At 42.0% G+C, this 96,776-nt stretch carries 88 protein-coding genes, 3 tRNA genes and 1 pseudogene; 44 read left to right on the top strand and 48 right to left on the bottom strand.

The window, feature by feature from the left end; genetic code table 11:
• Positions 1-48: 48 nt before the first annotated feature.
• From B4Z47_RS05785 to B4Z47_RS05750, 8 genes are all read right to left on the bottom strand, one after another.
• Entirely contained in the window at positions 49-639 is a 591-nt protein-coding gene (locus B4Z47_RS05785) for a hypothetical protein (RefSeq protein ID WP_286727025.1), read from the bottom strand.
• Between the two features lie 5 nt (positions 640-644).
• Entirely contained in the window at positions 645-1,388 is a 744-nt protein-coding gene (locus B4Z47_RS05780; protein WP_286727024.1) for a hypothetical protein, read from the bottom strand.
• A gap of 350 nt (positions 1,389-1,738) precedes the next feature.
• The gene (rpmA, locus tag B4Z47_RS05775; RefSeq protein WP_046672918.1) at positions 1,739-2,002 is read right to left on the bottom strand and encodes a 50S ribosomal protein L27; all 264 of its coding nucleotides are present in this window, start codon (positions 2,000-2,002) and stop codon (positions 1,739-1,741) included.
• Between the two features lie 44 nt (positions 2,003-2,046).
• A complete protein-coding gene (rplU, locus tag B4Z47_RS05770) occupies positions 2,047-2,358 on the bottom strand; it encodes a 50S ribosomal protein L21 (RefSeq protein WP_028068281.1) in 312 nt (103 codons plus the stop codon).
• 160 nt (positions 2,359-2,518) lie between these two features.
• The gene (locus B4Z47_RS05765) at positions 2,519-4,561 is read right to left on the bottom strand and encodes a M13 family metallopeptidase (RefSeq protein WP_115049030.1); all 2,043 of its coding nucleotides are present in this window, start codon (positions 4,559-4,561) and stop codon (positions 2,519-2,521) included.
• 30 nt (positions 4,562-4,591) lie between these two features.
• The gene (locus B4Z47_RS05760) at positions 4,592-6,100 is read right to left on the bottom strand and encodes a bifunctional GNAT family N-acetyltransferase/carbon-nitrogen hydrolase family protein (protein ID WP_046672920.1); all 1,509 of its coding nucleotides are present in this window, start codon (positions 6,098-6,100) and stop codon (positions 4,592-4,594) included.
• Between the two features lie 417 nt (positions 6,101-6,517).
• Positions 6,518-6,859 (bottom strand): DUF3467 domain-containing protein, encoded by a 342-nt coding sequence (locus B4Z47_RS05755; RefSeq protein ID WP_046672455.1) that lies wholly within the window; start codon positions 6,857-6,859, stop codon positions 6,518-6,520.
• 36 nt (positions 6,860-6,895) lie between these two features.
• A complete protein-coding gene (locus B4Z47_RS05750) occupies positions 6,896-8,014 on the bottom strand; it encodes a M42 family metallopeptidase (RefSeq protein ID WP_070561144.1) in 1,119 nt (372 codons plus the stop codon).
• A gap of 272 nt (positions 8,015-8,286) precedes the next feature.
• Between B4Z47_RS05750 and lgt the strand changes: the two genes are divergently transcribed.
• The 4 genes from lgt (at position 8,287) to B4Z47_RS05730 (ending at position 11,851) form a co-directional block, all read left to right on the top strand.
• Entirely contained in the window at positions 8,287-9,102 is an 816-nt protein-coding gene (gene lgt, locus B4Z47_RS05745) for a prolipoprotein diacylglyceryl transferase (protein ID WP_159332956.1), read from the top strand.
• Between the two features lie 152 nt (positions 9,103-9,254).
• The gene (trpB, locus tag B4Z47_RS05740) at positions 9,255-10,445 is read left to right on the top strand and encodes a tryptophan synthase subunit beta (RefSeq protein WP_236560212.1); all 1,191 of its coding nucleotides are present in this window, start codon (positions 9,255-9,257) and stop codon (positions 10,443-10,445) included.
• A 94-nt stretch (positions 10,446-10,539) separates the two neighbouring features.
• The gene (locus B4Z47_RS05735; protein WP_286727021.1) at positions 10,540-11,082 is read left to right on the top strand and encodes a L,D-transpeptidase family protein; all 543 of its coding nucleotides are present in this window, start codon (positions 10,540-10,542) and stop codon (positions 11,080-11,082) included.
• A gap of 202 nt (positions 11,083-11,284) precedes the next feature.
• Positions 11,285-11,851 (top strand): AraC family transcriptional regulator, encoded by a 567-nt coding sequence (locus B4Z47_RS05730; RefSeq protein WP_070561147.1) that lies wholly within the window; start codon positions 11,285-11,287, stop codon positions 11,849-11,851.
• 231 nt (positions 11,852-12,082) lie between these two features.
• Here the strand turns inward: B4Z47_RS05730 and B4Z47_RS05725 are convergent, their stop codons facing one another.
• The 7 genes from B4Z47_RS05725 to B4Z47_RS05695 all read right to left on the bottom strand — a co-directional run bounded on the left by B4Z47_RS05725 (position 12,083) and on the right by B4Z47_RS05695 (position 23,478).
• The gene (locus tag B4Z47_RS05725) at positions 12,083-14,263 is read right to left on the bottom strand and encodes a DUF4954 family protein (protein WP_115049032.1); all 2,181 of its coding nucleotides are present in this window, start codon (positions 14,261-14,263) and stop codon (positions 12,083-12,085) included.
• A gap of 8 nt (positions 14,264-14,271) precedes the next feature.
• Entirely contained in the window at positions 14,272-16,113 is a 1,842-nt protein-coding gene (glmS, locus tag B4Z47_RS05720; RefSeq protein WP_286727020.1) for a glutamine--fructose-6-phosphate transaminase (isomerizing), read from the bottom strand.
• Positions 16,114-16,263: 150 nt separating this feature from the next.
• Positions 16,264-19,446, bottom strand: a complete 3,183-nt coding sequence (locus B4Z47_RS05715) for an efflux RND transporter permease subunit (protein WP_145326907.1) — start codon at positions 19,444-19,446, stop codon at positions 16,264-16,266.
• A gap of 64 nt (positions 19,447-19,510) precedes the next feature.
• Positions 19,511-20,566, bottom strand: coding sequence for an efflux RND transporter periplasmic adaptor subunit (locus B4Z47_RS05710; protein WP_070561150.1), 1,056 nt, complete (start codon positions 20,564-20,566; stop codon positions 19,511-19,513).
• A 14-nt stretch (positions 20,567-20,580) separates the two neighbouring features.
• Positions 20,581-21,924 (bottom strand): TolC family protein, encoded by a 1,344-nt coding sequence (locus B4Z47_RS05705; protein ID WP_112376346.1) that lies wholly within the window; start codon positions 21,922-21,924, stop codon positions 20,581-20,583.
• A 28-nt stretch (positions 21,925-21,952) separates the two neighbouring features.
• On the bottom strand, positions 21,953-22,552 hold the full coding sequence (locus tag B4Z47_RS05700; RefSeq protein ID WP_070561152.1) for a TetR/AcrR family transcriptional regulator: 600 nt from the start codon (positions 22,550-22,552) through the stop codon (positions 21,953-21,955).
• 254 nt (positions 22,553-22,806) lie between these two features.
• The gene (locus B4Z47_RS05695) at positions 22,807-23,478 is read right to left on the bottom strand and encodes an NUDIX hydrolase (RefSeq protein WP_075992906.1); all 672 of its coding nucleotides are present in this window, start codon (positions 23,476-23,478) and stop codon (positions 22,807-22,809) included.
• A 185-nt stretch (positions 23,479-23,663) separates the two neighbouring features.
• Between B4Z47_RS05695 and pfkA the strand changes: the two genes are divergently transcribed.
• The 12 genes from pfkA to B4Z47_RS05635 all read left to right on the top strand — a co-directional run bounded on the left by pfkA (position 23,664) and on the right by B4Z47_RS05635 (position 33,717).
• The gene (gene pfkA, locus B4Z47_RS05690; protein ID WP_075994837.1) at positions 23,664-24,641 is read left to right on the top strand and encodes a 6-phosphofructokinase; all 978 of its coding nucleotides are present in this window, start codon (positions 23,664-23,666) and stop codon (positions 24,639-24,641) included.
• Positions 24,642-24,658: 17 nt separating this feature from the next.
• Positions 24,659-25,510 (top strand): hypothetical protein, encoded by an 852-nt coding sequence (locus B4Z47_RS05685; RefSeq protein ID WP_070561153.1) that lies wholly within the window; start codon positions 24,659-24,661, stop codon positions 25,508-25,510.
• Positions 25,511-25,514: 4 nt separating this feature from the next.
• On the top strand, positions 25,515-26,513 hold the full coding sequence (gap, locus tag B4Z47_RS05680; protein WP_070561154.1) for a type I glyceraldehyde-3-phosphate dehydrogenase: 999 nt from the start codon (positions 25,515-25,517) through the stop codon (positions 26,511-26,513).
• 175 nt (positions 26,514-26,688) lie between these two features.
• A tRNA-Phe gene (locus tag B4Z47_RS05675) sits at positions 26,689-26,764 on the top strand.
• 50 nt (positions 26,765-26,814) lie between these two features.
• Positions 26,815-26,887 (top strand) — tRNA-Gly (locus B4Z47_RS05670).
• A 5-nt stretch (positions 26,888-26,892) separates the two neighbouring features.
• Positions 26,893-26,977: transfer RNA gene (locus B4Z47_RS05665), tRNA-Leu, on the top strand.
• 190 nt (positions 26,978-27,167) lie between these two features.
• The gene (locus tag B4Z47_RS05660; RefSeq protein WP_112376344.1) at positions 27,168-27,497 is read left to right on the top strand and encodes an ArsR/SmtB family transcription factor; all 330 of its coding nucleotides are present in this window, start codon (positions 27,168-27,170) and stop codon (positions 27,495-27,497) included.
• 39 nt (positions 27,498-27,536) lie between these two features.
• A complete protein-coding gene (locus B4Z47_RS05655) occupies positions 27,537-28,040 on the top strand; it encodes a DUF6428 family protein (protein WP_286727018.1) in 504 nt (167 codons plus the stop codon).
• An 80-nt stretch (positions 28,041-28,120) separates the two neighbouring features.
• Complete coding sequence (locus B4Z47_RS05650; RefSeq protein WP_201639151.1) at positions 28,121-28,540, top strand: arsenate reductase ArsC; 420 nt, start codon at positions 28,121-28,123, stop codon at positions 28,538-28,540.
• Between the two features lie 22 nt (positions 28,541-28,562).
• Entirely contained in the window at positions 28,563-29,636 is a 1,074-nt protein-coding gene (gene arsB / locus B4Z47_RS05645) for an ACR3 family arsenite efflux transporter (RefSeq protein WP_204991108.1), read from the top strand.
• A 45-nt stretch (positions 29,637-29,681) separates the two neighbouring features.
• A complete protein-coding gene (locus tag B4Z47_RS05640; protein ID WP_204991107.1) occupies positions 29,682-30,590 on the top strand; it encodes an SMP-30/gluconolactonase/LRE family protein in 909 nt (302 codons plus the stop codon).
• Between the two features lie 601 nt (positions 30,591-31,191).
• On the top strand, positions 31,192-33,717 hold the full coding sequence (locus B4Z47_RS05635) for a GAF domain-containing protein (protein WP_286727015.1): 2,526 nt from the start codon (positions 31,192-31,194) through the stop codon (positions 33,715-33,717).
• 40 nt (positions 33,718-33,757) lie between these two features.
• On the opposite strand, the gene B4Z47_RS05630 is transcribed toward B4Z47_RS05635, so the two are convergent.
• From B4Z47_RS05630 to B4Z47_RS05600, 7 genes are all read right to left on the bottom strand, one after another.
• The gene (locus B4Z47_RS05630) at positions 33,758-33,997 is read right to left on the bottom strand and encodes a hypothetical protein (RefSeq protein WP_239468852.1); all 240 of its coding nucleotides are present in this window, start codon (positions 33,995-33,997) and stop codon (positions 33,758-33,760) included.
• Between the two features lie 131 nt (positions 33,998-34,128).
• Positions 34,129-34,332: a cyclic nucleotide-binding domain-containing protein gene (locus tag B4Z47_RS05625; protein ID WP_236586045.1), complete on the bottom strand. Its 204-nt coding sequence runs from the start codon at positions 34,330-34,332 to the stop codon at positions 34,129-34,131.
• A gap of 363 nt (positions 34,333-34,695) precedes the next feature.
• Positions 34,696-35,202, bottom strand: a complete 507-nt coding sequence (locus B4Z47_RS05620) for a helix-turn-helix domain-containing protein (RefSeq protein WP_112376341.1) — start codon at positions 35,200-35,202, stop codon at positions 34,696-34,698.
• Positions 35,203-35,623: 421 nt separating this feature from the next.
• Complete coding sequence (gene mdlD, locus B4Z47_RS05615; protein WP_112376340.1) at positions 35,624-36,943, bottom strand: NAD(P)-dependent benzaldehyde dehydrogenase MdlD; 1,320 nt, start codon at positions 36,941-36,943, stop codon at positions 35,624-35,626.
• Between the two features lie 444 nt (positions 36,944-37,387).
• On the bottom strand, positions 37,388-38,314 hold the full coding sequence (locus B4Z47_RS05610; RefSeq protein ID WP_112376339.1) for a helix-turn-helix domain-containing protein: 927 nt from the start codon (positions 38,312-38,314) through the stop codon (positions 37,388-37,390).
• Between the two features lie 58 nt (positions 38,315-38,372).
• Positions 38,373-39,149, bottom strand: a complete 777-nt coding sequence (locus B4Z47_RS05605; RefSeq protein WP_286727013.1) for an SDR family NAD(P)-dependent oxidoreductase — start codon at positions 39,147-39,149, stop codon at positions 38,373-38,375.
• A 152-nt stretch (positions 39,150-39,301) separates the two neighbouring features.
• Entirely contained in the window at positions 39,302-39,952 is a 651-nt protein-coding gene (locus B4Z47_RS05600) for a transcriptional regulator (protein WP_201639145.1), read from the bottom strand.
• A 330-nt stretch (positions 39,953-40,282) separates the two neighbouring features.
• On the opposite strand from B4Z47_RS05600, the gene B4Z47_RS05595 reads away from it, so the two are divergent.
• Both B4Z47_RS05595 and B4Z47_RS05590 read left to right on the top strand, forming a co-directional pair.
• Complete coding sequence (locus B4Z47_RS05595; RefSeq protein WP_112376337.1) at positions 40,283-41,278, top strand: aldo/keto reductase; 996 nt, start codon at positions 40,283-40,285, stop codon at positions 41,276-41,278.
• A 78-nt stretch (positions 41,279-41,356) separates the two neighbouring features.
• A complete protein-coding gene (locus tag B4Z47_RS05590) occupies positions 41,357-42,280 on the top strand; it encodes a helix-turn-helix domain-containing protein (protein ID WP_112376602.1) in 924 nt (307 codons plus the stop codon).
• A gap of 63 nt (positions 42,281-42,343) precedes the next feature.
• Here B4Z47_RS05590 and B4Z47_RS05585 read toward each other — a convergent pair whose 3' ends face one another.
• The gene (locus B4Z47_RS05585) at positions 42,344-42,604 is read right to left on the bottom strand and encodes a hypothetical protein (RefSeq protein WP_112376336.1); all 261 of its coding nucleotides are present in this window, start codon (positions 42,602-42,604) and stop codon (positions 42,344-42,346) included.
• A 279-nt stretch (positions 42,605-42,883) separates the two neighbouring features.
• Here B4Z47_RS05585 and B4Z47_RS05580 point away from each other — a divergent pair, with 279 nt between their 5' ends.
• From B4Z47_RS05580 to B4Z47_RS05530, 11 genes are all read left to right on the top strand, one after another.
• Positions 42,884-43,687: an SDR family oxidoreductase gene (locus B4Z47_RS05580; protein WP_112376601.1), complete on the top strand. Its 804-nt coding sequence runs from the start codon at positions 42,884-42,886 to the stop codon at positions 43,685-43,687.
• Positions 43,688-43,752: 65 nt separating this feature from the next.
• Positions 43,753-44,664, top strand: coding sequence for a helix-turn-helix domain-containing protein (locus B4Z47_RS05575; RefSeq protein WP_112376335.1), 912 nt, complete (start codon positions 43,753-43,755; stop codon positions 44,662-44,664).
• A gap of 310 nt (positions 44,665-44,974) precedes the next feature.
• Positions 44,975-46,036, top strand: coding sequence for a fatty acid desaturase family protein (locus tag B4Z47_RS05570; protein WP_159332979.1), 1,062 nt, complete (start codon positions 44,975-44,977; stop codon positions 46,034-46,036).
• Positions 46,037-46,295: 259 nt separating this feature from the next.
• The gene (locus B4Z47_RS05565) at positions 46,296-46,742 is read left to right on the top strand and encodes an Hsp20/alpha crystallin family protein (protein ID WP_075992936.1); all 447 of its coding nucleotides are present in this window, start codon (positions 46,296-46,298) and stop codon (positions 46,740-46,742) included.
• Between the two features lie 76 nt (positions 46,743-46,818).
• Positions 46,819-47,109, top strand: a complete 291-nt coding sequence (locus B4Z47_RS05560; protein WP_112376334.1) for a hypothetical protein — start codon at positions 46,819-46,821, stop codon at positions 47,107-47,109.
• A gap of 209 nt (positions 47,110-47,318) precedes the next feature.
• Entirely contained in the window at positions 47,319-48,173 is an 855-nt protein-coding gene (locus B4Z47_RS05555; RefSeq protein WP_112376333.1) for an NEW3 domain-containing protein, read from the top strand.
• Positions 48,174-48,194: 21 nt separating this feature from the next.
• On the top strand, positions 48,195-49,196 hold the full coding sequence (locus B4Z47_RS05550) for an ABC transporter ATP-binding protein (protein ID WP_236560214.1): 1,002 nt from the start codon (positions 48,195-48,197) through the stop codon (positions 49,194-49,196).
• On the top strand, positions 49,159-50,151 hold the full coding sequence (locus B4Z47_RS05545) for an ABC transporter permease (RefSeq protein WP_286727007.1): 993 nt from the start codon (positions 49,159-49,161) through the stop codon (positions 50,149-50,151). Before B4Z47_RS05550 ends, B4Z47_RS05545 begins: the two co-directional genes overlap by 38 nt.
• A 285-nt stretch (positions 50,152-50,436) precedes the next feature.
• On the top strand, positions 50,437-51,855 hold the full coding sequence (locus B4Z47_RS05540) for an SDR family oxidoreductase (protein WP_286727006.1): 1,419 nt from the start codon (positions 50,437-50,439) through the stop codon (positions 51,853-51,855).
• 366 nt (positions 51,856-52,221) lie between these two features.
• Positions 52,222-54,198 carry a PAS domain-containing sensor histidine kinase gene (locus tag B4Z47_RS05535; protein WP_286727004.1) on the top strand — a complete coding sequence of 659 codons (1,977 nt, stop codon included), beginning with the start codon at positions 52,222-52,224 and terminating at the stop codon, positions 54,196-54,198.
• Between the two features lie 77 nt (positions 54,199-54,275).
• A complete protein-coding gene (locus B4Z47_RS05530) occupies positions 54,276-55,760 on the top strand; it encodes a DHA2 family efflux MFS transporter permease subunit (RefSeq protein WP_286727002.1) in 1,485 nt (494 codons plus the stop codon).
• A 285-nt stretch (positions 55,761-56,045) separates the two neighbouring features.
• On the opposite strand, the gene B4Z47_RS05525 is transcribed toward B4Z47_RS05530, so the two are convergent.
• From B4Z47_RS05525 to B4Z47_RS05470, 12 genes and pseudogenes are all read right to left on the bottom strand, one after another.
• A complete protein-coding gene (locus B4Z47_RS05525) occupies positions 56,046-57,260 on the bottom strand; it encodes a sensor histidine kinase (protein WP_286727000.1) in 1,215 nt (404 codons plus the stop codon).
• Positions 57,261-57,266: 6 nt separating this feature from the next.
• Entirely contained in the window at positions 57,267-58,274 is a 1,008-nt protein-coding gene (locus B4Z47_RS05520) for an ATP-binding protein (RefSeq protein ID WP_115049078.1), read from the bottom strand.
• Positions 58,267-58,683 (bottom strand): anti-sigma regulatory factor, encoded by a 417-nt coding sequence (locus B4Z47_RS05515; protein ID WP_286726997.1) that lies wholly within the window; start codon positions 58,681-58,683, stop codon positions 58,267-58,269. Before B4Z47_RS05515 ends, B4Z47_RS05520 begins: the two co-directional genes overlap by 8 nt.
• Positions 58,661-59,068 carry an STAS domain-containing protein gene (locus B4Z47_RS05510; protein WP_115049081.1) on the bottom strand — a complete coding sequence of 136 codons (408 nt, stop codon included), beginning with the start codon at positions 59,066-59,068 and terminating at the stop codon, positions 58,661-58,663. Before B4Z47_RS05510 ends, B4Z47_RS05515 begins: the two co-directional genes overlap by 23 nt.
• A 10-nt stretch (positions 59,069-59,078) precedes the next feature.
• A complete protein-coding gene (locus B4Z47_RS05505) occupies positions 59,079-59,918 on the bottom strand; it encodes an STAS domain-containing protein (RefSeq protein WP_115049618.1) in 840 nt (279 codons plus the stop codon).
• Positions 59,919-60,022: 104 nt separating this feature from the next.
• Positions 60,023-61,435, bottom strand: a complete 1,413-nt coding sequence (locus tag B4Z47_RS05500) for a GAF domain-containing protein (protein WP_286726995.1) — start codon at positions 61,433-61,435, stop codon at positions 60,023-60,025.
• Between the two features lie 266 nt (positions 61,436-61,701).
• Positions 61,702-62,811 (bottom strand): efflux RND transporter periplasmic adaptor subunit, encoded by a 1,110-nt coding sequence (locus B4Z47_RS05495; protein ID WP_286726993.1) that lies wholly within the window; start codon positions 62,809-62,811, stop codon positions 61,702-61,704.
• A 152-nt stretch (positions 62,812-62,963) separates the two neighbouring features.
• Positions 62,964-66,131, bottom strand: coding sequence for an efflux RND transporter permease subunit (locus B4Z47_RS05490; protein ID WP_115049085.1), 3,168 nt, complete (start codon positions 66,129-66,131; stop codon positions 62,964-62,966).
• 6 nt (positions 66,132-66,137) lie between these two features.
• The gene (locus B4Z47_RS05485) at positions 66,138-67,526 is read right to left on the bottom strand and encodes a TolC family protein (protein WP_286726990.1); all 1,389 of its coding nucleotides are present in this window, start codon (positions 67,524-67,526) and stop codon (positions 66,138-66,140) included.
• 77 nt (positions 67,527-67,603) lie between these two features.
• Positions 67,604-67,972 carry a hypothetical protein gene (locus B4Z47_RS05480; RefSeq protein WP_147282043.1) on the bottom strand — a complete coding sequence of 123 codons (369 nt, stop codon included), beginning with the start codon at positions 67,970-67,972 and terminating at the stop codon, positions 67,604-67,606.
• A 151-nt stretch (positions 67,973-68,123) separates the two neighbouring features.
• Positions 68,124-68,731: pseudogene (locus B4Z47_RS05475) on the bottom strand (sensor histidine kinase); the annotation flags it as partial.
• 12 nt (positions 68,732-68,743) lie between these two features.
• Entirely contained in the window at positions 68,744-69,259 is a 516-nt protein-coding gene (locus tag B4Z47_RS05470) for a PAS domain S-box protein (protein WP_286726988.1), read from the bottom strand.
• A gap of 109 nt (positions 69,260-69,368) precedes the next feature.
• On the opposite strand from B4Z47_RS05470, the gene B4Z47_RS05465 reads away from it, so the two are divergent.
• Positions 69,369-69,569 carry a PfkB family carbohydrate kinase gene (locus B4Z47_RS05465; protein WP_376782396.1) on the top strand — a complete coding sequence of 67 codons (201 nt, stop codon included), beginning with the start codon at positions 69,369-69,371 and terminating at the stop codon, positions 69,567-69,569.
• 177 nt (positions 69,570-69,746) lie between these two features.
• On the opposite strand, the gene B4Z47_RS05460 is transcribed toward B4Z47_RS05465, so the two are convergent.
• The 8 genes from B4Z47_RS05460 to B4Z47_RS05425 all read right to left on the bottom strand — a co-directional run bounded on the left by B4Z47_RS05460 (position 69,747) and on the right by B4Z47_RS05425 (position 75,318).
• Positions 69,747-70,820: a DUF6624 domain-containing protein gene (locus B4Z47_RS05460; protein WP_286726983.1), complete on the bottom strand. Its 1,074-nt coding sequence runs from the start codon at positions 70,818-70,820 to the stop codon at positions 69,747-69,749.
• Positions 70,821-71,145: 325 nt separating this feature from the next.
• Positions 71,146-71,310 carry a hypothetical protein gene (locus B4Z47_RS05455; protein WP_175441939.1) on the bottom strand — a complete coding sequence of 55 codons (165 nt, stop codon included), beginning with the start codon at positions 71,308-71,310 and terminating at the stop codon, positions 71,146-71,148.
• Positions 71,303-71,617 carry a hypothetical protein gene (locus tag B4Z47_RS05450; protein WP_070561181.1) on the bottom strand — a complete coding sequence of 105 codons (315 nt, stop codon included), beginning with the start codon at positions 71,615-71,617 and terminating at the stop codon, positions 71,303-71,305. The genes B4Z47_RS05455 and B4Z47_RS05450 overlap by 8 nt, the downstream gene beginning before the upstream one ends.
• A gap of 46 nt (positions 71,618-71,663) precedes the next feature.
• Complete coding sequence (locus B4Z47_RS05445; protein WP_286726979.1) at positions 71,664-72,107, bottom strand: DUF5675 family protein; 444 nt, start codon at positions 72,105-72,107, stop codon at positions 71,664-71,666.
• Between the two features lie 14 nt (positions 72,108-72,121).
• Positions 72,122-72,670, bottom strand: coding sequence for a DUF6266 family protein (locus B4Z47_RS05440; RefSeq protein ID WP_286726977.1), 549 nt, complete (start codon positions 72,668-72,670; stop codon positions 72,122-72,124).
• Positions 72,671-72,746: 76 nt separating this feature from the next.
• Positions 72,747-73,391 carry a DUF6266 family protein gene (locus tag B4Z47_RS05435; protein WP_070561184.1) on the bottom strand — a complete coding sequence of 215 codons (645 nt, stop codon included), beginning with the start codon at positions 73,389-73,391 and terminating at the stop codon, positions 72,747-72,749.
• 420 nt (positions 73,392-73,811) lie between these two features.
• Positions 73,812-74,195 carry a hypothetical protein gene (locus B4Z47_RS05430; RefSeq protein WP_286726974.1) on the bottom strand — a complete coding sequence of 128 codons (384 nt, stop codon included), beginning with the start codon at positions 74,193-74,195 and terminating at the stop codon, positions 73,812-73,814.
• Between the two features lie 100 nt (positions 74,196-74,295).
• A complete protein-coding gene (locus B4Z47_RS05425) occupies positions 74,296-75,318 on the bottom strand; it encodes a hypothetical protein (RefSeq protein WP_286726972.1) in 1,023 nt (340 codons plus the stop codon).
• 190 nt (positions 75,319-75,508) lie between these two features.
• Here B4Z47_RS05425 and B4Z47_RS05420 point away from each other — a divergent pair, with 190 nt between their 5' ends.
• From B4Z47_RS05420 to B4Z47_RS05400, 5 genes are all read left to right on the top strand, one after another.
• A complete protein-coding gene (locus B4Z47_RS05420) occupies positions 75,509-75,895 on the top strand; it encodes a hypothetical protein (protein ID WP_286726970.1) in 387 nt (128 codons plus the stop codon).
• An 85-nt stretch (positions 75,896-75,980) separates the two neighbouring features.
• Entirely contained in the window at positions 75,981-76,988 is a 1,008-nt protein-coding gene (locus B4Z47_RS05415; protein WP_286726968.1) for a helix-turn-helix domain-containing protein, read from the top strand.
• A gap of 34 nt (positions 76,989-77,022) precedes the next feature.
• Positions 77,023-77,697 carry a hypothetical protein gene (locus B4Z47_RS05410; RefSeq protein ID WP_145326968.1) on the top strand — a complete coding sequence of 225 codons (675 nt, stop codon included), beginning with the start codon at positions 77,023-77,025 and terminating at the stop codon, positions 77,695-77,697.
• A 193-nt stretch (positions 77,698-77,890) separates the two neighbouring features.
• Positions 77,891-78,067 carry a hypothetical protein gene (locus tag B4Z47_RS05405; RefSeq protein WP_159332997.1) on the top strand — a complete coding sequence of 59 codons (177 nt, stop codon included), beginning with the start codon at positions 77,891-77,893 and terminating at the stop codon, positions 78,065-78,067.
• A 271-nt stretch (positions 78,068-78,338) separates the two neighbouring features.
• Positions 78,339-78,728 carry a hypothetical protein gene (locus tag B4Z47_RS05400; protein ID WP_159332998.1) on the top strand — a complete coding sequence of 130 codons (390 nt, stop codon included), beginning with the start codon at positions 78,339-78,341 and terminating at the stop codon, positions 78,726-78,728.
• Between the two features lie 44 nt (positions 78,729-78,772).
• Here B4Z47_RS05400 and B4Z47_RS05395 read toward each other — a convergent pair whose 3' ends face one another.
• From B4Z47_RS05395 to B4Z47_RS05380, 4 genes are read right to left on the bottom strand one after another with little or no spacing between them, the layout of a single operon-like run.
• Positions 78,773-80,107, bottom strand: a complete 1,335-nt coding sequence (locus tag B4Z47_RS05395) for a RagB/SusD family nutrient uptake outer membrane protein (protein ID WP_159332999.1) — start codon at positions 80,105-80,107, stop codon at positions 78,773-78,775.
• Positions 80,108-80,111: 4 nt separating this feature from the next.
• On the bottom strand, positions 80,112-83,324 hold the full coding sequence (locus tag B4Z47_RS05390; RefSeq protein WP_159333000.1) for a SusC/RagA family TonB-linked outer membrane protein: 3,213 nt from the start codon (positions 83,322-83,324) through the stop codon (positions 80,112-80,114).
• On the bottom strand, positions 83,321-84,634 hold the full coding sequence (locus B4Z47_RS05385; RefSeq protein ID WP_159333001.1) for a TlpA family protein disulfide reductase: 1,314 nt from the start codon (positions 84,632-84,634) through the stop codon (positions 83,321-83,323). The genes B4Z47_RS05390 and B4Z47_RS05385 overlap by 4 nt, the downstream gene beginning before the upstream one ends.
• Positions 84,635-84,652: 18 nt before the next feature.
• Entirely contained in the window at positions 84,653-85,027 is a 375-nt protein-coding gene (locus B4Z47_RS05380) for a hypothetical protein (protein ID WP_159333002.1), read from the bottom strand.
• Between the two features lie 978 nt (positions 85,028-86,005).
• Here B4Z47_RS05380 and B4Z47_RS05375 point away from each other — a divergent pair.
• The 3 genes from B4Z47_RS05375 to B4Z47_RS05365 all read left to right on the top strand — a co-directional run bounded on the left by B4Z47_RS05375 (position 86,006) and on the right by B4Z47_RS05365 (position 90,780).
• Positions 86,006-86,236 (top strand): helix-turn-helix transcriptional regulator, encoded by a 231-nt coding sequence (locus B4Z47_RS05375; protein WP_159333003.1) that lies wholly within the window; start codon positions 86,006-86,008, stop codon positions 86,234-86,236.
• 327 nt (positions 86,237-86,563) lie between these two features.
• A complete protein-coding gene (locus tag B4Z47_RS05370) occupies positions 86,564-88,192 on the top strand; it encodes a hypothetical protein (protein WP_159333004.1) in 1,629 nt (542 codons plus the stop codon).
• Positions 88,192-90,780 (top strand): AAA-like domain-containing protein, encoded by a 2,589-nt coding sequence (locus B4Z47_RS05365; protein ID WP_159333005.1) that lies wholly within the window; start codon positions 88,192-88,194, stop codon positions 90,778-90,780. The genes B4Z47_RS05370 and B4Z47_RS05365 overlap by 1 nt, the downstream gene beginning before the upstream one ends.
• Before the next feature lie 135 nt (positions 90,781-90,915).
• On the opposite strand, the gene B4Z47_RS05360 is transcribed toward B4Z47_RS05365, so the two are convergent.
• On the bottom strand, positions 90,916-91,488 hold the full coding sequence (locus B4Z47_RS05360) for a hypothetical protein (RefSeq protein ID WP_286726958.1): 573 nt from the start codon (positions 91,486-91,488) through the stop codon (positions 90,916-90,918).
• 429 nt (positions 91,489-91,917) lie between these two features.
• Here B4Z47_RS05360 and B4Z47_RS05355 point away from each other — a divergent pair, with 429 nt between their 5' ends.
• The 6 genes from B4Z47_RS05355 to istB all read left to right on the top strand — a co-directional run bounded on the left by B4Z47_RS05355 (position 91,918) and on the right by istB (position 96,524).
• Positions 91,918-92,394, top strand: coding sequence for a helix-turn-helix domain-containing protein (locus B4Z47_RS05355; protein WP_286726956.1), 477 nt, complete (start codon positions 91,918-91,920; stop codon positions 92,392-92,394).
• A gap of 32 nt (positions 92,395-92,426) precedes the next feature.
• On the top strand, positions 92,427-92,711 hold the full coding sequence (gene tnpA, locus B4Z47_RS05350; RefSeq protein WP_236586044.1) for an IS66 family insertion sequence element accessory protein TnpA: 285 nt from the start codon (positions 92,427-92,429) through the stop codon (positions 92,709-92,711).
• Positions 92,711-93,049, top strand: a complete 339-nt coding sequence (tnpB, locus tag B4Z47_RS05345; protein WP_262896111.1) for an IS66 family insertion sequence element accessory protein TnpB — start codon at positions 92,711-92,713, stop codon at positions 93,047-93,049. Before tnpA ends, tnpB begins: the two co-directional genes overlap by 1 nt.
• A gap of 49 nt (positions 93,050-93,098) precedes the next feature.
• Positions 93,099-94,616, top strand: a complete 1,518-nt coding sequence (gene tnpC, locus B4Z47_RS05340; RefSeq protein WP_201639121.1) for an IS66 family transposase — start codon at positions 93,099-93,101, stop codon at positions 94,614-94,616.
• Between the two features lie 63 nt (positions 94,617-94,679).
• On the top strand, positions 94,680-95,768 hold the full coding sequence (locus tag B4Z47_RS05335; RefSeq protein ID WP_286726951.1) for a Mu transposase domain-containing protein: 1,089 nt from the start codon (positions 94,680-94,682) through the stop codon (positions 95,766-95,768).
• 57 nt (positions 95,769-95,825) lie between these two features.
• Complete coding sequence (istB, locus tag B4Z47_RS05330; protein WP_286726949.1) at positions 95,826-96,524, top strand: IS21-like element helper ATPase IstB; 699 nt, start codon at positions 95,826-95,828, stop codon at positions 96,522-96,524.
• Positions 96,525-96,776: the final 252 nt, after the last annotated feature.

The raw sequence follows: 96,776 nt of genomic DNA, 5'->3' as shown, positions 1-96,776 counted from the left end.
TGCCTTTTTGAGACAGCCTCTTAATATCTTATCACAGTATGCCCCTGTCTAAAGCAGAATCTTACGACTTACCGCTTTATCGATGGTAATATATCCCGGATAGAATACCGACTGCCCTGCGATATTGATAGAAGGTTTCACTTTTAACGTAAATATTCCCTTTTTATTCTCATCGCTCGACATTAAAAAATCCTGCAGGTCCGAATTCTTCAACAAATCATAGATATTGGTCGCTATACGCACATTGGCTACGGTAGATTCTCCGGGCTCTATTTGTAATGATTGATTGACAATCCCTTCCACAAGCTGCTGTCCACCATAAAGAATGATATACTGAAACTTATTAATGGCTGCCTTTTTGAGCGTCGGGTTGTCTATTTTAAGCCGGATAACTGCATTCAATGGAATATCTTTCCGCAAATAGGCCAACGCCAGGCTCGGCACTGCTCCCAGGTCGATTTGATTATTCTTGATCAGTCGTTGCAATGATGTTCCGGCCAACCGAATACTATCTACCGATTCCACATCGAACTTACATTTCGCCAAATTCTCGATCTGTGCCTTTTGTCGATTCACGCCGCAGCCGGCGATAAACAAACCCAGCAGAACCAAACATCCAAATAAAATTTTCTTGCTCATAATCCCTATTTTCCTCCAAATTTATATAAAACTCCCAGTGTAAACAATGGGTACCCTGCTTTTAAATAGGTATTACTTTTAAAACCAAATACCATACCGTTCGTATATTGCAGCTTCCATCCTTTCCCTAAGCCCATCATTGTATAAAATACAGGTTCAATAAGCATATTGTCTTCTTTCTCTGCCGGAAGACCATCAATAGCGAAATTCTTCATCCGCATATTGCTCAACCGAATGATGGTACCGTAATCGATATCGTGCCGGTTGCCAAACAACTTTAGGGCATCCTTTTTCTCCGATGAAAAGTTTACCTGCACAAACACCTTTTCAAAATCCATATCCTTCGTTTCCACAATAGCTTGTCCCATCGTCGACGAACGCTTATCAACCACACTGGTATTGCCTAGCCCATACCCCCCGTAAACCTCAAACACACGATTATTTTTCCGACCAAAACGTGTATAATAGCCAATCCCCGCTTCGCCCATCTTTTGCGCATAGTCTTTGATATTGGATTTATTATCCACATATGAACCATTGGCGATGACAGCTACATGATCGGTTACGGCTACCCCCAGGTTGGCCGATACATTAGCCTTTATATTGATATTACCGGAAACATATACCTCCCCAGCTTCTGTAAACATCGGTGCTGAAGGCACATTGGGCATGTAAATCGAACTACAGGAATAAAATGAACAGGCAAATAACCCGGCACACAAACCATATCCAAACTTGTTGTATTTCATATGTAAGTATTTATTCAATCGTGCTTGCATCCAATGGTATTCCGGAATGTTTCGCCTATTGTCTTAAAAACACCTATCCTTTATAAAAATTGTACCAAAGCTTTACATTTAACAGAAAATAACAATTTAAAAAAAAACAAAACCTTAACGCACTCATTACCAACTCCGATAAAATACCGAGGCAGCAGCGCTGCGGGCTAACGATATTGCGAACAGTCGCTCTGTGGAACGAAAGTGCAGCAAGTAGCATCCGCTTTCGTTCCTATTGTCCAAGGGCAGATCCGCCGGAGAACAGACAAACAAAAAAAGGCATCAATTTCTTGATGCCTTTCCAATATTGTTGCAAAACCTTACGCTTGTTCTGTAGGAACTACAGATACATAAGATTTATTGTTAGCTTTTTTACGGAAAACTACTTTACCGTCTACTAAAGCGAACAATGTGTGGTCTTTACCAATACCAACATTTGTGTCAGGATTGTGTTGTGTACCGCGTTGGCGTACGATGATGTTACCAGCGATTGCTTGTTGACCACCGAAGATTTTGATACCTAAACGCTTGCTATGTGACTCACGGCCGTTCTTAGAACTACCCGCACCTTTTTTGTGTGCCATTTCTTTATCTTAATTTAAGACTATTTGTCTGATTAAAAATTCAATTATAACGTAATACCAGTGATCTGGATTTTAGAAAATTGTTGACGGTGACCGTTTTTCTTTTTGTAGCCTTTACGACGTTTTTTCTTGAAAACGATAACTTTATCGCCTTTTAAATGAGACAAAATTTTAGCCGAAACTTTTGCACCAGCAACGCTAGGTGTACCAATGGTAAATTTACCACCGTCTTCTGCTAACAATACATTGTCAAATTCAATACTAGCGCCTTCATCTCCTTGTAAACGGTGTACAAAAAGGAACTGGTCTTTTGCAACCTTAAATTGCTGTCCTGCTATATTTACTATTGCGTACATTGTTAATTAATTAAATGTGTTATTAAATGAAGGGCAAAAGTAATCAGTTTTTATCATAATTCAAAGACAAATTTACTTTTTCGTTTCCATTTAAACGTTATCAGTTGAACAACATGACCTTAATCCGTATTAGGACAACGCTGTTCACGCCTGTTTCCGCTTACCAAACCAAAATTCTTTTCTCCGGTGCCACATACATTTTTGCTGTAGGCTGTACATTAAATGCTTTATAGAAAGCCTCCATATTGTATACGGGACCATTTACCCGAAATTGTTCGGGGCTATGTGGATCAACTTTTAAACGTAGCCGCATGCGCTCATCGCTGCTCTTTACGCGCCACACTTGCGCAAAACTCAGGAAGAAACGTTGATCTGGAGTAAAACCATCAATCTTGTCCTGCCCCTGCCCTTGTTTGGTTAATTTAAAGGCATCATAGGCAATATTTAAACCGCCGATATCCGCCAGGTTTTCACCTAAAGTAAGCTCACCGTTTACATGTTGATTGTCCAACAGTGTAAAACCACCATATAACTTCGCTACCTGATTAGCGCGTTCCGTAAACTGTTTCGCATCCACGGCAGTCCACCAATCGTTCAAGTTACCGTCTTTATCATATTGGCGCCCCTGATCATCAAAACCATGTGTCATCTCGTGTCCGATAACGGCACCGATAGCGCCATAATTGATTGCATCGTCCGCGTTGGCATCAAAGAAGGGGAACTGCAAGATGCCGGCCGGAAATACAATCTCATTATACGGTGGATTGTAATAGGCATTCACCGTAGGTGTTGTCATCAGCCATTCTGCCTTGTCAACCGGTTTACCAATTTTACCCACCATTTCTTTATAAGCATGCTTTGCAGCAGACTGCAAATTGGCATAGTAGGTATCTTTGGCGACTTCCACATCACTATAATCTTTCCACTTCTCCGGGTAGCCGATTTTTTTGGTGAAGGCTTCCAATTTTTCAATCGCTTTCTTTTTGGTTTCAGGCGTCATCCAGTCCAATTTCTCAATGCGGTTCTTGTAGACTTTCTGCAAATTGTCGACTAATTCGAGCATTCGTTTTTTTGCTTCGGGCTTGAAGTATTCATCCACATACAACTTGCCCACAATCTCGCCAAGATTCTCGTCCGCCGAATTCACCATCAGCTTCCACCGCTCTTTCTCCTGCTTCTGACCATTCAGGGTTTTCCCGAATAATTCAAACTTGGCCTCCCGGAAACCTTTGCTCAGTGCCGTCGCAGAAGCATTCGCTAAATCTGCTTTTAGTTTTGTCTTCCAGCTATCTAAGGACTGCGACTTCAACAAATTATTTAAAGCAAGGTAAAATTTGGGCTGCTGTACCAAAATCGTGTCGGTCATCACATCCAAGCGTTGCAGAATATCTTTCCAGTTGAGGTTTGGCGTTTGCTTCTGAAATTCCTGTACCGCAAATTTGTGGTAGTTTTTAATGGGATCCCGCAATTCTACAGGTGTGGCATGCGATTTGGCAATTTCTGTTTCTAGGCGTAGCACTTCCTCAGCCGACTTTTGGGCATTTGCCCCTTCACCGATCAGTCCGAATAACTTGACCAGATACGCGACATAGGCCTCCCGGATCTTCTTCGCTTTCTCATCCTGATCTAAATAATAACTTGCTTCAGGCAGGTTGAGTCCCCCCTGAAAAAATTGCAATGCATTCTTAGTGCTGATCCGGTCATCCGCGGCGACATAAAAGGTAAAAAGATCACCATCGCCCTCCTTAAATCCATCTGCAGCATACGCAATCAATTCATCAATACTTTTCAATCCATTGATTTTTTGAATGGCCCCTTCGATCGGTTTCGCACCCAATTTATCGATCGTCACCGTATCCATACCACTCGCATAGAAATCGCCAGCCTTTTGCTGATCTGAACCTTTTTTGTTGTCGGACTTTGCGGCCCCTTCCAAAATAGATTTCAGGTTTGCCAGATTTTCGTCGGCGAGCACATAAAAGGAGCCCCATCCTGTTTCCGATGCCGGGATCTGCGTATTTTTCATCCAGCTTCCATTCGCATATTGGAAGAAATTATCTCCTGGATTCACCGTCGTATCCATACCTGAGACATCAAAAAAATTTGTGCGGACCTCCTGAGCAGTATCGCTTTTCTTATTTGACTGACATGACATCATCATTAAGACCATGGATAGCGTCCCCCATTTGACTTTTTGTATCATATTTTAAGAGATTAAAAGCGTATTTAAATTTTACTTCAAAAGTTTCACTTCGTACAGATCCTTCCGCCTATCCTTCTTCACTTTAACAGTACCATACTCATGTAGGTCGCGCAGCGCATACAGATCAACGTCGGCAATAAGCACCATCTCCGCATTCGGTGTCGCCTCGGCTTTGATGGCATTATTGGGAAAAGCAAAGTCTGAAGGAGTAAAAACGGCGGACTGCGAATATTGTATATCCATATTATTCACACGCGGCAAATTACCCACAGAGCCAGCAATAGCCACATAACATTCATTTTCTATCGCCCTGGCCTGCGCGCAGGTACGCACCCGGATGTACCCGTTTTGGGTATCCGTCATAAAGGGCACAAATAGAATCTGCATGCCCTGATCGGCCAAAATACGGCTCAGTTCAGGAAACTCGACATCGTAACAGATCAACAGCCCTACTTTACCACAATCGGTGTCAAATACTTTCACTTCACTACCACCCACCATACCATAGTATTTAAATTCATTTGGCGTGATATGAATTTTTTTAAACTCATCCAGCTTACCGTTGCGATGACAGAGGTAGGAAACATTGTAGAGTTTTTTGTTTTCCATCAATGGCATGGAACCCGCAATGATATTAACGTTGTAGGATACAGCAAACTGTTGAATGCGGTCGATAATCTCGGAGGTATGCTGCGCAAGCCTTTCCATCGCCAGGCGCTCGGGAAGATCGTTATAAGGGCTCATGAGCGGCGTATTGAAAAATTCCGGAAACATGATAAAATCTGTTCCATAATCACTCACGGTATCCACAAAAAACTCGATCTGATCATAAAATGCCTCCAGATTATCAAACAAGCGCATCTGCCATTGCACCAGCCCCAAACGGATCGTCTGCTTGGTGGTCGAAATGGACCGTGTCTCTGACTCATAATAAATATTATTCCATTCCAACAGGGTAGCAAACTCCATCGATTCAGCATCTTCAGGCAGATAATGCTTGAGTATTTTTTTGACATGAAAATCATTTGAAAGCTGAAAGGTCAGCGTCGGATCATAGATCTCCTTGCGTTTGACTTTCTCGATGTAAACCCGCGGACTCATTTTATCCGCATAGTTATGGTAATTGGGAATACGGCCCCCGGCAACAATACATTTGAGGTTCATCTGTTCACACAGCTCCTTACGCGCATCATAGAGACGCCGGCCGAGACGTAACGCCCGATGTGCCGGATGAACAAACACTTCTATCCCGTAAAGGGTGTCTCCATCATCACTATGCTTGGTAAACTTACCGTCATCGATAATCTCATAATAGCTATCGTAAATATTATTCTTTTTTGAATTCAGGATAATGGACAAGGCACAGGCAACGACATGTCCATCAATCTCCACACATAATTGCCCTTCGGGAAATATATCAATCAAATCCTGAATATTTTCCTTTGACCAGGTCTCACCTGCACCATCATAAGCCTGTTCCATCGATCGTTTCAAATCAACATAATCCTTCTTTGTCAAGTTCCGCACTTGAATATCCATATAAATCTCCTTTTTGAATTAGTTATCTAAATTTAGTAAAAGTAAATGCCAAGTCCAAAACTAACAATAGCCCACAGGCGAATATCAGATGGCATCCAACTTTATATTTTAGACAGTGCTTACTCAGTGATTGTTCAGTGCTCGTTCAGTGCTTGCTCAGTGTAGACTGAATATGCACTGACTTATTACTGTCTAAACATTGATTAAGAAATATTAATAGGCACTACCTGATATGCAGATGTTTCAATTTTAATTAGATCTTGATGATCTTATCCCTTAACAGGTAGTTAGGGCAATCGTTTTTTTCGTACATGAACCCAATTGGAGCATCGGAAAGACTTTGCTGAAATCAAGGACATAAAAAAAGCGCCAATGTTCAATTGGCGCTTTTGATATCTCAATGATAGCTGCAATCAACTATGCTTGACCTTGTGGCGTTCCAAAAGGGAATGCAACTGTAGGATCACCACCTTGTTGAGGTTGTTCAGCAACACCTAAGTCCATTTTAATTGGGCCATTTAATGCTTCGAAACGGTTCACGTTATCAACCAATGCACCTAACAAGCGTTTTGCATGCTCTGGAGTCAAAACGATTCTTGATTTCACTTTTGCTTTTGGCACTCCTGGCATCACACGGATAAAGTCAACCACAAATTCAGTATTAGAGTGAGTGATAATCGCAAGATTTGAGTAGGTTCCTTCTGCTACTTCTTCTGTCAACTCGATGCTCAATTCGTTTTGATTTTGGTTATTTTCCATAATAATTCTAATGATAAGTTAATATATTCTTAAATTCTACTTTGTAAATGTTCTAAAATCTTGTCCGTTCTCAATATTCAATAATGTTTCGTAGATCAACCGGATCACGTTATCCACATCTTCCTTGTGCACCATCTCCACTGTTGTGTGCATATAACGGAGTGGTAAAGAAATCAACGCAGACGGTACACCACCATTGCTATAGGCAAATGCATCCGTATCAGTTCCTGTAAAACGAGAAGAAGCCTGACGCTGGAAAGGAATATTATTCTTCTCAGCAACTTTAACCAACAGTTTATTCAGATTAATCTGAACCGCTGGAGCGTAGGACAATACCGGACCTTTCCCTGAAAATAGATCGCCCTGCGTGATCTTATTGATCATCGGAGTTTGCGTATCATGTGTCACATCAGTTACGATGGCGACATTCGGTTTGATACGATCTGCAATCATTTCGGCACCGCGTAAACCAATCTCTTCTTGCACCGAATTTACGATATATAATCCAAATGGCAATTTCTTTTTATTCTCTTTTAGCAAACGAGCAACCTCAGCGATCATAAAACCACCGGCACGATTGTCCATAGCCCGCCCAACATAATAACGGTCGTTAAGGATAGAGAATGTATCTTCGTATGTAATGACACAACCGACATGTATTCCCAAGGCTTCAACCTCTTCTTTGGTACTACAGCCACAGTCCAAAAAGATATTTTTCAGCGAAGGATTTTCTTCTTTCTCTCCCGAACGCGTATGAATTGCCGGCCAGCCGAATACAGCTTTGACAATGCCCTTTTCCGTATGAATATTCACGCGCTTAGACGGCGCAATCTGGTGATCTGAACCACCGTTACGTATTACATAGATCAGTCCGTCTTTGGTAATGTAATTGACAAACCAAGAAATCTCATCCGCATGAGCCTCTATAACGACCTTATACTCCGCTTTTGGATTGATTACCCCTACAGCTGTACCGTAGTTGTCAACGAATGTATCATCAACATAAGGCTTCAAATAATCCAACCACAGGCGCTGTCCTTCCCACTCAAATCCTGTAGGAGAAGCATTATTGATATATTTCTCAAAAAATGAAAGCGAATCTTTCGTCACAACCGCGTCGTGCTTCGGCTCTTTTTTCTTGTTTTTTTCTGCCATCTTTTCCTTTTCTATTTACTTTCGTCAAAATATGAAAATTTCAATGAAATGCAAAAGTAAAAATGTTTTTTGAAATATTGTTTGCGCAATTTATTTTAGGTTATACGCTCCTCTTTAAGTAAAAAGGATCCGCAAAAGACAATATTTTGTTCACGATGAATGAATTAGATCCGCAGCCCAATGATATTCTGCTTAAAAACAAATTGTAGGAATAAAAAAATGAGATTAAAGCTTATCTTTACTTCAAAGTAATTTAAAAAGCTATAAAATTTATGAATTCAATATTAAGTGCAATACATTGGAATATTGACCCCGAAATGTTCAACTTTGGCGCTTTTGCCCTTCGCTATTATGCCTTATGCTGGTTGTTAGCGTTTTTTGTTTCATACGTAATGATGTTACGTATATTCAAAAAGGAAGGCCGCACACAAGAACAGTTGGATCAGCTTTCAATTTATATTTTTCTGGGCACTTTGATCGGAGCACGATTAGGACACTGCCTATTTTACGATTTTGACTATTACAAAGATCATATACTTGAAATCTTTCTGCCATTCAAATGGGATAAAACAGGATTTCATATCACTGGTTTTGCAGGTTTGGCTTCTCACGGTGGCGCCATTGGAATTATCCTCGCACTCTATTTATTCTGCAGAAAAACAAAAACTGATTTTCTGTGGTTAGCGGACCGATTGGTCGTTGTAGTCCCTATTGCCGGTGCACTTATCCGTATCGGAAATTTCTTCAATTCCGAAATTATTGGCACACCTACAGATCTACCCTGGGCTATCGTGTTCGAACGTGTAGACAATGTACCACGCCACCCAGGGCAGCTTTATGAAGCAATCGCCTATATTTTGATCTTCATTATCATTGGCTCCCTATTCAAATCAAATCCCAATCGCCAAAAAGGCCAATTATTTGGCATATTCATGGTCCTATTATTTGGTGCACGCATGGTCTTGGAACATTTTAAAATTGACCAAGAACCTTTCGAGCAAAGTATGGCTTTAAATATGGGCCAATTACTGAGTATACCTTTTATTCTGGTAGGCTTCTACTTTATCTTCCGGAAAACCAAAGCTTAAAACAGGAGACATTGTTTTTGTTTGCTAATACAAGATTTTACAGGCATCTTTTCTACAAAAGATGCCTTGTTTTTTTTCTATACCTGCAAAGATTACTATATTAGGCTTCAATAAACAATATATCTTTTTACAACAAGAAACTTAAGCCTAAAATGAGTCTAACACAAGCTGCATCTGTCGAAGCAAATGAGAAGATGCTTCAATACAATGGTCAATATGGAGAATTTGGCGGATCTTACATCCCACCAGTATTGGAAGAGCAATTGAATAAACTGGCTGCTTTTTTCGATAGTCATGTCCAAAAAGAAGAATTCCAGAAAGAGTTTATTGCGATCTTAAAACATTATGTCGGTCGCCCCTCACCTTTATATTACGCGAAGAATTTAAGCGAACACGTAGGTTCCAAAATCTATTTGAAGCGGGAAGATTTAAACCATACAGGTTCCCACAAGATAAACAACTGTATCGGTCAAATTCTTTTGGCTAAACAAATGGGAGCTACAGAGATCATTGCCGAAACTGGCGCCGGTCAACATGGTGTTGCAACAGCAACAGCAGCAGCATTGTTAAACATCCCCTGTAAAGTATTTATGGGCGAAATCGATGCTGCGCGGCAGGCCCTGAACGTCAAACGCATGGAATTGTTGGGTGCCGAGGTTGTAACGACCAACTTAGGTAGCCGTACATTGAAGGATGCCGTAGACGCGGCCTTGATGTATTACGTCGAAAATCCCACATCCTATTATCTGCTGGGATCGCATGTTGGCCCACATCCCTATCCAAAAATGGTCGGCTATTTTCAAAGCGTTATCGGTAAAGAAGCACGCCAGCAGATCCTTGATCAGGAAGGGCGCCTTCCCGACAGCATCTTTGCCTGTGTAGGTGGCGGGTCAAATGCGATTGGCTTATTTTCGGGTTTTCTCGATGATCATGCCGTCGAAATTCATGGTGGTGAAGGTGGTGGCACCGGGACTTATCCAAAAACAGCAGCGACACTTTCTTTTGGTAAACCAACTGTATTCCAGGGGACATTTTCATACTGTCTGGTCGATGATGAAGGTAATCCGATCCCCTCAACCTCGGTATCTGCAGGCCTTGATTACCCGGGGATATCGCCGCAACATGCCCAGCTAAAAGATAGCAATCGTGCAAACTATCATCCCGTGACTGACACCGAGGCGATTGATGCCTACAAGTTGCTTTCCCGACTGGAAGGTATTATTCCGGCCATTGAATCGTCTCATGCTGTTGCCCTTGCGGTGAAATTGCTCAAAGACAAAAACCAAGTCGCTATTGTGAACCTTTCGGGACGTGGCGACAAGGATGTTGACCGCGAATTCTAGACGGTAACATCAAAATACATGAGTAGACCGAGTGCCGAGCCCTAGGTTATGCACTCGGTCTAAACATTTTATCCATTAGCTAACGATCGCCAAGATGAAACGACCTAGAAAACGTCGAATAGTTTTAAAAACAGTCATCAGCCTCCTCGTCTTACTTTGCCTGGGCCTGATAGGTTATAATCTTTATCCCGAACCAACGTTGGATCGGCATGCGAAAGTGGACAAACTGACTGTCTATAAATCTAAAAGGACACTATTGGCCTATAGCAAGGGAAAGCTCCTAAAATCATATCGTATTTCACTAGGCGGTCAACCTGTGGGCGACAAAGAATTTGAAGGTGATTTAAAAACACCCGAGGGTCTTTATACGATCAACGATAAAAATCCATATAGCGACTATCACAAAAACCTAGGTGTCTCCTATCCGAATGAACAAGATATCGCCCATGCCAAAAGTTTAGGAAAAGATGCCGGTGGCGACATCAAGATCCACGGACTCCGAAACGGACTAGGCTTTATCGGTAAACTGCAACGCCACATGGACTGGACTTTCGGTTGTATGGCACTTACAAACTCGGAGATTGACGAGCTTTTTGACGCTGTTCCAATAGGCACAATTATTGAAATAAAGCCCTAGCGGAAATAAAGCCTTGACTGAAATAAAGCTTAGCATCCGTCCCTTTACACTCATCTGTAGGCGATCTAACCCTTCCGTCCTATTTTTCCCCACTGCCTATTTTCAAAATACTACAAGATAAACCCTAAATATTACAACCCCATGTCTAATAAATTAGCGATTTTTGAGTTTACATGAGTAACTTGTATTTAAAATAATTCTTATGAAACTTGCAATAAAGAATATGGTATGCAATAGATGCATAATGGTTGTTGAAAATGAACTGGCGAAGCTCAATCTCCATGTTAAGCATATTTCTTTGGGCCAGGTGGAAATTGAAGAAGAACTGACCAAAGCGGAGAGCAAGCAACTTGCTGAAAATTTTTCGGAACTTGGGTTTGAACTTATTGACGATAAAAGAACCGTCATCATCGAACAGGTAAAACATGTGGTGTTGGATCTCATCCGTAATCAACATAACGACACCAGCCTTAATCTTTCCGAAATCATCAGCAAGAAAGTGCACCATGATTACAACTACATCTCCAATCTATTTTCGGATGTTGAAGGGATCACCATCGAAAAATACTTCATCGGCCAGAAAATTGAATATGTCAAAGAGTTATTGGTTTACGATGAGCTGACATTAAGTGAGATTGCCTATAAACTCAATTACTCCAGTGTTGCCTATTTAAGTAATCAATTCAAAAAAGTAACCGGATTGACGCCAAGCCACTTTAAACAGATCAAAGACAATAAACGTAAGCCGCTCGATAAAATCAACGAGTAAAGGCGTGGAACGACAAAAGCAAGCTTCATAGCAGCCTCGGCCGCCAGGATTAGAAAACAGACAAAAAACAGAAGCAACTGGTCAAAGAAAAGAAGCAGCAGGCCAAATGAAGAAGTGACAAATCAAAGAAAAGAAGCAGCTGCCCAAAGAAGAGCAGGTCAAAAAAGCAACTGGTCAACAAAAAGAACAGCAGGTCAAAAAAGAAAAGGCTTCCGAGCGGAAGCCTTTCTTTTAAAATTGCCCTTTCAAATTAGCAACCCTTATCTTGAATATCTCTAATTCTTTTTGTTGTTGATTGATAAAAGAATTCTCCTCCAGTTTTCCGACCACAATATCACGTTCTTCATCATTGGCATAGACCATGTTTTTGAACTGATTTTTGTAGTCTTTGGCCCGGGATTTATAAATCTGTTCACCAATCCAGATCCGGTGCCCAAGCGCCTGATCCAACAAAGATACAATTTTATCTGTTGATAAAACCATACCTTCCAAATTTAAGACTTCGATTAAAGACAAGAGTGCATGTTCACGTTTATCTAGGGGGTAATCTTTACTTTTATCATGATAGAATTCATGAATATCATCCCACGAATCTATCTTTTTTGATTTGATATCATCTAAGAAAGTGTGCAGGGCATTGCTTTCGATCAGCTGTCCACCGATATTCTCCCAGTTCGTACGCGATCGACCCGTTAAGGAGGCCATAATATCCTGCAGTGACATACCTTCCTCGAGGGCATCCATCAGGTGCAGTACACCATAATACTTAATAAACGAACGATATAAGTGATAAGCCTCGCCAACCTTCTGAATAACAGTCGGTCTGCGTGAATTTTCGGCTCCTTGCAACACGATGGTCTGATCTTTTAGGTCCATGTTGTTGGCAAGCAGTGCCCGACCGGCAACAATACGTTCGCGCTCATCCTTCCCTGCTGCAGTGTGAAGGCTGTCTGCAACGGCCAAGGCCAGCATATCCATCCCTTCAAACATTTCATTCACCGTATCCGGAGCCAACATATCGTATTCAAAATATTGATTTTTGAAATGTCGATTGTCCCGCGCCGCATACTTATTCGCATTTCGTACCAATGCATACATATTGTACATGAACCAATACCCCGGAATCAGGACCAGTTGATCATGTTGTACGTCATTGCTTACTAAGGTGAAAGGTAGCTTAATATCCAGTTCATGCAGAAAATCCCCTTTTACAATCAGGCAATACGATGCAAATCTGGAGTTGTGTTTTAGACTGACACAGAGTCCGGGCCAAAAACCACGTCCCGCGATAATTTCACCATCCGCAGCTCTGGAGTTGTGATTCGATCCTACGGTTGCTCCAGCAGCCATGTTACTTTGGCCCATCACCAATGCCGCACATAAAAACGAGTTGTTATGGTGCTGTTCATGGGCTGGAAAAATCAGGGAATTTAATACTTCACAACAGGAAATTGTCGAGTTGTCACCCAAATAAGAGTTGATCAAGCGCGCACCATATTTCAATTGCGAATAGGAAGCCAAGATAAAACGTACGGCTTTAACGCCATAAAATATACGACAGCCATAGCCAATAATTCCATTAACAAGCTCACAGCCTTCACCGATCTGCGTATACGATTCCTGCGAGGAATTGACGGTTACATTTTTCAGCTTGCTGACCCCTTTGATATAAACATCAGTCCCAATCTTGACATTCTTGATCGTTAACGTATTTTTGATGACACAACGGTCGCCAATTTGGCTGTAATAGCCGCGTTGACTTCCAAATTTTTGATCCGTAAGTTCTCCAAATCGCTGCTGTAAAGCATGATCATGCCGATTGCGGGTCCAAAGGTATACATCTGCAGCCTGCATGCCATCAAAAGGGTAAACCGAGCGGGCACCATTTTCGTTGCAGAGCTCCAGCTCGATCCGTTTCTCCGACTCTTCACCGTCACGGAGGATGCCATTACCAAACTTGGCTGTACTACCGGTCTCCATTTCCTTGATCTGGCTCAACAGCACTTCATTGCCAACAATAAAGTAGGACAAGTAGCCCACATAATGAACAGCAACATCGTCACCAAAGTCCGAGCTGATGATCGTCGAATGGTACAGGCCAATGGGCAGCTGCAAATTGCGGTAATCCAGGTAACTCGGACTCAAATTGCCGATACGGACCAGACCATAGAACTTACAGTGCTGCACCTGATTCGGATCGAAGACTGCCGATACTTTGACCTTGGTCCAGTCGCTTGACCAGTTACCGTTATGAATCAACTGTTGAATCTCCGTTTCCGTCAGATCGCGGTAGTCATTACGCGGGTTTTGCTGAAAGCGCAGGGTATATTCATCTTGTCCTGCTGGAATAAATTCATCTGGGATAAATCCATAGCCCAGCTGTTCCAAAGGTTTCTTCTTCAATACACTCATAGGCCTCCTTACTCTACAGTTACCGACTTCGCCAGGTTACGTGGTTTGTCCACATCCAATCCGAGTTCTACACCAATATAATACGATAGCAGTTGCAATGGTACAACCGAAATCAATGGCGCAATAATCTCATCTGCCTCCGGAATTTCCATAAAATCATCGGATAGATTTTCAGAAACGGTATCGCCCTTGGTAACCACCGATATGATCTTTCCCTTACGTGCTTTGATCTCCTGAATATTTGAAACAATCTTCTCGTGATAAGCATCTTTTGTAGCGATAAAAACAACAGGCAAGTTCTCATCAACCAATGCGATCGGTCCATGTTTCATCTCTGCTGCAGGGTAACCTTCGGCATGGATATAGGAAATTTCCTTGAGTTTAAGCGCACCTTCCAGGGCAACCGGGAAATTGTATCCCCTACCCAAGAAAAGAAAGTCGCGGGCATCTTTGTACTTTTTGGCAATGGTTTTAATTTTATCAACCTGCGTATCCAAAATCCACTCCACCTTTTCAGGCACTTCATTTAATTCCTTTGCGAGTTTTTGATAACGCTCTTCACTGATGGAGCCTCTTAAAGAAGCAATCTTTAAGGCAATCAGGTTCAATACAGTCAACTGTGCTGTAAATGCTTTTGTACTTGCTACGCCGATTTCTGGTCCAGCATGGGTATAGGCACCTGCATCCGAAAGTCGGGCGATAGAAGATCCAACAACATTGACCACACCCAATATAATAGCACCCTGTTTTTTTGCATTTTCCAACGCAACTAATGTATCAGCCGTTTCACCACTTTGGGAAATCGCCAGGATCACATCTCCCGGATGAATAACCGGATTACGGTAGCGGAATTCCGACGCATATTCAACTTCTACATTTATGCGGCACAATTCCTCAATAACATATTCTGCAATAAGCCCGGCATGCCAGCTGGTACCGCAGGCAACAATTACAATGCGATTGGTGTTGCTGATCTCATTGGCAAATTTTTCAATGCCGCTCAGTGTAATCTGATGGGATTGCAGATCCAAACGTCCACGCATCGAGTCAAAGATCGTTTGCGGTTGCTCAAAGATCTCTTTCAACATAAAGTGATCAAAGCCCCCTTTTTCAATAGCTGACAGTTCCAGATCCAATTTTTGGATATAAGGTGTGATGCGCTCATTACCCAGATTTTTAAGGATCAGCTCCTCTGGTGTGATAATGGCCAGTTCATAGTCATTGATGTAAACAACTTCTTTGGTATACGCTAACATCGGGGAAGCATCTGAACCCAAAAAATGCTCATTTTTACCGATACCAATTACCAAAGGACTTCCCTTACGTGCTGCAATAATACGATCCGGATGACCTGCTTCCAATACGAGGATTACATAGGCCCCGACGACCCGTTTCAAAGCAATACGGATCGCTTCTTCTAACGAGCATTCATTCTGCGATTGGATTTCTTCGATAAAGTTGACCAGAACCTCTGTATCAGTATCACTTTTAAACGTATAACCTTTATTTATTAATTCTGATTTTAAGGAAGCATAGTTTTCAATGATGCCATTATGAATCATCGCGATGCGTCCGCTATTGGAATAATGCGGATGTGCATTCCGATCAGAAGGTTCACCATGGGTAGCCCAACGGGTGTGGCCTATCCCTGTGGTCGACTGTAGATCTTTTCCGTACACAAACTCTTCCAAGTTTGCGACTTTACCTGTTTTTTTGTAAACATCGATCTGCTCACCTTTATGCAATGCCACTCCAGCACTGTCATAACCACGGTATTCTAACTTTTGTAATCCGTCAATGACGATACCATACGCCTGACGATAACCTGTGTATCCTACAATTCCACACATGTATGTCTCAATTTTAAGTGTATATTTTGTTAATGCGCCGCAATGTAATAAAAAATATTTACGCAATCGATTGATTAACCTAAAATTAACACAAAAAAGGCGGCTAATGTTTTATTAGCCGCCTTTTTCTATTGTAAAATGTATTATTTTTTAATGTTCTGCCACGTCGACATGGTCATAATCTTCCTTCATCAAGGCTTCATAATTTGTCTTTTCTTTCTTTCCAAAACGACGTTGAAGACTGTCAAATATGGAGTACACCACCGGTACAACAACCAAGGTTAAAAATAAAGAAGATAACAAACCACCAATGATAACGATCGCCAGACCTCTATTCATATCGGCACCGTCTCCAGTAGCGATTGCGATAGGAATCATACCAAATACCATGGCAATTGTCGTCATCAAAATCGGACGAAGACGCGCGTGATTGGCTGCCACCAACGCATCGTGTGTATTATCGCCAGCTTCCTTACGATGGTTGGCAAAGTCAACCAGCATGATCGCATTTTTGGCCACCAGACCAATTAACATGATGATACCCAAAATCGTAAATATATTCAAGGTCTGATTTCCCAGCGCCAAGAACAATAGGGCTCCGATAAACGACAATGGAATCGAGAACAAGACCACAAATGGTGTGATAAAACTATCGTATAAAGCAACCATTACCAAGTATACTAGGATAATAGATGCCAATAAGGCAATACCCAAAGTACCAAAACCTTCGGTTTGGTTTTCCATATTACCACCCCAGATAAAGACGATACCCGGTTTACGCGGCAGTTTTTCAAACTGTGCCTGCCACTCTTGTGCTACGGTACCCATTGGTCTACCGATTGCCTGTCCCTGAATGGATACTGCCGGCGACTTGTCGCGACGTTCCAACAACGTAGGTCCCGAACCAAAAGTTACATTGGCAAATTGATCCAAAGAAATAGAGGCACCCTGATTATTGATAAATTTCAGATCACGTACGTTGTCGATATTGGCACGACCATTTTCCGCATAGCGGATATTGATATCGTACTCGTTATCACCCGCTCTGTATTTGTTATCCGTATTTCCTGAAAATGCCGTCTGCATTGTCATCCCCACAGTAGAGACATTCAGTCCCAAAGAGGTCATTTTATCACGGTCGATCTTCACATTGATCTCAGGGTTACCCGCTTCAGAAGTCAATTTGACACCCGCAGCCCCAGGAATCTTACGTAATTGATCTGCCGCCTTCTCTGCAAATTCCTGTGCATCTTCGACAGAAGCACCGATAATGGTCAGCTTCAATGGTGCCTGCTCCGCTCCCATGATACCCACATTGACGGTTTTGATTTTTGCACCGATCAGTTTATTTTCCAGTTCACGCTTCAGCGTCGCTGAATACACCTGTGAGTTACCCTCAAAATTTTCCTTGTCGAGGATCACATGGATCTCCGATTTATAACGCGAACCCGTTGTTGAAGCCATACCGTCCGAAGACTGCCCCACTGTCGTAATAATTTCTTTGACATCAGGTTTCGATTTAATGTAAGCCTCCGCTTTTTGCGTCAACAAGTTGGTCTTCTCCAGGGAAGCATCTTTATCGAGTTCTAACTGGATGAAAAACTCCTTACGGTCGATACTCGGGAAGAAGTCCGAACCAATATACCCCATACCGACCAAAAAAAACGATGCGACAAGTAAACCGATTGCCAAAAACAACGTAGCCAATTTCGTACCGACGTTCTTTAAAGCCCAGGTCAACAATCCCGCAACCCAATGTGTAAAGCTATTCAAACCGCTTTCAAAACCATGAATAATACGACCAAAGAAAGAAGTTTTGCTTAAGTGCTCCAATTTACCGAAACGCGAGTATAACCAAGGCACTACCGTAAATGACACCAATAAGGATAATAAAGTCGAGATGATTACCGTCACACAGAATTGTGCCAGGATATTGGCCACCAAACCCGTAGACATCGCGATCGGCAGGAACACTACCACGATAACCAAGGTGATCGCCGTTACGGTAAATCCGATTTCCGAAGCACCATCATAGGCCGCACGCACCTTGTTTTTACCCATCTCCATGTGGCGGTGAATATTCTCGATAACAACGATCGCGTCATCCACAAGAATACCTACTACCAGGGATAAACCGAGTAAAGACATCAAGTTTAAGGTATAGCCCATCAAAAGCAAGCCAATAAAGGTAGCGATCAAAGATAATGGAATCGCCACCATGGTAATCGCCGCATTACGTAAACTTTGTAAGAAGAACAACATGATAAAGCCCACCAATGCAATGGCAATCATTAAGTCATGGATCACGTTATCGGCTGCATTCAAGGTAAATTCTGAAGAGTCATTGGCAACCAGAATTTTAATATTCTGTGCAGCATAATCCTTCTCTACACCAGAAATTACTTTTCCGTCTTTATCGTGTACCGCAATGGTTTTCTTGACCGCTTCGGACACCGCTACCGCATTTGCATCAGACTGTTTAAAGACCTGCAATAAGATTGTATTCTGACGGTCCAGGCGGGCTACTTTTTCAATCTCTTTAATACCATCCCGCACATCGGCGATATCGCGCAGATAAATCTGCACCCCTGCCGGCGTTGTGATCGGGAGGTTACGCAGCTCCTCGATTGAAGTTACTTTACCCGAAAGACGGATGGTTGTCCGGTTATCACGAGTACTGACGTTACCTGTCGGGAAATCGAGATTGGATGATGCTACAATTTGCTGTACCTGCGAAATTGTCAGTCCATAACCTTCAATTTTCTTCGGGTCTACAGAGATCTGGATTTCACGTTCCTCACCTCCGATCAGGTCCACTTTGGCAACACCATTGATCCGCGCAAAGACCGGCTGGATTTTATTGTCCAAAAGATCGTAGAGTTCTTTTTCCGATAAGTTGGACGTGACGGCCAAACTCATGATGGCCACATCATCCAGGGAGAATTTGGAGAGTGAAGGTGTCTTTACATCATCCGGCAGATCGTTGATCACGGCATTGATTTTCCGTTGAGCATCCGTAAGCAGGAAGTTGACATCCGCACCGTTGTTGAGGGTAATCATGACAATCGATACCCCTTCCAGGGAAGTCGACTCCACCTTTTTGATACTTTCCAAGGATGAAATGGCATCCTCTATTTTTTTGGTCACCGAACTCTCCACCTCTGCAGGCGAAGCTCCCGGATAGACCGTTTGTACCGTAATGACGTTAATTTCAAATTTAGGGACCAATTCATAGCCCAATCGCGTATAAGAAAACAACCCGCCTAATGTCAGTATTATAAATAATACGATAATTATACTGGGGCGTTTTATCGATATTTCGGTAATTTTCATTCGAATAATTTATTTTTAATAGCTATGCAACCGAGGTTCCATCTGCTACCGATTACAGTATGCTCTATTTAATAATCTCTACAGGGCTTTGGTCAAATAGATTGATCTGACCCGAAACAATCACTTGATCCCCATTTTGCAAACCACCTAAGATCTCGATGTAATCACCAAAGTTTCTACCTGATTTGACGTTTGTTTCGATGGCTTTACCGTTTTTCAGCACAAAGATCTTGTTGTCGCTCACACTACCCACAAAGGCATTACGAGGTACGATCAACGTATTGCTAGCAACACCTTCACCGAAGATGGCTGTACCGTACATACCAGCACGCAATTGGTTCGATGCATTATTTACCTCGATTTCCACCGGGAAGTTTAAGCTACCATCCGATTTAGGAGCAATAAAAGTTACTTTACCTATAAAGCGTTGGTCTGCATATACACTCGCTGTCACATCAACAGATTGACCGATCCTTAAGGTAGCCACATTCTTTTCGTCTACATTGACACGCAATTTCAAGGTGGCGACATTGACAATATCGAAGGCTGCAGCGCCCACATTTAGGTAAGTGCCCGGTTCGATTTTACGTGCATTGACGATACCCGATACCGAAGTTTTGATGGTCACATCGCCAGCATTCAATTTAGACGCTTTTAAGTTATTTTTCGCATTCTCAAATTGCAATTTCACCTGGTCTAACTGTTGTTTGGTTACACCACCTGTAGAGAAGGCACTTTCAAAGCGATGCAGATCGGCCTGCGCATTGGTAAATGCAGCCTGCGCATTCGCTACGTTCACATTCAGTTTATCGCCCTCGATGATCGCCAAAGTCTGTCCGGCGCTCACATGAGAACCTTCATCAACCAATACTTTCACCACTCTACCTGCAGTCTCAGCTGAAACAGTTACTTCTTGTTTCGGAGAAAATGTTCCGTTAGCCGTATAACGTAAGTCCATGGAAGATACTTTTGCCGTATCGATACGCACTGCAATAGCCACATTTTTCTTTGCTACCTCTGCAGTTTCGGCCTCATTTTTCTTTTTATTTTTATTTAACACAAAAAATATTCCTGCTAGACCAGCAGCAATAATAAGTAAGGTAATAATTCCGCGTTTCATATTGTATTAGTCAATTATTCTTTAATTAGTGATTTAAGATTTCCATTCGCTTTGATCAGCTGCACTTCAGCAATTTTATAATCGAGCAAAGAGGTATTTAAATTATTCTGGGCATCTGCATAGGCATTTTCCGCATCCAAAAGATCGGTCAATGTTGCCAGACCATTTTTGTAATTGTTGTTAGTATCTTCCAGCACTGATTTTGCCAAATCCACGTTCTTACGGTTTGACTCAATTGTTAACAAAGAATTTTTAATCTGAACCTTGGAGTTTTCTGCTGCCAGATTCAGTGCCAATTTTGTATCCGCGATATCAACCTGCAACTTATCGATATCGATCTGTGCCTGACGAACTTTAGAACGTGTGAGGAAACCATTGAAAATAGGAACCGTCAAATTAAGACCAATTCCTGAAAATCCCGACCAATTTACACCTTCAGCTTTCGAAAAGATTGGGAAAACAGGTCCCAAACCCTGACGACCGTAATTCGCAGTCAAAGATAAAGTGGGGTAGTATTTGGATGCTTCAGCTTTTTTGTTCAACTCTAGTAATTCATTTTGTTTAGTGAGCACCTGGATCTCCGTTCTACTGGACACATCAAGCGGGTCATATATGGCATCCAGAGCAACTGTTTCAAACGTTGACGCCGGCATAACAATCTGCTCCGACATCTGCATACCAATGACAAATTTTAGTGCATTCTCTTTTAATTCAACGGCATTAATCAGCTGCTGGCGAGAAGCTTTCAAATTTGTAACGGCTACATTTGTACGGTCAAGGTCAATTTTCTTCGCTAACCCATTCTTAAAAAGTCCTTCGATGACATCCCTAGTTTTGGTGGTACTTTCCAAGTTATTGTCAACCGTTTTTAACTGCAATTTGGATTGATAAACATCATAATAACTATTGGCCACCTTTTCGATCAATTGCTCATCGGTCAATGTTTTGTTGATCACATAAAATTCGCGTGTCGTCTTGGCAGCTTTCAGTCCAGTAAATACAGTTTGATTAAATAGCTGTTGATTTAAGCTTATCGAATTTGTCGATTGCCATTTTTGTCCAAAAGCAGCCATTACTGTGGTTCCCGGTTGGCCCACAAGCTCTCCTGGTAAAGCGACCTTTTGAATCATTGGATTGTAAGTGATACCACCGTTAAAATTGACCTGTGGTAATGCACCCGATTTAACTTCCGCAATTTTATGTTCGGCATTTACGACATCGAGACCTGCCTTTTTCGCATCAGCCTTGTTCTGCAAAGCAAATTTAATCGCATCACTTAAGCTCAATTGTTGCTGTGCATGACTCTGGAAAACCATCGTACCTAATAAAAGGCTGGCTAGTATTCTGATTGTTTTCATTCCTAATTTATTTATCCTAATTTTATATCTACTTTTTATTTATACCATTAAAAAAAAGCTTGGTAGCCAGCTTTTGCTTTTGCAGCACTTCATCAAAACGATCCTGATTTGGAATTCCTGAAATGATATCGGAGATATTGCACATCAGGGATAAACTCTTCATCAATTCCACATAGATTTCGGCCGTTTCATAGAGATGCTCCCCATCGATTTCACCTTTTTCGGCACCGATCTCAAGGATCTCAAACAAGGCTTTCACATCACGGTCGTGTAGGCACTGGAAAAAATCCTGCATGGAAAGTCCCTTGATCCATTCCAGATTTTCATTCATGTGCAACATATAGTATTTCCGGACAAATGCATCGCGCAGTTCCAAAATTTTAATGATCAGCTCGTAGGTGGTGCCCACATGCACAGCCACCATCTTCTCCTCCTCTTCCCTATATTCATCCGTCAAACGCACAATCACATCCCTTATAAGTGCATTCTTTTCCGAATAATAGTAATACAAATTCGCTTTGGTAATTTTAATATCCTCCGCAATTTCATTCATCGTAGTCTTACTAAAACCGTAATGCATAAAGCGTCTTATCGCCGCATGAATGATTTGATCTTTTCTATCTTCCATTCTTCAAAAAACTCCTTTCTACTTTCTGACTTTTATCAAAAATTGTTCAAAAATATAAAAAGTAACATGTTGGACAAAATAAATTTTGAAATTGTAATAATTTTGATATTAACCTGACAACAAAACCTTCATGACTTCGCAGACACCAGCAGCAATGAAAGCAAACTGAAGGTTCTTTCTGGCCAATAAGATCAGACACTTTCAAAAAAAAAGGCAAACTCGAAAGTTTGCCTTTTATTATACGAACAGATCTATTAGAATGCGACCGTGTTCTGAAAATGTTTTAAAAACTTTCGTTTATCCAATTTATAGAGCCTTGCTGCACGATAGGCTACTCCAGTCTGCACTTCGTCGAGCTCTTTTAGAAAGCCATAATTCTGCATTTTCTTTCTAAAATTGCGTTTATCGAGTGGTTTATTCAAAATTCCCTCATACACCAGCTGTAGCTGGGTGAGTGTAAATTTTTCAGGCAGCAGCTCGAAAGCAATCGGCTTATAGGCGAGGCGGCGCTGCAACCGCTCCAGACAGAGGTCCAAAATCTGCTTATGGTCAAAGGCCAGTTCAGGTACATTCCGAACGGGGAACCATTTTGCCTGCTTCATATAGTTTGTAACAGGTTTGGTTTTCAATTTGGTATTATCCAGCTGCACGAGGGCGTAATACGCCACCGTCAGAATACGTCCCTTTGGATGCCGTTTTAATCCGGCAAAGGAATGCAGCTGATCCATAAATACATCTTTCAAACCTGTATTCTCATACAAAATTCGTTTTACGGCATCTTCCATCTCTTCGTCATTATCCACGAAAAAACCTGGCAATGCCCACCAATCCTTAAAAGGATATTCATTTCTTTCGGCCAAAAGAACTTTTAATTCTCCTTCGTGAAAGCCTAATATGACACAGTCAACGGTAAAATTACTATACAAAACTTCTAAATTTATTTATGTGCAATATACTGAGCTAAATTTAGCGGTTACTAATCATCGGGTTATCTGTAACAATTATACGCTTCCTAAACGTGATGCGCAAAAAAATATTGAAAAATTTATTCAAAGTGTAGAATATACACTATAAAAATCTTATATTCGTAAAACCTAAAATATAGCGTGTGATAAAAGAAATTAAAAAAATAGGTGTATTGACGTCGGGAGGTGATGCTCCTGGCATGAATGCCTGTATTCGTGCTGTCGTTCGAACAGCATTACATAAAGGATTGCAAGTAACGGGTATTTATCAAGGATACCAAGGTTTGATCGACGCAAATTTCATTGAAATGGATACGCGTTCGGTCAGCAATATTATACAACGTGGTGGTACAATATTAAAAACCGCGCGTTGCATGGAGTTTAAGACGCCTGAAGGCCGTCGAAAAGGCTATGACAATCTGATCGCTGCCGGTGTAGATGCCTTGGTGGTCATTGGTGGTGACGGTACCTTTACAGGTGCTAACTTCTTCTCCAAAGAATTTGAAATACCTATTATAGGTATTCCGGGTACGATAGACAACGACCTTTACGGTTCTGATTATACTATCGGCTACGATACAGCCAACAATACTGTCATCGAAGCGATTGATAAAATCAGAGATACTGCGGCGTCACATGAACGTCTTTTCTTTGTTGAAGTGATGGGCCGTGATTCAGGCTGTATCGCCTTAAATGCCGGTATTGCTGGCGGAGCCGAAGCCATTTTACTTCCAGAGAAAGAAACGGCCATTGACGATCTAATCCGTCATTTAGAAGACGGTGCCATTAAGAAGAAATCGTCATCTATAGTTATTGTTGCAGAGGGCGACCAAAATGGTGGTGCTTATTATGTCGCAAAAAAAGTAAAAGAAAAGTTTGATCATTACGACACGAAAGTTAGTATATTAGGGCATTTGCAACGGGGTGGTTCTCCGACGAGTTTCGACCGCGTGCTTGCGAGTAGATTGGGCTTTGCTGCGGTCAATGAATTATTGGCCGGAAACACACGAGTTACTGTTGGGCTTCGTGGTAATGAAATCAAGACAACTCCAATTGAAGAAGCAATCAGCAATAAGGAAATTAAACTTAGCCCTGATTTATTGGAAATGGCTGAGATTTTATAATCGTAATTTGAACAGACATGATAGCAGTAGTATATAGTGGATCTCGATTTTCAGACTGGCGGTTGGCCGACAAGGGGCGGATCACTACGGGGTTCCGCATGAACGGGATCAATCCTTATCTTCAGGATGAGCGCTCCATACTACAGCATTTGCATAAAAACACCAATTTGATCAACAATGCCGAAAAAATCAGACGGATCTATTTTTTCGGAGCGGGATCTTCCTCGAAGGAACGTAAAGATAAAATAAAAAACGTCCTCGAACGTTTTTTCGTCAATGCGCGCGTACGGGTTGATCATGATGTCATTGCTTCGGCAATTTCCACTTTCGGCGACGAAAGAGGAATTATTGGCATCATTGGCAGTGGATCAAATGCAGCTTACTATACAGGGAAAAAAATCATTGACAACAATTATGGTCTAGGTTATATTCTGGCCGATGAGGGGGCGACAAACTGGAATAGCCAGCAGCTGCTCAAACATTACATGACGGATACCTTACCTGTTGATCTGCGGGACAAACTGGAAAGAGAATTTAACATCGATAAGAAAACCATTTTGGAAAGGGTGTATATTTCCCCACAACCGACAAATTTTCTGAATTCATTTACAGACTTTGTCCTCGAAAATAAAGATCATCTATTCATTAGTCAATTGGTTAAAAATGGGCTTCGTACGTTTATAAAAACCTACATCAAGCCCTTAATGAAAGAATATCCGGACAGTGACGTAAACTTTACGGGTTCAGTAGCGTTTAATTATGAGCACTTGCTTCGGGAAGTTGCCACAGACGAATTTAATATCAGTATTGGTAATGTTGTAAAAGAACCGATACATAATTTAATTAAATATTATATCAATAAAAATTAAGAATATGAAAATTGGAATTAACGGATTTGGACGTATTGGTCGTTTAGCATTTAGAGCGGCTATCAATCGTCCAGAAATTGAAATTGTTGGTATCAATGACTTAGTTGAACCAGATTATATGGCTTATATGTTGAAATATGATTCAACACATGGCAAATTTGACGGTTCTGTAGAAGTAAAAGACGGTAACTTGGTTGTTAACGGAAAAACTATCCGTGTTACAGCTGAGAAAGATCCGGCAAACTTAAAATGGAATGAAGTAGGTGCTGAAGTAATCATCGAATCTACAGGTTTCTTCTTGACGCAAGAGTTGGCTCAAAAACACATCGATGCAGGTGCTAAAAAAGTGGTGATGTCTGCTCCAGCGAAAGACGACACCCCTACTTTCGTCATGGGTGTAAACCACAAAGAATTGAAAGCCGATCAACACATCGTTTCAAACGCTTCATGTACAACAAACTGTTTAGCGCCTATCGCTAAAGTATTAAACGATAAATTTGGTATCGTTGAAGGTTTGATGACAACAGTACACGCGGTTACAGCAACACAAAAAACTGTAGACGGTCCTTCAGTAAAAGACTGGAGAGGTGGTCGTGGTGCATACCAAAACATCATCCCTTCATCTACAGGTGCTGCTAAAGCAGTAGGTTTGGTTCTTCCAGAATTGAAAGGTAAATTGACCGGTATGTCATTACGCGTTCCTACAGCAGACGTTTCAGTTGTTGACTTAACAGTACGTTTGAACAAAGGTGCTTCATACGAAGAAATCAAAACTGCAATGAAAGAAGCTTCTGAAGGCGAATTGAAAGGTATCTTAGGTTATACTGAAGACGAAGTTGTTTCTTCAGATTTCTTAGGTGATGCACGTACATCAATCTTCGATGCAAAAGCAGGAATTTCATTGAATGATAACTTCGTTAAAGTTGTCTCTTGGTATGACAACGAATGGGGATATTCAAACAAAATCGTTGACTTGGTATTAGAAGTTGGTAAATTGTCTTAATCAACTCGACCAATATCCTATAGAGGGGCTATTCTACACGAATAGCCCCTTATTTTTTTTCCTTAAAAATCAGCAGGTTGGCGTTTAAACGCAAAAAAAAGCGCTTTTAGCTTTCGTAATTCAAATAATCCGTCTATATTTGCATCATCAATAAGGCAGACAGCTCAATTGAAAAGGTGCCATAGCTCAGTTGGTAGAGCAAAGGACTGAAAATCCTTGTGTCGCTGGTTCGAATCCAGCTGGCACCACCAAAAGGGAAGAACGCAAGGTTCTGACAGATTGAAAGAATAATAATTCCAATGCGAAAATAGCTCAGCTGGTAGAGCACAACCTTGCCAAGGTTGGGGTCGCGAGTTCGAATCTCGTTTTTCGCTCACCTGCCTAGGTGGTGGAACTGGTAGACACGCAGGACTTAAAATCCTGTTCCCGTTAAGGGAGTGCGGGTTCGATTCCCGCCCTAGGTACAAAAAGAGACGCCGAGTATCGGTTGTCTCTTTTTTTTTACACCAATATAACCCTTTGCTCCAAAAGTTGATATTAGGCCATTTCGAGTTCGATTTGAGCGCAATACTTCGATTAATATCATCGTAGCATAATTTTTATGTTTACAATTTGGGATTTTAGAAAAATTAATCGTAATATTGCAATAATATTATGGGACTTACTAAGACAGAAATATTCACAGAAGAGCAGAATCAGCTCGCCACAATGCTCAAAGCGTTGGGCCATCCTGCCCGTATTGCGATCCTTCAATCCATCATCCATGCAAATTCGTGTATCTGTGGTGATCTGGTTGAGGAACTAGGATTGGCACAGCCAACAATTTCCCAGCACCTTAAAGAATTGAAGAATGCGGGTATTATCCAGGGCACCATTGAGGGTGTACGGGTATGCTATTGCATTGAACCGAAAGCCTGGAAATTATTGAAAACAAACCTGGCAGCTTTCTTTGACTCTTATAAAGAGAACACAAACTGTTGCTAAAAAAATTTACATCAATTAATCGTTAAATTGCAATATAGCATGAACAACTCCGAATTTATCAACTGGGAAACGTTTAAAACGCAGCTCCAGCAAAACCCGAATCAAATTTTACAATTTGAATATGCAGCAGGTAAATGGGTAGATCCCTCCTACCATATCACAGAAATCAAACAGGCTCCGATCATATCCGTCGATTGTGGTGGCGTAATGAACTCCTGGACTGAAATCATTGTCCAACTATGGGAACCAAGGGAAACAGAAGAAGGCCGTGCAATGCAAGCAAGTAAAGCGATGTCTATCGTGGATATCGTTGAAAAGAAATTACCGCTTAATCCCAATGCTATTGTAAAAATTGAATTTGGCAACTCGCAGTTCGATACACGCCAAATGTATCCGGGTAATTTTACCGTATCCGGACAAGATTTAATCGTTAACCTTACTCCAGATTATACCCAGTGCAAAGCCATTAACGCGGGGGAAGCTGTGGCACCACTTCAGATGGAGAAGAATGCTGCGCACCCGTTGCTAAAGCCGAACCTGTAAAGCTGGAAATGGTTAATCTGGCTGCTGATGGCCCCGTTTGTAAACCTGGTGGCGGCTGCTGCTAATCAAGACATTAAAAAATGGAAAAAATATTGGTACTCTGCACCGGCAACAGTTGCCGCAGCCAAATTGCAGAAGGATTTTTAAGACATTTCGCAGGTAGCCGAGCCGAGGTTTATAGCGCCGGCATAGAAACGCATGGCGTTAACCCTAAAGCCATTCAGGTTATGGCTGAAGCCGACATTGATATCTCATCCCACACCTCTAATCATGTCAATGAGTATGCGGCAATAGACTTTGACCATGTAATTACGGTCTGTGATAATGCCAAAGAGAGTTGTCCATATTTTCCTTCAAGGGCTAAAAAGCTACATTACAATTTCCCAGACCCGGCAAAAGCCACCGGAACGGAGGAAGAAGTTATGAATGAATTCAGAAGGGTACGTGATCTTATCAAAACATACAGTGCTGAATTTGTAGCGGAAAATCTCGATAAATAAACATACCCACTAACAAAAAAATATGTCAGCCAACAACTGCGCCCCAGCACATGAAAGGAAAAAATTGAGTTTCCTCGACCGATACCTTACCTTATGGATTTTCCTGGCGATGGCAGTCGGAGTATCTATTGGATTCCTTTTCCCGTCTTCGTCTGATTTTATCAATTCTTTCTCAAGCGGTATCACCAATATTCCACTTGCCATTGGCCTGATCCTGATGATGTATCCACCACTTGCCAAAGTGAAATATGAAAATATGGGCAACGTATTTAAGGACACAAAGATACTGGGGGCTTCCCTGCTCCTGAACTGGATCATAGGGCCTATTTTAATGTTTATCCTGGCTATTGTATTTCTTCGGGACTACCCCGAATATATGATCGGCCTTATTCTTATCGGGCTAGCTCGCTGCATTGCAATGGTCGTTGTATGGAATGAGCTGGCAGAAGGAAACCGCGAATACGCTGCTGGACTTATCGCCCTCAATAGCATTTTTCAGGTTGTATTGTACAGCGTCTACGCTTATATCTTTATCACTGTTCTGCCTCCAGTATTTGGCATGAAAGGTCTTGATGTTAATATTTCGATCGGTCAGATTGCGGAAAGTGTCGGAATTTATTTGGGTATTCCCTTTGCAATGGGCATAATCAGCCGTTATAGCCTGATTAAGTTAAAAGGAGAAGAATGGTTCCAAAGCAAATTTGTACCCATGATCTCTCCCATCACCTTAATCGCGTTATTATTTACAATTGTAGTCATGTTCAGCCTGAAAGGTGAACTGATCGTTCAGATTCCTATGGACGTTGTCAGAATTGGGGGTCCTTTGGTGATCTATTTTGCCATTATGTTCCTGGTGAGCTTTTTTATCGGTAAACGAATGGGCGCAGATTATTCCAAAAATGCAGCCATTTCCTTTACAGCTTCTGGTAATAATTTTGAGTTGGCTATTGCTGTTGCTATTGGCGTCTTCGGCATCAACAGTGGCCAGGCATTTGCCGGTGTTATCGGTCCACTCGTGGAAGTGCCCGCATTGATTGCCTTGGTCAATGTAGCTTTTTGGTTAAGAAAGAAATATTATAAAGGCCAGGTGATATAGCCCAAGAAAATTATTTATTGCCGGAAAATTGATAAATTAGTTGATATGTTCCATTCAGCTCATTCTCGCAGGCACTGGCCTACACTCTTGCTGTCCGTACTCTTCTCCTTAAATGGCTTAGATCTCAGCGCACAGTTGTTTCATCAGGACAGCCTAAAATTAATAGCCCGACAGTTTGCCTTTACCGAAGGGCCGGCAGTGGACAAGACCGGAGACATCTATTTTACCGACCAGCCCAATAACAAAATCTGGAAATATAGCACCAAAGGGCAACTTGCGCTTTTTAAAGATTCTGCAGGCCGCGCAAATGGACTTTACTTTAACCATCAGGGTCAGCTCCTTGCCTGTGCCGACGAAAAGAACGAAATCTGGTCAATCAGCAAAGATGGTCAGGTTACCGTCCTGCTGACCGCTATCGATGGAAAGAAACTGAATGGTCCAAATGATCTTTGGGCAGACAAGAAAGGTGGCATCTACTTTACAGACCCCTTTTATCTGCGCGATTATTGGCCCCGGAAAAAGCCAGAAATAGCGGGGCAGAAAGTCTACTACCTTCCGCCAGGAAAAGCGAAAAAACCCATCGTAGTAGCTGATGATGTCAGCAAACCGAACGGCATTGTCGGCTCGCCCGATGGAAGATACCTCTATGTCGCAGATATCGAACGGAATAAAACGTACAGGTATACCATTAAATCTGACGGCAAGCTCAGCGGACAGACAGCGCTTATCGATCAGGGATCTGACGGGATGACATTGGACCATTACGGAAATATTTATCTGACAGGCAAAGGCGTTTTTATTTATAGTCCGACGGGCCTGCTGATTGGCCATATTGAAGTAAATGAACCATGGACATCCAATGTCTGTTTTGGAGGTAAAGATCGTACGGATCTATTTATCACTGCTTCAACAGCCATCTATAGGATCGCCATGTATACCCGGGGAGTGGATTAATACCAACGAAAGAAAAAAACATTTTCTTGTCTCGTGTTCCGACCGTATTGAACAAGCTGGAATTTTTGAGCTGATGCTGATAGAAATTGAAAGTGTGTCGACAGCTGTCTTTATCACCTGATAAGTAACAGTCCAGTTTTAAAGGTAGATGATGAAACTATAAGCAATTTTATTTATCTTTATATTGAAATAAAGATTCGCTTAGCTATTCTGGCAAAAGCGATTAAAAATGACCATTTCATCTTTAAATCTAAAATCACTCCGACATGTATAAAACCGTATTAACGAGGCAATTTTACTTAAGCGTAATCGCCATCATAATCCTACCATTTACCACCTTGGGCCAAAGCCTTCCATTACAACTATTACCCCCGGTCATATTGTAGTAGAAGCTGAAATCGAAGGAAAGAAAGGAAACTTTATCTTCGATACAGGCGGGGGGATTAATCTTTTTTTTGAAGATTTTGCCAAAGACCTGAAAAAAAATGAAAGCTATAATTTTCTCACGGCATTTCGCGCAACAGGTGAAAAAATGACAATCCCTATTTACAGATCCTCTACCATTAAATTCAATGGTAAGTAATACGCATTACAAAAATATTTGAAACCGCATCGGTTCGTTCATGTTCTTACACTGCAGTTTTCGAAGCATACAACATTATTTGGAAACACAGTTCAATGGCGTCAATGTCATTGCAGTGTTTTTATCCAGCCGCTTTGGGTTTTCTTTTCGCCGATTATTTTATATTTTTGTACATCTTCCAGCAATAATCTAATTTATTCGGGAACAACCATTATGCAGTTTAACTTCGCCTTTGATTCCAGTCCGTTTAAAACCCTGATCGCTTTTCATAAGATTATACCATCCTTTGAAGCAGCGGCCCTATCGCCGGTTGGCTTTCAGGCCAGCTATGCCCGATCGCTGCTGGAAGAAATCAGCAAATACCCCGAACTTATCGATGGGGTCGAAAAAGCAGAAGACCTGCTGCGCTATGAGCCTATTATCAAAGTTCTGCTGGCCGACCTGTTCCCGAGCTCACTGACACATAATGAGATCAAGGCCATTACCATTCCCTTCCATCTCTATACGTTCAACCATACCGCAAGACTGGAAAAAATATTAGCGGATGCCGGCGATCACTATGAATTTAGCCTTCGTGATATCTCGCCCGATACCTATTACATTCTCAATTGCTGCGTTATCATCAGCCAGTATTATGGCTTTAAGGTGGATGCCATGGATGCCCCCCTCTTTTTGGATATTCCAGACAAGGACAATATCATCCATCATTACCGCGTCCTATTCAATGCCGATTTTATCGATGTCCTTCCGACAGAACGGGTACTCGATCTTACGGCTGAAGATATTACCGAACTGGTCGACAACTTTTCGGATATTGCCCTATGGAAGTCCAAATTCCCCGAGCAGAGCTGGATCCTGAAAGGCTTTTCCATTATGACACTTTTTGATGCGACCATTGAAAATGCGGTATCCAGCTTCAAGAGCAATCTGCTGCGCGAAAAAAGCGCTGTCCAGCTGGCAGAAATAGAAAGCATTTTCCGGTCGATTTATAAAATAAATGATCTGCGCATCGGATTGACCTCCTTTGAAAAGGTCAGGAACGAGTACAACTTACGGATTGTCGAAAAACAGCTGTACAGTCATCTGCTTTACGACTCGACGATCGAGGAATGTGAAAACATGCTCTGCAGCGAGACCTTGGAAAACCTGCTCACCAAGGACGAATATTTTGTTGTACCGGATATTGACAAGCTGCCGCTGGGTGATCCAAAGCAGGCCTATTTTATCAACAAGCTCAAGCAGCAACAGGTGAAGAGCTTTATTTTTGTTCCCCTCGTCGAAGGCGACAAAGTGCTGGGCTTACTGGAAATGTCCTCATCCAAAGTGCGGGAGCTCAATTCGGTCAATGCCAACAAGCTCAACTTCATTTTACCCTTTATCAAAGATAAAGTCTCGAAAGCATTTGCCGAAACTGAAAATCAGGTCGAAGCGGTGATCCAAAAGGAATATACCGCCATACACCCTAGTGTCAAATGGCGGTTTCAGGAGGAAGCCATCCATTTCCTCAACGACCGCGCCTTTGGAAAAGACTATGCCCTGCAGGAAATCGTCTTTGACCATGTTTATCCGCTCTATGGGCAGATCGACGTACAGGGCTCCTCAGAATCCCGCAATCAGGCCATCCGTCAGGACCTCATCAATCAGAGCAAGGAACTGATCGCATTGTTCACGGCGATCAACCAAACGCAGCGATTACCGCTCTTTGAGCAAAAGGTCTTCGATCTGGAAAGAAACCTGACTACGCTGCAGCAAGCGCTGCTGACCGATACGGAACAGCTTATGCTCGATTATTTTAACCAGGATATTCACCCTATTCTAGAAAATTTCAGGAAAAACAACAAAAATAGCGTCGCCACCGAAGCCATCGACCGCTATTTTGAGCGAATCAACCTCTCTATCGGCGGTTTTTATGAGGCCCGACAGGATTATGACAACTCCATCACGCTGATCAATAAAAAGCTGGTGGCCATCCTCGACGAAAAGCAGGTGGAAGCCCAAGAATACTTTCCACATTACTACGAGCGCTACAAGACAGACGGTATCGAGCACAACATGTATATCGGGGCCTCCATCGCTCCCGGTCGGAATTTTGAGCTCTACTACCTACGCAATTTACGGCTGTGGCAGCTGCAGGTGATGTGCGCGATGGAACGCGAGTTTAGGCAGCTCCAGCCCGCCCTTCCGCATCAGCTGGAAGTGACCTCATTGGTACTGGTCTTTGCCACCCCCATTTCCATCCGCTTTCGCATGGACGAGAAGCAGTTTGATATCGATGGATCCTATAATGTACGCTACGAGATTGCCAAGAAACGCATTGATAAAGCCAAGATCAAGGGCTCGACGGAGCGCATCACACAAAAAGGCAAACTGGTTGTTGTCTACTCCAATGTACATGAAGAAACAGAATATATGGGATACATCAACCTACTACAGCACAAAGGATTACTCGACGAAAATATCGAGCAGTTTGAGGTGGAAGGTCTGCAGGGACTGGTTGGCCTGAAAGCGATCCGTGTGGGATTCTATTTTCAAGATTTGCACTAAAGTAATTCCTGGTGTTCCATCAGGTAGGCCAAGAAGAGTATCATCTAATGATCTGTTTGCGGATACAGCTCAAACTTTTGGGGTTCATGCCGAGGAACGATGCGATATATTGCATGGGTACGTTGTGCAGCAGATCTGGCTGTTCGGCCATGAGCTTGAGGTAGCGTTTTTCGGCCGTAAGCGTGGCTAGCTCTTTCGATCTCTTCTCATTATAACTCAAGGCTTGCTGAAACACATACACACTAAAGTCTTTAAATGCAGGCGATGGTGCAGTTAGCATATCGAGGTTTGCTTTAGTGATACGCAGCAGTTCGCAGTCGGTGATGCTTTCCAGGTTTTCTTCGGAACGCGTCTGATTGCTAAAATTCTGGTAAGAGCATATAAATCCCGGGGGACAGTTGATATGTGTCGTCAGTTCGTCGCCTTTATCGTTATAATGAAAAGACGTACAAAGCCCGATACAACGAAATAGAGGTAAGCCGGTACTTTTCCCTCCTCTTCGATGATCTGATGTTTGGCATAGCGCACTGGCTCCATATAGTTCTTACACAGATCAATTTCTGCCTCCGATAACTGGCAGTGTTGTTTGATAAGCTGAATAAACTTTGCGTGCATTGTATCTATTTTATTCGTGCCCCTCACCCTTGCGCTATGTACATTCCTCATGCTTTGAGCGTGATATTGCATCCGGGGAAACGTTTCGTTGACTAAACAAATATACTAAAAGCGATTGACATACTAATAAAATTAGTAAACAAATATCAATTTATTGAAATAAATACTTGATTTGAATCAGGATTTGAAAAAGCAAAGTCACGCTTTGCGAGAGCCTTTTATGAAGCAGCCCGGGGGCTGCGTCATTGAAAAAATAGTCTTTGCGAAATGCCATTTAGGGTTTGCGGTTGCTTGCCCTCACCGGTCTGTCTGGTTTATACTCATCCCTGCCTTTAGACCGCAAATGATATACGTTATCCAAAATTAATTATCTCTTTCGTTACGGTGCAAATGGGGCTGTTTGCCGGTATGTTTCTTGATGAAACTTCTGAAATTTGCGACATTACTAAAACCTATTTCGAAAGAAATCTGCGAAATGGATAGATTCGAATGTCTGATCAAGCGGATAGCCTCCCGGACTACAATTCCAGAAATGAATGCTTTTGCAGATTTCCCGCTATTCGCTGCGCAGAGCTCGGAAAGCCTTCTACTTGTAAGTTTTAATTTATTAGCATAAAAACTGACGGACGTACTTTCACGATAATACTTGTATACCAGAATGTTAAAGCTATTAAAGACGATCTGTTCCGATGAACTGCACAGCTTTGATAGGATCCCCTGAAGAGAGAGCCTGTAATGCCCTTCAAGCAAAATTGACTCGACACAGTGATGAGCGACCAGATCCAATATTTCCGGTCCCTGTACCCGCGCCATTTTTATGCGTTCAATAATAGCCGTATCAAAATAGGCCTGATTTCCCATATTTGCCATAAATTTGAAAATTTGAATCCATCAGCCACTGATTTGCCGTGGACGTGCTGGATTACAGGTTTAGATTCTATCAGCGCTTATTCTGGCCTCTCAAAGCCATTTTACCCCGCTAGAATCTCTCAAACCAAATATCAATAATTGAGCTGCCAATCAAAAAAAACAGGGTTTCACAATTGCTATCACACTTATCAAAATAGCAGGTAGTCCCGTGGTTATCAATCCATATGCTTCGATAGCTAGAAAGAGTAGCTAGGTCGAAGTGATTTTAATTAAACAGTTAACTAACCCGATCTGAGGATTCAACAGTTAACTAACCCGATCTGAGGTTGAAACGGAAATATAAGATCCGGAAATACCAAAAAAAAGGACCACCTTAACGGGTGGTCCTGATTATTTGATGAATTGTATGCGTGAGTTATCGCTATTTTACCTGCAGGATCGAACGCTGGTGACTAAAGTTTTCCAGACTAAATCTGCCGTGATATTTTCCCATTCCCGAAGCACCTACGCCACCGAAAGGAAGATAATGCGATCCGACGTGGATCAATGTACTATTGATCTCCGCATCGCCGCTGGTGGTTCTTGCGATCACGTCATCGGCAAATTGCTGACTTTCAGAAAACACATAAAGCGCCAATGGCTTGGGTCTGCTATTGATCTCTTTCAGCACTTCATCGATATTGCTGTAAGTTAAAATAGGAAGGATCGGACCAAAAATTTCCTGCTGCATCACCGCGTCATTCCAGTTGACATCGTCCATCAAGGTTGCTTCAAAATGGCGTGTTTCCAGATCATATTTTCCCCCATAAATAACTTTTTCGGGAGCGGCATCCAGGTATCCCGCTAAATTCCCGATCTGATGCTGACTTACAATCTTACCGATTTTCCCTAAAGATTCATCGTTGTACGTAGCTTTAAGATAAGATTTCAACTGATCGATAAAGGCGCCCTTCACAGATTCATGCACATACACATAATCCGGAGCAACACAGGTCTGTCCGCAATTGATCCATTTGCCGGCAGAAATGCGCTGAACGGCTTTTTCGATATCCGCATCATGGTGTACGATCGTTGGGGATTTTCCGCCCAGTTCCAAAGTAAGCGGAATCAGTTGTTCGGCAGCTGCCTTCATGACAATTTTGCCAACATTAGGGCTTCCCGTAAAAAAGATGTAATCAAAAGCAAGGCTCAATAAATAGGTGTTTTCTTCAATAGCGCCCTGAAAAACGGCAACATATTGTTCATCAAAAGCTTCGCTAACAATATCTTCAATCACCTGGGCAACATGGGGCGTGTTTTCAGAAGGTTTGATGATAGCCGTATTTCCGGCCATCAGGGCACCGATCAGCGGACTGAAAGTCAACTGCACCGGGTAATTGAAGGGACCTATAATATAGTTTACACCGTAGGGCTCATAAATGTACTTACTGATGACTTCCGCTCCCGAAGCATGCGGTTTTGATTTGACATAGGTTGGTTTTGCCCATTCTTCCATATTTTCGATCATATCGTCGAGTTCATCGAGAACAATCTGAACTTCGACGTATTCTGCTTCTGCCCTGCTTTTTCCAAGATCGATATTCACTGCTTCACAGACCGCATCCGTGTAACTCGCAAAAACTTTACGGAAATTTTGCAACTGTCTTTTACGGAATGTGATTTCCTTCGTTGCTTGCGTGCCGAAAAAGTCTTTCTGTTTTTCGAATACTTCTTTTATTCTGTTTTTAATTTCTGTAGTCATTTGTTCGTGATTTTATGCATTTTAAAACACACCTAGCGCATAAACTGTTTGTTTTAATAAAGTAAAAGTGTCTAGTGTGTTTTATATCTTGTAGAACAAGATTAAGATGCTTTGATACAAAACAAAGGTAAAATAATTTTATATTGCGCAAAACATAATATTGTCATATATATTAGCTGAAACCTGTATTCATACCGCAGTTTAACGTTATTATTACCCTTGCAGAGTACGTAATTTTGCCCATTCAAAACTGGACTGTAACACCTATTTTAGGCTCATGAATAAAATTTTCTATCTGAAAGATCTATGGCGGACATCAATACCTTTGAAGGGTTACAACAATAAAACCTCCCTATCCCTGCATTGGGTCAACAGCGAAGGGGTTATAATCTGGGCCAATCAGACAGAACTTGATCTGCTCGGTTATACTCCGAACATATATTTTTACTTTGATTTAAACATCCCTCTAAATTCCAGTGGCGTCTGAGCGGTTTTCTTTTTAAACAGTTTGCTGAAACTTTGTGCATGCTCAAAACCCAGTTCGTAAGCAATTTCATTTACGGTAAGTTGTGTCGTTGATAATTTCTCTTTTGCCCGCTCAATAAGTTTATGGTGGATATACTGCTGCGTGCTCTGGCCAATGAGCGAGCGTAGCATATCGCTTAGATAACCCGCAGACACATTCAACCGCTCCGAAAGAAAATGGACCGTTGGCACTCCCAGAATTACCGAATGATCATGATCCAGATAATCATCCAACAGCGCTTCTGCCTTCAGTAGAATATCATTGTTTATATTTCTTCGCGTAATGAACTGCCGCTTGTAAAACCGATTGACGTAGCTCAGCATTAACTCCACCTGCGAAATAATGACTTCTTGGCTAAATTCGTCTATCCGGTTGTCAAGTTCATTTTTCATGAAATTCAAGATCGCTATCATCGTTTCTCTTTCCTGATCAGATAAATGTAACGCTTCATTCACAGAATAGGAGAAATAGCCGTACTTCCTAATTTTATGGGCTAAAGGGGAACCCAGGAAAAAGTCAGGATGAATCAGCAGCAGATAAGCATAGGTATCCCTATTATATTCTGTGCTGCCCACCAATTGATTGGGCGCAAAGAAAAGCATACTTCCTTCATTAAAATCATAGTACCCCCTGCCGTACTTGAGTTTTCCGCTGTTTTTTGTTATAAAAGTGATCTTGTAGAAACTCAGGACATCGTATATTGGAGCCATAGCGGTATTGAATGGATTATCCTGATTGAAATGGACCAAGCTAATCAGGGGATGCTGCGGTTTTGGTAGGCCAAAAGCTTCGTGACTCTCTGATATGGATATAAAGCGTTTTAACTTATCCTCTTTCTTTTTCATACAATAAATTTATAAAAAAACCTGTAGCTTATAGCTACAGGTCTTCCTTTGTGTAATTCTACCACGGCACTTGACCCCCTTGTTCTGTGCGATAGGTAGCCGATCCCGTAAAGCTTCCATTGGGTATATCTTCCGCCAGTGCCACGCGTATCGGCTCAAGTGAGCCTTCCTCCACCGTATCTGTACCTTCAAAGTTATTCAGGGCTGTCGCTGTAAAACCCGGACTTACCAGATGCACCTTAACATTTGTATTTTCCAATTCATTTGCAAGAGAAAGGAAAACACCATTTAAAGCGGTTTTCGAAGCGCCATATACGGCATCAAATCCACTACGGAATGCATTGTCCGGATCTGCATTCAGGGTCAGTGAGCCTAGAGAACTTGAAACGGTTACGATCCTAGATTGTTTTGCATTCCGGAGGAAGGGCAATAAGGCCTGTGTTATGGCAAGCGTGCCAAATACATTGGTTTCCCAAACCTGGCGCATTTCAGCTATGGATGTGACGCTTGCCTTCTGGGCACTAAGAATTTCCCACATTGTACGGCCGGGGATCCCTGCGTTTGAAATTGCCGCATTATTGACCAGCAGAGTAAGGTACCCAAACTCATTTTCTATTTTACTGACAGCATTCCTGATTGAATTATTGTCGGTAATATCCAGCTGAATGGCATGCGCTTCACCTTCTATCTGATTGGCGGCATCCTTTCCTTTTTCTAAATCTCGTGATCCAACAAACACATGATATCCATTTTCAGCAAGAGCTTTGGCAATCTGAAAACCAACACCTGTATTGGCACCTGTAACTAGGGCTACTTTTATTTCATTTGTCTGCATGTTAAACTTATTTAAATGTAACAGGACAAAGTTCCGCAACTATGGGCGGTCAATTGTAGCTGAATTGAGGATATTTCTAACCAAAATAAGGGTAGATTCAGATTCAGATTCAACGGTTGGGCGACTGTACTTTATTTATTAATGTGGAATAATTAATTGCGCGCGGGATACGTTGGCGCTGGATAATCCCTATCGACATGCATCTGATTGATCAAAATCTCCTTGATCAGGTGATTCATTCTCTTATCATTGACGTCGATTTTTACGATTTTGTGGCTATAATAGGTGTCGCTTTCAAACTCACTTTCGATTTTCTCGGCGAATGCAGGCGATAGTGATTTGTAGTTAAGTACAACTTCGGTTTCCTTTTCGGCTATTTTTTTTAACGTCAAAGTCCAGATTACCCCATACTCCGGAGAGAAAAAGACTTTTCTCGGCGGCGGTACTTTCAATTTTTTATTCTTTAACGAATACGTATACAGCATATGAATACTTGGTTTGGAAACATCTTTTGCCGCAGCAGTGACCAATTTATGATACTCTTTTTCGTTATCCACAACCGTTTCAATGCTTATCCCCTGCTCCTCGATTTCAAATCGGGCAGTCGAATCTGTACTTCTCAGGGCTGTGATTTTCATCTTGCTGTCGACAAACTGGCCGGACATATCGGGGATGCCCTCTTTTACGCGGTCAAAACTTGCAGCTAAACGCATCGGTACCAATTTAGTCGTCAGCGTTTGCGCATGTAGGCTACCCGCTGCAGCAATAAAAAAGAGTATTATACCAACATATTTTCTCATCATAATTGTTTTAATTTAGCGATTTCAAAACGATTAAAATCTGATCTTGAGACCTGATATTAATGTAAATTACACTTTTTTTCAGTTGTTTTCTCCTGTTGTTCGAAATTTGGCTAATCGCATTTACAATCCGCTGGATATTAATTCATATTCGCAACAGTTGGCTAATCAGATTCAAATCGTTTAAAAAAGCTTCAGAAGATGCCTATAAAGAAAAATTCAGGGTAGCTTAATTAGCGATTAGATCCGTAATTCAGTTACAAGTTTCCGTAATTGGGGTAAACATGCTGCAGGCGCTGCTTCGTAATTTTGGGTAACAAAAATAAGAAGCAGATGAAAACAAGAAAATTAGGCACGCAGGGACTTGAAATTCCAATGATCGGCTTAGGCTGTATGGGGATGAGCAGTTTTGCGTCCACTGGCGATATCTACGGCAAGGCCGACGAAAAAGAATCCATAGCCACCATCCACCGGTCATTGGAACTGGGAGGTAACTTTTTGGATACGGCCGATCTGTATGGACCCTTTGAAAACGAAAGGTTGATCTCTAGGGCCATAAGCGGCAAGCGGAACGATTACATCCTCGCCAGCAAGTTCGGCTTTGAGATTGATGATAAGGGCCAGGTGACCTGGCGTATCAATGGTCGGCCAGATTATATCCGAAAGTCTATCGAGCGCTCGCTGAAAAACCTCGATACCGATGTGATTGACCTCTATTATATGCACCGCCCCGACCCGAATGTACCCATTGAGGAAACCGTAGGTGCCATGGGCGAGCTGGTCACAGCGGGCAAGGTCAGGTACCTGGGCATTTCGGAAGTTAGTGCCGAGCAGATCCGCAAGGCACATGCGACCTTCCCGATCACGGCTGTGCAGAATGAAATCTCCCTGTTCGGACGCGAAGTAGAGACCAATGGCGTATACGATCTGACACAGGAGCTGGGTATAGGCCTGGTCGCCTACTCCCCTTTGGGCCGTGGATTTATCACGGGTGAGATCAAGTCGCCGGACGATATTCCCGAAGATGATTTCCGCAGACTTATCCCGAGGTTTCAGGGCGAACAGTTTTATAAAAACCTCGATCTGGTGCGTGAACTCGAACAGATTGGAAAAGAAAAAGACGTTACCTCGTCCCAGCTGGCCCTTGCCTGGCTGATCCAAAAAGGAATCGTGCCGATACCGGGGACAAAAAGAGTGCGCTATGTGGAGCAGAATATCGCCGCTACAGACATCCTATTGACCGCCGAAGAGCTGCAACGCATTGAGGCTATTCTGCCGATCGGACTGGATACCGGATCCCGCGATGTAAGTATTCCGCTGCAATCTTAAAAAATATAAATGCCATGCGAGCAGAAAGCGCATGGCATTTTACTTAAATTAGTCTATTATTTAACAGGCAAAAAGAGCATGTCAAAGAAAGAACCCGTACTGATCAGGATCAATAGTATCGCTGACTATCATGAAGCGCTGCAGTTGCCCAAACCGCAGCATCCGCTTTTTAGCATCACCGATTTCTCCAAAAACAAGCATATACATCCAACGGTCGAGACCACCTTTCAGCTCAACCTGTACTGCATTTCCATCAAAGAAGATGCACAATGCGTATTGGGTTATGGCCCACATCAGTACGACTTCCGGGAAGGCCTGATGACCTTCTTTAAACCCGGGCAGACGATCAGTGTTGATCCCGATACTGCCCATGCCGAAGTAGGTTATTCCCTTGTTTTCCATCCCGATTTTATCCGCACCTATGACCTGGCACACAAAATCGGCAGCTACAGTTTTTTCGATTACGAAGTCAACGAAGCACTTTTTCTGTCCGACCGGGAAAAAGAGCAGATCCGAAACATCGGAAAAGGGATCTTAAGCGAATATGACAGTCCGATCGACAGCTATAGCCAGGATGCCATTGTCAGTTTCATCGAACTGCTGCTGGTGTATTCGCAGCGGTTTTATAACCGGCAGTTTATTACGCGTAAGGTACACGATGTACCCTTGGTGAGCCGGTTTGAACAATTGCTGGATCAGTATTTTGAAGCCGAAACCGAACACAAGGGTTTACCCCAAGTGGGTTACTTTGCTGAGCGGCTGAATATGTCGAAAAACTATTTAAGCGATTTATTACGGTTGCAGACCGGTGAAAGTGCGCAGAACCATATCCAACATAAACTTATTGAAAAAGCGAAAGATCTGCTGTCCAGGTCGGAACTTTCCGTTGCCGAAATTGCCTATCAGCTGGGTTTTGAACAGCCACAGTCACTCAATCGTTTATTCAAAAAGAAAACGGAGCTCTCACCGCTGGAGTTTAGACGGAAGATGGCCTCAAGCTAATATAACATCCTTAAAATCTGCTGTATATTGAGCTGCGGGCCACCATACAGTAGAATTTTTACCTTAAAGGCGATATCGAAGCGATAAATTGCGCCAGATTTCTGTCGCAAAATGCTGATCGGAGTGTCTATTTTCAAAAAACCAGTGGTCGCCTTTTTTTACGATTTTTTGATCAATTCCATCAAGCGAAATTGGCAATTCCGTATCGAGCTTTGATAAAGACTTTTTCAACAACACCAGTTGATAATCCTGTCCTTTGTAAGTTAAACGGAACACCTGTGAACGATGTGGTTCCCCGCTTATCCCGTCAATTGTGCCTTGCATAAATATAGATCTTCTAAAATTTTTAAAATACAGCAATTACGCCAATACGAATACGCCAAAAAGTATAAAATTGAGCAAAAATCAGCTTAACATTGCATCGTTTTTATAACGAATATCAACAAATAATCGTGCCAAAGTCGATGAATTTCCTGCTCCATTGGCGATGATTTTTTTCACACATTTTGATTTCGTCATTTTGGCTACAATCAAGCTCAATTTGGCAACAGTTACCCGATGCCTTCTTTAGACATTTGTGGTATGGAATCAAACAATAACAGCATGCAAAAGACAATTTTCATTACAGGAGCTTCTTCCGGTTTGGGAAAAGCAACTGCCAAATTATTTCAACAGGCGGGTTGGAATGTGATCGCAACCATGCGAAATCCTGAAAATGAAACCGAACTTACCGGGATCGAAAACATCAGGCTATTAAAATTGGATGTTACCGATCCGGCCCAGATCAAAGAAACTGTAGCAAAAGCGATCGCTATAAGTAACATTGATGTCGTTTTCAATAATGCAGGTTATGGTTTAATGGGTGCCTTTGAAACGTTGAGCGACGAAAAGATACTTCGCCAAATCAACACGAATCTGTTGGGTGTATTGCGGGTTACACAAGCCTTTATCCCCCATTTTAGAGCACAGAAAAGTGGTTTATTTATTTCAACCACATCAATTGGTGGATTTATGGGGTTCCCGATACATTCGATGTATCATGCCACAAAATTCGCCTTGGAGGGCTGGAGCGAAAGCATGTCCTTTGAACTGAAAAAATTTGGAATAGCCATCAAAACAGTTGCTCCGGGAGGAATAGCGACAGATTTTGCAGGTCGTTCTTTGGATCTAAACCGAGCTTCGGACTATCAGGACATTGAAGACAAACTGTTCGAACAAATGGGTCTGATGATGCAAAATGCATCCACAGCCGAGCAAATTGCCCAAGTGGTGTATGAAGCCGCCACGGACAATAAAGATCAGGTACGTTATCTGGCAGGCGAAGATGCACATGCACTCTATGAAAGACGATTACAAATCGGAAAAGAAGCGTTCAGGCAAGAAATTGCAAAACAATTTGATGCCTAATTTTTTAAATCAGCAACTGCCTTGCGAGGCAGTTGTTTTTTGTAAATTTGTATAACAAAAACAGGATGCATAGTATCAATTCCATATCCGAATTTCATCGGCAATTGTCCTTGCCGGCCCCATTACATCCGCTCGTCAGTGTAATTGATGTAGCTGGAATTAAACCCGATGAAAGCGACATCTGGGAGCAGTTCTACGTGAATTTTTACAGTATTTCGCTCAAAAAAGATGTTACTGCAAAAATAAAGTACGGCCAACAGTATTACGATTTCGACAAAGGAACAATGAATTTTATTGCGCCCAAGCAGATTCAATCGTTAACGATTGCCGAAATCAGAAAGATGAATGTCGAATGCGGAAAAGGTTACATGCTGCTATTCCACCCTGATTTTTTGTATATCCATCCCCTAGCGACTAAAATAAAAAACTACAATTTCTTTTCGTATGCGCTTAACGAAGCATTACATCTCTCCGAACGGGAAGAAAAAGACATTATAGAAATTTTTCTTAAAATCGAACAAGAATATCAGCATATCGACAAGCATACCCAAGATATTATTTTGTCGCAAATTGATATGATCTTGCAATACAGCAACCGCTTCTATGAGCGTCAATTCATTACTAGGAAAGCGGTTAACCATGCGCTGCTGACCCAATTGGAAAAATTGCTGGACGATTATTTCGACAGCGAAGAAACCCTAAAACAGGGGCTTCCAACCGTAGAGTATTTAGCCGAAAGCCTCCATGTATCAGCACGTTATTTAAGCGATTTACTACGTTCAGTTACCGGTAAAAACACACAGCAGCACATTCACGATAAGTTAATTGAAGAAGCCAAGGAACAACTCACGGCGACAAGCCTTTCCGTGGCCGAAATTGCCTACAAACTCGGTTTTGAACATCCGCAATCGTTCAACAAACTGTTTAAGAAAAAAACCAATGTTTCACCTTTAGCGTTCAGGCAATCGTTTAACTGACAGAACAGTGTAAAATAAATTTTAGTGCGAGTTGTGTGTTACATTTAAAGAAACCTGCGCTCCGGCAAACCGATGTGGAATAGTTAATTAGCGCGCAGGATACGTTGGCGCGGGATAAATACCGGAGGCTTCAAAAATTCAAAAGGTGTATCTTCCGGACCATGGGAAATCAAGGATGGCAGAATGACCTTTAACAATCTTTAACTTTACTACCGGGATCTTTCAAATTTTATAGCGTATATTTACATTGTTCTATCGCTCAAGATCGAACGTTATAAAAATTAAGCATATCTCTCGAGTAAAAATCCAAATGTCCCAGTCTGTAAAATTCAGCAATGTAAATACATTGTTCTCTAAAACGTTAAAACAAAAAATCAATAACTATTTTCAAAATTCACTTCAGCCAAGAACCGGGAATCGTAAAATCTATCTGAAAGCCGCTATCCTCCTGATCAGCTTTGCGGTATTGTATCTCCTTCTGGTATTCGCACCTTTGCATTGGAGTGTTGCAATAGCATTATGTATCATTTTCGGCGCTAACCTCGCTGCGATTGGTTTTAACATTATGCACGATGCTGGGCACAATTCTTTTTCAGACAATAAAAACCTGAATACTGTGCTCTCCTACTCGCTCAATCTACTGGGCGGCAATATCTACTTTTGGAAGCTCAAACATAATATTGCACACCACACCTATACAAATATCGATGGCGAAGATCACGATATCGAAGTAAAGTTTATGCGTATACACCACGACCAGAAACTTCGGAAACACCATCGCTATCAGCGTTTTTATTTTCCGCTGCTCTATGGAATCTCCTATTTAGCGTGGATCTTTTATCAGGATTATGAGAAATATTTCTGTGGGCGCATGGGACATAAAACGGAGCAATTTCATTTTCCGGTCAAAGAGCGTATTATTTTTTGGGTCAGTAAGCTAATTCACTTCAGCTTATTTGTCATTATTCCGATCATTTTCGTCGGGTGGCTGCCCACACTTATCGGTTTGCTGATTGCTGGTACTGTGTGTGGTATGAGTCTGGCCACAGTATTCCAGCTGGCCCATGTGGTGGAAGAAACCGAATTCAAAACCATTGACCAGTCAAAGGTCGAAGAAGAATGGATGATTCATCAGATTCAGTCCACCGCAAATTTTGCTACGGGTAGCAAGGTACTTACCTGGTTGCTTGGCGGTCTCAATTTTCAGGTTGAACATCACCTTTTTCCAAAGATCAGCCATGTGCATTATCCTGCGCTCAATAGGATTGTGAAGCAGACCTGCAAGGAATATAAAATAAAATACAACGAGTTTCGGAGCTTCTGGACAGCATTTAGATCGCATTTAAAAGTGCTGGAGGCCATGTCAAAATAACCTAGTTATTAGCTAGTCGCTTCATTTCCCTTGCCCCCCTATGGCCATTATGTGCCATCGAAGTGGGCAGCTTCCAGCAAATTTTCGGTATGTTGTACAGAGCGTATATCTTTTCTGTCAATTTATCAGGTAAAATTTGACAGTTTTGCTGCAAAAATTTCAGTTTTTTAAGCTCGGTACTTTTTTTGTGAGATTTTTAATACAGTCGGCCGGCTGATAGATTTTAATTATTGTTATACTTCATTAAAAGGAGGTTACTATGAAACTTGCAAAAAGAAACTGGAACAATTTTTCACTTTTTTCGCCCATGTTTGATAATTTTAACCGCGAGCTTTTAAACTGGGACAACAAAAATTACTCATCAACAAGTACCACCGTTCCTGCGGTCAACATCAAGGAAAACGCAGACAGCTTCGAAGTGGAGGTCGCCGCACCCGGCATGGCCAAAGGCGATTTCAAGGTGACCCTCGACGGCAACCTCTTAACCATATCCTCGGCTAAGGAGGAACAAAACGAGGAGCATAAGGACAACTACACCCGCCGGGAGTTCAGCTACCAATCTTTCCAACGCAGCTTCGAACTTCAAAAGGAGGTTGTCGATCAGGACAATATCCAGGCACACTATGAAAATGGCATGCTCAGATTGACAATACCGAAGAAAGAAGAAGCCAAACAGAAAGAACCGCGGATGATCGAAATATCCTAAGATCCAAATAGCAAATTTTAATGGTTAGCCTCCCACGGAGGCTAACCTATTTTTTTCAATCTTTAAAACGAAGATTATGAAAACGTCGAATTACTATATTGAATTACAGATGTACAGCCACGGACATTATATCACTATCGCCAGTTTTGACCAAAAAAGCTGCGAAAAGATTATTCATGAATTGTTTGATGAACTGCGCGGTGAGCCTGAAGCCTCAGACAGCAGACGTCTTCGCATCAATCTTCTCCTGAACGACACAGCGACTTCGAGGACACAATTACGATCCATCCACTGTACACTGGATGAGTTGGCCGAGAACACCAAGATTATCATCAAGAAAACCTTCCGCTCAGTAAACTTTGACTGATGGGAGTGCATTTTAGCATACAACACGATCTACCAGCTTACAGACCATTTAAACACATTTTTTTTACACTATTTTTTTTATTTCAATCTTGATTTTTATCAAATTGATTTTTAATTTGGGTGCGGTTTTTCAAAAAGGTAGCTGATACCCAAACCGACATTTTTTAAAAGCTAATATTCTATTTAAATATAAATTTTAGTTATTGGATCATGTTAACAGAATTACTAATTACAAACACAGACCGACGTTTTTCTTTCAGGCCATTTCTTATCGCACTTATTGTGCTGGCTAACAGTTTCTATCTATCGGGGCAGGCCTTGAAGCCCCTCAAATCCGGTTTCGAAGCGAGGCTTGTCAATATTGAGGCCCCCAGCAACGAACCTTTTCGTTATACGACGACCTTGACCAACGGATCTGCTCAATTGGTTAACTATAACCTGAATGCCCAGCTACCCGATGGATGGCAGATTAGCTACCGCGTAGAAGGCTCCCAAGTGACTTCCCTTCAGATGCAGCCCAATAAGACACAGGAAATCAGCATTGAAATCAGCTGTCCGATCACGGCCAAGCCCGATAAATATAAAATTCCGGTACGGGCGATCTCCCCGACCGATACCTTAAAGCTTGAGCTCGAAGCAGTCGTCAAAGGCTCCTATGCCCTGGAGTTGACCACCCCCAGCGGGCGGCTGAGCGACGAAGTCGTATCCGGCAGCAGCAAGGAAATTCTACTTAAAGTCAAAAACACGGGCACCCTGCCACTCAATACCTTGGAACTGACGTCCCAATTACCCAGCCGATGGGAGGCAAGCTTCGATCCGTCGAACATCAAACAGCTCGAAGCAGGGAAATCTATTGACGTCAAAGTCAACCTAAAAGTTCCCGACAAAACTATTGCCGGTGACTATGCTTCCAAATTTGAGATCAAATCATCCAATAGTAGCGCCGACATTTCATTCCGTATGATTGTGAAAACTTCTTTGCTTTCTGGCTGGATCGGTATGCTTGTCATTGTATTGGCCATTGGTTTGGTGTATTTTCTCATCCGCAAATACGGCCGCAGATAAGGGCGCTACAAAAAGATTATCATGATGAAGGATCCTATCATTCAATTGACAGGCCTGACAAAAAGCTACGGCAAAGTAACCGCTGTAGATCAGTTGGACCTGCACATTTATCCCGGAGAGATCTTTGGCCTGCTCGGCCCCAATGGTGCCGGCAAGACAACCAGCATCCTCATGATGCTGGGCCTGACCGAACCCACTTCCGGCACAGCCTATGTCTGTGGCCATAATGCCACGCGCAATCCGATCGCCGTGAAACGAAAAGTCGGCTACCTGCCCGACAACGTAGGTTTCTACCCGGATATGACAGCGCTGGAAAACCTAAGCTTTATTGCCAGATTAAATGGTCTTTCGGAATCCTATGCACAAGCTTCTGCAAAAGACATGTTACATATCGTGGGACTCGAACGGGAAATGCATAAAAAAACGAGCGCTTTTTCCCGCGGTATGAAACAACGTCTAGGCTTGGCCGAAGTGCTGATCAAGGCTCCCGAGATTGCCATCCTTGATGAGCCTACACTGGGCATTGATCCCAAGGGTGTTGACGAATTCCTTGAGCTCATCAAGCAGCTCAGCAGGGAGCATAACCTAACGGTACTGCTTTCTTCACACCACCTCCACCAGGTGCAGCGTGTATGCGATCGGGTGGGTATTTTTGTTGGCGGAAAATTACTGGTTGAAGGATCGCTCGAAAGCCTTGCCCATAACCTGCAGCAGCAGAAAGGTATCAGTACCGTCATTACCCTTGACCATGCCCAAGGTGATTCCAAACGGTTTGAAGAAGCATTAAAGACCCTGCCCGGACTCCGTGATCTTAAAGTGAACGGATTTACGATCGAATTAAAGACAGACAGCGATATGACAGCACTAGCGGTACGCATGCTGGTAAACAATGGCGCTGATATCGTTTCCGTGAACCGCAACGACTACCAGCTCGACGATATTTATAATACATATTTTGAGAACAGCATAACTACAGATAATGCCTATGAAAAATCCAAGGGTTTCTTCAAAAGATACCAATAAACGGCCATCCTTTCCGATGCAGGTGCTGGTCCGCAAAGAAATTGCGGCACATATCCGCAGCTGGCGTTTTATTATACTGATCCTGCTCATCGTACTGACTTTCGGCGCATCCCTCTACGTTTCATCCATGGGGCTCAAGGACGCTGTCAGCAATATGCGCGATCCTGATCAGTCATTTCTTTATCTCAAGCTACTGACCACAACGGATAATTCCATTCCGCCATTTCATGTTTTTTTAAACTTTCTAGCGCCACTACTGGGCATAGCCCTCGGTTTTGACGCCGTCAATGCAGAATACAACAACGGAATACTCACCCGTTTGCTGGCGCAGCCGATTTACCGAGACAACCTGCTTTTCGCCAAATTTCTGGCGCCACTGGCCGTGGTGGGTACATTATTTGTTGCGCTGGTCATGCTGATGATCGGCGGCGGTCTCCTGGGTACAGGTGTCCGGATAGAACCCCAGGAGTTGCTGCGTATCTTCGGTTTTACCTTGATCAGTGTGCTCTATGTTGCCTTCTGGCTGAGCCTTTCCATTCTGTTGTCGATACGCTTTCGCCAGCCGGCCACCTCAGCACTTACCGCGATCGGCATCTGGTTGTTTTTTACGGTATTCTTTCCTATCCTGGTCAATCTGGCAATACGTCCCTTTTTGCCCAATCCCAATTATATTTCGGAGCAGGAGTACATCGGCTATAATGAGCTCATCTTAAATCTGCTCCGCTTATCACCGAGCCAGCTCTATACCGATGCCACCACTACCCTATTGATGCCCTCGGTACGCAGCTTAGGTCCCATTTCCATGGAACAGATGGTCGGTGCCATCCCCGCACCGCTTTCCTTTCGGGATAGTTTTCTGATGGTCTGGCCACAGGTCAGTGGACTCTGCGCAGCCATGATGATCTGTTTTGCCTGGTCCTATTACATTTTTATGCGAAGGGAAATCAGAAGTTAAGTGTTTCCACCAAAGCAGCTTGTTAAAAACTGCATTCATAAACTATAAGGCGCACGCTCTTGTGCGCCTTTATTATCCCTCACTGAAACTGGCCGAAGCCGGGGCAGCGCCAAAAACGCAGTACACAGGATGTTGCAATTAATGTTTTGCTTACTGAAAAAAGAAAAGATCAATAGCGTGCGCCTTGCTACATTAGAATAAAAACACACGAAATAAAAACAATTTAGGTGGTATTTTGGTATATTTATATACAGTTAATAACAGCTGAACTTAACAAATCAGGCTATGAAAATTCTATTGACCGGAGTGACGGGGTATATTGGAAAACGTCTTTTGCCTGTGTTGTTAGAACAGGGGCATGAAATTATTTGTTGTGTAAGAGATAAGAATCGTTTTGATACCTCGGCAATTCCGGGGCATGTTCAAGTTGTTGAAGTCGATTTCCTGGATAACGAAAGTCTGAAAGAAATTCCACTTAAAATTGATATTGCTTATTTCCTGATCCATTCCATGGCGACGCAGTCAGGTGATTTCCAGCAAATGGAAGCGCAATGTGCGACCAACTTCCGCAACTTTATGGAAAAAACCAGCGCGCAACAGATCATTTATCTGAGTGGAATAATTAATTCAGATCACTTATCGAAGCATCTCGACTCGAGAAGAAACGTAGAAAACATCCTGGCAAGCGGACGGATTCCGATCACCACCTTGCGGGCCGGCATCATTGTTGGCTCGGGAAGCGCATCTTTCGAGATTATTCGGGATCTTGTGGAAAAACTCCCGGTTATGATTACGCCAAAATGGCTGCAGACGAAATGTCAGCCCATCGCCATACGCAACGTGATCGAATTTATGATCGGTGTTATCGCCAACCCGCATACCTTTAACAAAAGCTATGATATCGGGGGGCCAGACATCCTTAGCTACAAAGAGTTGCTGCTGCAATATGCTGCCGAACGAAAACTTAGGCGACAGATCTTTGTTATCCCGCTCATGACGCCGCGGCTTTCCTCCTACTGGCTCTATTTTGTTACCTCGACGTCTTATAACCTGGCCAAAAACCTAGTCGATAGCATGAAAGTAGAAGTGATCTGTAAACCCAATAATCTGGCGGAAGAACTCAGTATTACGTTGATCAATTACAGGCAATCCATCCAATTAGCTTTTCAAAAAATTGAAAGCGACAATGTGGTTTCCAGCTGGAAAGACGCACAGACCAGTCACATTTTATCGGGCGGCCTCAGCAGGCTACTGGAAGTGCCCAGTTATGGTTGCTTTAGGGATGTTCGCTCGGTTCCCCTCCACAATAGTGAAGCATCATTGACCAAAATCTGGTCCATTGGAGGAAATTCTGGCTGGTATTATGGCAACTGGCTCTGGAAAATCCGTGGATTCATGGATCAATTGGTCGGCGGAGTGGGTATACGGAGAGGGCGAAAAAATAAAAGCGATCTGGCTGCAGGTGATGCACTTGATTTTTGGCGCGTACTGATCGCCGATAGAACCACGAAAAGATTACTCCTTTATGCCGAAATGAAACTTCCTGGAGAAGCATGGCTAGAATTTAAAATCGAAGATAATATCCTGCTGCAGACCGCGACCTTTAGACCCCTGGGCCTTGCCGGAAGGCTCTATTGGTATGCCGTATGGCCTTTTCACGGCTTCATATTTAGGGGCATGATAAATAGAATAGCTAAACCTTAAAAATAAGAATTCATAAACGATGATTTATAATGAGAACGCAATTGCGGCATTTGAAAGAAGATACAGAACAAATTTTATAAACTCGCTGGGCGACTTTAAAAGTTACAAACAGCTTTCGTGCCCGATAACTGCTTAAAAGAGGATGGTTATATCGCTATCGAAGAAGCCGGGACAGTTACCTCTAGCGGTCTTGACACCTATCATACCACAGGCCGGATTGAACGATTACCTTATGCGAAGCCTTAGGTAACTTTTCGCTAGGATTTTTATAAAGAAAGCACACAGTTCGACTTTCTTCAAGACTTTACTTCCCAGAGCGGAAAATAATGTGTTACGCTATAAAATGTATTCTTTATCTTTGGTCTAATGGACATCAAGAAAAAATTTGGTAGTGCCTCATTTGGCGAAGACTTTATCTTACAGGCATTGAGTTGTTCTCCCGAGCCTACATCAATCTATACTGGAACAGAGATGACCATCCAGTTTGCCAATGCGGGCATGCTTTCCCTTTGGGGCAAAGACGCATCCGTTATTGGCAAAGCGCTGATCAGTGCTATTCCCGAACTGGAAGATCAGCCGTTCTTAGCTATTCTGCAAGAGGTTTGGCGTACGGGTAAATCCTATTCCGTTACCGAGGCACCAGCCCGGCTCATCAAGAATGGTGTTCCGGTGACTGATTATTTCGATTATGAATACAGAGCCCTATTAGACGAAAACAATAAAACATGGTGTATTTTAAACACCGCCCGCAACGTTACTTTAAGAAGGCAGCATCAGCAACAGATACAGAAAAAAGAAAAAAAGGAACAAGGGCTGATGGAGGAAATGGCGGCAACGCTCGAAGAATTGACCGCTACAAACGATGAACTCAACAGTTCCTTACAACTTCTGGCAGAAAGCCGTGAGCAAGTACGGACAATTATTGAGCAGGCACCTGTTGGCATAGCGATGCTGAAGGGACCGGAGTTAATCATTGACATAGCCAATCCGACCATATTAAAAATCTGGGGGCATCAGTTAGCCGATGTGCAGGGCCGGCCCCACGAAATCGCAAGGCCCGAACTGCAAGGCCAGCCAGTGAATCAGTGGCTCCGGGAAGCGTTCGAAAAAGGCGAACGGAAAACAAACAATGAACTTTCCATATTGCTGCGTCACAATGATGGGCTGCGGGAGGCAATTGTAAACTCGATTTATCAACCTATTTTTTCAGCTGACAATAAAGTCACGGGAATTCTGATTATCCTGGAAGATATTACCGACCAAGTCCTTGAACGGCGGAAAAGTGAAAAAGATCAACACATGCTGTCCATGGCAATAGATGCCGGCGAGCTTGCGACGTTCTATTACGAGCCCCAAAATAATCTGTTCTCCGGAAACGCCCTGTTAAAATCATGGTTTGGTTTGGCCAATGAAGAGCAGCTGGATTTATCAGCTGCTATTGCTTCCATTGCAGAACAGGATCAGGAACGTGTAATGGCTGCTATAACTGATGCACTTAGCCAAGAGTCAGATGGCAATTACTTTATTGAATACCGTATCCTAAATCCACAAGATCCCAAAGGCAGACTCGTGCAGGCACGCGGTAAAGTGTTTTATGATGCCAAGGGAAACGCTGCCAGCCTCAATGGTACTTTACGGGATATTACCGAACAGAAAGCTGAGGAACAGCGGAAAAATGATTTTATAAGCATCGTTAGCCATGAATTGAAGACACCGCTGACCTCCATAAACGCCTATCTTCAATTAATGCAGCGTCAGGCAATCCTTACAGCAAACACGAATTACCAAAACATTACAATGAAATCCCTTCGACAAGTTCGCAATATGAAGAACTTAATCAATGGATTCTTGAACATCTCGCGATTCGACTCCGGCAGAATGATGATCGAAAGAGAAGTGTTTGATCTGAAGGAATTATTTGCTGAACTTGAAGATGAATTTAAATTGAGGATCAACACCCATCAGATTGTCGCTGACCTGACGCAAAGTCTATCCATTGCTGCTGACCCCAACAAGATTTCGCAGGTAGTCCAAAACCTTGTGGAAAATGCGGCCAAATATTCGCCGATAGGAACCCAGATTACATTTGGTTATTCGCCCAAGGCAAATAACGTTATCGAAATTTTTGTCAGTGACGAGGGTATGGGTATTGCCGAAGAAGACCGGGATCAGATATTCGAGCGATTTTACAGGGCAGGAAAAGATAAGGTCGGAACAATTTCGGGATTTGGCATAGGACTGTATCTCTGCCGTGAAATTGTAGAACTGCATAATGGACATATCGCTGTGGAGAGCAACTCGGCCGGAGGAACCACATTTAAGGTACGGCTTCCAGCTCAATAATATAATATTATAAATTCTTTTCTTCGGTTCTTCGGAAAACACATACGCGGACATGTTGGTCGTTTAATTGCCTTTAAATGACTTTTCTTTTTTACGATAGGCTTACTTTTGTCGCAAATGTTTCCCGTTCGGGATTTAAGAAGAGCAAGATGAAGAAAGAATCGCGCATCATATCGCTCATTGTAGGTGGCACTTTACTTATGGAAATGCTTGACACCACAGCGATATCGACGGCCTTACCCAAAATGGCACATGATTTTGAGAGTGATGTTGTACACCTCAGTGCAGGTATTACCTCTTACACCGTCATGTTAGCTGTATTTATTCCAATCAGCGGCTGGATTGCCGATCGCTACGGCGCAAAAAAGGTTTTCAATATGGCGATTATCGGCTTTATACTTTCTTCAATCGCATGTGGACTGAGTACCAACCTAACATCTTTCGTCATTGCACGTATTTGCCAGGGTACAGCCGGAGCCCTCATGGTACCGGTGGGACGACTCATCGTACTCAAGCACACCGAAAAGAGAGATCTGGTCGAAGCGATCGGTTATATTGCCTGGGCCGGATTGTTAGGCCCTATTATCGGTCCCGTACTGGGCGGATTTTTTACAACCTATTTTAGCTGGCACTGGATTTTCTTTATCAATATACCTGTCGGCATATTTGCGCTGTGGGCCGTGCATCAATTTATTCCAGCGATGGAATCCGAAAATAGCCGTCCGCTTGATATTATCGGTTTTTTTATCAGTGGTATCGGTCTTGCCGGCATTATGCTGGGGACTGAAATGATCGGCGCAGCCCAAGGCGATTATACAAAACCAGCCGCAACTATTGTGGCAAGCTTTGCGCTGATGGCCGTTTCAATCTGGCACTCCAAACGTATCAAGTACCCGTTGATTGATTACAGTATTCTCAACGTAAAAACCTTCCGGATTACGGTATATTCAGGCTCCATTACCCGTATGGTGATCAATGTTGCTCCTTTTATATTGCCCCTTATGTTACAGTTGGGTTTTGGACTGAGCCCCTTTCACGCCGGACTCCTCTATATGGCCAACATGTTTGGTAGTATGAGCATGAAACCGGTGGCCATGTGGATCACACGGCGGTATGACTTCCGCAAGGTCCTGATCGGCAACGGTATTATTTTAACACTCGTAACCGCTGGACTCTCCCTCCTTTCCATACAAACACCGATCTGGCTGGTGGCGATTGTATTCTTTTTCTCGGGCCTTACACGCTCGCTCCAATTTACCAGCCTAAATACCCTGGCTTACGCAGACGTGCCCAATGAACAGATGAGCAATGCAAATACACTGTACAATACGGCACAACAAATGGCACTTGGTATGGGTATCGCCCTAGGCGCAGTGACACTACACCTGGCAAGCAGTTATTATCAGGATACGGTTTATCAGATGCGGGATTTCAGCTTGGCCTTGCAGTTAATTGCTGGCTTATCACTCCTATCCTTAATCGAGTATTTCAAAATTAAACCAAGTGACGGAGCCAATTTAAGGGGTATATCCTTAAAGAAAGAAATTCAGAATGCCGCTTAGTTTTTTAAATATGAGGTAGGCTTTTCGTTATTAGATAGGCTTTTAGAAAAGTAGCCAAACTGTTTTTTAAACGCATGGGAAAAATGCGATAGATGTCCGAAGCAGGCCGCTTTTCTTCCCTTAGGAGATAATGTGCTTCATCCAGTCTTTTTTTTCAGTATCCATTGGTGCGGGGAGGTTTGGAAAACCTTTTCAAAATCGCGGTTAAACGTGGAAAGCCTCCGATCGAATCACCGATATATTTTATTAAGATCCATAGCTTTCGTAGCCTAATCTAAGTAAATATTAAGAAATCTGGGCTTCCTCAGTAAAATATGATGTACACGGCATACTTATATGAAAAATACTTCCCTTTCCAATTGAACTTTCGGCCCATATTTTCCCTTTATGATCACTAACAATACGCGACGATAAATACAAACCGATCCCAAGACCCGCCACATGAGCCTTAACTTCAGAAATACGATAGAACTTCTCAAACACTTTCTCCAAATCACGCGCATTCATACCTATACCCTCATCCGCAATTGAAATATTCACATATCCATTTTCAATCGTTTTCACGGTCAAACTAATAGTCGTGTTTTCATTTGAATATTTAGCGGCATTTCCAATAAGATTATTTATGACCTGCTCCAAACGTAACCTGTCACAATTGATAAAGATAGGTACATCTTCCGTTATCAACTTGAACCGATGTGCCGGTATCAAATTCTTCAAGAGCATTTCAAGATCCTTCAAATAATTATTTAACTCTAATTGCTCAAAATTATAATCAAACTTATCTAATTCGGATTTTGAAATATCCAGCAGCCGCGAGATTAAATCCTGTAATTTTTGAACCTGGGTGTTAATTTTAACTAAAAATGGCGTGACATCCTGCTTCTCGCTTGCACGTAAAGCAAGTTGCGTCAATCCTTTCAAAATCGTCAAGGGAGTTTTTAACTCATGACTCGCCACAGAAAGAAATTCATTTTTTTGGTTTATGATATAATTCGCAGTTTGTAACTCGGATTCGGCTTGCAGGTTTATTTCGTTAAGTTCATGATTTTTCGCGAGCAAAAGTTCATATGGGCTCTTTTCTTCTTCGAACTCAAAGTAAAAACGCATACTTTTCACCTTATCCCTATCCATTCGGACAAATGATGGTATCGTAACGGATATACTTATTGTGTGCCGATCGCCATATTTCTTTTTATCGAAATGCGGTACTAATTTACTGGCATAATTAAGTCCATTAGCGTTTTCCAAGGGCAAGATTTCTATATAGGTATATCGTGCGACTAAAAAACATTTGCTTGCTGCAAAAGAGATAGCTAACTCAAGTATGCCCTCTCGTGCTTTATCAATAACTTCTCTAGAAATTTCCGAGACAGCGGTAGCAAAAGTGGTCTGGCCTGAAATAGAAAAATTTAATAGCCTGGCAGTATCTTTTGACTTCCGATATGCAAGCGACATATCTAATTCATTTTCTAAAGAAATTTTTAAAATACTATCCATATCAATTTACATTAATCTTGCAATCACCACCGTCATATCGTCCGTCTGCCTTCCAAAACTTTTATATATTGCCGACGCTTGAATGCTTGGGTCATATCTCTTTATGTACGCTAATTTGTCTATATCCCATCTAGATTTAATACCATCTGAGCAGAAGGTAACCACAGGATATTCAATACCACTTAGTTCTTGACTATTAATTGTGTTGGGTAGCACATGACCTATTATCCCATTGTAGCAGATTATGCTTTTTGACCGTAGTATATTGGAAAATTTCGTAGCGATATTTCCCACACCACTGACCTGCCATGTTTTGGTGGCCAGATTATAAACCACAACAGAGGCCACTATCCCCCTAGTTTTACGAATAGCCTCATGAATATGCCGTATGATATCCTGAGGAAGGTCTTTATCACAATTTCTAAAAGCGATGATTGCTTCACTGACCGCCTGATGAGCCAAAAGCCCATGGCCCAACCCATCGGCAACTAAAATAAAAATTTTATTACGCTCAAATTTGTAGTCAAATCCATCTCCGCTTACCTCCTGACCGGGCATCGCCACCACCATGGGTGTAATGCGCATGGGGAGGTTAATCTCATTCGATGATCTGATCATTATTCGAGAGAGCAAAATAGTACCCCAGCCATCCTTCGTATAAATCTCAAAAAAATCTGAGAGGCGTTTAATAGTGCCCAATCCTATGCCCAGCGAATTTGTCGACGAATTTCCGTCAATAAGCATTTTTTCCGGATCAACTATTCCAACGCCGCTGTCGATACACAAAATCTCAACGTATTCAACACTTTGAATCACACATTTCTTGCATAACAACTCCCCCTCTTTCCCATATTTCTCAATGTTGGATATCATCTCGGCCACCACAATGTCCATATTGGCAAGCTTCGTTTCCGACATTCCCGCCTCAAGGGCATATTTTCTGATTTCCTTTTTTGTCAGCGAAAAATAACTTCTGTCTCTTAACTCAAAACGCTTATAACACGTATCAACCATTTGCCCACTTTATTATTGTCACGGTAGTACCTTCACCTAATTTGCTTTTAATTTCAAATTGATTAACCAAACGTTTGGTCCCGGGCAAACCAAGGCCCAAACTTTTGCCGGTTGAGTATCCATCCTCCATCGCTTTATTTATATCCTGGATCCCTGGCCCGCGATCCTCAAAAACAAGTTTTATCGCTTTATTCCTCCCATCCGTGACAGATTCAATTGATGCCTGTCCGCCATTTGCATACTTGAGCATGTTGCGGGCAAGTTCACTTGCAGCCGTTATCAATTTAGTTTGGTTGACTAATCCCATTTTAATCGCAACTGCAGCATCTTTTACTCTATTTCGGAACGGAATAACATCTTGCTCTATAAGAATCATCATCCTTTCTCTATTCAGTGTCGTCCATATCATAGGTAGATTGTTCAAGATCTACTGAGTCAATGTCAATTTTTCCTTTCAACAGCTCCATCCCTTTCTCGACATTTAAGGCAGTATATACTCCATTTAATGGTAAGCCAAGTTCGACTAACGTTATAGCAACGGCAGGTTGAATGCCAACGACAACAGTATAGGCGTCTAATAATTTTGACATATTGGCAATATTCCCCAAAATTCTTCCCATAAAAGAATCCACAATGCCCACAGCCGATATATCTATCAAAACTCCTTTTGAATTATACTTTTCAATCGCATTAATTAAATCAGATTCTAGATTTAATGCCAAACGGTCATATAAATCAACTTGTATTGTCACTAACAAAAAGTGCCCCATTTTTAAAATAGGAATCCTCTCCATACTCAACTCCTTATTTTTTTTGATTAGCTTTTAATTCTATATTCGTTATACGAAGTGCATGTTTCAGCGCACTCGCTAATGTTGCTTTGGTCACGATCTGAGATAGATCAATACCCAGATGTACGATTGTCTGCGCGATCTCAGGGCGGATACCGCTAATAATACAGTCAGCTCCCATCAAACGCGTCGCACTTACCGCCTTCAACAAATGTTGGGCAACCAACGAGTCAACTGCCGGAACACCAGAAATATCCAAGATCGCTATACTACTTTCGGTCTCTACTATTTTTTCCAATAAATTTTCCAAAACAGTTTGCGTACGTGCACTATCCAATGTACCTATGATCGGAAGTGCCAAAATGCCGTCCCATACCTTGATAACTGGCGTGGAGATTTCAGATATTTCATCTGTCTGTCTCAATATAACATCTTCACGTCCTTTTATAAATGTTTCGAAGGTATGGATGGCTAAATTATCCATAATCCTACTTAGCGCTATAAAAAAATGCAAAGGTTGTTGATCCCCCTCTGTAACCAATATTTCCAAAATGGCTTCCTTTAGGGTATAAACAAAGTTACCCGTCTCCCGAGGGGTGAATCCCTGTCTGGCTCGGCTAAAGGAAACATCTTTTAATAATTCGATTAAGGTATAAAAGTCCGGAGAATTAACGATATCTAAATTGTCCCCATCAATCGAATCTATCAAAAGGTTAACGACCTGTTCCGAGTACTCTTTAGTTTCCTCTTCGTCAAAGGAAATTCCAGCAGCAATTTTCTCATCGCTCTGTTTTTTCAGCCACGACTCTAATATTTGCGATTTATTGTTCTTAAGTTGTTTAATATATTCCATATTTATATTATGATTATCAAATTTATTTCCATTGATTAGATTATACTTGTCCAAATTGTATCCTAAAGATTGTTCCACCGTCAATTATACTCTGTACAAAAACATTAATTTGTAATTGCTCGGCAATTCCATGTACGATCGAAAAGCCTAGGCCCAGATTTTCGCCAGGCATGAAAAGAGGTTCTCGGAGAGGGGAAATCCACCTTCTGTCCAGCGTCATTGACTATTTTCTCAGGTCTACCTGCCCAAACAATCTCTTTAACTTGCTCCTTTCTGTACATACAGATAAACCAACCCTTTGCCGGAAGTATATTGATCCGGATAATTCCGGGAAATTCTATTGCAGATTCCTGATTTTCCGAAGGCTCGAACTGATCTGTGGAAAACATTTCAGCGAACTGGTTAGTTTCTATATATTTCTCTAACAATAATTGCTCCCGATGATCAGGGACTTCTCCAAAAGAAATCATGCCGTCATTTCGTCTGATCAATATGCCATCAGCTTTAACCGTTTTCATTATTTTGGAAGCAAATTCTTCTATGGTCGCTTCCTCGTCCAAATTTTCCATCAAACGGGCCAACATCTGCTTTTCAACATCAGTAACCAATGTCCTTTTTTGGATTTTTCGCCGCTGATAATCCGCAAAATAGTAGTTTATAGCATATTCGATAAGAAGTTCAGATACATAGCGCTGTGTTAAATCTACATTTTTTGCTATTTTGTTCTGACAGACCACCAAGCCCCAAAGCTGATCATTTAGAATTATGGAAAAACTAGCACTCGCACTTACTCCTGCATTTCTTAAATACTTCAGATGAATAGGTGACAATGCTCTCAAACTACATTTCCCGAGATCCAATTGGTCAGGATCAATTCCTAAGATGTCAATCGTTGGTGCGTTAATATCAGCGACATGACGTGCGCGGAATCGAAGGTACAACGCTCTTGCCTGGGCAGGGATATCAAATTCTGGATAGTGAAATCCCAATATCGAATCGATGTTTTCCACTTTATTTTCGGCGATCACCTGACCCGTTTTATCCTTATTGAATCGATAAACAGCAATACGGTCAAAACCTATAATATCACGAATGAGATCACATAGTGTAACCCATATTTTCTCCCTATAGGCCTGCAAATGACGGGCATATTCATAGATGCGACCAATATTCTTAACGTGCCCGTCGCAAGGTTCAATCTCTAAAAATGTCTTTTGATCTTCGAAAAAAAAAGTGAGGTCATATTCTCTATCCATTAACAAAATCTTTTCAGAATAACGACAATGTGCGACACTGATCTTCCGATATATTTTGTCAATATCTAAGGCTAAATTGGGAGCTAAAAGCTGTAAAATTTCAGGTAATCCTTTACCTAATATGTTATTCAAAGGCTGTTTAAGTAATTTCAACGAATTCTCACTCGTTGCAATACAAAAATCATTAGCGAAAACTATTAGATAACCGTGAGACTGGATTTTCCCACACAGATGAATTTCCTCTTGATGACACTCTTTCATTAACAAAAAATAAATAACCACTTAATAGGATATCTTTTTAGAGTTTTTGCCAATATACTCTCAGCTCCCGCTCCTCAAATATGTCATATCTGGACGAAATTAAGAAAAAATCACAAAGATACAGCAGAGATATATCATAAAAATTGCTAACAAAGTTTATAAAATGGCTCCAACTGGTTCTGATTTTGGTAATCTGTTCGATACAATGTAAGCAATGAAAGGCCCAAAAGGACCTTTCATACTTTTTAGAGCTAATGATGGCGCACTTATTTTTCCAAAGGTAGCTTGACCCCCTCTTTGATTTCTTCATTGGCATGCAGCAAGATCTGATCGCTCCTGTTTAATTTTCCAAAAACTTCGGTAGAATCATGCGTGGATACCCCTTCTTTGATATCCACAAAATGTGTCTTGCCATCTATGAGCTGGATCACATACTGCCTTTCTGTCGAACGTACAATACTATTGGAAGGTACCAATAACGAATTGGCTCCGGCAGACAATGGAATATCGACCTCACAGTATAAACCGGGTTTGAGCTTATTATCCGAGTTGGCCACATCGACCTCTATTGCTTCAGATTGCATGGCGCCCAAGGAATTCGCTGAACGGGCTATCATCCCTTCAAACACCTTATTCGGGGTGTTATTAAAACGGTAAGCGACCTTTTTCGAGAGGTCGACTTTATCGACATAGGTCTCGGGGATCTGCACTTCCAATCTTAATTTATTGAGATCTTGCAGGATCAACAGGGGTTGATCATTTCCTTTTCCCGGTCCGACCAGTGCTCCCTCGGAGACGTTACGCTGTACAATCACACCATTGAATGGCGCTTTGATATTCAGGTAAGACTGCAACATTTCAACTTCTTCTACATTTGCTTTTTCCGACATGGCTACCGCTTCGTCAGCTTTCATCTTTGATAGCGCATTGTCCAGATCAAGTGGTGATACTGCCCCTTCCTCCTGTGCGGCATTTTTGAGCCTTTTATATTTATCCTTACTCGCAGAAGCGGTTTCCTGTGCCTGCACAAAACGTGAATGCGCGGCCTGCACCGCAGCGAGCATTTCTGGCGCCTCCAGCTGCATCAGCAGCTGTCCCTTTTTGACAACTGTACCTCTGTCCACAAAGATATGCTTGACGAAGCTGTTCATTTTGGCATAGATATTTACCTCATTAAAAGGTTTGAGCTTACCGGGTAAACGCACACTGCTGGACATGACTTTCTCTTGTATGACTGTGGTCTGATAGGTGCTGGCCTTAGCCGGATTTTTCGGCGTCAGGTCAATGGGCTTTTCGGTGTGACCGCAAGCGGAAAGTAATCCTGTCAGTACTAGTAAATAGCCTATTTTTTTCATCCGTTTGATATTCTTGTTCATTACTCAATTGTGTCTTTAAGGCATACATGCTGCCTTTGGCGATTTTATCTTTAAATACAATTCTCTTTCTGTTGCATAGTAATTTCTGTCTTTATCCTACCAGTTTATACTGCTGGGTTTCGATTCGGAAAGAATACTACATTTTTTTTAGTTTACACTATTTGTGTTTTTTCCACCAGTGGCTTTTGATGATCAGGCTCGTCCTGCGGCAAAAGTGATTCGGAATTGAACGTTGATTTTTCCTTCATCCACACAAACAGGAGCGGCAGAATAAAGAGAGCAGCAAATGTGGACGCAAACAGGCCACCGATCACGGCCCGGCCCAATGGAGCTGCCTGCTCACCCGTCTCCCCCATTCCCATGGCCATAGGAATCATGCCGGCAATCATTGCCATACTGGTCATCAGGATCGGCCGTAGCCGCGTTGTTGCGCTGGCCAGCGCTGCCGTCCTGGCATTGCGGAATTCCAGCCGCAATGCTTCCGCATTGGACACGATCAAAATGGCGTTGGCTACGGAGACACCAGTAGACATAATCATCCCCATGTATGATTGCAGATTGAGTGTTGACCCTGTGAGCAATAGCATCGCCAAGGATCCTAGGATCACTGCAGGAATAGTCACCAATGCGGTCAGCGAAAGCTTCACACTTTGATAATTCGCTGCCAGTAGTAGAAATATAACAACAACGGCACAGGCTAGCCCCAACTGCAAACTACCCATGGTATCGAGCAATAGTGTCGACATCCCTTTCATTTCCACCACAACACCACGCGGCGGAGCCGGGAGTTCACGAATAGCGTGTTGCACATCCGCTGTTGCTGTCCCCAGGTCTTTCTTATGGATATTTGCCATCACGGTCAAATATCGCCTTGGCCCCTGACGGTCATACTCACCTGGTAGATATTGTGTATTGAAACTGGCTATATCGCCCAAGGTCGGTGTGAGCTGCCCTTTCACGAGCGGGATTTCGCGCAGCTCGTCCATCGTATTCATCACATATTCAGGCACCTGCACCTGAACCTGATAGGTATAGGTATTGTTTTCATCAAGCCATTGGATCTTCTGCGTAAACCGGCTAGAGGAAGTGCTGGCTGTTACCGAACGAGCAATATCATCCATCTGCAGACCAAGCTGTGAGGCTTTGAGCCGGTCGATGGCAATCGAAATGGTCGGCAACCGGAGCGGTTGCGCAATCTGCACATCCCGTAGATAATCGATGTGCCGCAATGAGCTGACAACCTGATCGGCATAGACCTTCAGTTCGTCCATTTTCTTTCCAGCTATCCGCACCTCGATCGGCGTTGCAGCGCCTTGGCTCATAATCTTTTCGGTCATATCAATAGGCTCAAAATTTAGGCGCAATTTGGGCAGTCTATAATGGATATTACGTCGTAAAACATCTTTGAGTTCGTCCATATTCACATGGTAGTCCGCATTCAGGTTCACCTGGATCACGGCTTCGTGCGTTCCGGTGTTGAATACATAAAGGTTGCTGACGCCGTAGCTACTGGGCACCAGGCCAACATAGGCCGAACTGATGGCAACCTGATGGTTGACCGTACTATCGATTACCTGCAGCACCTGTTTGACGGACTCTTCGGTTCGCTCCAGCCTGGTTCCATCGGGCTCTTTGATCCTGAGCTGAAACTGCCCATTGTTAACCATGGGCATCATATCCTTGCCGATGTACACAAATGCCGCTGCCGATAGCGCCAGCGTGAGCAACAGATAACCGATGATGACTTTGCCCTTATGGCGCATGGAGCGGTATAAGCCGAAGCGATAACGTTTTTTGATCTTATCGAAAAAGCCCGGCGAGTCGGACTTGAAATGACCGATATGATGCTCTTTGAGCAGCCAGTTGGATAAAATAGGTACCAAGGTCTGGGCCATAAAATACGAAGCGATCATCGTCAATCCAATCGATAAAGAAAGTGGCAGAAACATCGCCCGGGGAATCCCGGTCATCATAAAAGAAGGTGCAAAAACCGCCAAAATACAGAACAGAATCAAAAGCAGCGGCACGGCAATCTCCTGACAGGCCTTATAGATAGCCTTACGTTTGTGCGTACCCTGTTCCTGATGCTGGTGTATGCTTTCGATGGTCACCGTGGCCTGATCGACAAGGATACCAATGGCTAGGGCCAAACCGCTCAAGGTCATAATATTGATGGTCTGGCCAAACAATGTCAGCAGCAGGACGCCAATCAGAATGGATACTGGTATGGTGACGATCACAATCAAGCTGCTTCGCCAGTCGCGCAGAAACAAGAGTACCATGAGACCGGTAAGCAAAGCACCGAGTCCCCCTTCGTGCAAAAGACTCTGCACCGAGTTCATAACCGCTACGGACTGGTCAAATTCATAAGACACCTTCACATCCTCTGGCAGCAGATTCTGAATTTCCGGAAGCTTAGCCTTTAGGTTGCTGACTACTGCCCAGGTGGACGCATCCGATGTCTTAACGGCAGGGATATAAACAGAGCGCCGACCATTGATGAGTGCATAACTTACCGTCACATCCGAGGCGTCCGATACGCGTGCGACATCTTTGATATAAATCGGGATCCCATTTTTTGTCAGAATAGGGATATCAGCAAAATCTGCAACATTCTTGATCAGTGAATTGATGGTGGTCACATACATCGTGTTGTTGAGGTGCAGGTTACCCGATGGGGACATCACGTTAAATTTCGACAATGCCATTACCACCTCATCGGCGGTCAGGTTGTAGCTCCGCAATTTATTGGGGTCTACATTGACCGTGATCGTCCTGGAGTTGGCTCCAAAGGGCGGCGGTGCCGAGAGGCCCGGTACTGCAGAAAACATGGGGCGTACCAGCGTGCTCGCCATATCGTAGATCTCCTTGAGGCTTCTTGTCTTGGAAGAAAGCACCAGCTGACCCACGGGTAAAGAGGAAGCATCAAAACGGACCACCTGTGGCGGCAATGCCCCTGGCGGAAAAAACTTCATGGCCCGGTTTACCTGCAGCGCTACCTGCGCTGACGCCTCGGCCATATCGGTATTTTCGTAGAAACTAAGTTTTAGGAGCGTAAGCCCCTGAATATTTTTGGCGGATATATTTTTGATTCCGTTGACATAGAGAAACTGATCCTGCATCCGGGAGGAGAAAAAACCTTCCATCTGCTGTGGGGACATCCCGCCGTAAGATTCAATGACGTAAATGGTCGGTGAATTGAGCTGCGGAAAGATATCAATCGGTATTTTCAGTACAGCGAGGACCGAAAAGAGCAGCAGGCTGAGGGTGATGATCACTGTGGTAATCGGCCTTCGTAAAGCAGCTGTGACTAGTGACATAAGTGATTAGTTAAAAAGTTGAAGAAAGCCATCGACATTGTTCTGTGCCACCACCTGGTGGAACAATGCCAGATAATAATTATACTTGGCGGTGATGTAATCGCGCTCTGCCTGATTGAGCATGTTCTGGGCAACGTTGACCTCCACAATATCGATCAGCCCATTTTTATACAGGGAAAATTTCTGGCGGTAGGCGGCATTGGCAGCTTTGGTCTGACGCGGAATTTCCTTCAGACGTCTTTCAGCAGTTGCCACTTCAGTGGTAGACTGTGCAATATTCATGGCGATGTTGGCCTGTTGTTCCTGTAGCTTTTGACCAGCCTCATCCACCATAAGACGCTGCGTATGGAGTTTTACCTTTTTGCGGCGCAAATCAAACAGGTTGTAGTTGATTCCCAGACCAACGAGGTAATTACCACGCTGTAGACCAAAGCCGTCGGTTAGCGAACCATAACTATTATCGCTATGTACACTGGATGTCCTGCCCCATACAGCCCCCGAGAGAAACAGCTTGGGACGGTAGCTGTTGACAACCAGCTTTTCTTCCATCTTCGCCTTGTCGAACAAAGCATTATAATAGGCTACCATAGGATGCTGACGGCCGCCATCGAGTTCAATAGGCGCGTTTTTTACCTGCTCGAACAGGATCTTTTCGGCAGTGGTATCCGCTACAATCTGCGCTGGCCGCATACCCGCCAAAGTAGCCAGTTGAATTTGTAATTGCTGTTGCTGATTGTCCAGTTCAATGAGGCCAAGCTGGCTACGGGATATTTCAGCATCGGCCATGCTGGTATCCACGCCCGCCCGGATACCACTTTTGACCAGCGCAAATATCGATTGACGTATTTCCTGATTTCGGGCTATACTGCGCGATTGGATTTCAATCAGGTCATGCAATTTCAATAACTGCAGATAACTATAGATCGTGAAGGACTGTAAGTCATATTTCGACTGTTCAAAACGACGGTCCTCCACGGCCACCTCCGCCTGCGCGAGCTGGTCCTGGGCTTTAAATTGACCAAAATTATAGACCTCCCACTGGAAGGCGGCAATGCCAAGATTGCTGCTCACAGCCTGATAATTATTAGCGGCACGGATACCACCATTATTGGTCGGCACGAGGCCAAATCCGAAGTAAGGCCCCGGCACATTATTATTGGAGCCAACGTCTGCCTGATACGACAGCTGTAGGCTCGGCAGACGGTTGTTTTTGACTTCTGCGACGCGGGCCTGCTGCACCTGTGTACGCACGTAGTCGGTACGTAAGGATGGCGCATGCTGCGTTACCGAAGACAGCAGCTGGTTGAGTTTGATAGGCACATGACTCTCCTGTCCATAGCTAAAGAAGCTACAGCAGAGCAGCACATGCCCCATAAGGACAAGTTTTTGAAACATATAAAAAGCTTATTTTAAGATAAATGAATGTTTGCGGTCCCATTGGACCCACTCAATACGATTAAAATGGCTTTTTATCATAAAGTCAGCTGAAGATTACGCAGGTATAGCCGTTCCAGCGGCAATATTATTTTGGATAGCAAGTTACCAATCGAAAACATGCTGGAATTAGGAAAGAAGGTGTTGAAAAAGTGGGTAATAAAAAACTCCCTTACTTTAGCGACAAAGTGACGAACCGGCGAGAGCGTCAGACAGACACTATCTTTAACATCAACCCAATCCAGGTATTCCTGTTTTCGTTTACTAAAGGCCTTGATAACGGTGATAAACTCATTCTCGCTCTGCGTCTTTGCCTGATGATATAATGAAAAACCGATCAAAGGCTTCACGATCAGCAGCATAGCGCTTATCAGTAAGAGAAATTGAAATATGACTCGTCTTAACATAGGTTGTATGATATCTAATGTACAGCATTTTGATTTGCGTACACTACAAATATAAACAATGACGCAGAAGCCCAATGTAACATTGACGTAGCGAAAGCTTTTGTAAACATCATGTTGCAATTACGTTGCTTCTTACAAATATCCCAGAAAGCTACAAGGGCAATGTGAACCAAAAGGTTGCTCCCTGCCCTACCTCGCTTTCCACGCCGATAGTACCACCGTGATTCTTAATGATATCTGCACAGATGTAAAGTCCCAAGCCAAGGCCAGAAAATTTTTGTCCCTGATAGTCTGTCCGATAATACCTTTCAAACAGCCGTGACAATTTTTCCCTTGGGGGCCATTATCCTTGATGCTGATCATCAGCTCTTTTTCATCAAGCTTATTTACTTTGACAGCAATGTCGGATTCTGGCGCATATTTAATCGCATTGTTGATCAGGTTGACCATAACCTGTGCAATCTGATGGCTGTCGGCAACAACCTTTTCTTTCAGGTCACCTCCAAAAGTGATTTTTCTTGTCGTCTGCAGGGTAAAATTAGCACGGCAATCTTCGAACAATTCCGATAGCGCAAAAAGTTTTTTATCTAACTTCAAATGCCCCTGCTCAAGCCTTCTGGTGTCTAAGAGCTCATTGATCAAAACGTTAAGTTTATCGAGACTTTTAACAGATTGATCAACTAGTTTAACTTTAACTTCTTCGGATAGCTCCATGCCTCTCTTTTGAAGTAGATGTAATGATGCTTTGAGCGATGTTACCGGTGTTTTGAGTTAGTGGCTTGCGATGCTGATAAAATCATCTTTGCCCTGTGTGATGCGCCTTCTATCGGTTACGTCCATAAAGGTTCCTATTCCCCCTGTCAGTACCCCCATTTCATCAAACATGGGTGCTGCGTTGATCGAAAGATATATTATATCTCCATTTGGAGGCTGTACTGCTATCTCATGATCGGTGATAGACTGCAGCGTTTTCAACATAATGGACATGGGATGCTCTTCGGATGGCAGCGGAGTTCCATCTATACGCAAATTTTGCCATTGGGGATCATCATACGTGCGCTTCTTGATCTCGCTTTCTTTTAATCCCAGAATTCGCTGAGCCATGGGATTGGCATAGACCATTTGCCCTGAAGCATCTGTGACGCCAACACCTTCAGCCATGGTTTCCAATATTGACCTCAGTCGCTGTTCGCTTTCCCGGAGACTGGTTCCGAGTGATATATTCTCTTCGACAGTTTGCTCCAAGCGCCTTATAGCTTCCGCCTGCACGGTGACATCAACTGCCATACAGATCACGCCGGATATTTTACCATTTTCAATAAATGGCGTATAACTGAAATTGAAAAAACAGTCTGTCAGCAGGCCATCCTTTTCAATAATCCAACTACCTTCACCAGTGGTAAAAGTGCGCAGTACTGTGGGCGCTGGTGACAGTATGGTCGCCGGAATGGTTTCTGTCTTAGCCCAACAAGGCGATCTGGAGCATGTCCTTCAAATGGGAATTGCGTGTGGCTCGGCGACCACGATGGCGCAGGGAACCGGACTGTTCGCTAAGAAAGATGTCGAAAGGCTGTTTTCGGAAATTAAAAAAAGATAAAACCTGAGGATTTTGCCTTACAAATGAAGATGTTGCCTTACAAAAAGGCGCACAATCCCGTGCACCTTTTTGTTCTACTCATCTTTTCCGTTTCCCCAGTTTGGCTAGTAGACCAGTCTTCAAATATTAAATGATAAAATACCATTTGCAAGCCCTAAAACACGGAGACAATATCAATTATTTATTATGATATTTTAATAGATCTTTTTCATACCTTTCTAGACTCCAAATAATCTTCCATCTCTTAAGATATTCTTTCATTGGCGGTAAGCCAATCTTGGATCTGAACTCATCGACTTTAGCAGTCTCCTGAATTGGCAACACATAGTATGCAGAACCCGATTTGCCAACTTGTGTACCATATTTCTGATTATCATTGCGCTGTAAAAGATATCGGTCCTGGAATAACGCATAATCGGTGGCTCTTATTTCTCCTTTCGAAACGGCTCTTTCCACCATATCGATATACTTTTGTTTAATATCTAAAGGCGCGTGCTGAAGCACAAGAAATACTGTATTGATTCCCCTCTGAGATACCTTTTCTGCTCCTAGCCATCCGTAGCTATCTAACAGTAAAGAAATTCGATTCTGATTTTCTGAATCGTTTTTAGACATTTCACCATAAAGCTTTTTCATTTCCAAACTATCATCTGCCTTTACATTTAAAAGTTTCATTCTGGGGAGCTGATCGTTTTCATAAATAGTATCTAAGATGTGAATAAGCTTTTTGTCAAGAGACTGATAATTATTAGACTGGATAGAATCATTGAAGTAATAATTTGCCTTTATCTTACTCTTTAAGTTTTCCCATCTTGGAATATTTTCTAACTTTTTAAATGCACTATCTGCCTCTATTTCTATGTAACTACCATATCCGACTTTAATTATTTTATTAAATTGATTCTCAACAGAATCTAAATTTCCTATTAAAGCCCATAATCTTCCCGCTTCATATCTATCTTGAACAAGCCCTTTATCACCATTTTCGGCAAATGCGCGCTCAAGCATAGTTACTGCCTCTTTAAATTTATTAGTACTCCTATAAATTCTAGCGCTATCTATCAGTTTTTGATAGCGTTCAGGGAGCACCTGACTGAAACTTTTAGAACTAGATAATATCAAGAGGAAGAAAATAAAAAAAATATTGTATCCTTTGATTTTTGTTATGCAATTATGCTGCTTCGTCATCATTCCAACTTGCTGTATATGGGTCATAGAAACACTTTTTTGGTTTTTCTGAATAGTCTTCATCTTCATGACCGTAGTCCATTTGGTCGAATTTTTTATAATCGGGAAACGCATTTAGTTTAAATTATTACACACGAAATGTGTTTAAAAAATTACAAATAATAAATCAAAGCTGAAATTTTTTTTAAAAATTCAAATAGCTTACATTATATTTCTTGAAACATAAAATAATAAATACCATCCACTAACACTTTCTGTATCGTAAATTGTCGATGAATTGAGCTGCCGAAAGATGTCGATAGGCTGTTTTCGGAAATTAAGAGAAGATAAAAATTGAAGATGTTGCCTTACAAAAAGGCACACGATCCTGTGCGCCTTTTTGTTCAACTCATTTTTTGCGTTTACCCATCTTCGCCAGTAGCCTACTTGTTGCGAAACTGACCAAGGTACCTAGTGCAGCTGTCAGGGCGGTTTGCAGCACATCGCCCAGGGAAATACTGGCCCAGATGGAGCAGATGGTACCACCAATAGCCGAGACGCGGATATCATTCACTTTCATCCATCGCGCTCCTTTCACCTGTAGTTTCGGCTCCGTTTTTAGCGGACATGTTATCTCCAACGCCCTCCGAAGTAAACTTATCGCTTTCCAATTCAGAAGCCGGCTTCTTACCGTTCTCTTCAACCGAAGCATCCTTATCGTCCACCTCCGGCTGCGGCTTAGCCTCATCCAATACGGTTTCCACGATGCCCAGCCCCAGGGCTAGGTATTTTAATACATTCCCTACCTTTCCCGGTAGCTTAACAGGTGCCGCCAGCAACAGCTGTAACACCTGTCCTATTTTGCTAAAGATTTTTTTCATGATTATTCTATTTAATGGAGTTCACTTGCCCTGTATCGGGCGACGCTCACTCGACCTGTACTTCGACCAGTCCCTGCAGCATTAGTTCGACCACCAGCGGATAGAACTTTTTGTAGGCGACACCCGAGGCTAACAGGCGATAATCACCATCCTCCAGTACATATTGCGCGCCTACCAGAATGCAGCCGGCGGTCTCTTTGTAGCTATTTCCTTTATGGAAGTAGACATAGCTAAAGTTGGGTATAGCTCCAATCTCCAGCATACCGCGGTGCATCGCTGGATAGTCGTCATGATAACGGCCATTCATTGCCCCGTCGCGGTTAAAACCGAGTGGGTAATGCCCTGCTGGTATGGCGGTTTCGCCCCTTATTTTCACGGGACGCGGAATATTCTCCAGTCCGTAGCAGACAAACTGATTGTTCACATAAATCTCGGACAACGTGCTATGCTTGCCCTGTTTTGTGCGGAGAACTTTTATCGTTGATTTCATACGCTAGCTATTCATTAGAAAAGACCGAGGTATTGACTTCTGGAATACAGGTTTTCATCACGATCATGCAAGAAAAGGTACAGGTGCACCGGTCGATCATGCAGGATAGATGGTAGCTCGATCGTCATCTGGAGATCCTTCCGCAGCACCTGTTGTTCATTGATGGCTGCCTGTTCCCCAATAATATCATAAGCACAGAGTATGACCTGGTCATCCCATTGGTTATAATCTTTGATGTTGGATTCGGTTACATCCCAGCTCAGCTGTATCGTATTGGACGTACGCACACAGGTATTCACTGCGAGCGGAGACAGCATGCCATTGCTGATTTTTGCGAGGGCGGGCACCACCTTAAAATCCGGATATTCCCCCTGTATCACATTTGTCAGCGTATGTGACATGGCACGGCCAAAAGCCGCCTGCACCGTGCACTTGCTGTGGGCAAAACCTTTGCGGATGAGCGGGTACAGCGGATTTAAAAATCGGCGTGCCAGCCGAAAGCGCTCCTGCGCAGCTTCCCTACGTGTCGGATCTGTAACCTGCTTTTTAAACTCAGAAATCACCAGCATGTCTTATCGTTTTGTGTTCAAAAATCAGGAGGAGCCACATGCTCCTCCCGTTCAATTAATCCTTTAGCGGCTAAGCCAGGTCAAATTCGCCCAAATACGTACTTTTGGATACCTTTTCGGCCTTGCGGTCGGTAAAGAAGATCCAGACATGCCCCTTGCCACCGAGCAGGTGGGCCGGGATCTGGATGTCTATCGTACCGGCAGCACGGGTAGGCGGTGTAGGTGCTGTCATAAATTCATCCTTTTCGGGTGAATAGACCAAGATAATGACCTGATCATCGGCCTTGGTCTTGTACAGGCTGTTGAGGATGGTATCCCAGTAGATAGAAAGAATTCCATTATCCACAGCAGCCTCCATGCCGCCGCCGTTGAGGTAAGAGCCCGTACTGATTTCGATCTTGCTGTAATCCAAGCTAAAGTTTGGATAAGTACCGCTTACCGCCTGTGCGATATTGAGCTGCAGTGCCACGTTTGTGGGCGTCATCTTTTCGGTTTTGGAAAGCCCAAACCCCACCTGCAGGATCGGCGTGATCGGCATCAGAAATTTGGAGATTTTCAGGAAACGGTCCTGTTGGATCAGCTGTTCTTCGGACATCCCTTTCGTCCGCTTTTTGGGTAGGCCTTTGAGGTAGTTGATGGATTTCCAGGACGAAGCTATCACAGCGCCCACTTTACCACTTGCTCTTCCGATTACACCATTGTTGATTGTTGCCATGTTGTTATTTTATTTAAAAAGTTAAACCCCATAAAGCTTTCATTTATACCGGTATGTATTGCTTTACTTCGACAAACATACTACATCACATAGCCCCTTGTCAATAGCGTAAAACAGGTTGACGGAGACTCGTCGGCGTTACCCCGATTTTTGTCGGCGGGCTGTCGGAGGCAATCGGACATGTTTCAGATACGGGGTCGTCTGGCACTTCAAAAACTACACACTTGGGCAGCAGTCTCGGGCCTTTGCTTCGCACCTTCTCCGTACCTGCTTCGGATCAGCAATAGATCTTGTACAGATACTGACCAGACCTTCACCAGTCTCCGAACAGGGAAATACTGTTCAGCAACGAATTAACGGTGGCTGCTTTTACATGCAGCCCCGAAGACAATACGAAGCAGGTACGAATAGCGTAGGGATTTAAGGCATTTGCCGCGGCCATTTTTTATATTCGGTCACATACAGCTGCACCACATCTTTTTTGAGAAAGAGATCCGCATTACCCTCTTTATAGGTGGCTTTGAGCAGGCCTTTGGCGATACGGCGCTCGATGGTGCGCACACTTTTGCTCAAAAAATAGGCGACTTCGTGGATGGTCATTGTACCGGTCAGCTTGTGGAGCTCCGTATACTGCTGTTCTTGCAGCAGGTCGAGGATACGGTCCAGCTTGGCCGCTAAGGGCGTATATCCGATGCCTGACTTTAATTGAAAAGAATAGTGGATTTTTAGGTGAATAGCTGTCGCATTGGACACAAAACGGGGGGTGATCTCCTGTTGATCAGGAGATCCTTTTACAAAAAACATAAACGGGTAAGGTTAGCTCGACTAACCGCCGAAATCCAGCGCAGCAGCAGACTTGTTGTCTACTGCGCTCGGTCTATCTAAGTTTATAAAGTGGGATGATTCAATTGAGCCGAATAAGGTTATCCCATCCCTTATGCTCCAGGTTATTGACGTTATCCAAAAAATCCTTTAGTTTTTTTTCTTTGCGCATCCATTCGGTTATCTGCAGCAGGTTGCTGATCTCCAATTCCGTCATATTCAACTTGAGGCTGTCAAACACTTCCTTACGAAACTCCAGGTAAGTGGCATTTGGCAATATCGGTTGACGGACGTGCATCATATTTACCCTACAGGTTTTATTGATGCGGAAATACCATTTATCAAGCCCCAACCTTTCTAGCTCCTGCATGAAATGATGGGCTTCCAAACGGATACCATTGATCAGGACGACTTCTTTTTTTCTTTTTTGGGAAAAATAAAAGGGCACATCAAACATACGTACAGCATCCATCTGCAAGGTATTTAAATTGAATGGCGAATCTTTATACAGCACATCATAGAGTGATCCGATTACGATAGTCCTATCCAATGCACTTGGAGGTGCTATAGTTCCCGCTCTATCTGTTGTGTTTTCCTGCGACATGACCTCTTTCCCTAACAAAGCCATCACATTTTCAGTTGTTAGCCACCATAATTTGCCGTTACGAAAAACATAGATCACGTAGGCTATAAAGCCTAGACCAATAAAAGGCATATAATGCAGCAGATAGCTTCTTAACAAGCTGTACGTATCTTCGCTGCGCACAGAAGCGAAACAATAGATAATGAAGAGATAAATCGATAGAATCGATATAGTTGTAGCAAGAATTGCACAGCAGAGCTGACCTTTGGGTATACTCTTGGTCATGACCCTCCCCTTGCTCATGAGTATCAAATCAGGGTACCGCTTCTGCCAATAAGTCCCAAAGGCTTCAAGAAACATCTGCGTGAACACGACCGCAACACCAATCGCAATTGCAAATGCCACTGTCCACATCCAATAGGTCTGTGTCCAAAATCGATTCAGATAAATACCGTGATTTCCGATTAAATTAAAAAGCATGGAGATGAGTAAACTCTCCACCGTTAGTTTTAATACTTTCATATGCTATGTCAAGCTCTCTTAAATGGCTTAGGTTTATACTGGTTTACAGATCCAATTTACTAAATAAAATCAAATATTAAGCAAAATTCAATCATCCAAAAGAAGATTATCCTCCAAAACCCGGGAGGTTAGGACAGGGCGGTTGCTAATTTGATCTATTTAAATAAATATTTGCAGAAACACAATTTGTATGAAAGAGAACTTTGACAATGCAGGTGTGGCACAAAAAGTAGCCACGCTTCTTGCGCTACCCTTAGCGGAGCGCGCGCTCGAGATGCAACTTCTTAAAGACGATTTTGCAGTCTGGATGGAACTCAATTTTGACTTGAAGCCCCATCAGGTGGAGCAGCTCTATGATTTTTCACCTGGATTTCGGAAACAACTTGGCACAGCGATAAGCAATTATCTCATGCAGGGCAACGTACTTCAATTTCAAAAAGAAGACAAGGGAGATGATGATGATCCAGATTTTAAGGAGCTTATGGTTCACGGCCTCGATGAATGGCAGGATGGTGTGGCGACGATGATGTTCACTCCGCTGTTTATCCGGATTTCCTACACCGGTCCGCAGCAGTAATCCAACCCTACGTTATCCAAAATCCATTTCCCCCGATCATACCGAAATCCTGACCGGGGGGATTTTTATTGACTTATACACCATTATGAAAACAGCACTACAGATCGATATCGCACAGGTATTTGACCAGCCGATCAGTCCGAGAACTGATACGCTCAAGCCAAGCATAAGCATGTCCAATGCGGACTATCAACATTACGAAAACCAACATGGGCAAGCCTGCCTGCAGCAGTTTGATGGCATGCTCGGCTACATCAATCTATTGGATCTGCATCTACCTGCCGATATTGTCATTCCGATGCAAGTCACAGCGTCGGATATGCATATCTTTTATCTCTTCACAGAAGATCGTGCTATTCAGATCAGGGATGTCCAGAAGCGGATCAGTTACAGCATCTCTTGCAATCGCGGGCGCTACTTTTACTTAACCAGAAGTGACTATGAAATCCATGTTCCTGCCGGAAGGTATACCCTCGTTAACTTCTATTTCCGCGGCAGCATTTTCCGCGATGGCAATGAGCGTCCCTTCCAGTTTCTTCACGCCTTGATCCATGCCTATCGAAAACAAGATCCGAATTCGTGGTGCAGCATCGATTTCCGTGCTGGCATCAGGACTATTTCATTGCTAAAAACCATTGCGTCAAAAATCAAGAAAGGTGACCTCGACAGTGAGGTCAATATCCTCTGGGGTATCAAGAAACTGATCCAGCTATCGAAGGAAAAGATCTTTGAAGAATATGACAAGATTTCGGAATCCCAAATCAAATCCAAAGAAGCCCATGCAGCGATCAAGCAGGCAGTAGCCGAGCTTGGCCAGGATTTTAAACTGGACGATATTGCCTGGCAGCTCGGGATCAGTATGGACTATCTGCATCAGCTTATCCAACTTTATTATGGACAGAGTCCTCAAAAGCTGAAAATAGAATTCATGCTAGATCTCGCCAAGAAATATATTGTAGACGGTATGCATACGGACGAGATCGCTTATGAACTGGGCTATGCTTCACCCAGCAGCTTTGCACGCTTTTTTAAAAAGAAAACCGGCATGACCGCAACGGAATTTTTTAAGCGGTATAACCAAGACTATTTATAAATTTATTATTAAATTAACCTAGTGACCTAAAAACATGAAAGAAATCATTCAAAAAATCGGAAAATTTTTCAGCGCGATCGGAAAACTTTTTATCGCTGAGCCAGCTGACAAAAGCAAGATTATTGCGAGAAAAGTCTGTGGAAAATATAGAGCCTGGAAATATGGCCCGCTACGTATTTGTATCGAGATGGCCGCCTCCTATTTCCCTGAAAATTATCAACTTGATGAAGAGGTACTCAAGGCAGCAAATGCTGCTGGCAATATTTATTCTCCAAAGGCTATGCTTTATTACCTTTTGTCCCATGCAAGGAAGATAGCAGCACCGCGGCAGCCATTGCCCATTAAAACGAGCTATAGCTATGTGGCATGGCAGATGATCAATCTATCAAAAGTGGATATCGTCACAACCCTCACCAAACACCCCCGTTTAATAGAAATCCGTGAGGAAACGCTGGAACTGTCTGCTGCGAAAGCCGAGATACTGATCTTGAGTAGCGGTGGTGATTATCTTGAAGTAAATCATCTTCTTTCGAAGATTGACCTGACACATAAATATGTCATTATCTGTTCTGTTTTTGAAGAAGTCTTTATACGCGATCATATTCTTTATCGAGTAGATCGGAAAATTAAGCCAAATTTTAAAAGCGAAAACGAATATCTGGCATTCATTGACGAGATTATCCAAGAAGCCACCACAATACACCTTTGAAAATTTAACCGCAGCATCCCCTCCCGAGGGGATTTTTTATTGCCATACCCTATCATCACTTCAATCCGGTACATACCCGACTCCAAGTTCGGTCAAGTCCAGCTGCTCTTTACTGGCGAACTTTGGTATAAGTTAACGACGAAAACGTTAACCGGATAAAACGAAGAAATAATAAAAGTCAAGTGGGCAGGCCATGATAAGGAGGCGCCGCTGCCAACAGAAAAATGGATCAGGTAATACAAAGTTGTATGAACAAAATGCACCCTATATTGAACATAATGACGGCTCTTTTCCGTTGCATCGGAAAGCTATACTCGTCCCTGAGGACGCAGGTATATCTGCTGATTATGCCCAAGAGTTTGGTCTGTAGATTGGTCAAAGACAAGCTTCAGCTGGACACTTTACCGCATCGGATTGCCTTCGCCCAGAAGAGAGTTGTACAGCGAAGGTCGCGCAACCGTAAAGGGGCACTGTTCACGGAAATCCCGGATGGCTCTCAGGGCTCATCTGGGAACAGGCAGGCTGCGTATCGGGATGCAAAGCCAGCCAGCGAGGTCTGCTAAAAGACACCCAACAAAATAAAAATTAATCAAAGTTTTTTGAGGCAACCTTTTTTTGATCGGATAAAAAAGACCACAACAATGAACAGCAAAAAGTTTATTAAAAACGCTGCCATCGCCTTCGGGTCGGCATTGACTTTAGTACTAGGTATCGCATTCGCGGTAAATGCAATGGAAAAGAAAGTGGATAAGCAGTCTAATATTGAAACACAATCCACATTTGTTCCGGATCAATGGTTCCAGTATACTGGGCCAGATTCCTCTGATCCTAATTATGAGGATGAAATAATGGATCCGAACAACTATACACCTGTTTCATCTCCTACTTGCGACACTGGCCCCAAGCTGTGTCAGGTGCACGCCGAGGATGATGGAAACGACAAACCTACAGAAGAAAGCCTACAAGATCTAGAAGATCAGATTTTGAAAAATGAAACTCAGGACCCCAATAAGGTACGTTTTCATGAATAATTAGGCAAAGAATAGTGGGACAATAGTAATTGTCCCACTTTCGATTATGGATTTTGTTCGATGCCGCCCCGTTCAATGACCTGCAGCGGAATTTTATAAGCAAATTCCATCACACTCTTTCCCTGCATCGAAACGACTTCACCGTCAATTCTCCTTTTAAGATCAACTATCCTATTCTCAGCGGCATATCGCCTTAAGTCCGTCCATCGCAGTCCTCTAAATACAAGTTCTCGCCGCCTTTCCAAAAGAATAAATTCCAGCAGAGATGCTTCGTTAACCGGCAATGTTGGCATCTCAGCATATCTATTTTTTAATAGTTCCATTAAGGTTAATTTTGCATCGCTCAGTTGCCCGGCCCTACATTCAGCTTCTGCTTTATTCAATAACACTTCTCCTACCGTCAATCCCATAAATATACCCTGTCCAGATGGGTTATAATTACCGGTAAACGCGTAGGTGCCATTGGCATCTTTCGTAAAAAACAATTCTTTTCTCCTATCCTCCTTGGCATAACTGTTATACAGCAGCGTATCCACGGTAGCCTTGTCTTCCAATAAAATACTTGTAGGAATCATCATGGCGTAAAAGAGAATATCGTCGTTGTAGGCATCAAATGGACGGGCTCCTGTTTTTTTAATTTGATTATAATCAATTGTTTTTCCACCTGTCGCCAGCGCCCTATCTGCATATGCCAGTGATTTGTCATATTGCCCAAGTCCCAGATATATCCTGCTTAACAGCGCCAGAGCTGCTGTTTTATTAGGTCTGGTTGGGTATTCATATTTTTTATCCGATAAAAGCCCCAGAGCCTCTTCCAGGTCCTGTAATATCTGATTGTAGGTTTCGCCCAAACTTGACCGCTGCAATTTCTCATTGATATCCGAATTGGTCTTAAGTACTATTCCCAAAGCATTTTCGCTGTTTTTGTTATAATATTTACAGAATACCTGTGCCAGTGAATAAAAAGAAAAGGCACGGTGATACAAGGCCATCCCTTTCAGCTCATTGCGACTAAGACCATCCGGCAGATAATTTACCTTATCAAGATAATCTAATACCACATTGGAATAAAAAATAGTGATATAAGAATCGCTCCAAAAGCTATTTTCAGTCGGTTCTTTTGACCAGAGATAAGCCTCCCGATATTCTACCATTGAAATGGCTTTAAAATTTGCATCTGTCAGGTAATAATTGTCGGAAGCGACCTCCAGCAGCCCGGGATTTCTGAACGAATGATTGTCCAAAATGGCTGTCAGTTCAATGTTGCTATTCGGCGTATTAAGTTTGGAATCGGGCTTTTCTTCCAAAAATTCTTTGCACGATGTTATAAACAAACAACAGGCAAAATAAAATAGCGATAGATAATATTTTGATTTCATGTTTTTAAAATTTTAGATTGACACCAAAAGTGTACTGTTTGGGAACCGGAATTGCATTTGGATAACTCGGATCAAGGCCTTTATCATTCTTGCGCCAGATTACTCCGAGATTACTTAAGTAAATAAAGAAGCTTAATTGACTGATGCGCAAGGGACTAATCTCACCCAACCGATACTGAAGTTTGATATCCTGCAATCTGATATGATCACCGGGTTCAACCAACACTTCACTATTTCCATAAAATCCGTCCGCCTTGTTCAATGGATAAGTCATTGCAGGTATATTGGTCGACTTTTCATCGCCCGGCTTCTGCCATCTACTGTAAAAGTCAGGATGACCATCCCCCCTGCTGTAAAGATCTGAATAGCTTATGGAAGGCCTTCTGAAAAAATATTTAAACTGATATAGCAAAGAAAAGGACAGATTAAATTTTTTGTAATCAAAAAAGCTGTTTACAGTACCATAGATCAGCGGCCGTTTAGATCCATGTAACTTCAAATCTTCCAAAGGAGACTGTTTACCAGCCATCTTTGAATAATCTTTAGACACTTCGCCATTAAAATATCCCATCGGTTCACCTGTCTGCGGGTCAAGTCCCGCGAACTTATAACTGTACATGGCGTAGGGCATCACATCTTTATAGGCTATAAAAGAACTGGACACCAAAGAAGAAGCTCCCGGATAATCAACAAAAGTCTTTTTTACCCAATTGTTATTGTAGGTGAAGATAAAATCAGTCCGCCATTTAAACCGTTTATTGAAGTTAATGGACGATAAACGAACATCAACACCCCTTCCGTCTACATCTGCCACATTCATGAGCTGACTGATCAAACCTACCGTCGGATCCAGCGGATATAGATGGATCAGATCAAATGATTTTTTCCAGTACATATCCACACTTCCTGAAATACGGCTATTGAATAGGGAATAATCAAGTCCGAGGTTAAATGTTTTTATTTTTTCCCAGCGTAAAGAAGGATTGGGAGCAACAAGTACCTGCGCTGATGGCCAGCTAATACCGTACAAGGCGTTAAGTGTGCTGTATTGAATTGTTGTATTCCCCGAACGTGAGGGATCAATATTTCCGCTAAAACCATATGTAGCCCGGAATTTCAGTTCATTGACAGGAATAGATTCCATAAACTGTTCTTTCTTTATATTCCAGCTCAATCCAGCCGACCAGAGCGGATTCCATTTATCATTTGTATTGACGCCAAAAACATTGGAAGCATCTTTTCTGAAACTGCCACTTACCGTATAGCGGTTCAATAAAGTATAAGATCCATTTCCAAATAATGATACGTATCTATTGTTTGTCTGGCTCTTGGTTATAAAAGAAGGTATCTGTGCATTGGATGCGAGATTATTGTAAGTAGGATACCTATTCATATAATCAATTTGGGTACTATATACTAGCTTTTCCCCATCATAACCATACATTCCATCCGTAAACGCCCTAACGGCTTTTGCACTGACTTCTGACCCCAGTATTACGTTCACCCTGTGATCAGGATGATCGTTCCATTTAAAATCTACCTGAAAGCGACCAAAATGTGAAACGGCATTATTGCTTCCAAATTCCAGTATCCCCCCAACAGGTATCGGTCTACTGACCACTCCATTTGTGCCGACATTGGTATATAGATTGACCATTCCTCTTGATCTTATGGAGTACTGGTCGAAAACCGTCTCATCATCGTCCTTTTGTATTTCGTTTCTATACCTAAAACTCAGTCCAAACAGTTTGTTGATCTGATAATTCAGCGAGGCGCTGGTCAATAAGCTGTTCAGCACAGCATTGCCCTTATTGTGCTGTAATTCTTCCAAGGGCTTATACGTCCAGTCCAATAGATTCGGATCAGCTAAACTTTCGATATAGCCAATGCTATAATTATAGGGTATTGAAAGAAACTGGCCGTCTGCAGTTGCCAATGAAGAATATGGATACCTGCTCCCGGAATTGTCATAGTAGCTGAGCAGCTGCGTCTGCCTGCTTTCTAATCTAGCATACATCATATCAAGCTCCGCCTCCAGTTTTCGCGTCAGCTTGAATTTATTATAAGCCTTCAGCGTAAACCGGTTATTATCTGAGGACACCTGAGTACCTTTTGAGCGGTCATACCCTGTGGATATACGAAAACTATTCCTGTCACCGCCGCCACTCACTGAAAAAGAATATTGACTGCTGATTGCAGGCCGATAAAGATATTTCAATAGATCATTTCTAATATCCGTCTGACCATAAGTATCCAAAACATCATTAAGTTCCTCTTCGGTAAGCAATCCTTTCTTCTTTTTCTCCATGGCCTCAATCGCCATCGGAAGGATGGGTTTGGATCTCGAATTTATATTCGAATTGTAATAGCCTTTATCGTACAATTCCAGCTGCACCGCAATCAGGTCAGCATTCGCAATAACCTGTCTTTTAAAAAGGTCAGGCTTTTGGATGACTGCGGTATTTTGACTCGCCTCTACCACCAATGTTGAGTTTTGTTTACCTCGTTTTGTGGTAATAACAATAACACCATTGCCCGCCTGTGCTCCCCAAATGGAGCTGGCAGCAGCATCCTTTAAGACAGTGATATTTTCAACATCATTCGGATTAATGGCATTTATATCACCACTATAAGGAAAATTATCGACAATGATCAAGGGGTAATTGGCCCCTCGGATTGAGCTTACCCCATGTATATTGAGTGACTCATTTGCAAATTTCCCTGTATTGTTAAAATTAGCATTTGCATTATCCGAATACATACCAGAGATCATGCTCTTGACACGTGTCAAAATATTAGATGCTGGGGAGCGATTGATATAAAGTGAATCTATTTTCTCGAACGATCCAGTAGCACGTTCTTTTGGAATATACTGAAAACCTGTAGAGAATACAGCCTCCTGCAATCGGATCGAATTACTTTCCAGGACGATCAAAATATTTTCATCGTTCGACCGAACGACATATGATTTGGGTATGTAGGATATATGCGAAAATTTGAGGGTATCGCCGACCGAAAGACTGTTTATATTGAAAGTACCGTTTTTCTGAACCTTAAAGCTGCCCTTTCCTACCGAGATAATATTGACATCTGAAAGCGCCTTTCCTGCTTGGTTCTGCACACGGCCATTTAGCATGACAGGATTCTGTGCAAAAACTTCGAGCCGCAAAATAAAACAAGTTGCGACCAATAATATATAATAGTTCAACTGTTTCATCGCTGTATAATTAAGAAGTTTACAATTCTTTTGTCTTTTTCGACATTGAGATCGTTTTCTTTTAAGAAAGTACAGAGCTTGCCCTTCGTCTCAAAGTCCTTCACTGAATAGTTGGGGACAAGGACTTCGCCTTTTATTGAATCAATAATCTGCCAATTAGGCCTACTCAGGCGAAGATCGTTGATCAGATTTTTTAGCGTTTTAAAATCCGTGCCCGATTTAGGTTTTATGGCTGTCCTCCCCTTGCCCGCCTTTACAACAATACATTCAACCAATGAATCCCTTACGCAGACATTTAAGCCCAGACAGGTGTTCAAGAGATCAGCCATATTAATCCTGCCTATGGATTTTGATTCAAAGCAGATCAGGTTTTTTTTCTCCCAGTTTCCTATATCCTCGCCTTTGGAAAGATAATATTCGAATCTTTCCGGATCATAAACATTCCAGATGATCTGATTAGGGGTAAATTTGTAGCGGTCTGCATAGGCCAATCTATATAAGCTCAGAATTGATCTATTTCGATAAGAAATAATCTCGTAGGGACCGAACTTAGATCTTTCAAAAGGGCTTATATCTTTCACCTGGTCGGTTATAATTGCATAGCCCAATAGACTGTCATGGGTAGATTGTTCCTGCCGGTTAAGCTCCATATCCATTATAAATCGATGGAAATTTGGTTGGAGCTCAGGTTTGAGTTCTGCATGTAATACGCCTTTTGTCGCGAAATTATGCAGGTCATCTTTCGTGATTTCCTTGCTTCCCGTGAGCCCAACGACGACACCCTCTTTATTTATCCATACCAGATGAGGTATACTTTCATGCGGGAAATAACTTTTCAATCTGCTGTCTGTTATAATACTTCTCAGACCAGTACCTTTTAATAGGTCATTCCTTTTAAAAAAGGACAAAATGGCCTTTTCTTTCTGCTCTGAGACTGCAACAAGGCCGATATTTAAACCTTTGCTGAAATCTGAAAGTTTGGCTAGCCCGGTTAAACAAGGAGCACATCCCGTATTCCAAAAGTCTAGCACCAGCGGCCTCGCCCTATACTCTTTAAGTGAAGCTTTCTGTGTACTATTCAATTGCTCATTAAAAAAGAAAAACTCGCTGTCCCATAATTCTTCGGGGATTCTATCACCGATCTGCAGCGGAGATGGCCCATTGGCCCCGCTGTCCTTGCGGGGCGTCTGAGCCGATAAACTAAACATAGAAACTAAGAGGAACACGATTACAAGTAATGTAATCTGTATAACTGGAATATTGACTACCTTATCCAATAAGGCAGTGGATAGATTAGATCTTTTTATCATCTGCTTATGGATTAGGTATTATTCTGCAATTCTATTAAAGAAACTGTGGATCCTTTGCTTGGCTTCCAGATCGGCCGTAATGACTTCGGCAGGATCTGCAAAGGTGAATGGCACCGCATCGATTTCGATCTTGCGAAAATGCACCAGGAAATAAGCCATCAGCACACGGCATACTTTCATCAAAAAGGTATGCATCTGCTTCATTTCGGCAGCATCTTCCTTTACCGCACACTTTCTACAGTTTTCAAAGAGTGCCCATAGGTTTTCCTGACAATCATTTATTGTATGTTGGGACCAGAACTCCCGAATGGTATTTAATGGATCGTATCCATTGTCGTATATTTCATAACATGCTAGCTCAAAGGGTAGCAGATTGTTTGCTTGTTGGTTCATAATTTAGTTTCATCAAGTATGACAAACCTTTGGATGCTCGCTCAGATACAGGCATAGCTTTCCCCTTCGCGATTTTTTCGCGTTAAAAAGGCTTGTCATTGCACAGGTCAAATGCGACCTATGCCAAATGGACAAATAAGATTAAAAGTCCGAAAAGCGCCTTGATACAATTTCAAGGCATAAATAGGGTTCATTATGGCGCTCCCTGCCGGAAAGAAGTAAAGACCGACCTACCACAAAATTGTATTACAATAAAAACTACTGGTAAAAAGTTTGGACTGAATGAAAATTTGCTTAATTTTAAGGTGCAAATATTAAATCAAGCTGTAACATTGGCCAATATTACCTTTTAATGCAATTATATAAGTGTATAGGTCGGTGACAGGCATATCAAGAGGGAAATTAATCTGAACTGGGCTCAGCTGTCTTTTCGTATTAAGGAAAGTCAAGACCTCCCCTTTTTATTGCTCTTTTATAGCCTGTTTTTGATTGGGCGCAACCTATTCAGGTGCGCGGAATATGTTCTTTAAAAGTGATTTGCGGGAATACCTCGTCATGCGATCTCTGATCGAATGCGTGTGATGGGTGGTGTTTGTTCGTTTCGTTCTCATAATCGTTTTTGGTTTATATGAATGAACGAGCTCTATAATAACGAAGGGTGAAACCTTACGTTTAATCATTCTTCTCACTAAGGCAAAGCCCTAGGTCAGACCTAAGAAAACTCTTAGGCGGCACCTGAAAATGATTGCACAGTAAGGCCCACCCCTACGCTATTATTATTTACAAATATAATAATATCTGTAGGAAATGAGCATAACCTTACCGTCCCATCCCAGGTGCCAATTGAGAAGTCAGAGACTCGTTATTTAATCAGACAATGTCCAATTACTGCTCAAACTTTATGATATAGCAATACTAAATCATACACAAATATATGAAAGTTGACTTTAAAAATCAACAATAAAAATAAAATAATTTATGTCTATATATAAAATCAATCGTATATCCGAAGTTTTAGATGAAAAAGGTGTTAAAAACAACGATCTTGTAGATCATCTAAATGTAAAAAAGGAAACAGTCTCTAGATGGGTAAATAATAAACAACAACCCACTCTTAATACTCTAAATGATATCGCTAGATTTCTAGTGGTAGATATAAGAGATTTACTTTATAAAAGTGAATGGATGAAAAGTGAAGACATCAAATAAAAAGAGAGTAAAATAAAATCTATGTACAATAATTGCTACGATTTTAGATTCCAAACTTTCGAACATTACACTTGATTATTATTTGTAGCAGCTTTGTTAAAGTTTGTAGTTATTATTTTTGCAACCAGAGTACTACTGCAGTAAAATAGAAGTGGGTGAAACAATAGATGAAGGTATAATAGAAGGTTATATACCAATGTCTGTGGTCAAATTTGATTTCAAAATGGAAATGGCTGTTGATGAGAATCAATATAAATATGTTATGGAGAGCAGTTGTTGAATATATCAGTTATAAAAATAGTGAAAATTAACTTCTAATTATTATTAATGTATAAAGAGGTAAAATACCAAGATATTGAAAAGTATCTCTACCAAGCTGTTTTGATAGTAACAGCTACGGATTTAGAAACTAAAATTCTACATAAGGAAATAAAGCCAATATTAGGTCAGGATCATATTCTTCAGTTTTTTATTAAAGACAAAACATATTATTTAGGAGTTTTTGGGGTCTATTTTTGTGTACATATACAATGTGGAACTATGGGATCTGTTGGGGCTGCAAGTTCTATTGTTACTGTAAGAGATTCCCTAAACACTTTAAAATCTAAAGTCACAATAATGATAGGAATAGCTTTTGGGGTTGATAAAAACAACCAAGAGATTGGGGATGTGATAGTTGCCGATCTTGTTGTACCTTATGATAACAAAAAGATATCAAATGGTATAACGACATATCGAGCACCAGCTGTCCCTACCAGTACTCTATTGTTAAATAGATTTAGAAATGTAAGAACTTGGGAATTTTTGTTAAGCAGGCGTGCTGCAAATAAAATAGTAGCACCAATTTTTTCTGGTGAAGAGCTGGTTAATGATCTTGTTAGAAGAAATGAGATAGAAAAGATTAATCCTTTAGCAAAAGGAGGAGAAATGGAAGGGGCTGGTCTTTATGCAGCAGCAAATGGCCAATCTGAGTGGATATTAGTTAAAGGGATATGTGATTATGCAGATGGTAATAAAGACAAAGACAAAGATGATAATCAAGTTATAGCCATGTCATCAGCACTTTCTTTGTGCTTGGAAGTTTTTTCCAGTATAACATCTTTCACTCATATTAATTTATTCCCAGCTAATTCGACTCCAGTCAAAACATTAAGTATAGAACCCACTCTTGTTAATAATGTTCTGTTCGATGTCTACGATGTTAGTAAAGAAAAGTATTATTTGTTACGAGATATTGATGAAAACGTTATCAAAAGTATGAACTACACTTCAATATGGGTTAGTGGTAAATCAGGGAGAGGAAAGTCTTTAGCATTATTTCGAAATCTGATAAAGGGAAAAATAGACTATATCTCTGTAAGTTTGGCCAGTTGTACAGGTCTCTCTATTGATGAGTTCTTTTATGAGATCTATGTGGAATTAATGCTAAAGTTAAACCCCTCTGAAACTATTGAGAGAATTACAGATTACAGAACAATTGTTAGAAAGATTAATCAAATACTTTTGGCTCATTATCCTGGGAAAACTATTTTTATTTTAATTGATGAAATTCCTCTGGGTAATGATGAACGTTTTAAGGATTTCGTCTGTAAAATTTGTTCATTATTTATTTCATCTTTGTTAAGTTGTTCAGGAGTTACAGTTCGATATGCACTTTCATCCATTTATTCACCAGAAGAGCACATTCCCGAATACCAAAGCAAAGTTAGGAATTACATAAAATTTATTGACTTTGCGGATTGGAACGAAACAGAATGTCATCAATTAGTTAATATGATAGAAAGTGAACTGGATATTACGGTATCTGAATCCACAAAGAGGTCTATTGTCGAAAAATCATCCGGATCTCCGCGTTGGATTAAGAATGTCGTTAAGAATGTGGTAATTTTAGGTGATACTTCCGATACAAGTGTTGATGAGGCAATTAAACAAACTAAATGTCAAAAAGTGATCTAATGAATAAGATATTAAAACCATATACAATAGTACCATCATCTCTATATGTTGAAAGATCTGCAGATCGACAGGTTGAGAACATTATTAATGAAATGGGAAGGCCTGGCTATGTATTAGTTTCAAGGCAAATGGGAAAAACTAACTTATTATTAAACGCTCGACGCAAATATGCTAGTTTCAATGATAAATTTGTCTATGTAGATTTGAGCAATCTTTTTAATGATGAACTTAGCTGTTTTAGAAATATTATTGATACGGCTATCGAGATAAATTATGATGTATTCTCAAGCAAAGAAATGGAAGTGGATGAATTTAGAACTCGATATTCCCACTTACCTCCACATAAGCAACATGAGAGGGAGTTGAGAATACTATTAAATGGAATTCAAGGAAAGTTAATAATAGTTCTTGATGAAATAGATGCACTAACAAAGACTGAATACTCTGATCGAATATTTGCTCAGATTAGGAGTATCTATTTTGGAAGAACTAATTATCCGGAGTTTGAACGTCTTACTTATCTCCTTTCAGGAGTCGTGGAGCCTTCGGATTTGATAAAAGATCCTAAGATTTCTCCATTTAATATTGGAGAGAAAATATATTTAAATGATTTTTCAAAAGAGGAGTTTTTTGATTTTGTACGTAAAGCAGAATTAGAAAATTTAGATAAAGACGTGTTAGATAGAGTGTTCTATTGGACAAGTGGAAACCCTCGTTTAACATGGGATTTATTTGCAATAATTGAAGGTAATATCTTAGAATGTCGTTCGAAAGAAGATGTTGATACAATTGTTCAACAAATGTATTTAACTTCATACGATAAACCTCCTATAGATAATATTAGAGAAATCGTTAAGAATAATAAACATCTTCAAGATGCTCTAATTGAAATTGAATATGGTAAAGGTCAAATAGTAACAGACCAAATAAAGCAAGACCTTTATTTAGCTGGAATTGTTAATTATGATATGGGTAGTGTCGTAATAAAAAATAGGATTATTCAACATTCATTATCAAAAAAATGGCTAGAGTCTCTATATGATAGATCAGAAGATTATTTGTCAATAGGTATTGACTATTATCATAAAAATATTTACAAACTAGCTATAGAGAATTTAACAAAAAGTTTAGACCAAAATCCGAAAAAGGATGAAAACTTTGTAAGGTATTATTTAGGACTAAGTCATTATTATAGTAACTCTCTTGACTTGGCTAAATCGGAGTTATTACAAGTTAATTTTGACAGGAAGGAATTTGGAAAGCTATACTCCTCTACAAATCTCTATTTAGGATATATTTCTCAGATTATTGGAGCTTTAGAGGAGGCTAAAGAATACTATGATAGAGTTCTTAAATTTGAACTAAAAAATGAATATTATATTTCGGCTTTAGTTAATTTAGCAAAGGTGTATTTTGAATTAGCACAAGAAGAAGAGGGCGAGAAAATTCTCTTAAATTATCTTTCTTCTACTATCGAATCTTACGCTTTAGAAGATGATCCGGACAAATTTTTTAACACAAAATTTATAGCTTCTGAATTAATGGCTAAAGTTCAGTCTGAGGTGTATAATCGTGATAGCCAGTTGGAGAGCTTGGAAGAGCTTGTTGAGAAAGTATCAGTGAGGAACAAGCCGATTGTTCTGATGTCTTTATATGAATTAACGAAGAGTAACGAATACCTAGATCAAGCACTTAAGGAAATTCTAGATCAAAAGCTTAAAATTCAAAAAAAATCAAAACTTATTGAGATTAAACTTGATCATGATAAAGTTCGTTCATTAGAAATGTATCTGTTCTTGGAGCGAAAATATGAAGACTTTGAAATTTTGATTGATTATGAAAGTAAAACAATAGATGATTATTCAAAAGAAAAAATTTTGGAAAAGCTAGCAGGTTTCTTTCAGGAAAGTGATGTTTCTGATGAAGAGATATATTCGTTTGCTGAGTATTTTTATCTTTATCATCCCCCTGTTTCTCTTCAAATAAAGAGAAATCTCTTAGGCTTACTTGCTGGCCTAGGTATAACAACGAAGATAGATTCCAAACGCTATTTGTTGGAATTAGTGAACTTCCTTGAGGAGAATATTAAAGTAGAAATTTCTATTGAAATTCTAAACTTATTCATTTTAGGTATAAATCAGTTTATCGCTCAAAACAAATTGATTGATGCTTCTGAGCTAATAGACAAGATTTATAGAATAAAAAGAAATCTATCGCCCCAATTACAAGAAGTCTATTTACTGATAGATTATTTGGAGCTTATTTTATTAAAGAAGAAAAGCAGGTTCACAGATGCCAGAACCAAGGCATCGGAAATACTTCGATTAGCGGAAATTGATTACTCTTCAAAATTAGCTAATCCAATTTTATCGCATAATCTACCTCAGATTATGCAAGAGTGTAATGCGACATTGTCTGCGTCAAATTTTCTTTTTAAAATGCCCTCTACTCATAAAACTTCAAACAAAGTTGGGCGGAATGATATCGTTACAGTTCGATATTTAAATAGTGGGAAGCAAGTGACAGGAAAGTTTAAGAGAGTTGAAATTGATTATAATAATGGAAAATGTATACTAGTCGATAATTAGTTTTGTTACTATTACAATGATGTCTTTGTGATTGTAAAGCGAACTGTGTCACAACTCTAAAAGGAGTGACGTGACACAGTTTGCCTTACACTCCCCACTCCTACACTTTTACTCGCTTAGACTTATTGTATTAATTTATTTAGTGAAACTTTGTAAGTTTTTATTTATACTATTTACATTAATTGCGCCAATATTATTATTATTCTTATTATTATCAATTCTTGTATTTTTGCAACTTTTTGAAAGTGTAAATATTTTTTTCGTAGCGTAGATTGAAGATAATATCCCCGTAATTATAAATATAGTATATATTAATTTATAAGATTTTCTGTGTGAAAGCTGAAAATTGAATATGCCTTTCTTTTTTGATTTAATAGTTTGCTCTTCTTCAGTTAAGAAAAGTGGATACCTACAATTATTCTCTGCTTCTATTTTTTTTATTATATTCTCAGAATGCTTAATAAGAAAACTGTTCCTTTGGTCTATTTTTATAAAAATAAAAGCAATAATTATTTGAATTAAACCTAAGGCTCCTCCTAAATAATATTCTTTGTATGTTGGTTGAAATGTCGTAATCGTAGCAGTTGTCAACAGACTAGAAAATAAGATGAAATAATTAAATAGTTGAACTCTTTGTTGTGCATGTTGTATAAAATGTTTAAAAGCTAAATCAAGCCATTCCTTATCAGATATATTTGTTTCTTTCATTATTCTTTGATCTATTTATGTCTTCAACGTGATTTGGACAAATTTGCTTAACTGTTTAATAAGAGGTTTATTGCAGTAAATTTAGTGATTTTTGTCGACTATACGATGTTCCAAATCTAATATTACCATTTTGGTAAGGCTGTATATATCGGTTATTCCGGGTCAGCAATTACAAAATTATTTTTTTAGTTTTCTCATAAACATAGTATGGTGGATATACTTGAACAAGCTGACCCCTCAAAATTGAATTAGAATTAGGGATGCGTAGTGCGTTTAAAGCTGTTATTCAACTGCCATACTGGCTGATGTTGACCCCCTAATTTATTTTTTCAGTTCATTGCGCTGGAGCATGCTGACCCCTTAGCAAGTAGTTTTTGTTACTTAGTGATCAAACAATTCGGATCACTGATGGCTGGAAAACCAAAACGAATGAGTCAGATAAAGCAATTAATCAGATTGTACCAGAGCGGTAGCGGGATAAAAACAATCGCCCGCATCCTTGGTATGAGCAAGAATACGGTGAAGTCCTATCTCAAAAAGATGGCCGACGGCGGTTTCAATACGGAAGAACTTCTTAAACAGGAGGACCCCCTGTTGGAAAAGTCGTTCTACGCAGGGAATCCTGCTTACAAGGCAGACAAGTTTGAGTACCTAAAAAGCCGTCTTGACTATTATGAAAAAGAACTTAAGCGTACCGGAGTTACCAAGCTGCTGCTCTGGCAGGAATATATAGAAAGTGATCCCACCGGTTATAGCTATCCACAGTTCAACTATCATTTAAGGCAACAGCTTGTCTCGCGCAAGGGCAGCATGGTGCTTGAACATACCGCCGGCGATAAATTATATATTGACTTTTCCGGAAAAAAGCTCCATTATATTGTATCCATTCTACCAAGTACATATTGACTTAGATCGGCTCAGTGGTTAGCTTTGCTGTTATGAACAACCTTCAAGAAAAACGTGAGCGTATGCTGTCTATGATAGCAGACTGGCAGCAGAGCGGAAAAAGCAAGAAAGCGTTTTGCACGGAAAATGGGATCAAGGAAGCGACTTTTTATTATTGGTTTTCGCGCAGTAAAGAAAATGACACTACCGGAGGGAACTTTATCACAATCGACAACGCGACCCGAAGGAACGATGTTGAGATTATCTATCCCAACGGTGTGCGTATAAAGGTCGAAAATGATCTTGCCCTTGTATCACAGCTGATCCGTCTGTACTGATGTTTGCACTGGGGTCATCGCACCGCTTTTATCTTTACGATGGGTTTTGCGATATGAGAAAGTCATTCGACGGGCTCTGTGGACTGATCAGTTCGGGGATGGGTCGTCAGGCTACCAATGGTGAGGTTTTCGTATTTCTGAACCGTAGCCGTACGCATATGAAGCTGCTGCACTGGGAACAAGGAGGCTTTGTCCTTTATTATAAGCGTCTGGAGAGGGGTACCTTCATGCCGCCGAAGGTAAAAAACGGAGAATTGTCCTGGAGCGACCTGGTACTGATGGTCGAAGGGATACAAGTGGTAAAAAGTATTCAAAAAAGACGTTTTTCTTTACCTTAAAAATGGACTTAAAATAGGAATAAAGGTATCTTTTGAGTATCTTTAGGGTATGGAAACAGCACTGGAAAACCTATCAAAAGAAGACCTTCTGAAAATGGTTTCCAGTATGTCCAAACAGAATGAACTCCTCCATCAGGAGCGTGAGATTCTTTCACAGGAGCGTGATTACCTGAAAGCTCAGGTGGAGATGCTTCAGCGTATGCAGTTCGGACAGAAGCGTGAGCGCTTTGAAGGCGATCCTGATCAGACGATGCTCCCTTTTAATGCAGAGCCTGCTGAAGCAGAGCAGCAACAGGAAGAAATCAAAGAAAAGATCGAGTATGTCCGTAAACGTCCCAATCATAAAGGACGCGCTAAATTACCTGCCCATCTCCCTGTAGTCGAGATCGAGATACACCCTGAAGGAGACCTTTCCAAAATGGTCTGTATCGGCAAGGAAATTACCGAGGAACTGGAGTGCGAGCCTGCAAAGTTCTATATCAAACGTTACATCCGTTATAAATATGCAGCTAGAAACGGAAATGGCGTATCCATCGCCGAACTGCCTGAACGGGTCATCGATAAAGGAATTGCAGGGCCGAGCTTACTGGCGATGATATTGGTAGGTAAATATCAGGACCACCTTCCGCTATACCGGCAAAAACAGATCTTCGCAAGGGAAAACATACAGATCCCATCCTCAACCATCGAAGGATGGACCAGACAGGCCCTGGAAAAACTGGAACCATTATATGAACAAATGGTCTTCGATACCAAATCTCAGGGCTATCTGCAGGTTGATGAGACCCCTATAAAAGTACTGGACAGCGATAAAAAAGGAGCTGCCCATCAGGGGTACTTTTGGGTCTACCATTCGCCTTTGGATAAAACGGTACTGTTCGATTATAACCCTTCCCGTGGTGGTCATGTACTTAAATCCATGCTGGATAACTTTAAAGGATATCTGCAGACGGATGGGTATGCGGCCTACGAAAAGTTTGGCAAAAAGAAAGACATCACCCATCTGGCCTGCTGGGCACACGCACGCCGTGAGTTTGAGAAGGCCCTAAAGAATGACCCGGCAAGGGCCCAAAAGGCACTGCTGATGATACAGGAACTTTATAAAGTTGAGCGAAAAGCCAAAGAAGAAAAGTTATCACCCGATAAGATCAAGGAGCTGCGGCTGAAAGAATCGCTCCCGGTTATCAACGAGCTGGGCAAATGGATCTTTGATGAAATAAAGGACACCCTGCCCAAAAGCCAGATCGGGAAGGCTATGGCCTATGCATACCTACGTTGGGACATGCTCTCGGAATATCTGCGCGACGGGAATCTGCAGATTGACAATAACCTTATCGAGAATGCCATTCGCCCTGTTGCTCTGGGACGCAAAAACTGGCTGTTCGCCGGAAGCCATGAGGCAGCACAGCGATCAGCAATGATCTACTCTTTCTTCGCTATCTGCAAAAAGCATGAGGTGAACCCATTTCTGTGGTTAAAACATACGCTAATGAATATAGCGTCAATAAACCACAAGAATATAAAAGAGCTTTACCCACAGAACTTCAAAAAATCAACTGATATGTAGTTCATAGGCCGGATACATTATATTGACAGGTCCACTGGGGAGCTGGTCGCCTGTGAAGTATTTGTGGCCTGCCTGCCCTTTTCAGACTATGCGTTTGCAATCGCTGTACCATCTCAGCAGACCCCTGACTTTTTTTATGCACTGAGCAGCTGCCTGGAGTCTCTTGGCGGTGTACCAAAGGCCATTGTCCCCGACAATCTCAAAGCAGCGGTCATCAAGGCCGATAAATATGAGCCGGTCCTGAACCAGTCCATGGAAGACTTTGCCAATCACTACGGCACAGCTGTGGTTCCAGCACGTGCAGGCCGCCCAAAAGACAAATCATTGGTAGAAAATCAGGTAAAAATGATCTATACCCGTGTTTTTGCACCACTGAGAAACAGGCAGTTCTTTGATATCCATACGCTCAATGAAGCCATAAAGGTCTGTATGTTAAAGCACAACCAGACCCGGATGCAGCAAAAGCCATACTGCCGGGAAGAGCGGTTCTTAAGTTCCGAAAAATCAACATTGGGCGAACTTCCCAAAGAACGCTTCGAGCTGAAGAGCTACGCTGAACTCAAAGTTGGAGATAACGGACATATCTACCTGCAGCGCAATAAACACTATTACAGCGTACCCTTCGCTTATATCGGAACAAAGGTAAAGATCATTTACACACGCAATATGCTCTGGATCTATTGTCGGGGCAAACAGATTGCCTCGCACATACGCAGTTACAGGGAAAATGCGTACACCACTCTGGCGACACATTTAAAGTCCGAACATCAGGCGTATAAGAACCGCTCGCATGAAACGTACCTGACAAGGGCAAAAGCACACTCTGCGGAGTTCGCCAGACTTCTGGAGATACTCTTTGAGCGGGCGCATTATCCCGAGCAGTTATTCCGTACCTGTGACGGACTGTTCAGGCTAAAACGGGACTTCCCGGCAGAACAGTTTGACAAAGCATGTAGTTACGTACTAAAAAATAAGCTATATACCTACTACTACTTTAGGAATGTACTTGAAAATGGAACAGCAAACAGTCAGCAGGAAACTTCCGTAAAAAGCTCCCTGCCAGAGCATGCCAATATCAGGGGAAGAGGGTATTATGAAGGCAGCCAGCCGACACTGTTTGATCAGTCAAACGATGGATCCGCAATACAGTGATGAATAGAATAGAATAAAATAAACAAATAATAAAATAAGATGAATATTGAAACACAGATGAGAGCGTTGCGCTTACATGGTATGGAGCGTAACTGGAAAGCATTGAATGAAACCCGCCGCAGTACAGAACTCACCCTTTCCGAAGGACTGTCCCTATTGCTGCAGGCAGAATCAGATGAACGGGATGAAAAAAGGTTTGAGCGTCTCAAACAGAATGCCGGGTTCCGCTATCAGGCTTCCATAGAGGAGATAAACATGGTCGCTACCAGAGGTTTGGACAAGGGATTGATCACTACGCTGGCTACCGGCGAGTACATCAAAAAAGGAGATCCGATACTCATCAGCGGTGCTACGGGCTGTGGGAAGAGCTTCCTCTCTTCAGCATTGGGCCATCATGCCTGCGCACAGGGGTATAAAGTCCTGTACTTTAACCTGCAAAAACTACTTCTAAAGACTAAAATGGCCCGCCTTGAAGGTACACTGCACAAGCTGATGGACAGGATATCAAAAGCAGACCTACTTATTGTCGATGACTTCGGCCTGGTAAATCTAGACCAGCAGCAAAGGCTGGATCTGATGGAAATAATTGAAGATAGACACGCTAAGGCCTCGACAATAATTGCCAGTCAGTTACCTGTGGCCAGCTGGTATGATGTAATCGGTGAAGATACAATTGCAGACGCAATACTCGATAGACTGATCCATGGATCTTACAGAATCGAACTTAAAGGCGAAAGTCTAAGAAAAAAGAAGTAATATTGTCAGGTCATCAGTTGGACTGAAAAAAGCCTTGTTAGAGGGGTCAGTATGTCCAGCGGAGGGGTCAACTTCAACATTATATCCAGTATGGTGCGGACTATGCATCTGTCAATCAGCATCGCACCCGCTATTGTAATCATTCGATTAAAAAAATTGTATAATTAATAATTATGGCTTAAACGGATATGTTTAGCTAAAATGCGGTTACTTTTTATAAAAGTCTATATCTTTAATATTTTAGATAAAAAA

This window comes from Sphingobacterium sp. UBA2610, assembly GCF_002339225.1.
GTDB lineage: Bacteria > Bacteroidota > Bacteroidia > Sphingobacteriales > Sphingobacteriaceae > Sphingobacterium > Sphingobacterium multivorum.
Note: the sequence above shows the minus strand (reverse complement) of the source record. Positions and strands in the feature narration are given on the sequence as shown.

What these genes read in the sequence shown, in the direction of transcription:
- B4Z47_RS05735 (WP_286727021.1), top strand. Translation starts at nt 10,540, where the DNA reads ATGAAACGACCTAGAAAACGTCGAATAGTTTTAAAAACAGTCATCAGC.
- lgt (WP_159332956.1), top strand. Translation starts at nt 8,287, where the DNA reads ATGAATTCAATATTAAGTGCAATACATTGGAATATTGACCCCGAAATG.
- B4Z47_RS05490 (WP_115049085.1), bottom strand. Translation starts at nt 66,131, where the DNA reads ATGTCACTAGTCACAGCTGCTTTACGAAGGCCGATTACCACAGTGATC.
- B4Z47_RS05660 (WP_112376344.1), top strand. Translation starts at nt 27,168, where the DNA reads ATGGGACTTACTAAGACAGAAATATTCACAGAAGAGCAGAATCAGCTC.
- B4Z47_RS05370 (WP_159333004.1), top strand. Translation starts at nt 86,564, where the DNA reads ATGTATAAAGAGGTAAAATACCAAGATATTGAAAAGTATCTCTACCAA.
- B4Z47_RS05610 (WP_112376339.1), bottom strand. Translation starts at nt 38,314, where the DNA reads ATGAAAAAGAAAGAGGATAAGTTAAAACGCTTTATATCCATATCAGAG.
- B4Z47_RS05360 (WP_286726958.1), bottom strand. Translation starts at nt 91,488, where the DNA reads ATGAAAGAAACAAATATATCTGATAAGGAATGGCTTGATTTAGCTTTT.
- B4Z47_RS05450 (WP_070561181.1), bottom strand. Translation starts at nt 71,617, where the DNA reads ATGAAAAAAATCTTTAGCAAAATAGGACAGGTGTTACAGCTGTTGCTG.
- B4Z47_RS05500 (WP_286726995.1), bottom strand. Translation starts at nt 61,435, where the DNA reads ATGAAAGAGTGTCATCAAGAGGAAATTCATCTGTGTGGGAAAATCCAG.
- B4Z47_RS05730 (WP_070561147.1), top strand. Translation starts at nt 11,285, where the DNA reads ATGAAACTTGCAATAAAGAATATGGTATGCAATAGATGCATAATGGTT.
- rplU (WP_028068281.1), bottom strand. Translation starts at nt 2,358, where the DNA reads ATGTACGCAATAGTAAATATAGCAGGACAGCAATTTAAGGTTGCAAAA.
- arsB (WP_204991108.1), top strand. Translation starts at nt 28,563, where the DNA reads ATGTCAGCCAACAACTGCGCCCCAGCACATGAAAGGAAAAAATTGAGT.
- B4Z47_RS05400 (WP_159332998.1), top strand. Translation starts at nt 78,339, where the DNA reads ATGAACAGCAAAAAGTTTATTAAAAACGCTGCCATCGCCTTCGGGTCG.
- B4Z47_RS05420 (WP_286726970.1), top strand. Translation starts at nt 75,509, where the DNA reads ATGAAAGAGAACTTTGACAATGCAGGTGTGGCACAAAAAGTAGCCACG.
- B4Z47_RS05650 (WP_201639151.1), top strand. Translation starts at nt 28,121, where the DNA reads ATGGAAAAAATATTGGTACTCTGCACCGGCAACAGTTGCCGCAGCCAA.
- B4Z47_RS05520 (WP_115049078.1), bottom strand. Translation starts at nt 58,274, where the DNA reads ATGGTTGATACGTGTTATAAGCGTTTTGAGTTAAGAGACAGAAGTTAT.
- B4Z47_RS05590 (WP_112376602.1), top strand. Translation starts at nt 41,357, where the DNA reads ATGTCAAAGAAAGAACCCGTACTGATCAGGATCAATAGTATCGCTGAC.
- B4Z47_RS05705 (WP_112376346.1), bottom strand. Translation starts at nt 21,924, where the DNA reads ATGAAAACAATCAGAATACTAGCCAGCCTTTTATTAGGTACGATGGTT.
- tnpC (WP_201639121.1), top strand. Translation starts at nt 93,099, where the DNA reads ATGGAAACAGCACTGGAAAACCTATCAAAAGAAGACCTTCTGAAAATG.
- B4Z47_RS05525 (WP_286727000.1), bottom strand. Translation starts at nt 57,260, where the DNA reads ATGGATAGTATTTTAAAAATTTCTTTAGAAAATGAATTAGATATGTCG.
- B4Z47_RS05755 (WP_046672455.1), bottom strand. Translation starts at nt 6,859, where the DNA reads ATGGAAAATAACCAAAATCAAAACGAATTGAGCATCGAGTTGACAGAA.
- B4Z47_RS05685 (WP_070561153.1), top strand. Translation starts at nt 24,659, where the DNA reads ATGATAGCAGTAGTATATAGTGGATCTCGATTTTCAGACTGGCGGTTG.
- B4Z47_RS05470 (WP_286726988.1), bottom strand. Translation starts at nt 69,259, where the DNA reads ATGGCAGTTGATGTCACCGTGCAGGCGGAAGCTATAAGGCGCTTGGAG.
- B4Z47_RS05385 (WP_159333001.1), bottom strand. Translation starts at nt 84,634, where the DNA reads ATGATAAAAAGATCTAATCTATCCACTGCCTTATTGGATAAGGTAGTC.
- B4Z47_RS05565 (WP_075992936.1), top strand. Translation starts at nt 46,296, where the DNA reads ATGAAACTTGCAAAAAGAAACTGGAACAATTTTTCACTTTTTTCGCCC.
- B4Z47_RS05375 (WP_159333003.1), top strand. Translation starts at nt 86,006, where the DNA reads ATGTCTATATATAAAATCAATCGTATATCCGAAGTTTTAGATGAAAAA.
- B4Z47_RS05540 (WP_286727006.1), top strand. Translation starts at nt 50,437, where the DNA reads ATGAAAATTCTATTGACCGGAGTGACGGGGTATATTGGAAAACGTCTT.
- B4Z47_RS05365 (WP_159333005.1), top strand. Translation starts at nt 88,192, where the DNA reads ATGAATAAGATATTAAAACCATATACAATAGTACCATCATCTCTATAT.
- B4Z47_RS05545 (WP_286727007.1), top strand. Translation starts at nt 49,159, where the DNA reads ATGAAAAATCCAAGGGTTTCTTCAAAAGATACCAATAAACGGCCATCC.
- B4Z47_RS05405 (WP_159332997.1), top strand. Translation starts at nt 77,891, where the DNA reads ATGATAAGGAGGCGCCGCTGCCAACAGAAAAATGGATCAGGTAATACA.
- gap (WP_070561154.1), top strand. Translation starts at nt 25,515, where the DNA reads ATGAAAATTGGAATTAACGGATTTGGACGTATTGGTCGTTTAGCATTT.
- B4Z47_RS05530 (WP_286727002.1), top strand. Translation starts at nt 54,276, where the DNA reads ATGACTTTTCTTTTTTACGATAGGCTTACTTTTGTCGCAAATGTTTCC.
- B4Z47_RS05480 (WP_147282043.1), bottom strand. Translation starts at nt 67,972, where the DNA reads ATGTTAAGACGAGTCATATTTCAATTTCTCTTACTGATAAGCGCTATG.
- B4Z47_RS05510 (WP_115049081.1), bottom strand. Translation starts at nt 59,068, where the DNA reads ATGGAGAGGATTCCTATTTTAAAAATGGGGCACTTTTTGTTAGTGACA.
- B4Z47_RS05415 (WP_286726968.1), top strand. Translation starts at nt 75,981, where the DNA reads ATGAAAACAGCACTACAGATCGATATCGCACAGGTATTTGACCAGCCG.
- B4Z47_RS05625 (WP_236586045.1), bottom strand. Translation starts at nt 34,332, where the DNA reads ATGCACGCAAAGTTTATTCAGCTTATCAAACAACACTGCCAGTTATCG.
- tnpA (WP_236586044.1), top strand. Translation starts at nt 92,427, where the DNA reads ATGAACAACCTTCAAGAAAAACGTGAGCGTATGCTGTCTATGATAGCA.
- B4Z47_RS05560 (WP_112376334.1), top strand. Translation starts at nt 46,819, where the DNA reads ATGAAAACGTCGAATTACTATATTGAATTACAGATGTACAGCCACGGA.
- B4Z47_RS05715 (WP_145326907.1), bottom strand. Translation starts at nt 19,446, where the DNA reads ATGAAAATTACCGAAATATCGATAAAACGCCCCAGTATAATTATCGTA.
- mdlD (WP_112376340.1), bottom strand. Translation starts at nt 36,943, where the DNA reads ATGACTACAGAAATTAAAAACAGAATAAAAGAAGTATTCGAAAAACAG.
- B4Z47_RS05380 (WP_159333002.1), bottom strand. Translation starts at nt 85,027, where the DNA reads ATGAACCAACAAGCAAACAATCTGCTACCCTTTGAGCTAGCATGTTAT.
- B4Z47_RS05555 (WP_112376333.1), top strand. Translation starts at nt 47,319, where the DNA reads ATGTTAACAGAATTACTAATTACAAACACAGACCGACGTTTTTCTTTC.
- B4Z47_RS05495 (WP_286726993.1), bottom strand. Translation starts at nt 62,811, where the DNA reads ATGAACAAGAATATCAAACGGATGAAAAAAATAGGCTATTTACTAGTA.
- trpB (WP_236560212.1), top strand. Translation starts at nt 9,255, where the DNA reads ATGAGTCTAACACAAGCTGCATCTGTCGAAGCAAATGAGAAGATGCTT.
- B4Z47_RS05605 (WP_286727013.1), bottom strand. Translation starts at nt 39,149, where the DNA reads ATGCAGACAAATGAAATAAAAGTAGCCCTAGTTACAGGTGCCAATACA.
- B4Z47_RS05390 (WP_159333000.1), bottom strand. Translation starts at nt 83,324, where the DNA reads ATGAAACAGTTGAACTATTATATATTATTGGTCGCAACTTGTTTTATT.
- rpmA (WP_046672918.1), bottom strand. Translation starts at nt 2,002, where the DNA reads ATGGCACACAAAAAAGGTGCGGGTAGTTCTAAGAACGGCCGTGAGTCA.
- B4Z47_RS05485 (WP_286726990.1), bottom strand. Translation starts at nt 67,526, where the DNA reads ATGTTTCAAAAACTTGTCCTTATGGGGCATGTGCTGCTCTGCTGTAGC.
- B4Z47_RS05785 (WP_286727025.1), bottom strand. Translation starts at nt 639, where the DNA reads ATGAGCAAGAAAATTTTATTTGGATGTTTGGTTCTGCTGGGTTTGTTT.
- B4Z47_RS05700 (WP_070561152.1), bottom strand. Translation starts at nt 22,552, where the DNA reads ATGGAAGATAGAAAAGATCAAATCATTCATGCGGCGATAAGACGCTTT.
- B4Z47_RS05620 (WP_112376341.1), bottom strand. Translation starts at nt 35,202, where the DNA reads ATGGCAAATATGGGAAATCAGGCCTATTTTGATACGGCTATTATTGAA.
- B4Z47_RS05655 (WP_286727018.1), top strand. Translation starts at nt 27,537, where the DNA reads ATGAACAACTCCGAATTTATCAACTGGGAAACGTTTAAAACGCAGCTC.
- B4Z47_RS05640 (WP_204991107.1), top strand. Translation starts at nt 29,682, where the DNA reads ATGTTCCATTCAGCTCATTCTCGCAGGCACTGGCCTACACTCTTGCTG.
- B4Z47_RS05595 (WP_112376337.1), top strand. Translation starts at nt 40,283, where the DNA reads ATGAAAACAAGAAAATTAGGCACGCAGGGACTTGAAATTCCAATGATC.
- B4Z47_RS05505 (WP_115049618.1), bottom strand. Translation starts at nt 59,918, where the DNA reads ATGGAATATATTAAACAACTTAAGAACAATAAATCGCAAATATTAGAG.
- B4Z47_RS05570 (WP_159332979.1), top strand. Translation starts at nt 44,975, where the DNA reads ATGTCCCAGTCTGTAAAATTCAGCAATGTAAATACATTGTTCTCTAAA.
- B4Z47_RS05355 (WP_286726956.1), top strand. Translation starts at nt 91,918, where the DNA reads ATGAGTCAGATAAAGCAATTAATCAGATTGTACCAGAGCGGTAGCGGG.
- B4Z47_RS05725 (WP_115049032.1), bottom strand. Translation starts at nt 14,263, where the DNA reads ATGAGTGTATTGAAGAAGAAACCTTTGGAACAGCTGGGCTATGGATTT.
- B4Z47_RS05585 (WP_112376336.1), bottom strand. Translation starts at nt 42,604, where the DNA reads ATGCAAGGCACAATTGACGGGATAAGCGGGGAACCACATCGTTCACAG.
- B4Z47_RS05710 (WP_070561150.1), bottom strand. Translation starts at nt 20,566, where the DNA reads ATGAAACGCGGAATTATTACCTTACTTATTATTGCTGCTGGTCTAGCA.
- B4Z47_RS05460 (WP_286726983.1), bottom strand. Translation starts at nt 70,820, where the DNA reads ATGAAGACTATTCAGAAAAACCAAAAAAGTGTTTCTATGACCCATATA.
- B4Z47_RS05410 (WP_145326968.1), top strand. Translation starts at nt 77,023, where the DNA reads ATGAAAGAAATCATTCAAAAAATCGGAAAATTTTTCAGCGCGATCGGA.
- B4Z47_RS05430 (WP_286726974.1), bottom strand. Translation starts at nt 74,195, where the DNA reads ATGTTTTTTGTAAAAGGATCTCCTGATCAACAGGAGATCACCCCCCGT.
- B4Z47_RS05600 (WP_201639145.1), bottom strand. Translation starts at nt 39,952, where the DNA reads ATGATGAGAAAATATGTTGGTATAATACTCTTTTTTATTGCTGCAGCG.
- tnpB (WP_262896111.1), top strand. Translation starts at nt 92,711, where the DNA reads ATGTTTGCACTGGGGTCATCGCACCGCTTTTATCTTTACGATGGGTTT.
- B4Z47_RS05445 (WP_286726979.1), bottom strand. Translation starts at nt 72,107, where the DNA reads ATGAAATCAACGATAAAAGTTCTCCGCACAAAACAGGGCAAGCATAGC.
- B4Z47_RS05780 (WP_286727024.1), bottom strand. Translation starts at nt 1,388, where the DNA reads ATGAAATACAACAAGTTTGGATATGGTTTGTGTGCCGGGTTATTTGCC.
- B4Z47_RS05760 (WP_046672920.1), bottom strand. Translation starts at nt 6,100, where the DNA reads ATGGATATTCAAGTGCGGAACTTGACAAAGAAGGATTATGTTGATTTG.
- B4Z47_RS05535 (WP_286727004.1), top strand. Translation starts at nt 52,222, where the DNA reads ATGGACATCAAGAAAAAATTTGGTAGTGCCTCATTTGGCGAAGACTTT.
- istB (WP_286726949.1), top strand. Translation starts at nt 95,826, where the DNA reads ATGAGAGCGTTGCGCTTACATGGTATGGAGCGTAACTGGAAAGCATTG.
- glmS (WP_286727020.1), bottom strand. Translation starts at nt 16,113, where the DNA reads ATGTGTGGAATTGTAGGATACACAGGTTATCGTCAGGCGTATGGTATC.
- B4Z47_RS05765 (WP_115049030.1), bottom strand. Translation starts at nt 4,561, where the DNA reads ATGATACAAAAAGTCAAATGGGGGACGCTATCCATGGTCTTAATGATG.
- B4Z47_RS05435 (WP_070561184.1), bottom strand. Translation starts at nt 73,391, where the DNA reads ATGGCAACAATCAACAATGGTGTAATCGGAAGAGCAAGTGGTAAAGTG.
- B4Z47_RS05580 (WP_112376601.1), top strand. Translation starts at nt 42,884, where the DNA reads ATGCAAAAGACAATTTTCATTACAGGAGCTTCTTCCGGTTTGGGAAAA.
- B4Z47_RS05575 (WP_112376335.1), top strand. Translation starts at nt 43,753, where the DNA reads ATGCATAGTATCAATTCCATATCCGAATTTCATCGGCAATTGTCCTTG.
- B4Z47_RS05750 (WP_070561144.1), bottom strand. Translation starts at nt 8,014, where the DNA reads ATGGCAGAAAAAAACAAGAAAAAAGAGCCGAAGCACGACGCGGTTGTG.
- B4Z47_RS05395 (WP_159332999.1), bottom strand. Translation starts at nt 80,107, where the DNA reads ATGAAATCAAAATATTATCTATCGCTATTTTATTTTGCCTGTTGTTTG.
- B4Z47_RS05550 (WP_236560214.1), top strand. Translation starts at nt 48,195, where the DNA reads ATGATGAAGGATCCTATCATTCAATTGACAGGCCTGACAAAAAGCTAC.
- B4Z47_RS05515 (WP_286726997.1), bottom strand. Translation starts at nt 58,683, where the DNA reads ATGATATGGACGACACTGAATAGAGAAAGGATGATGATTCTTATAGAG.
- B4Z47_RS05630 (WP_239468852.1), bottom strand. Translation starts at nt 33,997, where the DNA reads ATGCTAACTGCACCATCGCCTGCATTTAAAGACTTTAGTGTGTATGTG.
- B4Z47_RS05425 (WP_286726972.1), bottom strand. Translation starts at nt 75,318, where the DNA reads ATGAAAGTATTAAAACTAACGGTGGAGAGTTTACTCATCTCCATGCTT.